The sequence below is a fragment of the Archaeoglobus neptunius genome, from assembly GCF_016757965.1.
Lineage (GTDB): Archaea > Halobacteriota > Archaeoglobi > Archaeoglobales > Archaeoglobaceae > Archaeoglobus > Archaeoglobus neptunius.
The window spans coordinates 1-107528 of record NZ_JAEKIW010000007.1 but is presented as its reverse complement, the minus strand read 5'-3'; the positions used below and the strand labels follow the sequence as shown (position 1 = coordinate 107528).

Here is a 107528-nt window from a genome sequence, read left to right as displayed (position 1 = left end):
CTTTGACAGACTTTATCTACTCGCTGTCAGGCTTGTTAACAGAGGGATGAAGAAAATTGCCGTCAGTGACTGGGACGAGCTTCGATTCCTGCTCGGTTCGAGAATTATCGCCAAATTTTACGAGGAGATTGCAGACATACTTTTCATACTTTCCAGATACATCTGGAGCTATGAGAGAGAGTTCAGAGTGGAAATTCATGATTTTATGATTAAACTTGAGATGGCATTTGAAAAGAGCTTCGATTCCTTCATAAGCTCGGATATGGGTACAATAGAAGAATACATATCCACCGTAGAGGGACTTTCCAGAATCGTTCAGGACTCCATAAACGCAAACCCACGGGGAACTATTGTAAAGGAGTTACTTCTCCAGATTTGCAGGATGCTTGAATCAATAGGTGAAATTTCCTTCAACAAGTGTGTGAGAGAAATGCTCAGGCAGTAGCAGGGAACAATTATATATCATCGCTGCAAATAAAAAATATGAAGGTAGCTGTTATAGGTGGAGGAAATCTTGGAACTGCAATAACCATGAATGCTGCCAGAAAAGCAGAGGTGATTGTTGTAAAAAGACGGAAAGAGCTTTTCGATGTGGTGGACAATGTGGAGGTTGTTTCTAGCATTGAGGAGGCCAGTTCTGCAGACGTTTTCATAATCACCCTCAAACCCGATGTTTTCAGGGCGAATATCGGCAAAATCTCCGAAGTTGCTGATGAAAAACCAGTGATCAGTTTCGCTGCCGGAGTCAAGCTTGGTGAGATGAGAAGCATAGAATCCCCTCATCGTGCCATGACAAATCTGGCGATTGAGAAAAAAGGTCTCGTTGCCTGTTATCCCCCACAGACCCGGAGACATCTGGGATTTCTGGATGCCGAGTTCATACCGTGCAGCTCTGAAAAGGAACTTGAGGCGATGACATCTTTTCTCGGAAGCTCGCCAGCCATAATCTCGAAACTCGTCCACGCATTTATAGTAGCAGCTCTTAAAGAAGGTATAAGTTATGAGAATGCTCTGAAAACTGGGATCCATGTTTTTGGGGCCACAGCATATCTCTACAATAAATACGGTCTTGAGAGTTTGATCCAAAAAATTGCAACTCCGGGGGGAACTACTGCTGAGGGGCTGACAAAAATCCCTCTGGCCGAAAGGGCGTTTATGGATGCACTCATTTCAGCATCAAAAAGGGCAGAAGAGCTATAAAATCATGCTCAGGAATTTTTTCGTTCTCTCATGCTCCGGGTTCGAGAATATTTTTTCTGGCTTTCCCTCCTCCACAATAACACCTTCGTCCATAAAAATAACTCTGTCTCCGACCTCTCTGGCGAACCCCATTTCATGTGTGACCACGATCATCGTCATACCATCCCTTGCCAGACCTTTCATGACGTCGAGAACCTCTTTGACAAGTTCCGGATCAAGTGCAGAGGTAACCTCATCAAACAGCATAACCTCCGGATTCATTGCCAGTGCCCTTGCAATCGCAACCCTCTGCTGCTGTCCTCCGCTGAGCTGAGCAGGATAATAATCGGCCTGATCGCCCAATCCCACCTTCTCAAGCAACCTCATTGCCAGCTCCTCAGCCTCCTTCTTGTCCATCTTCTTTATCCTGATGGGGGCGAGAGTTATGTTCTGCAGAGCCGTGAGGTGAGGAAAAAGATTGAACTGCTGGAAAACAATTCCGATTCTCTGCCTGATTCTGTTTATATCTACCTTGCTGTCAGTTATCTCAACCCCATCAAGTATTATCTTTCCTGATGTTGGCTCCTCAAGCCTGTTTATGCATCTCAGCAATGTGGACTTTCCACTCCCTGAAGGACCGATGATGACCACAACCTCTCCCTTTTCAACATCCAGGTTTATACCTTTGAGCACGTGCAGATTTCCGAACCGTTTGTGGAGATCTTTGATTTCAAGCAGTGCCATCGGTAGAAATTTCATTGACGGTTTATAAAGACTTTTGTTTTTGAAAATCCGATTGTGTTAGTAAGCATACAAATTTGCTTTTAAATCAGACCGGGGATAAGTAGTAAATTTAAAAAAGGGGATTGTAACAATCATACCTGTAATTCAGGTGATAGCGTGAGAGTGCAGCATGATATTGTAATCATCGGTGCTGGTATAGCGGGGATGAGGGCTGCCATAGCCGCAGCGGAGAAAAGCGACAGACTGTCCATCGCAATAATTGCAAAAACGTACCCGATAAGATGCCACAGTGTATGTGCCGAAGGTGGTACAGCAGCGGTGTTGAGAGAGGGAGATAGTTTCGATCTCCACGCCTGGGATACGGTTAAGGGAAGCGATTTCCTCGCAGACCAGGATGCTGTGGAGTTCTTTGTCCGGGAGTGTCCGAAGGAAATCATAAGACTGGACAACTGGGGATGCCCGTGGAGCAGAAATGATGACGGAACGATAGCTCAGAGGCCCTTCGGTGGTCACAGCTTCAACAGAGCAACTTACGCCAAGGACAGGACGGGATTCCATGAAGTTCACACTCTTTACGAAAGGATGCTCATGTACGACAGCGTTGTGATCTATCCTGAATATTTCGTAACAAATCTGGTTATCGAGGACGGTTCGGTTCAGGGTGTGTCTGCTATTGAGCTCAAAACAGGCAATATGACGTTTTTCGAGGCAAAGGCCGTGATCTTCACGACGGGTGGAGCAGGGAGGCTGTACGGCTTTACCACATACAGCCACCAGGTCACGGGCGATGGTCTGGCAATAGCATACCGGAATGGCATTCCACTGAAGGACATGGAGTTCTTCCAGTTCCATCCAACCGGGCTCATACCATCCGGTATTCTGATGACGGAGGGGTGCAGGGGTGAGGGCGGATACCTGCTGAACAAGAACGGCGAGAGATTCATGAAAAAGTATGCTCCCGAAAAGATGGAGATCGCCCCAAGAGATGTCGTTTCGAGAGCGATGTGGACTGAGATCATCGAGGGCAGAGGTCTGGAGGGAGAGTATGGACCTTACATTGCACTGGACCTGAGACATCTCGGCGAGGAAAAAATTGAGGAGAGACTACCGCTCATCAGAGATGCAGCAATAAAGTTCGCCGGAGTTGACCCGGTTGAGGAGCCCATACCCGTTAAACCAGTCGCTCACTACACAATGGGTGGAATACACACAAATGTAAAATGTGAAACGGCAGTGAAGGGATTCTTTGCTGCCGGAGAGTGTGCATGCGTCAGCATTCACGGAGCTAACAGGCTCGGGTCAAACTCGACGGCCGAGTGCCTGGTATTTGGAAAGGTTGCCGGAGAGATGGCTGCTGAGTATGCCCTGAAAGCAAAACAGGGGAAAATCTCCAGAGAGTTCATGAACAAGGAGGAGAGCAGAATCTATGACGAACTTCTTGGAAAAAGCGGGGATGAGAGTCCCTACGAGATAAAGAGGGAGCTGAACAGCACGATGGATAAAAACATGTGGATATTCAGGGAGGAGAAGGGACTGAAGGAGGCTGTTAAAAAGATTGAGGAGCTGAAGGAACGCTATAAGAATATAGAAATCAACGACAGGACTAGAGGCTTCAACACGGATCTGATGATGGCTATAGAAATAGGGTACATGCTCGACCTGGCAGAAGTTGTGGCCATCGGCGCTCTGAAAAGGCAGGAAAGCAGAGGGGCGCACTACAGACTAGATTACCCAAAGAGGGATGATGAGAACTGGCTGAAGCATACCCTGGCCTACTACACACCTGAGGGACCCAAGTTTGACTACATTCCAGTTATGATAACCAAATGGGAGCCGGTGGAGAGGAAGTACTGAGGTGGTTGTGTGGCCGAGTTTAGGGTTAGGAGGTTTGATGGTAAAAAATCCTACTGGCAGACGTTTAATGTACCGGCAAAGAAGGGGATGACAGTGCTGGAAGGGCTCTACTACATCAAGGAAAATCTTGACTCCTCGCTAGCTTTCAGAGCGTCATGCAGAATGGGTATTTGCGGTAGCTGTGCAATGAGAATAAACGGCAAACCAAGACTGGCATGTGAAACTCAGATCCTGTTTCTGGGTGACAGAATTACTGTCGAACCTCTGGATAACTTCACGGTAATAAAGGATCTGGTGACTGATTTTGAAGGATTCTTTGCGAAGCACAAGGCGATAAAGCCATATCTTATCAGGGAAGATGTGAAATACGATGAGCCGAGAGAGCTTCTGCAAACACCAAAAGAACTGAATGAATATTACATATTTACACTCTGCATAAAATGTGGAGCCTGCTATTCTGTCTGCCCTGCTGCAGCCACTCTCGACGGATATCTGGGACCCGCAGCCATGACCGCTGCCTATCGATTCTGCGCTGACAGCAGAGATAAAGGAAAGAAAGAACGATACGAGATTGTTAGTAGCTCTAATGGTGTTTGGAGGTGTCATCTGGCAATGGAGTGCAGTGAGGTCTGTCCGAAAAATGTTGAGCCTGCTAAGGCCGTGCAGTTGCTGAGGAGGAGAACAGCATTCAGCATACTGAAAAGCCTACTGGGGTGGTAGTATGGGTGTTACAGACTGGTTCAGATTTGGGGACAGGAGCATTTTTAGCTGGGCCTTCACCTTCCAGCGTTTGACCGGAATAGTCCTGCTCGTATATCTCCTGCTGCACCTGACCTATCTGACGTCTCTGCTGGACAAAACCGGAGCGACCTATCAGAGCATGGTTGCTCTTACGGTATCAAAACAGTTCCTGATTTTCGATATACTGCTGGTTCTCTGCGGTGTGTTTCACGGAATAAACGGATTCAGAGTAATTCTGCATGAATTCGGAATCGCATATGAGTACCGGAAGGCATTGCTTGTGATCTCAGCAATCCTTGTTATCGTTGTCTGGCTTTATGCAAGCTACATTATGTACTCTCTTGAGGGTGGTTAATATGGAATCGGCGAAGAGTGTTATGGAGCCTGTAGCCTGGATTCTGCAGATGCTAACTGGTCTGATAATGGTCGTGCTGGTCACCGTGCACTTTTACGTTACCCACATGATCTCACACGACGCCCTGGAGTACTCCGCCGTTGTTGAAAGAGTCAGCTCTCCGGTCTTCCAGGGAATGTACGCTCTGCTTTTGCTGGTGGTATCATTTCACGCCTTCAACGGCCTGAGGGCGATAGTTCTCGATACCAACGCTGGAATGAGGAGCAGAGGAACTATAAACGTACTTACAACTCTGATGTTTCTCGTCGCATTCTTCTACGGCCTGTATCTGCTGATATCCATCTAATTTTTTATAACTACGGAGCAAAATCCAAATCAACCGGGAGCTGCCAGAAAAGAATATGCTGGTGCCATGGAAACGTGTTGCTTCATGGCACTGCAATGCATGCGGAGTATGCTGCAGAGTTTACAAACCGAAGCTGACTCTATATGAGTACCTGAAGCTCAGAACCACGGGTTTTGTCGAAGAAAAGGCGGGAAAGTTCTATCTCAAAAAGGTAGGTGGAAGGTGCCCTTTTCAGAGAGGAAATCTGTGTTCATTGCAGCAAACCATAAAACCACTGAGCTGTAAGCTCTTTCCGTTCGTCATTTTAAAGAAGGGAAGTGATGACGCCCTGTTTGAGTTCGAAGACAGAGAGTACTTTGTCTATGCCGATCCGTTCTGTCCCAACCTCAGAATAAAAAGAGACTGTACACCATCAGTGTACAGTGCAGTCAAAGAAGCCATAATGCTCTTCGAAGGTAGAGGAGAATTCAAACTGCTCACCTCAAATCAACCCAAGGAACTCCAGAGCCTCAACAACACCTTCTCCATCGTTCGAGGGCGTAACAAGATCTGCAACCTCTCTTAACCTCTCATCCGCATTTGCAACAGCAATGCCGAATCCAGCAACCTCGAACATTTCCATATCATTTTCGGAGTCTCCTATAACAGCAAAGCTTTCCGGCTCAATCCCCAGCCTTTCAGCCACATAAACCAGTGCCTTGCCCTTGCTGACCTCAGAGTCCGTGATGTGATATGCAAATCCTGAATCGATGAGCTTTACGCCCATTCCTCCGATCATCTTCCTTGCCTCATCGATGTCAAAGGTTCTTCTAAGACAGATCTCCGATTTTCTGTACTCAAAATCGAGCAGCTCGATCTCATAGTGCCTTTCAAGAATCTCAAGGGCTCTTATGCATTTTTCCTTACTGCCCAGAATTATATCATTCCCATCATACTCAAATCTGACGACACCACCGTTCTCGCAGATTACGATGTCAGAAACGCCAATCAGCTTCGCTGCAGCCCTTGCAAAGCAGGAGATGTTTCCCGTCGCAAGAATCACCGGTATTCTCACCCTTCTTAACGCTTCCACCGCCTTGCAGTTCAATGCCCTTTTTCTGTCTGTAAGGGTTCCATCAATGTCCACCGCGAGTGCATGCGGCCTGAACATGTCTACAGTTAGCCAAGTGCTTAAAAACAGTTTTCCAAAATTTAAATAACAGACAGTCCGGGGGAAAAGACAATGGCTCTGAGAATTGCCGTGGTTGACAGAGATCGCTGCCAGCCGAAGAAATGCGGTCATGAGTGTGTGAAGTACTGCCCGAGAGTGAGGACAGGTGACGAGACTGTAAAGATAGAAGAAAAAGCCGTGATTTCCGAGAACCTCTGCGTGGGCTGCGGAATCTGTGTCAAAAAATGCCCGATGAACGCAATATGGATAGTTGGCCTGCCCAAGGATCTGGAAGGAAAAGAAGTGCACAGATACGGTAAAAACGGATTTGTGCTTTACAATCTCCCAGTGCCCAGAAAGGGTTATGTTGTTGGAATTCTGGGGCCAAATGGTACAGGAAAGACCACCACTGTGAAAATTCTCTCCGGACAGCTAAAACCCAACCTCGGCAAGGAGGATGTGAGCTGGGATGAAATTTTCGAGAGGTTCGCAGGGACGGAGCTTCTTGACTACATGAAAGGAATAAAGGACAAACAGATCCGAGTCAGCCAGAAACCCCAGTACATTGAAGTTATCCCAAAGGTCTACAGCGGAAAAGCCCGGGATCTGCTTGAAAGGGTTGATGAAAGGGGCATACTGGAAGAGATGATCGAGAAGCTGGGTCTGAGTGAGGCCGTAAAGAGAGATGTTAAAGATCTCAGTGGAGGAGAGCTGCAAAGACTCGCAATCGCTGCGTGTATTTTGAGGGACGCAGACTTTTACTTCTTTGATGAGGTGACATCATACCTGGATATATACCAGAGAATAGCGGTGGCGAATGTGATCAGAGAGCTTTCTAAGGAGAAAACCGTGATGATTGTGGAGCACGATCTTGCCATCCTTGACATGCTCGCAGACTTCGTTCACATAACATACGGAACCCCAGGAGTTTTTGGAGTCGTTACCAGTGCGAAGGGGGCAAGGGTGGGAATAAACCAGTATCTCAGAGGATATCTGGCGGAAGAGAACATAAGAATAAGAGATAAGCCGATAGAATTCGATGCCTTCCAGCCGAGAGAGGGAATGGGAGAGGAAATACTTGTTGAGTATCCGGCGTTCAGCAAAAGCTACAATGGCTTTAGGCTTGACGTGGAGAGTGGGGAAATCTATGCCGGAGAAGTTCTCGGAGTTGTTGGACCAAACGCAACAGGAAAATCCACCTTTGTCAAGGTACTGGCCGGTGTTATTGAGGACGATGAGAAGAAGGTCAGTCTTGATGTGAAGGTGAGCTACAAACCACAGTACGTGAAGGCGGATGTTGACATGCAGGTGGGAATGTTTCTGAGAAGGATCAACCCCATGGTAGACAGCTCTTACTACAAAACAGAGTTCATAAAGCCACTTATGCTCGAGAATCTGCTGGACAGGTATCTCGACGACCTGAGCGGGGGAGAGCTGCAGAGGGTTGCGATTGTGGCGTGTCTGCTGAGGGAGGCAGATCTGTATCTGCTCGACGAACCCTCGGCCCACCTCGATGTGGAGCAGAGGACTGAAGCTGCGAGAGTCATAAGAAGGTTCGCCCTGAACACGGGCAGAAGTGTTCTTGTTGTTGACCATGATATCTATCTCATCGACATGGTGAGCGACAGGCTGCTTGTCTTTGAGGGAGAGGCAGGGAGGCACGGTATAGCGAAAAAGCCGAGGAATATGAGGGAAGGAATGAACCTTTTCCTATCCAGACTGGGGATAACATTCAGAAGGGACGAGGAAACAAAGAGACCGAGAGTGAACAAGCCAGAGTCAAGGCTGGACAGGGAGCAGAAAGCTGCCGGGGAGTATTACTACTACTTTGCGTAACTACCTCCACCCAAGAGCTTCAGAATCCTGTCGGCAAGCCGTTAGGTGTGATGTGTTCCACCCTCAACTTCAACCACGAAAAATCCTTTTTACGAGAGCGTAGAAGTCTTAAAATGAGGTCTTTTGGGGCCACTTCACCTTAACTATCCTGGTACTGCTCCTCAACCCAACACTTTGCTCGGAATTCGCTCGTTACTCCGGACGTAGCTCCAGTTTGGGGAAACGTTACTCAGACGAGCTGAACCTGGGCAGAAATAGAGAGATCTGTGAAAGTCGTCAAATATGAGTGCTGCTACATCAAATTCGGTCTTTGTAAAGTTACAATGTGATCAGCCCGAGCTTATACATATCGTTGCTCGTCAAAACCCTCTCACCGCTTTTTTCGAGAACCTCAACCGTCTTCATCGTATCCTCGATCTGCTCCAGCATGCTCTCTCGCTCATCAGGCAACTTTCCATGAACACCGTAGAAAATTGCTCCGCTCCTCGTGAAAAGGTAGTTTGAAACATGATCGCATGTGAAGAAAGTTTCAACCTTTATTCTTTCAATCAGCGTTCTGAGTTCTTCAAGCTGTCCCATCGCATCGAGCAGTGTTATTTCCCTTCCGATCATATTCTCAATCGGTGTACCCTCTATAACCGTGAGGTTGCGAACCCTGACAAACGTTGGTTTTGCCCGGTTTATTACCTCTGCCGTGTTTATTGCGTGCTTCCTACTTCTTTCCCTCCCACCCAGACCCGTCATGATGTAATATGTGACTTCGAAGTACTTAGTTGCCTTTTTACCCGCCTCAATGGCATCTTCTGGTTCGATCCCTTTACTCACAAGCTTGAGAACTTCTCTGTCACCGCTCTCAAGCCCCATGTGCAATCTCGTCAATCCTGCATCCTTCAAAGCCCTCAGTCTCTCCTCCGGCATTTTTGATATCGTTTTTATCCTGGCGTAGGCCGTGATTCTATCTATCTCGGGCCTTTTCTTCTTCAGATACTCCACGATCTCAACTATGTCAGGATGTATAAGTGGATTGGAGTCACCGAGAAAAGCCGTTCTCGAATGCGGAAAGTAGTTGGATATCCGATCTATATCCCTCAAAACGTCCTCCTTCCTTCTCAGCTCGAACCTCAACCCCTTGTACATCGCACAGAATGCACATCGATTCCAGTTACATCCCCTGACAACTCTGATCAGATAGCTCCCAGCCTCGCTCGGTGGGCGGAAGGGTGGAAAATCGTACATGCTATCTCCTCACGCTGAACCTCTTGAACTTCAGCATCGCCAGTCCCTGCAGCCAGAACTCTGCCTCCTCTCTTATCTCATCACTCAACCTTACAAAATCTCTTCCAGCAGAGCCCTGGTAAACATCATTAAGGTAGAAGTCTATCCTGTTCCTTCCTATAACGATCTTAATGGGATCATCGTAAAGAACGATCTCATTTTCGTAACACTCTGCCCTTTCTGAAAGCAGCTTTTTCAGATGATCAAACGATTTCAGTATCGCCTCCACATAATCCTGCATGTTTAGAACATCAGATGAAAACTTTAAAAATTTGGTGCCAATTTCCTTCATGGATGTAGCCGTTGCAGGCGTTGGCATTGCAGGAGCTTTTGCACTGAGAAGACTTAAAAAGTCCCTGAATGTGGTGGGAATAGATAAAAGGAAAAAACTGGGCTATCCCGTTGAATGTGGGGAAATCATACCCACAAAAAAGGAAATGAAGATCCTGCTTCCGGATCTTGATGATTACTCTCTTTTCGATTTGCCCAGACATTACGAGAGCAACAGAACGAAAGAGGTGCATTTCATCCTTCCGAACGGAAAAACGTTCGAAATAGACTTTGAGTTCCATGTTGTAAACAGAGACGAGATGATTCGTAGTATTGCGGAAAGTTCAGGACATGAGCTCATGCTCGAAACGAGAGTTGAGGGGCTGAAAGATGGAAAACTGATCACAAGCAGGGGAGAAATTGATGCAAAGGTTATTGTGGCATCCGACGGCCCAAACTCCAAAATGGCCCGATCTCTGAACCTGCCGAAACATGAGTTCTCACCTGCAAAGCAGTACGTTATGGACGGAATCGAGTGTGATGATGACGTCGTTTACATGTACATCGGAAGAAAGATCTCCCCGGGAGCGTACGGATGGATAATTCCCAAGGGAAACGGGATCGGAAATGTGGGAATCGGCTTCAGACCGGAATATGCAGATAAGGGCGATACGATTGTGAGGGCCCTCGACAGATTTGTCAGGGAGTATCCATACTCATCCCAATTTCTCAAAAAAGCTAAGGTGATAAGCAGCATTGGAGCAGTTGTACCGGTAGACCTGCCATATGAAACAGCCGTTTACAGTAACATCCTTTTCGCCGGGGATTCTGCCAGCATGATCATCAGTCACGTTGGTGGAGGAATCCCCACATCCATGGTTGCCGGGGATGCTGCTGCGAAGGTGATAAACGATTACTTTGATGGCGGCATCGACCTCAGAGAATACGACAAACTGTGGAAAAAGTACCTCTATGGACCGCTGGTTAACGCGTATCATCTGAAACGGATGTGGGACAGATTTTCGGATGACGATGACAGGATGAGCAAAATCCTGAGCCTGGCAAGCAATTCAGATATGGGAAAAATACTTAGGTGCAGAATACCCTGGAAGATCAAAGCATTATCAGTCTTCCTGCCGATTGTTGAGCGAATTCTCTGAGATGACTCCGACGTTGGTCTCATTCATCAACTGCGGGTTTAATCCAGCAATTTGCATTATTGCTGTAAATTTTCCGCTTTCATTACAGTACCCGTAATCCCACCAAGTCTGGTAATTTTTGCTTAAGATTTTTGTGGCCGCAGAAGTGGACAAGATGGGGTTGATGCTAAGCTCGCATGTCTATACTCATAAAGATGATACCTGAACGACATTTTGCAGCTCCTGAACGGCTTGGTGGCTTAGCTCTACCAGAAGACGTCGAGTAAACACCAAAGCTGACGATAAGAGACGCTGAAGGTGTAAAGGAATTCAGTGGGGTATCATCACCATTCTTCGGAGAACAGCGCAGGGACAATACAAAGGCCAAGAATACGAGTTCAGAGCTGGCAACATCGTGGCGGGGGATAAACCGATCGAGATTTACGTGAATGAAGTAAAAGTGGCTGAGATCGTCATGATCGGACCGATACCAGATGGTCAAAATTTGCTGCAAACGGGAAACAGAAAGGGAATGTGCAGCAGTGATGTGGGGAAAATCGTGAAATCTGATTTAAATTAAAACATGATCCGTATTATGAAACATGAAGATAATAAAGTTCAGGGTGATGGACGAGGACGGAATGTTTGTCGTTCAATGTCCAGCCTTACCGGGATGCATTTCGCAGGGAAGAACAAAAGAGGAGGCATTGGGAAACTATCTTGAAAGCCTGAGCATGGCGAAACCAGTTCCTGAAATTGAGGAGTGGAAGTAATTGCCCAGGCAGAGAGCTTCTTGGAAAAATCGGTTATGAAGACGGTCACTATTGACGTGAGGCAAAAAAGTCCAAACCCTTTTATTCAACAATCGTAAAAAATCATTATGAAAGTGGCAATCGCACAGATTGAACCCGAGTTCATGGACAAAGAGGGTTGTGTGAACAGAGCTGCAAGAGCTGTTGAAAAGGCCGGAAAAAATGGAGCAAAGCTAATTGTTTTCCCAGAAACTTTCATTCCCGGCTACCCGTACTGGAGAGGGATAACAGGGCAGAGATGGGCTGACTACATGGTCGAATATCAGAAAAACTCTGTGAAGCTGCCGGAGGACATCGAGCCCGTAATAGAGGCTGCAAAAAGTTACGGTGTGAACGTAATTCTGGGAGTGAGTGAGCTTGACAAAAAAACTGGAAGCCTCTCTCTTTACAACACGATAGCTTTTGTTTCCTCTGATGGTCTGTATTTGGGAAAGCACAGAAAGCTGATGCCAACTCATGGCGAAAGGACGATATGGGGTCTGGGAGATGGGCGTGATATCGAAGTTTACCTTTCCGGTGGATTTGCGGTGAGTGGTCTGATCTGCTATGAGAACCACATGACACCTTTCAAGTCTCTGCTGGCCCTGAAAGGCGAGGAGATTCACGCTGCTCTGTGGCCGGGATACTGGGTGGCAGAGAAAACCACCGCCGTTAAAAGAAGGTTTGACCCATCCAAGGACACAATAAACCTCTGTGACGTGGACTGTGCTGTGAGGGAGTATGCTTTTGAAACACAAACCTTTGTCCTTAGCGCCAACATGTTCATCCCTTCCGATGTGCTGCCTGAAGGGGCCTTCGACATAGCCGCAGGTGGAAGTTCTGTCGTTAACCCATCATCACTTTACTTGGTTGAACCCGTCTTCGACAGGGAGAAGATAATCTTTGCCGAACTGGACATGGAAGAGCGGATGGTCACAAAAGCTTACTTTGATTGTATAGGACATTACAGCAGATGGGACGTTGTTGAAATTAAATATAAAGAAGAGCTGCAAGATGAAGTTATGCATTCCCTGGAGAAAAGACTGAAAGATGTGGAGCTGAGACTTGATAAGCTGGTTGAGAAGCTGAGCAAGATGGAATCAAAAATCGCAAATGACATAAACAGTCACAAATAACCTTCAGTGTTATGGGAGCTACGATAATTGTTGGTGGATTCTGGGGAGATGAAGGGAAGGGAAAGATCGTGGCGCATGTTGCGTACAGCGACAGACCCACAATCATAGCAAGAGGGGGAGTCGGACCGAATGCTGGCCATACGGTGGAGATCGATGGCCAGAAGTTCGGAGTCAGGATGATTCCCTCTGGTTTTGTTTACAGGGACGCCAGGCTTTTTATCGGTGCCGGAGTTCTTGTTAATCCTGAAGTCTTTCTCAAGGAGGTTGAGCTGCTGAACGTTGCGGACAGAGCAAGGGTCGATTACAGATGTGCGATAATAGAACCCAAGCACATCGAGGCAGACAGGGGAAGTGAACATCTGAGCAAAAAAATCGGGACCACCGGAACGGGCTGCGGACCTGCAAATGTGGACAGGGTGAGCAGGGTGGCAAAACAGGCCAAGGATATTCCAGAACTCAGGGACTACCTCGTCGACGTTCCACTTGAAGTAAATCAGGCGCTGGATAACGGAGAATTCGTTCTTATAGAGGGCAGTCAGGGTTTTGGTCTGAGCTTGTATTACGGCACCTATCCATTCGTGACCTCAAAAGATACAAGTGCCTCAGCCATGGCCTCGGATGTGGGCGTTGGGCCAACGAGAATCGACGACGTGATTGTTGTCTTCAAGTGCTTTCCCACCAGGGTTGGAGCAGGTCCATTTCCAACAGAGATGCCGCAGGAGGAGGCTGAAAAGCTTGGAATTGTCGAGTACGGAACTGTGACTGGTAGAAGAAGGAGAATAGGTTACTGGGACGGAGAATTCGCACGCTATTCCGCTATGGTGAACGGGGCAACGCAGATTGCACTCACCGGCATAGACAAGCTGGATAAAGACTGCTATGGTGTTACCGAATGGGAGAAACTCACGCCGAAGGCAAAGCAGTTTGTAGAGAAGGTTGAGGATGACGTGAAGGTTCCGGTGACACTGATCTCCACCGGTCCCGAAACGAAACAGATTATAGACCTGAGAAAGGAAAAACTGTAATTATTTCTTCATTTTTGCGATTTCCTCCTCCCTGAGAGCTCTTCTGAGCACTTTTCCAACAAGTGATTTTGGCAGTTCACCTCTGAACTCGTAAATTCTCGGAACCTTGTAGGCTGCAAGCCTTTCCCTGCAAAACCTGTCCAGATCTTTTTCGGTAACCTTTCCGCGGTATTCCGGCTTGAGAACTACGAACGCCTTTACCGTCTCCCCTCTGTAGGGGTCAGGAACGCCAACAACTGCGGCCTCGGCAACTGCAGGATGTTCGAATAAGACTTCCTCAACCTCTCTTGGGTATATGTTGTATCCTCCTGCCACGATCATGTCCTTCTTTCTGTCAACGATGTAGAAGTAGCCGTCCTCATCCATCTTCGCCATATCCCCGGTGAGAAGCCATCCATTTATGAGGGTTTTTTCCGTCTCCTCTTCCATTTTCCAGTAACCCTTCATAACCTGAGGTCCGTAAATGGCAAGTTCTCCCTCTTCTCCAGGAGGAAGAATACACCCTTCCTCATCGACGATGACGGCGTATGTATCCGGATACGGCACTCCAATGCTTCCGGCCTTGTTCATCCCGTAAAGCGGGTTGCAGTGGGTAACTGGAGAGGCTTCGCTCAATCCGTATCCCTCAACAAGCTTCCCACCTGTAACCTCCTCCCACCTTTTCTTAACTTCAACCGGCAGAGGGGCTGCACCGCTCACACAGACCCTCAAACTCGTTAAGTTGTACTTGCTGAGATTTGGATGATTCAGCATAGCTATGAACATGGTGGGAACTCCAGTAAAGGTCGTCACCCTGTACTTCTGTACAGCCTTCATTATCGCCTCAACATCTCTCGGATCGGGAACAGGTATTATCTTCATTCTGAGAATTGTAGAGGAATTGAGCATCGTCATCCCGTAAACATGAAAGACAGGAAGACAGCCAACAGCGACATCATCAGGCGTACACTTCGGGTCCCACTCGGCGGCCTGATGGGCATTGACGACGAGATTGTAGTGGGTGAGCATAACGCCCTTGGGAAAGCCGGTGGTTCCACCTGTATACTGGAGCATGGCCACATCCTTCCTGGGATTGATCTCAACTCTCCTGTCAGTCCTTTCATATCGCATGACATCGCTCCAGAACAGAACCTCCCTTCTCCTGTCTATTTCAACCTTCCCCACCACCTTTTTCTTCATAAATGCCCTGAACAGCACACTCGTCAGAAGCCCCAGAAAATCCTCTATCCTGCAGATTACAACCTTCTCGAGAAGTCCATCCTCAATTAACGGCCTTACTCTCGGATACATGCTCTCAAAACAGAACATTTTATTAGCTTCACTGTTCCTGACGATGAATCTCAGCTCTCTTTCGGTGTAGATTGGATTGCACTGAACGACTATCCCCCCAACCTTGTAAATCCCGTGGACGATTATCGCATAGTGCGGCGTGTTGGGAAGAGCAACTACTATTCTCTCCCCCTTCTCAACACCGATGTCAAATAAGAAGCTTGCAACTTTATCTGATGCGTCTTTGACCTGCCTGTAAGTCCACCTCGTACCGAAAAACTCAAAGCAAACTTTGTTTGGATCGGTGGCGGCAGCTTTATCGAGCAGCCGGTAAGCTGGAATTTCAGGATATTCAATGCTATCTCTCACACCTTCGTCGTAAAATTTTGTCCATATTCTGTTAATTTTCTGCGGATCCAGTTCACGAATATTCTCCCCCTCAACATCCAGAATCCCGTGTTTTTCACTCATGATAGAACGTGAACAATAATTTTTATAAACTTTTCTCCATTTACGAAATAAACTGGAAAAATTTTTCAAACTGAAAAACTATTATGAAAAAATAGACTAAAATTCAAACCTTGGCCTTCTTGGTTTTCAGCTTCTTCAACCTGATGATGTTCTCTCTATCCATTTCTTCGAGTTTGAATGCGATGAACTTCGCAAGATCTTCCATTGTGGGGATTACCCTGTATTCAAGAGCATTGACTCTCCTCTTCGTCCTTTCAATTTCCTCGATAAGCTTTCTCAGTGTAGTCTCTATTTCTGCAACTTCCAGAACGGAATCAACAAGCTCCTCGTAAGCTTCAACAGCCTCGTCAACTCTCGTTGATGTGCTGAGTATGCCGTATCCTCTTTCCGTCGGCTTCTTTTTCACGGGTTCACGCTTGATAACCGGAACCACAACACCCATTATGTTCTTCCTTTTCATGCTGAACTCTGGCTGAATCTGGCAGCACGACAGGGCTATTGAGCGGACAGCCACAATACCATCAACAGCTATTGCCAGTGTGAGTTTATGCTGCGCCTTTTCATACTTTTCAATCATTCCACTTATTACACTCTTGGCCTCTTCAAGAAGCTGCCTGAATTCCATGATCAGACCATCTCTCTTCATCTTCAGCAAAGCATGACCGCGTGTAGCCATTTTTATTCTTCTTCTGAGCTTGATGAGTTCCATTCGAGTCGGCTGAACCTCTGCCATTCTCTGTCACCTCTTAAAAATAATTTAAGAGGCTTCCGCCTCTCCTTCGGACTTCTCTGCGCCTTTCTTGTATTTCGGATGGTACTTCTCGATGAACTTTCTCTCGACCTTGGTAAGCTCTCTTTCGGGAAGCATTGAAAGCAGCTCCCAGCCAAGATCGAGAGTCTGCTCTATATCCCTGTCCTCATATCTGCCCTGCTGGACAAACCTTCTCTCGAATTCATCGGCAAATGCGAGGAACTTTCTATCCCTCTCTGACAGTGCCTCCTCACCGACGATCGCAACAAGACCTCTGAGATCAACACCTTCTGCATACGCTGCATACATCTGGTCGTTCCACTGTGGATGGTCGTCTCTCGTGAAGCCCTCACCGATACCTTCTTTCATCAGCCTGCTGAGAGATGGAAGGACGTTGATTGGCGGGTAAATACCCTTAGCATGCAGCTCTCTGCTGAGAACTATCTGGCCCTCGGTGATATAGCCAGTCAGATCGGGAATCGGATGGGTGATATCATCTCCCGGCATCGTCAGGATGGGCATCTGGGTAATTGTTCCCTTCCTCCCTCTGATTCTCCCTGCCCTCTCGTAGATTGTTGCCAAGTCGGTATACATGTAACCCGGATAACCTCTTCTTCCCGGAACCTCTTCTCTTGCTGCAGAGATCTCTCTCAAAGCCTCACAGTAGTTGGTCATGTCTGTCAGTATAACCAGAATGTGCAGGTCATACTCGTAAGCCAGAAATTCTGCTGCTGTGAGCGCCATTCTGGGTGTTAGAATTCTCTCGATGGCCGGATCGTTTGCGAGGTTCAGGAAAACCACGGCCCTCTCCAGTGCTCCGGTTCTCTCAAACTCCTTCATGAACTGATAGGCCTCTTCGTAGGTAATACCCATGGCTGCGAATATAACGGCAAACTCCTCACCCTCTCCCCTGACCTTTGCCTGTCTGGCGATCTGCAGGGCGATATCGTTGTGGGGCAAACCTGAACCACTGAAAATTGGCAATTTCTGGCCTCTGACAAGTGTGTTCATCCCGTCAATTGCAGAGATACCCGTCTGGATGAACTCTCTCGGATACTGCCTGGCATACGGATTGATGGCAGCACCAACAATTGGTCTTCTCTCCTCCGGGACAATTTTCGGCCCGCCATCAATAGGTTCACCCGAACCGCTCAGGATTCTTCCGAGCATGTCCTGTGCGCAGTTAAGCTTAACAATATCTCCGGTGAACCTGACGGTGCTGGATACATCAACACCTCTCGTCCCCTCGAAAACCTGCACAACCACAATATCCTTTGAGGTGTCGAGGACCTGACCTCTCCTCGTTGATCCATCGGGAAGTGTAATTGTGACGAGCTCTCCATAAGCCACGGGCTCGGTCTTCTCAACAAAAACAAGAGGACCTGCAACCTGAGTTATGGTTTTATACTCCTTCATTCCCATCACTCTCCCAACAGGTTCTTCCTAATCTTCTCAAGCGCAGCCTCCATTGCACTCTTGTAGTCCTCCTCGAACTTTGCCCTTGCAAACTCCTCAAGACCCTCCACGCCTGTAATTTCGTCAATGGTCTTTCCAGCCTCAAGCGCCTTGAAGAACCAGTCGTTTATCTGCTTTATCGCTTTGAGCATATCGAACTGTTTCTGCACGCTGCAGTAGGTATCAACCGGGTGATACGCATACTGTACAAGGTAAACCTCTCTGATTATCCTCGCAACTTCAAGCAGGACTCTCTGCGATTCGGGCAAAGCATCGCTTCCGACGAGCTGCACGATCTCCTGCAGGTTGGCCTCTTCCTGCAGAACCTCCATCGCCCATCTTCTCAGCTCATTCCACCCTTCGTTGACATTCTCTGCGAACCAGTCCTTCAGAGTGTCTACATAGAGGCTGTAGCTCTGCAGCCAGTTAATAGCCGGGAAGTGTCTTCTCGCTGCAAGCTTGGCATCAAGAGCCCAGAACACCTTGACAATTCTAAGGGTGTTCTGTGTCACGGGCTCACTGAAATCTCCACCGGGAGGCGAAACCGCTCCAACAACCGTAACACTTCCAACGTTTCCTGCAAGAGTCTTAACTCTGCCAGCTCTCTCGTAGAATTCGGCAAGTCTTGATGCCAGATAAGCAGGATAGCCCTCTTCACCGGGCATTTCCTCAAGTCTTCCGGATATTTCTCTCATTGCCTCTGCCCATCTGCTGGTTGAGTCTGCCTGAATCGCCACGTCGTAGCCCATGTCTCTGAAGTATTCGGCAATCGTAATGCCGGTGTAAACCGATGCCTCTCTGGCTGCAACGGGCATGTTTGATGTGTTCGCAACAAGAACCGTCCTTTCCATCAACGGCTTGCCCGTTCTCGGATCCTCGAGCTCTGGGAACTCCTCAAGAACTTCAGTCATCTCATTGCCCCTCTCACCACATCCAATGTAGACCACAATCTGAGCATCACTCCACTTTGCAAGCTGGTGCTGCGTTACAGTCTTCCCGCTTCCGAATGGCCCCGGGATAGCTGCTGTTCCACCCTTAGCTACCGGGAAGAAGGTGTCAAGAATTCTCTGTCCGGTTATGAGCGGTATAACGGGCGGTAATTTCTCAACATACGGTCTTGGAACTCTTACCGGCCATTTGTGATATAGCTTGAGTTCTGTCCCATCATCAAGGACGACAATCGTATCCTCCACAGTAAAGCTTCCCTCGTAAACCTCTGTTACGGTTCCACCCTTAATGTTCGGTGGTGCGAGAATCTTCTGCTCAACAACATCGGTTTCCTGAACTGTACCAATGATCTCCCCCGGAGATATCTTGTCACCCTTCTTTATCAGTGGCCTGAACTCCCACTTTGCCTTTCTGTCAAGTCCCGGAGCTTCTATACCCCTGCCGATAAAGTCTCCACTGACCTCCTTCAAGACGGGCAGCGGTCTCTGAACTCCATCATAGATGTTTCTGATCAGTCCCGGACCAAGCTCAACGCTGAGTGGCATTCCGGTGTTCTCTACCTTGTCCCCCGGTCTGATACCCGAAGTATCCTCGTAAACCTGAATGAGTGTCTTGTTACCCACTAAACCTACAACCTCTCCCATCAGCCCCTCTTCACCAACCTTGCAGAGATCATACATTCTCGCTTTAAGCCCTTCTGCAACTACAAGGGGGCCAGAAACTCTGTAAATTTCTCCAACTAATCCAGATTCTTTCACTTCCATAGGTCAACACCTATCGCCTTTCTTATTTTCTCCTTAATCTCCTCCACACCTCCTGTTCCGCCCACCGAGACGAAGGTGGGCTCGACAGTTTCGTCAATCACCCTCCTCAAAACGGGGGGAAGTCTTCGGAGATACTCCTGCCTAATAATAACAACACCAATATCATCTCTTTTTAAAACATCATCAACAGCTTTAGCAATTTCCTCGTCAGTGGTAACTTCGTAAGTGTCGGAAATTCCTGCCAGCATGAATCCAAGTGTAAAATCCGGATCCCCTATCACCGCCAGCCTCTTCATAACATCACCATCTGCCTCTCTATCTCCTCATTCGGCAATCCGTACCACTTGCCCCATCCCAGTATTCTGAGGTTGTCCACTTCAACCTTTTTGAGTACTATGTACTGCAGGACAGGCAGGACGCTGAGAGGATAGTTGTTCGCTCTCTTGGCGATGGTTCTTATCCACACCTTATCGAATTCTATCTCCGCCGTAGCTATTTCCTTGCCCTCAATTTGAACGTCTTCCCAGAACCAGTATCCCTCAAGAGCTTTGATGAGTTCATCGAGCGGCATGGTCACTATCTTTCTTATTTCATCCTCGGATAGCTCATAACCTCCGGGAATTATGCAGCTCATGATCTCATCCGCCGTGGAATCCTCGGCCTTCAGTCTGAGGATCGTCTTGATATTTCGTATGTCTATTTCCATCTTCACGAAATCCAGGAAGAGTTTCATTGCAAAATCCGATGGTTGTAGCTTGAGCAGCTCTCTGTAGTATATCTTGTAAAGCTCATCTTCAACCTTGCTCATATCTTCACTGCCTATTTTCGAGAGAGCTTCATAGTACGGAGTTCCTTCAAAGGCTTTTACTATTTCCTCAACATCCTTGACAACCAGTGTTTTCCAGAAGTCAACATCCCTCTCACCAGCAGGAACGAGAATGTCCTCGACCACATCGGGCTGAACGTTAGCCATTTTTCCTCTGATGATGTTTATCAAATTCCAGACATCCCATTTTTTCAGGTAATTCATGATCAGGAACTTGGATGCTCCGAAAGATACCTCAATAAGTTTTCTGTATGTTCTTGCAAGATTCGCAAACAGTGCGTAATCGAGCAGTCTTGGACCTGAAAACTTGTAACCAAGCTCATCCACTTCCTTCTTGTACTCTGTTTCACCAACATACCTGATAATCTCTTCAAATTCCATGTTCAGAAGTTTTCTGAAGTCTTCTGCCTTCAGCAGCCTGCTTTTCATCACTTTCGTTCTCGCAACAATGTAAGCCCAGGCAGCCCTATTGCCCCTGTATATCATTGCCTATCACCTCTCAGTTACTTGAACAGTAATTTTGAAACTTCACTCATTTTCTGCTCGTAGATCTGGCTTACAAGTTCATCGAAGGTCATGTTTATCCTAACATCACCGGTGGCGTCCTCCAGCACTATGCCTCCAATGCACTCGATGTTCCCACCATATTTGACATCGAGCTTCATATCCTTTATGAGTTCCTTAACGATTTCTTCATCCTCCTTTCTCGAATACACCACCATCCCGGCGGACGCATTCTTTTCGAGAAGTGTCTTCAGCAGTTTTTTCCTTGTATCAACATCCATATCTCTGATTTTCTGTCTGAGAAGGTTGAATACATCCTCAAGAATTTCCTTCTGAACGTTAAGCAATTCTCTCTTCATCTCCAGTTTGACGCTGGAAATTTCCTGCTTTCTTAAAGCTTCAGCCTCCTTTTCTGCTTCTTCTCTTGCCTTCTTCAGAATTTCTTCGGCCTCGGCTTTTGCCCGGGCCAGTATTTTCTCCACCTCTTTCTCCGCCTCCTCCCTGATCTTCCTGACCTCCTCTTCACCCTTCTGCTGGATTTCCTGCAATACTCTATCCAGTGGCATTTGCTTCACCTATTCAGAACGCGAACATCAGTATGAACGCAATGACCAGTCCGAAGATGACTATGGTCTCAGGTATAACTGTAAACAGAATACCGAGACCAAAGAAGCCTCTGTCTTCCGCTGTAGCTCCTACGGCAGCTGCACCTATACCGCTTTCACCAAGTCCTGCACCTATACCGGCAAGTCCAACTGCCAGTCCAGCTCCAACTGCAATCAAACCCTTAGCCAGTGCATCTTCCACCATTCATTCTCACCTCCAGGGAAAAAGTTGCCCAAATTTCAGCCCTCCCATTAATATTAAAATGAGGATGGTTACTCCGAGAACCATCCTCGCCGTAGAGACCAGCCAGTAATATTTCACGAACCTCTCTACGTTTTTCTCCGTCAGCACTTTCCTTTCCAGGAATCTCCTAACCAGCTCTTCGCCCGGCATGCCTTCAGAACGCGAACATCAGTATGAACGCAATGACCAGTCCGAAGATGACTATGGTCTCAGGTATAACTGTAAACAGAATACCGAGACCAAAGAAGCCTCTGTCTTCCGCTGTAGCTCCTACGGCAGCTGCACCTATACCGCTTTCACCAAGTCCTGCACCTATACCGGCAAGTCCAACTGCCAGTCCAGCTCCAACTGCAATCAAACCCTTAGCCAGTGCATCTTCCACCATTCATTCTCACCTCCCATTACACCTACTCCTCAATAAACCTCTTAATCCTACCAAAAGGCTCATAGAGCCTGCCTCCACCTTCAAAGAACTTCGTGAAGAACTCTACGTAGTGCAAACGTAATGACTGTAAGCCTGGATCGAGAATGCCGAGTACCAGGTTGCCAATGTGTCCCACCACGAGAATCAACACCCCCACTACCGGTATACTGATACCCGCAGGATCGATCAGCTTCATTCCTATGAAGTTGATGACGAACGCTATGTACACTGAAGACAGTCCAATAGCCAGAAGTCTGGCATAGCTCATTATCTGCCCGAACCACGTAAGCAGCTCAACTGCAAGAATGACGCCCATTGCACCCATCTTTGGCACTTCACCCATGACGAAAAGGACGAACCAGATGACCAGCAGCGGCAGTGATGCCACATAGAACATGTTCACTCCGGACTGCCATCCCTCCATAAGTCCCGGAAGTGGCAGCGGTGGAACGTCACCGGGGTTTGGTCCAAGCCCAAGCTGGTAGAAAACGCCAACATTGTAGGAAAAGCCGAAGATTATCATCGCCAAACCCAGAACGCCGATAATCCATGATAGCTTTTCGAGAATTGCCTCTTTTAACCCGTGCTCAACATAAACGTTGTAGAATCCGAGAGCGAATCCAAAGAGGATCTTGGCGATACCCAGAACGATCGTGGCAAACAGCAGAACCTTAACCCCCATCTCCTCAACCCTGTCGAATATCGGATGGCCCCCGTGGAACCCGTAGAAATGCTCAAGCTGCAACCCGATGAAGTGGATCTGGTAAGGTTCGTACTCTCCTGGGACTATGAAAGGACCGAAACACTCGCCGTAAATTATTCCGAAGATTATTGACATCACACCAGCGTAGACACCGATGTTGAGCATCCTCTGCCATCCTTCTGTCCTGAAAACCCTTTTGAGATAGAGAGAAATGGCCGTGACAAGAAGTCCATAGCCTATATCACCGAGCATCATACCGAAGAATATCGGGAAGAAGATTGCTATGAAAACGGTAGGATCGATTTCCTTGTACTTGGGTATTCCAAACGTGGTGGTCAGCAATTCGAAGTTTCTCACTCCGACAGGATTGCTGAGTTTCGTTGGTGGCTCTCCTTCCTCATCAAGAACCTCAACCGCCACCCCATTTGAATCCATTTTTGCCTTGAACTCGTTCAGGGCCTTTGCGGGTACGTATCCAACAAGAACGAATGAGTATTTTGAAACCAGAGTTCTCAACGGCAGTTCGTACTTGTCCATCTCTGAAGTCAGGAACTCCTCAATAGCAAGCAGGGTTTCTGCCTCTTTCACCTTGATTTCCTCTATCTCCTTCTCTATCTGCTCTTTCCTCGCCTTCAGGGACTCTATCTCCTGCTCGATCTCCGAGATCCTTGCATCAAAATCGTCCACATCGGGGACTGGTAGTTCTCTGAATCCCGACTCCTGCAGAACTCTCAGAAACTCATCACCATACTCTGCTTTAACAAAAACCGCTACGACGAGTTCCTTTTCATACTCCGCAGTGAAGATTTCGAAGTCACTGGTAATCTCGGACAGTTTGCTTGCTGGATTCTCCTTAACGAACCCAACAAACGTTCTGAGTGTTTTGTAGCCCTTTAACAGCTTTGCAGGGATTCCAAGCTGCTTCAAAGGCTCGATATGACTGAGCTGCTCGTCAAGCACTGCGACTTTCTCATCGACACTTCTGAGGTATTCAAGTTTCTCTCCAATAAGCTTCTGGTACTCGTCAAGTTTATCCTTCAACTGCGCTTCGATTTCCGATGCTCTGTATTTCCTCTTCGGGATGATCTTTGATGGATCCAGCTTCAGATGGGAGATGAAGCTCCTCATTTGAACAAGAGCTCTTGAAACAGCAGAAGCATTTTCAAACGGCTCACCGATTCTAAAGTATTCCGATTCTTCAGGTTCTTCGATGTGTATCAGATTGAGCCTGTGGAGAAGGTCTGCAGTCTCCCCCAGCTTCTCCCTGGGGCCCACTACAGAAACCCTAACCATCTTTTCCGGCTTAAGCATGTTCCACCATCCCTACAAATTCACTATAGAGAAACTCCACAGCCTTCATAACGTTGTCTTTTCCTTTTCTGGCGAACTCTTCGATCTCCTTGGATTCCCTTTTCCTGATTTCCTCTTTTTCTGATTCTATTTGCCTTTTTGCAGAATTGATGATTTCTTCTTTAATCTTCGCAGCCTCAGACTCGGCACTTTCGATTATCTCCCTCGCCTTCATCTTTGCCTCGAGAATTTTGTTTTTCTTTTCCTCCTCTGCAGCCCTGATGCTTTCTTCAACTTTAATCTCTGTTTGCTTAATCTTTTCAAGAATTTCTGTCTTATCCATGGTAACCACCTTGATTAAACTCTTCACTTTAAAGACAATCGAAAGCCTAACCAAACCGTATTTAAGTTTTGTTATTTTTACACAGGCTGAATTTGTAATTAAAAACGAATATTAATTATTTCACAGCCCAAGCAACCGAAAATGGAATATAATGGTCGGGATAAAAACCAACATGAAGGTTCTTGTTGTTGATGCTGGCGGCAGAGGTAACGCAATTGCTCACGCTTTTTCAAAAAGTGATAGAGTAAAAGAAATTTATGTTGCGCCCGGCAACGGGGGTAGCGAATTTTTCGAAAAGTGCAGGTTGGCCGAGTTTAACGGAGCTAAAATTCCATCCATTAGAGCAGTGGATACTATTGTAAAGTTCGCTAAAATGATGGACATTGATCTCGCCTACATCGGGCCTGAGGAGCCTCTGAGCCTGGGAATAGTTGACAGGCTCGAAGAGGAGGGAATTCCCGCAATAGGACCTAAAAAGGAAGCTACGATTCTTGAATCGAGCAAATGCTGGGCTAAGGATTTCCTGAGAAAAATCGGAGTTCCAATACCAAGATACGCCAACTTTGACGATCCGGAGGAAGCGAAAGAGTACATAAAAGAAAACTTTCAGGATGGTATTGTAGTAAAGGCCGATGGACTGGCAGCCGGTAAAGGTGTTTACGTCTGTGAATCCGTTGATGAAGCGTTCAGAGCTGTTGACGAGATAATGGTTCAGAAAAAGTTCGGTGATGCGGGAAACAGAGTGGTGGTTGAGGAAAGATTGAAGGGTATTGAAGTCGCCTTTACAGCCCTGAGTGATGGAAAAACTGTCAAGCCGTTCGGACATGCCAAGGATTACAAACGTGCGTTTGATAAAGACGATCTGGAAGGGCTGAGAGATTTCTACATAGGACTGACAAGGAAGTTCTACACAAAGGCACAGATAGAGCAGCTTTTCAGAGAGGGCAAGCTCATAAATCCAAATACCGGTGGAATGGGTGCGGTAAGCCCACACCCCGATGTGGGTCCGGAGATTGAGAAAAAAATACTTGACATGGTAGCTGAGCCGATTGTCAGGAAGTTCAGGGAACTTGAGGGAATCGAATTCAAGGGGGTTCTCTATCCGGTCATCATGCTCGTGGAAGAAGGCGGAGAACTGGTCCCAAAAGTGCTTGAAATAAACGTGAGAGACTGCGATCCCGGAACTGAGGCCAAAATGCCGAGACTCGAAAGCGACATCGCAGAAATTTCAATGGCAATAATAGAAGGTGAGCTCGAAAATACGGACATCAAATTCAGCAGTGATTATTGCGTTGCGGTTTGTGCAGTAAGCGGTGCTTTGAAGGGTAGAGAGGGATTGAAGCCTGGCTATCCTGCGGATCACTACACGAGTCAGCCAATAAGCGGCATTGAGGTAGCCATGAAGGAAGCCACGATCTATGCAAATGGAATAGCGAAAAACGATGGCGGATACGTTACCACAGGAGGAAGAGTTCTCACCGTGGTTGGCAAAGGGGAAAGCATCGAGACAGCAAGGGGAAGGGCTTACTCCGCCCTCAGCAGGATCAGCTTTCCGGGCATGAGATACCGGAAAACGATCGGTCTGGATGTCGAGGAGTGATCAAACGACACGCTGGATGTCTTCCAGTGACCCAAGATATACAACCTCATCCTCAACGGCGTAAACCTCAATTTTCCCTGCTTTATTCAGCACTGGAGATAGAAACGTGTTCTGTAAAACGTCACTTCCACCCATAAGCGGAGAAAAGGCCGGCAAAACTATATTTAAATCGTCGACAACCAGGTAGCAGGGGTAAGAATACACCCCTCCCCTCACCCTGACCTTTATCGCTGGATGTTCATGCCCCATTATAATCCTATCAAACTCCACATCCCTGTGCCCGTGCACTACATAATAGTCCCCAATTCTGACGTACTCTTTCAGCTCTATTCCATATTCTGCGAGGATTGCAGCAAGATAGTTGTCGTGATTTCCCCTCACCACCTCCAGTTCAACATCAACCGACTCTACAAACTCCCTTACGTCCTCCCATTCGTATGGAAGATTTCTGCTGAATTCGTGCTTTAAATCACCAGCCACGACTATTCTGTCTACCCCGTACCTGTCCACAATATTCCTGACATTCGCAATAATCTCTCTGACCTGCATTCTGGGAATCGCCACGCCCTTCTCCTGCATTACATTTTCAAATCCGAGGTGCAGATCAGCTATAACCGCAGCATTATCCAGAATCACCGCCTTTTCTGGTGTGAGGATGACACGGTGGAGTGCAACACTACCCATTACAATTTTTTGAAACGCAAAAGTTTAAAATCTATTTGAACACGTAAGTCAACACTTTGCAGTGAGGAATAGGGATGACCCATCTGCTGATAAGCGGACCACCAGGGACTGGAAAGTGCAAGTTGCTTGAAGAAGTTTCTTCAGATTTCGAACAGGTAGTATGGGTCACAACCCTCTCAAGTGCAGAATTCGTGAGGAAAAAGCTTGGCAGGGATGATGTCTGGATTATCGACACCTTCACATGGGGAAAAAAAAGGGGCAGCTCCGAGAGGGACGTGGTTGTTTTCAATCCTCTCAACCTGAATGAGGTGAGTCTTGCAATCAACAGAGTGCTGGATACGGTCGGAGAGGGGTACGTGCTGATTATGAATTCCATTTCGGGTCTTCTTATATATCACAGCTATCAGAGGCTTTTGCAGCTTCTGAGGGCAACTCTTGTTAGGGTTGAAGCGGACAAATCGCACAGCATGTTTTCCCTGGTAAAACATGCCCATGAGAAAAGTGTTGAGGTGTCCATATCCATGTTCTTCCCGAACATCATTGAAACCCATGAGGACACAATTCGGGTGATAAAGTCCAGCATCCCACTCGAGAAGAACGAATTTGAAAAGGGGCTGGCAAAAGATATTATTAAAAGTATGTTAATTGAAAGTTTATGAGCGACGTGTTTTACGTAAATCCCAGAGCAGAAGTTTCCGACCCTAGCAAATGGTACCAGCCTGAGCTGAGTCTTATTAGAAAACTTGAGAGGTTGATTGACGAAAGTGGAATTCTCGACATCATCTCGAAGGGGGATATCGTTGCCGTAAAAACACACTTCGGGGACAGGGGAACCACAAGAACTCTGAGAAGCGTTTTTGTAAGGACGGTGGTGAACAAGGTTAGAGAGGCCGGTGGAAGACCGTTTGTTACAGAAACCACAGGTCTGGGACTGACCAGATTGAGGAGTACCGCATACGGCAGACTGACAGTTGCAGAGGAAAATGGATACACCCAGCAGACCCTGAATGCTCCGATTATAATAGCGGACGGTCTTCTCGGCTTCGACTTTGTTGAGGTGCCAGTAAAGGGCAGACATCTCAGCAGCGTTAAGGTGGCGAAAGGTATTGCGGAGTGTGATGCCGTAATCTGCTGCACACACTTCAAACTGCACATGCAGGCAGGAGTGGGTGGAAGCTTGAAAAACGTCGGGGTCGGATGTGTTGCCAAGCCTTCAAAATTTGATATACATCTCTCCAGATACCCAGAAATTGATCGGGAAAAGTGCACAGAATGTGACAGGTGTGTAACAATTTGCCCATCAAACGCAATTGAAAACTACAGGGTGATAACAGAGAAATGTGTCAAGTGCCTCGGGTGTTCGGAAGTTTGCAAGGATGGGGCTGTAAAAACTTCCTGGGTTTTCGGCAGGGAGGTTTCGGAAAGAGTCGTGGAGTGTGCCAGAGGCGTGCTGGATGTTAACGATAACTTCGCATATCTCAACTTCCTTGTGGATGTTACTCCCCACTGTGACTGTCACCCATACAGTGACATCCCGCTTGTTCCGGACCTCGGAATATTGGCCTCCAGAGACATTCTCTCAATTGACAAGGCAAGTATTGACATGTATCTTGCAGCACAGATTTGCGGTGATGCTTTAATAAAGGACGGGCGGTTCTGGGAATGGACTGACATTGAGGCCATGCTCAATTATGCCGCAGAGCTTGAACTGGGTAGTCTGGATTACGAGATAAAGGACGTAAGCTAATCCATAACCTCGATAACATCCAGTTTTTCCACTTTTCCCTTTACACCCAGAATCGACGACAGACTAGGCTCCGTCCTCCCATCATCCCCACTCACAAGTTCCTTGATGTACAGACCCGCTTCTGCCTCGATTTCCACGACTGCAATTTTTCCCGAATGAAAGAGCAGTTCGGTTTCAAACACTCGCCTGATTCTCAGCCTGTCTGCCCTTCTGTGCAGAACTCTTTTTGGCGTTCTCTGCCTTATTTCTCCTCTGAGCTGTTCAAGAGCCTTTAAAAGCTCCTTCCTCTCAACCTCTGTCTCAAAGATAATCTTGGCCCTGTACCTTTTTCTGTGCCTCTCCATTTTAACTTCCCTTACCCTCGCTGAGTCAGCATATTCCAGATCAAAAACCCTGACCTTCCCACCTGCATAGGTGTTTATAACCCTCTCCAGTTCATCAAGAGGAACATATCTTCTTTTTGGGCCCAGAATTTCCAGCACGAATGGTCTGCCGCTTCCGAGCATTCTGGCGTCAACATCTTCCCTCCCCGCACCATGCAGCTTTGCATCCATCGCCAGGAACATTCCAACAGCCGGTACTGATATCAGCTCCTCAACTGACGTACCGTACTTTCTTCCGGTGAAGTTGCATTTCTCGCAGCCTTTCCCTCTGCAGTAGCCACAGACCCATCTTGTCTGGGAAATGTTCCTCACCCTTTTAATGTATCTTCCGTAGATGTAAACCGGTCTTACCTCTATTTCAAAATCAAAGGTTTCGAGGTCAAAGATCACGGTCACATCTGGATTCACCGACCTTATTTTTCCTGTTTTTGAAGATATGGCCCTGGAAAGCTCTGCATTGAATTTTCCCTTGATATCGTAATCAATTCCCTTTAAAGACAGGAGTTCCTGCAGGGCCCTTAAACTTCCCCACACTCTGCTACCAGTGTTGAAGGTTTCAAACTCGTACTCTGAAAGCCTCGATGATATCATGCTGGCAAACTCCTCCACTCTGCTGAAGGCATTGCAGCAGGCCTCACATTCGCCCTCAGCCAGTTCACCCTTTCCAATCAGAGAGAGGCACTGTTTGCAAACTCGCACAGATTAGGTGGAGAAAATGAATTTAAAATAGCTGCGCAATTCAGGGACATGAAAGAGGTTATCCTGAAACTTTACGATCTCGCAAATATCAAGGACTGGAAACCGTGGGAGCTTCAGACTGAGCTGAAAAAAATCTACGAGGACACAATAGCTGTCGGGGATGATCTGTCGTTCACAGTTAAGCTGAAAAAAGACTTGAAGCCGGTTGGGCTGGAAGATTTTGGAGGGAAAAAGTGCAAAATGCACCCGTTCAGAACTGCCTGGAGATTTGACAGCGGATTCATAGCTTTTGAGGGAAAGTTTTTAAGAATAAGTAGGAAAATAGATAAAAATCTTCTCTCAGATATTCTGGAACTTATCCTGCCTGAGGACTGAGGATGCTCTGAAGTTTCTTCTGGGTTTCGGCAAAGCGTTCCCTTAATTTCTCCTCCTGCCTTTGAAGGGTCTTTATCCGTATTTCGTAGGTCTCCTTTTTCTCCGTCAGCTCCTTTATCACATCATCCTTCTTCTCCTTCACCAGCACATTGCCCACTGCCTTGTAAACCGGGGAGTCATCTTCAACCTTCTGCAGCTCCTCAAGCGCCTGCTCAGTATCCCTGAGCATTGCCTCTACCTGTGCCCTCTGTGTGATTACTGCCTGAAGCTGCTGCTGAAGCTGCTGAAGCTGGGCCACCAGGTTCTGAACCTGCGGGGGAAGCTCACTCATTTCTCAACACCTCGTTTACCTCAACACCCATTTTGATTAACCTCAACCACGAATTTATCGCTGCTCTCAAATCCGAAACATCATCAGCTTCGATCTCTAATACCAGCCTCTCGCCGGATTGATAAAGCTTTGCCCTGCTAATCGAACTTTTAATTTCCGGTTCTATGCAGATACCCAGATCAACGTCAATACCATCAAATGTTATCTCAGCTCTCGCCATCCAATCTGAAAGCAACCGGGAGTTTAATAAATGTTGTACTCAATCCCAGAACCTCCTCGTTCTCACGTAGTTTCTCTCCGCCTCGATAAGAGCCTTGAAGAAATCATCTTCGGAAAGGTAATACCTCGAGAGCAACCGAGAGGCAGTTTCAGCCCCTATTCCATAGGTAGAAAGGGCATAAACCGCCCTCTTTCCATATCCCATGACCAGATTTGCCAGTTTGAAAAGCTCTTCCTTTTTGAAGTCACCAACATCCCTCCTTGAATTGAAAACGGCTATCATTCTTGATCCGCATCTTATGCATGTAAACTTACTGAAGTTCTCGACCTTTTCCGAGTAACTCGCCTTGCAGTTCAGGCAGTATACCTTGCATACCTCATTTTCAAGCCTCCTTCTGAAGGCCCTGAGTATCGCCTCGGGAGATCTGACCGAGAGTATGTCCAGATTTTTCCCCCTTGAAACCATGCTTATCGGGCTCATCTCTTCATAAGTTGATATCTCAATCCTTCCATCCCCAATACCTCTGAAAATCTCTCTTGACCTCTCGATATCCATCTTCTCAACAAAAATTTCTCTCAACGCTTCCCTGTAAACTGGAGTGTCTTTTAACTTAACCACCAGGCTCCTGAGATTGATTCTGCTTAGTTCATCCCCTCTATCTATCAGTCCAAACTTTCTGGCAGCGTTCACAACCTTCCACTGCATGAGCTTTGTGTCAAAAACTGAGCGCTCTGCCAGAAACTCGACGCTTTCTGGCTCGATAGATCTCAAAAGGTCTGAAACGTCTTCAGGTCTCGCGGGAGATAGTTTTATCCTGTATGGATCTATCTCAACCGCAACATTGCCTCCTCTTCTGGCTGTGAGGAGGAGGGCCAGTATTTTTCCAACTGTCTCGTTCACCTTGTGTCCGAAACATGCGTTGACCACCACAATTCCACCTGATCCGTCCACCACAATACGGCTGTCATCTGGAATCAGAAACCCACCTTCGATCTGTTTTGCAAGCACTTCAACAACGGCTTCGGCCCCTTCCTTGCCAACGTACTCTTTTAGAGTCTCAATTGCAGCTTTCTCACCCCTGGATCTCACAATACCGCCAATCCACTTCCTGATTTTTCCAACATCCTGAGCCACCTCAAAGGGTACAGGGATTTCCTCTCCAGCCCAGGAAGGTATCTCACCCTCAACCGAGACGGGCTCGACTTTAACAACATCATCAACACTCAGAACCCTCCACAGCTCGCCTTTCATTGCGAATATCTCACCGCTGAAGGTGGAGAGAAAGCTTTCATCTAGAGACCCTATTGTCCTCCCACTTGTGATGTCAACAACCCTGTATCTCCTCTCATCAGGAATCATGGATATGTTGTCGTAAAAATATCTCCTTGTATTTCTTCTGGCCCCAATTTCGCCCTCATCATAGAAGATCTTTCCAATATCTCTCAGATATTCACAGACAAGCTCGAATTCCTCAAAACTAAGAGTTCTGTAAGGATGTGCTCTTCTCACAATCCTGTAGGCATCTTTCGCTGCAATCCTGCCATACTCTAAAGCCATGGCACATATCTGATTTGCGAGAACGTCAAGACTTCCGAAGTGAATATCCGCATCCTCAAGCAGTCCCTCCTCCGCCCTTCTCACGATGGCCATCGATTCCAGAATATCATCGAAACTGCTTGCAACAATGTAACCGCGGGATGATCTTCCAAGACCGTGTCCGCTTCTCCCGACTCTCTGCACCAATCTCACAGCCTGTCTCGGACTGCCATATTGAACCACAACTTCCACATGGCCGATATCTATCCCCAGCTCCATCGAAGATGTGCAGATGAGAGCTTCGAGCTCACCGCTTGCAAATTTCTCCTCTGCCTCAACCCTGGCCTCCCTCGAAAGGCTGCCATGGTGCACTTCACATTTCAAAAGCCTCTTGAGCTTCACACCCAGTGCCTCTGCCGTCTGACGTGTGTTTACAAAAATTAGGGCAGGCCCATATTTTTTAACAACATCGGCAATGAATCTCAATTCTCCTCCTATATCCCCATCAACACCAAGCTCCCTTCCCGTCCTGTCATCAGGCCTGGGCTTTACAACCCTCACATCATACTCCTTCTCCACTTTCCATTCCACGATTTCAGCATCTGTCCCGACAAACCCGGAAACAACCTCAGGTCTGCTGACAGTAGCCGACAGACCAATAGTCTGAAATCTGGACAGCTCCCTGAGCCTTTCAATGGCAATGCTTAACTGCACACCTCTCTCGCTGTCAATCAGTTCATGGATTTCATCAATTATTACAAACTTCACATTTTTCAGGGCTTTCCTCAGCCTTTTTCCGAGGAAAAGGATCTGAAAGGTCTCAGGAGTGGTAATCAGCAGATGGGGCGGGTTTTTCGACTGTCTTAATCTTTCCGAGTCTGGGGTGTCTCCATGCCTGACATCCACGCTAATTCCGACAATCTCTGAAATCTTTCTGATTCTTCTCAGCATGTCCCTGTTCAGAGCTCTCAGAGGTGTGATGTACAGGGCCAGTATTCCCTCTTCATAACCAGTTTCGAGAATCCTGTTAAGAACGGGAATGAGTGCCGCTTCAGTTTTTCCACTCCCGGTGGGTGCGATTATCAGCACGTCCTTCCCGGAGGATATCTTCCTGAATGCCTCTAGCTGAAGATCTGTAAGTTCTTCTATCCCAACAGACCTGACGGCCTCCCTGAGTTTCCTGTTCAGCATCGCAGAAAATAAATGCCTCCCAGGAGAATTAAACCTTACGATAAAGATTTTTATTTGGATGCCGCACGCATGGTATGGTATCAATAGTCGTTCTCGAAACGTGCACGGGGTGTGGAAGATGTGCTGAAGTCTGCCCCTTCAATGTTTACGAAATTGCTGAAGATTACGCCCATGCACTAAGGGCCGAGGACTGCATAGAGTGTTGCGCATGCGTTGACGCCTGTCCGGAAGATGCCATCTTGCTCCGCTCGTGTTTATGATCTATATCCCAAACATGCCAATTACCTTTCATCCATCACCACAATAGGTTTTAATAGTTTTAATGCCTAAGTTATATCATGAAAGAGGTAAAGTTAAAGCTTGATGGGGAGGTCACCCTAGACAAGGCCGAAAAGTATGCAAGAAAAATCGCAGAAAAGTACGGAGAAAATATTCTTCTTTCTCTCTGCAACTTGAAAACAGGCTACAGATCGCCAGAGGTGTACTGCTGCGGAGAGAAGCCCTGGGAAGTTTATGCACGCAGCAGGGGTGCGAACCTGAAGGTCGTGATAAACGAGTTTGAATTCTTTTTCAATGTTGAAAATTTCGAAAATCGAGCGTAAAGTTAATTAAAAAATTTGTCTGACTGCCGCTACGGGTGCAGGAGGTGTTGATTTTGTCCGAGAGAGAAAGAGATACTGAACAGCATCAGAGGCTTTTTAAAGCCTCAACCAATCCCCTAAGAAAGAAGATGGCTGAAGGGATCGGAAGCGGAGGTATAACTGCAGAACAGCTTCGAAAGAAGCTTGACGATGATGTCTCAGACTTTGAGTTTAAATTCAACCTGGAGTATCTTATTGCTGAAGGTTTTGTTGTTGAGAAGGACGGGAAGCTGTATCTAACCGAGGATGGGGTCGATCTTGCCTACAGCGGGTGAGATTCTGGTAATAGGCCGAGTGGGATCCGGAAAGTGACGTCCCTCCCGGAACAAGGGAGGGCCTGCCGGATGGCTGGGTCGAGCTTTCAAAGACCAGTTCGGGAAGATAGAAGAGTGATTTATTCGAGGTAGTATTTTGCATGTCTGTCCGGAACTGAGGCTGCTGGATCCCTATCCCTGCTGAGGTAAAGCCCGCAGTAGCATCTGCCATATTCTCTGACATCATCGTCAGCGTAAACACAGGGGCAGATTATCATCCTGTCAATTTCTTTTTTACCTGTTACAAGCCTGCAGGGACAGATGGCCATCCCATATCTTTTTCTGTTTTCAATCAGACCTCTAGCAAAGTCCGCAACAAGCTCCCTGTCCGGGTTTACTCGCCATCCCTTTTTTTCAGCAACTCTCTCAAAAATTCTCAAATAGTCCTCAACGTCCAAGAGATCACCCTTCTATCAGCTCTTTAAGCTTCTCTTCATTGTATCCGAGAACGTGCTTCTCCCCTTTTACCACCACTGGTACGGAATAACTGCCTGAGATTCTATGTACCTCTTCAATTACCTTCTTCCTCTCCTCACCCTCCAGCTTATCGAGCCAGATGACTTCAAAATCAACTCCAGACCTCTTCAGAAACTCGAGAGTTCTTTTACAGTGAGGACACGTTGTCAGACCGTACATGAGAATTTCGGCCATAAGAGTACTTCAATGCCAAATATTTAAATTTTCCATTCCAAACTTGTTACCGTGGTAATGGGCTTGGAAAGATATGAGGCAATAAACAGAGGAGAGGCCGTGGCTAAATTCCAGATAGCAAAGAGAATAGAAGCCGAATGGGCTGAAAATCTCGAAGATATGCTGCAGATTCATAAAAAACTGAAGCAGGAGTTTAAAAAACTTCTGGATTCGGACGTCTCAATCCTGAATGAAGATCCTCCCGGGTACTCTTTCCTCCACCTGAAAAAAGATATACTGTACAGAATGCTTGAAGAATGCAATTTCTGCGAGAGAAGATGCGGTATCAACAGGTTTGAAAAAAAAGGTTTCTGCAAATGCGGAGTAACCAGCTACTACAGCAGCGAATTTCTGCATGTAGGCGAGGAACCGGAACTCATCCCATCCCACACCATCTTTTTCAACCGATGCACGTTTGCCTGTGTGTTTTGCCAGAATTACGACATAGTGTATGATGACGACTACATAGTCTATCCGAGGGAACTGGCATTAGCTATTGATGTTCGCTACAAACACGGTAGCAGAAACGTAAATTTTGTAGGTGGGAACCCCGACCAGCACGCCCATACCATAGCAGAAATTCTCCTGCATGTTAGCTCAAACATTCCAGTAGTCTGGAATTCAAACATGTATCACAGCACAGAGCTTGCAGAAATAATCGAGGACTTCGTTGACGTGTGGCTGGGAGATTTCAAGTACGGTAACAGCAGATGCGCCTTGAAATACTCAAGAGTTTCCAGATACTGGGAGATCGTTACAAGGAATTTCCTGAGAGCTAGGGAGAATGGGGAGCTGCTCATAAGACACCTCGTTATGCCCAGTCACATTGAGTGCTGCACTGAACCGATCGTGAGCTGGGTTGCAGAAAATCTGGGACAGCATACCAGATTCAACCTGATGTTTCAGTACTATCCGACTTTTAAAGCGTGGGATTATCCTGAGATTGCCAGAAGGCTGAGCGCTGAGGAAATGGAAAAAGCCAGCAGAATTGCCGAAAATCGTCTCAAAAATCTGGTATGATGAGAGAACTAATTGATCTGCTCGATAAGATTGAAAGGCGGTCAATGCAGAAGGTTCTGAAAAAGGAGATATTTAAAGCAGAGGTCCTTGCGAGAATGGGAGAGGTTGCAGTAATTCTATCTTCCGGATATATAAAACCCGGAAGTGCCGTTGCTGAGGTTGGAGAGGATATCACGCCATTTGGATTCGTTGTCGATGCCAGAAGGTATGGCAGAAAGTACTTACTTGCCGTGAAAGAGTTTGAGGAATTCGAAGGAGAGAGCATTGCAGAGGCTGAGAATGTGCTGAGCATAATGCTCAGAAAAGAGGCTGCTGAGAATGCTGAAGAAATTCTTAACTTCAAATACTGGAAGGGAACATTTAAAGACGTTGATGCTCCGGACTGGTTAGATAGGTGGCAGAAAGAGTGTTTTATGGCAACCTGTTCACTCGATGATGGTGAGATTCTGCTTGTTATCGGTCCTCCGGGTAGTGGAAAGACAACGTTCATAGCGGAGGCAGCAAAAAAGCTTTCAGAAGAAGAAAGAGTATGGGTAACATCCAACACAAACATTGCCGTTGATAATGTTCTCGAAAAGCTAGACAGAGCCATAAGGATCGGTCATCCATCCAAGATTACAGAGGGAGTGAAGAGGCACAGCATCGAGTACTCACTGCTATCAAGAATAAGGTTTTCAGACTACCGGGAGTATGCAGCGAAAGTAGCAGAGGCATACAGAGAGATCTCCAGAATTCAAAACGATGTCCTGAAAAAAGGAAAAATCGTTGTGGGTTCAACAATTCTCAAGGGAATTATGAGTGCGGTGAAGAACTATGACTACGATACCGTTATAATTGACGAGGCGAGCAATACATGCATCTCAACCGCACTTCTTGCACTGGAAAGAGCCGAAAAAGTAGTGGTTGTGGGCGACCCCTACCAGCTCCCTCCTGTCTACGAAATAGGAGGTTACAGAGCAGCGAAGTTCAGCGCCTATACATACCTGAAGGGAATTTACAGCAGGACTCTGTGGCTGAGAAAACACTACAGGTGCAACGCTAAGATTGCCGGATTTGCTGCAAGGTATGTTTACGGATTTCTGGAGATCGATGACAGATGCAGGGAGATAGAGATAAAGGAATGCAGAACGACCATACCAGAGATAGGAGACCCAAAGAGGCCCGTGATATTCGCCGACTGCAACGGCACGGAAAAAAGAATGGGTAAGTCAAAAATAAACGAAAGCGAGGCTGAATACGTCTGCATGATCTGTGAAGAGCTTGCTGAATGCGTTGGAGAGGACAATATAGGCGTTATCTCGCCATACGTTAAGCAAGTTGAACTGATAAAAAACCTGATGAACGAATTCGGGCTTGATATTGAGGTGAGCACCGTTCACAGCTACCAGGGCAGGGAGAAGGACGTGGTGATCTACTCCATCACCTCAACCAAAAACCCGTATTTCGCCTCGGAGAAGAGAATGTTTAACGTCGCATTAACGAGGGCAAGAAAGAAGTTTATAGCTGTTGGAAGCTCGAAAGCTCTTGCAGGAAAAAATTTTCTCCTATCCAGGTTTTTAAGTTACGCAAAAAAAGAGGGTGGATACGTTAGCTTGGATGAGATCGGTTGAGGTTCAGTCAGCCGGAGCTTCCTTCCCAACTTTCTCACAGATTTAACCAATTATATCATTAAAAAAGACATAAACATCCGGATTAATCCGAAAAATTTAAACCTATATGATAACGACAGCTTAGTGAGGTGACCATTTATGGAAGCGCAGCTTACAAGAAAAATCAGAGTAATAGTTGCTAAACCCGGTCTTGATGGCCATGACAGGGGGGCAAAGGTTGTCGCCAGAGCCCTGAGAGATGCAGGATTTGAGGTAATTTATACGGGTATCAGGAGGACGCCGGAAGAGATTGCTGAGACGGTCCTGCAGGAGGATGCCGATGTGCTGGGCCTCAGCATTCTGAGCGGTGCCCACCTCGAGCTGACACCCATGGTCATGGAGGAACTGAGAAAGAGGGGTCTTGAGCCAAACAGAGACGTTATTGTCATCTTGGGGGGGATCGTCCCGGAAGAGGACGTGGAAAAGCTGCATGAAATTGGGGTTGCGAAGGTTTTTGGCCCCGGAACACCTCTTGAAGAAATTATTGAGTTTATTGAGAGGGAAGTGCCAAAACTTAAGAGGTGATACGCTTGATAAGGAAAATAGATCATATTGGGATAGCTGTTAGAAGTCTGGACGATGCCGCAAAAACATACGAATCGCTCGGGTTCAGGGTTGAGGAAACGGAGGAGGTTGCCGAACAAAAAGTCAGGGTCGCAATGCTTCCTGTCGGAGAAAGCAGGATTGAGCTTCTTGAGGCCACATCTGAGGACAGTGCAATAGCAAAATTCATCTCAAGCAGAGGAGAGGGGATACACCACATTGCCGTAAATGTCGAGAACATAGAGGAGGCACTGAAAAAGGCCAGGGATGCGGGACTTAAGCTTATTGATGAGAAGCCCAGAATCGGAGCTGGCGGGAAGAGGGTGGCTTTTATCCACCCGAAAAGCACTCATGGTGTTTTGCTTGAGTTCGTAGAGGGATGAAGATGAGAAAGGATCTCATTGAGGAGGTCTACCGCAGGAAGGAAAAGATCAGACAGATGGGCGGAAAGGAAAGAATAAAGAGGCAGCACGAGCAGGGAAAGCTGACAGCGAGAGAAAGGATTGAGCTGCTGCTCGATCCTGGAAGCTTTGTTGAGGTAAATCCCTTCGTCGAAAAAAGAAACACAGATTTTGGTCTGGATAAAATGGATCTCCCCGCTGATGGTGTCGTCACGGGTTACGGTACGGTGGACGGAAGGCCTGTTGCTGTATTCGCCCAGGACTTTACGGTAATGGGTGGCAGCCTGGGAGAGATGCACGGCTTCAAAATAGCCTACATCCTCGATTTTGCAATGAAAATGGGAATACCTGTTGTAGGCCTTAATGACAGTGGAGGGGCAAGAATTCAGGAAGGTGTGGACGCTCTGAAAGGTTACGGGGACATCTTCTATCGAAACACCCTTGCAAGTGGTGTTATCCCTCAGATAAGTGTGATAATGGGTCCATGCGCCGGAGGAGCTGTTTACAGTCCAGCAATCGGCGATTTCATTGTGATGACAAAAAATCCAAACTGCTACATGTTCATAACCGGGCCGCAGGTCATAAAGACCGTCACGGGAGAGGATGTTTCGGCCTTCGATCTGGGAGGATGGCAGGCCCATGCGATGAAGAGCGGAAACTGCCATCTTGTGGCTGAAGATGACAGGGATGCGATGACTCTTGTGAGGAAACTGCTGAGCTACCTGCCCCTGAACAACATGGAGGATCCACCTGTCGTTAAAACGGGAGACGACCCGGCAAGACCAACCCCAGAAATTTACGAGATCATTCCCGATGACCCTCAGAAACCATACGACGTAAGAGATGTGATCAGGGCTGTTGTTGATAACGGCGAGTTTCTGGAGATTCATCCCTACTTCGCCCCCAACGCCACGGTTGGATTCGCCAGGATCGACGGAAAGTCCGTTGGAATCGTTGCGAACAATCCAAGACATTATGCAGGGTGTCTTGATGTTGACAGCAGTGACAAAATCGCAAGATTCGTGAGATTCTGCGATGCGTTTAACATACCGATACTCACATTCGTAGACGTTCCCGGCTATCTGCCCGGAGTACAGCAGGAATACGGGGGAATAATAAGGCATGGTGCCAAAGTCCTCTTCGCCTACAGTGAGGCGACGGTTCCGCTTGTAACGATCATTCTGAGAAAGGCGTATGGCGGTGCATATCTGGCGATGGGGAGCAAACACCTCGGTGCTGATGTCGTGTATGCCTATCCAAGTGCCGAAATAGCCGTTATGGGCCCTGAAGGTGCAGCAGAAATTGTTTTCAGAAAGGAGATAAAGGCATCTGAGGATCCAAAGGCAACGAGAGATGAGAAGGTTAAGGAATACAGGGAGAAGTTCGCAAATCCCTACCGTGCGGCGGCGAGAGGATACATCGACGATGTCATTGACCCGAAGTACACCAGAGCAAAGGTGATATCAGCTCTGAGAATTCTGGAAAGCAAGCGGGAGAAGCTTCCACCCAAGAAGCACGGAAATGTTCCACTGTGAGGTGATAAAATGACCCCTGAAGAGTTTCTGGCTGCTGTAGCAGCAATTAACCGCTACATGCGCGAGGTGGAGAGACCGGTGGAGATAAAAGACTATCCCAGAAACTGGAAAATTTCAGCGAGGTTGAGATGATGAAGTATGAGGTTAGGGTTCAGGGGAAAAAATACGAAGTCGAGGTTGAGGAAATCTCGCCATCTGTATTTGAAGTTACGGTAAATGGAAAGAAAGCTGTAATAGAAGTTGAAAAAAAGGTTGAACTTGCGGAGTTCAGGAAAGCAGAGGTGGAGAAGCCAAAGGTCGAGGAGAGAAGGGTTGAGAGGCCCAAAGTGGAAGGAAAGGCAATTACTGCCCCGATGGCCGGGGTGGTTACAAAGATACTGAAAAAGGTCGGTGAAAAGGTAAAGGCCGGCGAGACTGTTCTGATAATAGAGGCCATGAAAATGGAGAACCCCATCAACTCTCCCGAAGATGGAGAAATTGCCGAAGTTGTTGTTAAGGAGGGTGACAAGGTTGGAAGTGGAGACGTCCTAGTTTATCTGAAGTAGGTGAGAATATGAAAAAGAAGGAGTGGGAGGAGAAGTATGTAAAACCTCTCCTTGAAAAATCTCCCGAAAGGAGAAGGGAGTTTAAGACCTCTTCGGGTTTTACTGTTGATAGAGTCTACACGCCTGAGGATGTGGAGATGGATTACGACACAAAGCTGAGCTTTCCTGGGGTCTATCCGTTTACAAGGGGAGTTTATCCGACAATGTACAGGGGAAGACTCTGGACAATGAGGCAGTATGCAGGATTTGGAACTGCAGAGGAGACGAACCGTAGATACCACTACCTGCTGAGTCAGGGTCAGACCGGTCTGAGCGTTGCCTTTGACCTTCCCACCCAGATTGGATACGATTCCGACCACCCAATGGCACTTGGGGAGGTTGGAAAGGTCGGAGTTGCTATTGACACACTTCAGGATATGGAAATTCTGTTCAACGGTATCCCCCTCGGCAAGGTGTCAACGTCAATGACGATCAACTCAACATGCGCTCAGATTCTGAGCATGTATGTTGCGGTAGCTGAGCAGCAGGGTGTCGAAAGGTCAGGTCTGAGGGGGACGGTGCAGAACGACATGCTGAAGGAGTACATTGCGAGGGGTACGTACATCTTTCCGCCCGAACCTTCTCTCAGGCTTGCAACGGACATAATCATGTTCTGTGCCAAGGAGATGCCGAAGTGGAACTCAATAAGCATCTCAGGATATCACATGGAAGAAGCTGGAGCCACACCTGTGCAGGAGGTTGCCTTTACCCTGGCAGATGGTATAACCTATGTTGAAAAGGTCATTGACAGGGGAATGGATGTTGACAGCTTTGCTCCCCGCCTGAGCTTTTTCTTTGCAGCAGGAAATAATTTCCTCGAGGAGATAGCAAAGTTCAGAGCGGCAAGAAGGCTCTGGGCAAGGATAATGAAGGAAAGATTTAATGCAAAGAATCCAAGGTCCATGATGCTGAGATTCCACGTACAGACTGCAGGATGCACCCTGACGGCCCAGCAGCCTGAGAACAACATCGTAAGGGTTGCTCTGCAGGCTCTGGCAGCGGTGCTCGGAGGGTGTCAGTCACTGCACACTAATAGCTTTGATGAAGCCCTCTGTCTGCCGACAGAGAAGGCGGTTAGAATCGCCCTCAGAACACAGCAGATTATTGCTGAGGAAAGTGGAGTGGCTGATGTCGCCGATCCGCTCGGTGGAAGTTACTACATTGAGTGGCTGACAGACAGGATAGAGGAGGAGGCGATGAGATACATAGAGAAGATTGACGAGATGGGCGGAATGATCAAGGCCATAGAGAGCGGATACGTGCAGAGAGAAATTCAAAAATCTGCTTATGAAAAGCAGAGGGCCATTGACAGCGGAGAGCTTACGGTAGTTGGTGTGAACAAATACCAGATTGAAGAGGAGATCCAGATTGATCTGCTGAGAGTTGACAGGAGCATGGTCGAAAAACAGATAAAAAGGCTGCAGGACTTCAGGAAGAACCGGGATGCACGGAAGGTGGAAGAAGCTCTGGACAGGCTCAGAAAGGCTGCTGAAAATGAGGGCGAAAACCTGATGCCATATGTGCTCGAAGCCGTAAAGGCTAGGGCAACACTGGGAGAGATGACAGATGCCCTGAGAGATGTATTTGGAGAGTTCAGAGCTCCAGAAATATTCTAAATTTTTTACATGTATGGCAGATTCAGTTGCTCTTCTGCAATACTCCCAAATACCGGTAACTTGAATATCTCTCCTCTGCTTGCCTTAACAATGCAAACTGCCCACAGTATCACGCTTATTCCCAGCAAAATTCTCGCAATGATAACTCCCCCGGGAAAAACGGGAAGGATTATCTGAAGTGCTGCAACAGTGGAAAAAGTGAGCAAAGACTGAACAGCATGAAATCTTACAAAAGGGCTCCTGTCAAAAAGCAGAAAGAGGGCTCCTGTAACGAATCCGAGGATGTAGCACATCGCTCCCCTTATGTTCTCGCTGAAGATCTCCATAGTGTAACTTTAGCATTTGTGGTTATTAAGACTTCCCGAGCTGTCTGCCCACAATCTCATCGAGTATTCTGAGGAACTCCATCTCCATGCCTTCAGGGATCGTTGCCCCGGCAGCCACGCTGTGACCTCCTCCAACCCCACCTACAGCCTCGGCTGCCTTTTTCAGAGCCTTTGCAAGATGGACTCCTCTCTCAACAAGCAGATGGGTTGCCCTTGCCGAAACCTTAACACCCCTGTCACTCTCGGCAAACGCTATGATGGGTTTCTGTCTGTTTCCCTTGTGGTGGCACATGCCCGCCACAATCCCCACAATCGTATCGGGAATGTTGCTGCCGGCATGGAAATACTGAATGTGTTTCAGCTCCTCAATACCATTCTCGTTCACAAATTTTATTCCATTGGAAAGATTTCTCCTGTGATTCTGGAGCAGAGTTCGTGCTCTTTTATACGCCTCTTCGTCCCCGAGACAAACTCCGAGTCCGATCTCTGCCTCACCGTATCTAGCAGTTGCGTTCAGTAGAGTGGAGAACTCCATTGCATCCCTTTTCTCGGTTCCCTCCTCCTCATGCAGAAGGATGTAACTCTCACCCACAATTCTCAGGATGCTGGTATACGGGATCCTGCAATCCATCGCTATCCCGATTATGGCAGAGACAACCCTCCTCTTTTCCTCAATGGTTAAATCGATCCACCTCAGCCACGGATCGATTTTAAGTTCCGATAGCAGATCAAGAACACCCCTTTCGTTCCCTGTTATGCCCGGCAGAAAAGGGTCGGAGTTGTACTCAAGCATTTTGGCCACCGGCCTCGTCTGCTTGCCAAAAAATCTGAGATCTTTTCTCACATCGAGATATCCGAGCTTCAACCCTTCCTCGATTATTGTTCGATTCAGTCCCTGCAACCTTCCCCACTTCGAATCCTGCAGATCTCCAACGGCTCCAACAATTGCAAGCGGTACAAGATCGGAATTTCCGTTGGCGAAATCGAAAAGGGTGCCTTTTCTTGTCATGTATTTAGCAACGAGGAAAGTCGTCGTAGCTCCACTGAGTTCAAAGGTGCCGTCATAGCCAAATTCATGCGGATTGAGCTGCATCGGATGAGTCGCCTGTGGAACGTGGTGGTCGGTTATGGCAAACTCAAGCTCATCAAACATCTCAATCTGACCACTTCCAATATCTGTGAACCATACAAAGACGTTTTCATCCTTTATCTTCTCAATTTCATCCTCATCGAGCTGTTTTACGAACTTCATTCGGTTCTCAATTCCAAACCTTTCGAGAGCAATGTGTGCTATACTCCCGGATGTGATACCATCAGCATCGATATGGGTAACGATCAGGATCTCTTCCTGAGAAGCAATTGCGGATGCAATTGTTGATGCTTTTTTCAGCAATTCCTTCACGTTAAAACTTTTCAGAGAAAAGAACTTAAACTTTTTCGGTTTATTTCCTTTGTGCGAAGTGCATTCGTATTCCTTGAGACATCTCTGGAACTTGTCCCGCCGGAAATAGCCTGTCATCCATCTGTTGCATTCGATGCAAGAAGGAGGGGTAAAAATCCCGATAGTATTATTCTGGACGACTCAAAGCACCATTCGGCTATGAAAAAGCTTCCATTTAGGGAAAAAAGGGGCAGACCGGACATCATTCATCAATGCCTCCTTCTCCTGCTCGATTCGCCGGTGAGTAAAGACCTTGAAATCTACGTCCATACCCTGAGCGGACACATAATAAAAGTTAATCCGAAAACACGGCTACCAAGAAACTACAATCGATTTGTCGGGCTGATGGAGGATCTGTTTAGAAAAAGAAGAATCGTAGCAGGTAACGAAATTCTGCTCGAGATCGTTGATCAAACTCTTTCCGATATACTGGCCCACAGGAACGTAATTCTGATGAGCGAGAAAGGCAGAAGAGAAAATATCGGCAAATACCTGAAGGGTGATTTTGCGGTATGCATAGGTGCATTCCCACACGGAGATTTCTTTCCGGAGACCAGAAAAATGCTCAAAAATGCAAATATCGTAAGTCTCGGTGAGAAAGGCTACACAAGTCTTTACGTCACAGCCAGGGTGGTGTGCGAGTATGAAAGAGTTCGAGCTGTTGAAAATCGTTGAGAGATTTTTTGGTGGAGAGGATGTTGTCGTTCCCGCCGGTAAACATGATGCAGCGTACATTGAAATTGGAAACAGTCTAATTGTTCTTACCTGTGACACGGTGAATGAAAGGAGCGATTTTCCACCCTTCATGGAGCCTGAGGAAATGGGATGGATGGCGATTGCTGTCACCCTCTCCGACATTGCTGCATGTGGAGCAAAACCGCTGTATTTCCTGAGCTCCATATCGCTGAAATCTCCCGAACTTTTTGAGGCCATACTTAAGGGGATAAAGAGTGTGGCGGAAAAGTACGGAGTGAGGGTTGTTGGTGGAGACATAGACTTTTCGGAAATAACAACCATTGCAGGTTTTGCGATTGGAGAGGCTGAGAGGATCATTACACGAAAAGGGGCTGAACCCGGCGATAATGTTTACGTCACCGATCTGCCCGGCAAAGCTCAGGTGTGCCTTGAGCTGCTCGAAAAAGGTGCGAGGAGAGAAGACCTCCCGTATGCAGAGAAATTGTACACTCCAGAACCAAGAATTGCGGAGGGAATTAGAATCGCAAAGTACGCCGGAGCCCTGACAGACGTGAGCGACAGTCTCGCAATCTCCCTCCACCAGATTGCCGAAAGCAGTGGTGTTAGAATAATTCTGGACAGTATCGATATTTCCCATTTAGAGCTTGCGCAAGACCCACTGGAAACTTTTCTCTATGGAGGTGGAGACTTCGAGCTGCTCTACACGGCCAAGGAGAGTAAAGATGGGATAAGAATAGGGCGAGTGGAGGAGGGATCAGGTGTTTTTGCTGAACTTGAGGGAGAGACTGTGAGAGTTGAGTTTAGGGGTTACTCTCATTTTTAATATTTTTTCTGTTTTATCATCGAAAAATTTTTAAATTAAAGATAATTAAGGTGTCCATGCGTGCGGTGTTACTGATGGTTGGCCTGTTGCTGATCGTGGCCCCGGCAGAAGCACTGATTCCATCAGAGTGGACTGGGGATGGAAACAATCTGGATCTAAGCGTTCTGCAGCCGGGAGATATAATTCTCTGCAGAGGATGTGCCGGATGGCTGGAGGATACCTTTGGCGACATAATAGGCCACTGGCACCATGCGGCGATGTACATAGGAAACGGTCAGATGGTTGAAGCCTGGAAAGATGGTGTGAGGGTTGTATCGGTGGACATGGTCAGAAATGCAGATGAAGTTGCAGTTTACAGGGTAAAAACCAGCAGTGGAGTTAAGTCCAGTGCGATAAGCTGGGCCCTGACCAAGGTGGGTTATCCATACGACTACAAATGGCTAACATACATCGGTGGTAAGGAAGTTTACGGGAGCAGTTACTACTGCAGCGAGTTAATTTGGGCAGCCTATCTGGCAAATGGCGGTCCCGATATCGACCAGAATCCGGGATGGAGCTGGAGATACGGCTACAATGTGGCTCCACAGGAGCTGGCCGATGACGGAGACACATATCTGGTGGCGTGGGCGAGCTGATTTTTAAAATATCTTTTAAATTTCATTTTTTCGCAGGATGCATTTTCGATTTCAGGTTATACGTGTCGATGTCCATTTTAAAAAATCTCAGCCTCCTCGTAAACCACAATTCCGTTATCGGTTATCATGTAGGGCTTCGGCTTTCTCGAATGCCTAACCCTCCTCATTTTCACAACCTCAATACCGAGGGTTGGCTCATCAAGCTCGCTTTTTCTCACCACCTTCAGGGAGATTAAACCATCACAGACATACTCCAGAATCCCATACTTGGACGTGGTCGGCTGGTATTTGTCTGCCTCGCTCGTCAGGATTGCAGTAATTCCCGCCTCCTTCAGAATCTTTCTGAATGCCGCAAGCATCCGATATCTGCCGGCATCATCAAAAAGCGTTTCAAGAACACTTATTGAATCCATCAGCACCCTCTTTACACCCATGTTCTTTATAATTTCCGGAATGTCGCTCTCGATTTTCTCAAAACTCCTTTTCATCTCAATTGCCTCAAGCCTTATTATCTGCAGCAGATCTCCAAAGTTTTCCAAGTTCATGCCCACGCTCCTGGCATTCTCAATAATACTCTGTTCATCCTCGTCAAAACTTATGATCAGACAGTTTTCACCATTTTTTAAACCCTCATAAATAAAATGCAGTCCGAGTATAGTTTTACCCGTACCGTAACTCCCCACCACTGCCACAACATGTCCTTCCGGAATGCCCCCTCCGAGCATGGCATCAAGCCCCTCGATTCCCGTTTTAAGCATACCACCACCTCTACAGTACCCTCATGACCTTCGAAATCGTAAAGCCAAGCGCAGGGTCTATCCGCACATTGTACTTCGAAATCCTCTCCTTTTCAAGCTTTGGCAGAACTCCGATAAACTTTCTGAAGTACATCCACCTTGCCATCGACTCCTTCTGCACCTCCCACTCAAAAATGATGACTCCATCAGCCTGATCGAGAAGTTCTTCCTCTTCACCTCTGTCAAAGATGTTTGACGTGAGCAGCGTCATAAGCAGCACGTTCTTTCTCACGCACAGCACATGCAGACCTTTGAGAACGTTAACCAGATTTTCCCACCCGAGCTTCGATTTGGCAATTCTTGCAAGATCCGTGAGGGAATCAAGGAAAACGATGCTCTCCTCTTCAATGGCATCAAAAAACTCTACAAGCTTGTTGAAGATATTTTTCTCACCTTTCAGGAATTCGATGCCCGGCTTTCTGTCCGAAACCCATTTCAGCGGGACAAGTGTATCCATGAAGTAGTAATCAGCAAAGCTGACGATTTCGAAGTCAATTTCAACCTCTCTTTCTGGAAATATCAGTTTTATATCTCTTTCCACGATGTCCTGCGGCCTGGCTATCGCAAGATACCACGTTCTGAATTTTTTCGCATTGTTCAGTATGGACGTGATGCCAAACTCTTTGCCTCCCGACCCCGAGGACTCGCAAAGAACAACAATACCCGGTTCAATGCCCTCAATCTGCTTGTCAAGAAATTCTATGCCAGTCGGAAACTTCATCAATCCACCTCTATAACCTCATCACACATCAGAGAAATCTGGGAGTAGTAGCTCTCATCCATTTCCTTCTCCAGTGTAAAAATCGTTCCCACAAACCCCCTCAGGCGCATCTTGCCGGTAAGATGCCTGAGAAATTTGATCAGTGTTTCGAAGGACTTGTAGAGAGAGATCGTTGAAAGAGAATCAAGGTATATGAACCTGTTTTCAGCAGTTACGAGATCCATAGCTCTTTCAATCGTAATCTGAAGCTGCACCGGATCGGGAGAGGTAAGGTAGAAACATCGGTTCTCGTCAACAACCTCGCCACCGAGCTGGAGGGTGATGCAGTCGATGAAGTAGAGTTTTGAGAGATCAACTCCCTCCTTTGCCAGCATTTTTTTGAGGCTGAAGTACGGCCGGTTAAGGGTGACGAAAATCCCCTCAGCGATACCGGTGAAATGCTTTACGATCTCAAGACATACCTTGACGTACTTTTTAGAGTCCACCTTAACCAGGACTATCTCTGCGCCGTTGTCAATGGCCTCCTGAATTAACTCAATCGCATTTGAACTCGTACTCATATTCCCTTCTTACCAGAAAACCATCTTTGATCTCAATCCCGTTTTCAGTTATGTCGTAGGGAATCCACTCCAGCGGTATTTTACTTCCGTATTTTTTGAGAATCCTCAACGCTCTGGTGTATCCCTCTGAAACCCTGAGAAGGTCGAGGAAGATAACGGACTCGGTTATGTTTTTAGTGTCGCTCCATTCGCCCTTCATCGGAGCTTCCTCAACCCAGAGCGATGTTATTCCGTACTCGTATGATAGATCGGCCATGTACGTTATGGCTCTTCTGTAGAGGACCGGATCGGCGAGTGTTTTCTCGAGATCCGTGCATGAATCAAATACGACCCTGTCGATGTCCTCTCCATCCATCCCAAACGTAAACTTGAGACCCTCTACTATTTTCTCCCTGGTGAGGGGTAGCAGAAACTTGGGGTCAACCCTGATAAACCTCCAGTGGATCTTTTCATAAACATCCTCCATGAACGGAAACCGTTTCAGATAATTTTTTGCGACATTCTTGTTCATGGTTGTGGAGAGGTAAACAACCGTTTCCCCATTTCTCGCCCCCTCTGCTGCCCAGTGAGCTGCCAGTATTGTTTTTCCGATGCCGCTTCTTCCAATGATCAGGTTTTCGGAGTGTCTATTCAGCCCCCCACCGAGATAATCGTCGAGTTTCTGAATCCCAAATTTCGCATGATTCTCAACCATGATTGTAATGAGATATTTTACTACTTAAATTTAACTTACAATCTCGAAACATAAAAATAAAAATTTGAGGTTTCCCGGCTTTCCCAGTGGTCAAAAAACAGAGGTGCTACTCATAAACCTTCTCCCACTCTTTGTACCAGTCCATCGCATCCTTCTCGACGTCTCTGTCCTTTGATGGCAATCCCATAAGCTTGTAAGTTTCATGCTGGATGAGCATCTTCATTATCTCATTGCTGCCTGTCCATATCGGAGAGAGGCGCATATCCCTGAGCATCCTTTCAACCGGATAAACCTGAGTATAGCCTATGCCCCCCATGATCTGCATCGCCTTGTTCACGACATCCCAGCCAACGTCTGTGGCAAAGTACTTCGCCTCACTCACAAGTCTCCTTGGATCTGGACCATTACCGGCATCGTACAGGTCAACAGCCCTTGCCGCATTATACGTCAGAGCCCTTGCAGCATCAAGCTTTGTTATGGCCTCAGCGACCATAAAGTTTACACCCTGAAACTCCCGTATCTTCCTGCCAAAAGCCTTTCTTTTGTTTGAATACTTCACAGCAACCTCTAAAGCAGCTCTGGCTGCTCCCAAAGCTCCTGCTGCAGAAGTCAACCTTTCAGGGATCATCATTCTGTTGAAAATCATCCTTGCCCCGTTTACCTCCCCCACTCTGTACTCATCCGGCACCTCAACGTCCTTGAAAACTATCCTGGCCGTCCCCATCCCTCTGAAACCGAGAAGGTTGTAAAGTTCCTCCACTTCAACACCCATATCTCTCTCAACCAGAAAGGCTGTCAGGGCCTTGTGTCCCGGAGCACTGGGGTCTGTTCTGGCATAAATGAGGTAGAAATCCGCAACCTTGCCGCCTGCGATAAACCTCTTCGCCCCATTCAGAACCCAGACATTCCCTTTCTTCTCTGCCCTCGTGGTCGTTCCGAAGAAGTCGCTCCCCCCTCTTGGCTCGGTTAAGCCTTCTGCAGAAACTTTTTTGCCCTTAATTATCGGCTTCAGAAACTCTTCTTTCTGCCATTCCTGCCCGAATCTGTAGATTGCCTCTCCAACAATGCTCACCATCGCATAGCTGCAGCCAATTCCATTGCCAAGCACGCCCACTTCCTCAACAGCAACACTTTCCGCTGCCCAGGTAAGTCCTCTCCCACCGTATTCCTCAGGAAATCTGAGGCCCAGCATTTTCCTTTTTGCAGCTTCCTCAAGGAACTCGAATGGATAGTCCACCTCATCTCTATCCATCTTTCTCAAAAGTTCAGGATCGATGGCACTGGCAAGCTCCTTGGCTTCCTCTCTAATTTTTATTTCCTCTTCCGTTAAAAGGGCATTGTTTTCCAGCATCATATCACCTTCCTACTTCAGCAGCATATTTCTTAACGAAAGTTTGTTAATTTTTCCAGTGCTGGTAAGGGGCATCTCGTCGACCACCACAATCTCCTCAGGAATCCACCACTTTGCGATCCTGCCTTCCTCAACAGCCCTCAACAAATGCTCTCTTATCTCGTCAATATTTGCTGCACCCTTCTCAAGGGGCTTTACAACAGCGTAAGGTCTCTCGCCCCACTTCTCATCAGGCTTACCCAACACCGCAACGTATTCCACCCACTCCACCTCAGAGATCACCGATTCCAGAATGCTGCTGGGTATCCACTCACCACCAGATTTGATGGCATCTTTCACCCTGTCAAGAACCATAATGCCTCCATCCGGCATTTCCACACCAAGATCTCCGGTTTTAAACCATCCATCCTCAGTGTATGCCTCTCTCGTTTTCTCCTCGTCCTTGTAATACTCCATCGGCAGCCATGGCGCTCTAAAGTATATCTCACCTGAATCTCCACCCATTCCCTCCTGCTGAACAATTTTGAACTCTGCAAACGGAACGGGATGTGTTACGCGCCTGATATAATCAATTCCCTTCCTTTTTGCCTCTTCCGTCATAATGGCTATTGATGCGGCGAGCATGTCAGTACCACCGTAAATCGTCGTAAACTTCATACCCGCTTCGTTCATCCTCTTCGCTAAATCGCTCGTTATCGTGCTCCCTCCGATCAGCACCTTAAGACCATTCAGGTCTTCTTTCGTCTCTAACAGCATGTTCACCATTGTTGGAACTGCGTTTATCCACGTTACACCTTCTTTCTTAATAATTCTGACAGTTTCGGCCGGATCGAATCTACCGCCCATTATGAGCTTTAAACCCATATATGGAGCGATGAACACCGTCCCCCAGGCAAGAATGTGGTAAATGGGTATCTGCGGAAATATGACATCAGCACTCGTGAGTCTGGCAGGGGTTTCGTGATGGGCCAACTGATGTGCTATGCTCAAAGCCCCGTGAATCATCCTCTCGTGCGTGTACCTCACGGCTTTGGGCAAACCTGTTGTTCCGCTTGTAAACAGCATCACAGCCATATCCTCCTGCCTTACATTTACTTCAACCTCAGCCTTCATCTCTGCCTTTTCAAATACCTCCTTCACATGCATTTTCTCGCCATCGTGGACTTTTGCAAGCGCTGAAAAATCATCAGAATAGATCAGAAGCTGAGATTCCGACTTTTTCAGAGTGTAGGCAATCTGATCCGGGGGCAGGCGAATGTTTACAGGATACAGAACGCCGCCGGCAGCGGTTATTGCGTAAATCAGCTCGAAGAACTCGGGTGTGTTCCAGTCTGCAACAGCCACCACCTCATTTTTGACTCCAATCTTATCAAAGTAGGCTGCCAGGCCTGAAACCCTTTTTCTTGTCTCCGCATAGCCTTTTCTCACATCCGTACCAACAACCTCAACGCTTGGAAACAGCCTAGCTGCCCGTTCCAGAATGTACGGTATCGTAAACACAGGACATCACCTCTAAAGAATGGACATAAATAATATTTAAACTTAACGTTTACGTTAACTGTTATCCTTTTCGATCTCCTTTAAACGGTTGATGAGAATCTCCCTGAGATTCAAAATGTCTTCCTTAAGCAATTCAAGTTCTCTTATCTTTTCCTCAATTTCTCTGAGCTTTTTTTCACCGTATTTCAGAGTCAGACGGATTTGCTCTGGTTCCCCTGCAACATCATACATCTCTATCATTTCCCTTATCTCATCAAGGCTGAATCCGAGTCTCTTTCCCCTTAAAATAAGTTTCAACTTTGCTCTGTCTTTCTTCGTGAAAATCCTCTGGTTTCCGGCAGTTCTGTCTGGAGACAGCAATCCTATCTCTTCATAATACCTTATAGTTCTCGTGCTTATCTCAAATTCCTTTGCCAGTTCCGATATCGTGTACCTATCCTTCTTCTTCATCTCGGAGAACTTTAACCTCTGTAACTTTAAAATATTTTGGCACTAATGATTTATCAGATAAAATAGCGGATAGATATTAGATAAATAGCTAAATGCAAAAAAATTTATATAGTTCTTAGTATAAGTAACACATGTTGCACGTAACGGTAATAGGAGGTGACCTGATTATGGTTGAAGAGCTCTCAGAAAAAGAGGAAAGGGTCGTCACGTTGCTCTCAGAGACAGGACTAAACAGAAACATCGCAAAAGTAGTTGTTTTCCTGTCCAAAGCTGGCGAAGCAGTCTCAAGAGATATAGAAAGAGCCGCTAATCTGAGACAGCCAGAAGTCAGCCTTGCAATGAAAGACCTCAAAGACTGGGGATGGGTGAAGGAAAGGGAGCTAAAGAAAAAGGGCAAGGGTAGACCCTTGAAATGCTACAAACTGACCCGTGATTTGAAGGAAATCGTAGCAGAACTCGTTCAGAATAAAAGAGAGGAAATCAAAAAGATTGAAAGGGACCTCGAGGAGCTTGAAAAACTTGTTGGTCTTAAATAATGTATCTGGATAAAAAAATTGGCAGGAACTATACAAGAATTGCAATTGAGCACGTCCTTATAATCTGTCATGGACTGCCATACGAACCCGGGTCTGTGATCGAGAAAGGATATTCCGATCTTGCCCAATTTTTTGCTTTAAGAGGTATTCCGTCATTGGTCTTCGACTTTTCCGGAACTGGTCTGAGTGATGGAACCTTCAGTCTGAAACTATGGGTTGAGGATCTGATAAATATCTCACATGAATTCGAAAAAGTATCGGTTCTCGGTTACAGCATGGGAGGGGCTGTCGCCGTAAGAGCCGCTGTTGAAATGGAAAATCTGGAAAAACTCGTCATCGCTGCATCCCCCTGCTGTACGGAATTGTTCGACGAAAAAGTGCTGAGGATGATTTACGAAAATGCAAGAATGAAAAATTTACTGAGAGGTGCTGGAAGTTACGAGAACTTTAAAAATCTGTTCCTGAGGGAATTCACAGAGATCGAACCCAAAAACTGGATAGGAGAGGTCGGAGAGGAAAAGCTGATAGTCCACGGAAGAAGAGACGATATCGTTCCATTTGAGAACGGTCTGAAACTCTACGATGCTGCGAAAGAGCCGAAAGCCTTTTTTGAAATTGAAGAAGGGGATCACTTCCTCAGACAGAATGCTGAGGTGAGCGGGGTTATTGCCGACTGGCTTTTAGGAAAAATAAAAGATAAAAGGATTATCCTTTGATTTTTTCCAGAACAGACTCAATCTCCTGCCAGACTCCATCTATGTCCTTTGTCCCATCTATATCATACAGGACGCCCTTTTTCCTGTAATACTCAACCAGAGGCTCTGTGTTTTCCCTGTAAACTCTGTACCTCTCTCTGACTGTCTCCTCTTTATCGTCATCCCTCTGATAGAGCTCTCCTCCACATTTGTCGCACTTGTTGTCCTCTTTTGGGGGAGCATAGATGAGGTGGTAAACTGCCCCGCACTTTCTGCAGGTTCTGCGGTACACTATTCTCCTGACAACTTCCTCCTCAGGAACTGCTATGTTTATCACAGCATCTATTTTTTTGTTCAGTTCCTTCAGCATCTCATCAAGCGCCTCAGCCTGAGCCAGAGTTCTGGGGAACCCGTCCAAGATGAACCCCTTATTGCAATCCGGCTGCTGAAGCCTTTCCTTTACAATCCCTATAACAACTTCGTCAGGAACGAGTTCTCCTTTATCCATATACTCTTTAGCCTTCATTCCAAGTTCTGTACCATTAGCTACTGCCTCTCTGAGCATATCTCCAGTAGAAATCTGCGGAATTCCATATTTTTCAGACACTCTCTTTGCCTGCGTTCCCTTACCCGCACCGGGAGCACCCAGAAAAATCAGATTCATGTGCCTGGTTTGTAATGCCAGCTTTAAATTTTTCGAAATTATGTGAGGTGAACTTTTTCCAATCACCGGGCAGCATTGAGGCTCCGGAAAAAAATCGATATTTTATTGTTTTTAAAAAATAAATCTAAAAGATTACCGGGCGGTCAAACCTATCCAACGTTACGCTGACAGATGCGTGATGAAGCCAAAGCGCCCTAAAACTGACTGCCGTGGACTGCAGCCCCCAACGGGGATATATCTGGATGCGCGGGCCGGGATTTGAACCCGGGCTAACGCCTCGGAAGGGCGTTGTCCTACCACTAGACTACCCGCGCTCTGCTCATCATAAATGAATGGATTAAAAACATTTTCTAATCCAAACCATCGGGTCATCGATATTTTTAAATAGCTGCTCCCTTAACTCCTGTAAAGATATTCTGGAGGGGAAAAACATGCCACCAAGACCACTGGATGTCCTTAACAAATCCCTGAAATCGCCTGTGATTGTAAGATTGAAGGGGGGCAGGGAGTTTAGAGGTACGCTTGATGGATACGATATACACATGAACCTCGTACTGCTCGATGCCGAGGAGATACAGAACGGAGAGGTGTCAAAGAAGGTCGGAAGCGTTGTGATTAGAGGAGATACCGTAGTTTTTGTATCGCCTGCTCCGGGTGGTGACTGATGTCTGATGGGACAGCGGCGATGGGTAAAAAGGGTAGAAAACGAGTCCATATAAGGTGTAGGCGTTGTGGAAGGCATTCTTTCCATAGAAGGAAGGGTTACTGCGCAGCATGTGGCTTCGGCAGGAGCAAAAGACTCAGGAGCTACAGCTGGATAAAGAAAAAGAAGAATAAAACTTGAATGTGCGGAATTGTTGGAGTGTATTATCCAGATGCGGAACTCGCTCCCAGGCTGGCATATTACGCCTTGTTCTCCCTGCAGCACAGAGGGCAGGAATCTGCTGGTTTAGCATCTTACGACAACCTCATAAGGTACAAAAAGGGAATGGGGCTCGTAACGGAGGTATTCAGTGATGAGGACTTCGACCTGCTCGCAGGCAGATCCGTAATCGGCCATGTGAGATACTCCACAACAGGACTGTCAAGAATTGAAAACGCACAACCATTTGTTGTAAAGTCAAAAGCAGGATTTATCGCTGTTGCCCACAACGGGAATCTGGTCAACTACACTCTGCTAAGAAATCAGCTCGAAAACGAGGGGAGGGTGTTTACGACCAACTCAGATACAGAGATCATTACCCAACTGCTATCGAAGTTCCTGCTGGGCAATGGAGATGTCATAAATGCGCTGGAAAACCTCAACAGTGTGCTTATTGGAAGCTATACAATGACGATGCTTGTTGATGACACGCTGATAGGCTACAGAGACCCTGTTGGATTCAAACCGCTCTGTGTGGGTGAACTCGATGATGGATACATAATCTGCAGCGAAAGCTGCGCAATTGACGCTCTGGGTGGAAAGTTTGTTAGAGACGTTGAACCGGGAGAAGCCGTGATAGTCAGAGACGGAGAGATTGAATTTCAGCGTATTGCGGAATCAAAGAGAAGGGCTACCTGCATTTTTGAGTATATTTACTTTGCAAGACCTGACTCGATTATAGACGGTATAAGTGTCTACGAAGCAAGAACTCAAATGGGAAAGATTCTGGCCAGAGAGTCACCAGTAGATGCAGATTACGTCTCCGCCGTTCCCGACAGCGGTATAACTGCAGCCATCGGCTACGCAGAGGAGTCGGGCCTGCCGTATATGGAAAGCCTGATTAAAAACAGATATGTGGGAAGGACATTCATCATGCCAGCACAGACGCTTAGAGAGCTTTCCGTGAGGCTTAAAGTGAATGTTGTGAGGGGAAATGTGGAAGGAAAGAAAATAGTGCTCGTTGATGACAGCATTGTAAGGGGAACAACATCAAAGAGAATTATCGAGATGATAAAGAACTCGGGTGCAAAAGAAGTTCACGTCAGAATCGGCAGCCCACCCATCGTTGCACCATGCTACTTTGGAATCGACATGAAGACGAGAGAGGAACTGATTGCCGCCAACCACACGGTTGAAGAGATTGGGAAAATCATGGGTGCAGACAGTCTAGCCTATCTCAGCCTCAGCGGATTGCTGGAGGCAATAAAAAAGGCAGGTGGTCGGAAAGATTACTGCCTGGCCTGCCTGACGGAGAGATACCCCGTTCCTGTTCCGGGAGAGATCTACGATTCACCCTCTTAAATATGGCATCCACATGAATACCAGCAGAAGTATCAGTATCAGAAACATGAGAATCATGAAGTTTCTCTGCCTCTTCCTCTCCTTGCTCAAAACTTCCTCGCATTCCTCACTGCAAACCTGCTGGTCAGGCTCTATCGCCTTTCCACAAACAACACAGTGTCTGTGTGGAACTATTCCCGGCATGACCCTCCCTCGCTAAAGGATTATAAAAAGGTTCGTAAATCAAAAGACTTTTCAATTTTTACGAAACAGTTATCACATGATTGTTTCAATACTTGGTGCAGGAGCAATGGGTTCCGCTCTCTCGGTTCCCCTTACCGATAACAGGAATGAGGTGAGAATCTGGGGGACAGAATACGATGTTGAGATACTTGATCTCATGCGGAAGGGGATGGAACATCCGAGACTTGGTGTTAAACTGAACAATGTCAGTCTATTCTATTCAGACCAGCTCCATGAAGCTCTTGAAGGATCGGATGTTATTGTTCTTGGTGTCAGTACAGATGGTGTGTTGCCTGTATTCGAACGAATCTCGGAGTTTATTGAAGACCAGTACCTTGTACTGATCTCTAAGGGGCTTCTGGAGATTGATGGAGAAATAATGACGGTACCTGAGGCGATATGGAGAATGAAGAAGAGCCTGAGAGACAAAACGGTTGCTATCACAGGTCCGGCTATAGCGAGAGAAGTTGCAAAGAGAATGCCGACAAGAGTTGTTTTCAGCAGCACAAACATAGAGTCCGCAATTGAGATGAAGAGAGTTTTTGAAACCCACCATTTCGGAGTGGAGGTAACGGACGATATCGAGGGGACGGAGGTTACATCAGCTCTGAAAAACGTATATTCAATTGCAATAGCCTGGGTAAGGGGTTACGAGAGCACAATGAACGTTGAAATGAGCAATGCTAAGGGTGTTATCGCAACAAAGGCCATTAATGAAATTGCAGAGTTTATCGAATTGCTGGGCGGTAACAGAATGACCGCTTTTGGTCTTTCGGGTTTTGGTGATCTCATAGCAACCTTCAGAGGTGGGAGGAACGGAATGCTCGGTGAACTGCTTGGGAAAGGATATACAATACAGCAAGCGCTTGATGAGTTGAGCAGAAAGGGAGTTGGAGTTGTTGAGGGATACAAAACGGCCAAAAAAGCCTACAAGCTTCTGAAAAGACTAGAAGAGGATGGAAAGGCAGAAGAGGGGAGGTTCAGATTGCTTGAAAACATATACCAGGTTCTCTATGAGGGTAAAAAAGTCGCAAGTGTTTTCGAGGAGCTGATCGTGGAGAAGTGAAAGGATGGAAAGCCATGTAAAGTGGGGCATAGGCTTTATCGTTATCGGAGTGATTATGGAGGTTACGCTGCCCTTCATCCTTCTTATTGACACGCTGCTAATAGCTGCTGGCATACTCCTGCTCATTTTTGGAGGGGGAGAAAGATAGAGGAGGTGAAAAAGTGATTGCAACCACCACAGACTCTATCCCCGGATTTAAGGTGTGTGAAGTTCCCGGTATTGTTTTTGGAAACACGACAAAACACACAGGCAAAGATATTCCTGCAGGTTTGAAGAACATCGTTGGGAGAGAGATTGAGGAGTGCATGGAAATGCTCAGTGATGCAGGAATCGAGGCTGCTGAATTTCTGGCATATGGAACAGCAGTCAAGCTGAAAAGGGTGGATGAATGATAGGGGCGGCACTGGATGAGCTGAGGGCTGCAGGGATTGAGGTTTCCACGGCGATGGAGGATAAAATAGCTTACTGCAAGGACTACAATCCCCTCCACCTCTACAAACTGTTGAAACGCCAGACTCCAGCAATGCCTGATGCGATTGCATTTCCCAAAACAACTGAGGAAGTTTCAACAATTCTGAAAGTTGCAAACGTCCACGGCATTCCTGTCTACATCTTTGGTGGGGCAAGCGGAGTTATCGATGCCGCAACGCCGTACGAGGGAGGAATCGCGCTCTCCACCCTCGCCCTCGACAGGATTGAGATTGATGCGGAGAACATGCTCGTTAGAGCCGGAGCAGGTGTTGTCGGAGGAAGGCTGGAGAAAATTCTCAACCACCATGGCCTTACACTACGCCACTCTCCACAAAGCCTCTTCTGCTCCACGGTTGGTGGATGGGTTGCCACTGCTGCCAGTGGTCAGTTTTCGACGGGCTACGGCAACATAGAGAACCTGATCGTTTCCCTTACTGCAGTCCTGCCTGACGGCGAAATAGTTACCGAGAGAGCTGCGCCAAGAAGAGCTGGTCCAGACCTCAAAAAGCTGTTTGTAGGCAGTGAAGGGTTGCTTGGTGTGGTCACAGAGGTTCTTCTGAAGGTATTTGAAATTCCAGATGAGACACACTATCTGTCAATCGAATATGATTCGATGGGGGAGGCTGTGAGAGGTGCGAAGAAGCTGATGGCATTAAAACCAGAGCTAATGAGAATTTTCGATGACGAAGAGAGCTTGAGGTATTTCGATTCGGAAAAATTCTGTTTAATATCCGTTTTTGAAGGTAGAGGTTCGGAATCCCGGTTTAATCTGGCAAGGAAGGAAACATCAGGAAAGGTTGTGGAGGGATACGCTGAGAAATGGCTGGAGAAGAGGTTCAATGTTTCAGACATCTCAAAAATTGTCCCACTTGGTTTTGTATTCGACACAATAGAGGTCTCATGTTTCTGGAGTGATGCTGAGAGAATTTACAGTTCTGTTATCGATGAAATCAGGAACGTTTCGGGAACTGTGACCGCTTCAGCTCACGCTTCACATTTCTACGAAAGTGGATTGTGTTTCTACTTTACGTTCGCCGGGCTTCCGGAAAATATAGAGGAGTACTACAGGGAGGTGTGGAGTAGAGCAATTCATGCATCGCTGAAGAACGGCGGAAACCTCACCCACCATCACGGAATTGGCAGGTTGAGAAAGAGGTGGCTCAGGGAAGAGATAGGAGAATATGCCTCTATTCTGGGAGATCTGAAGAGCATGCTTGACAGGAGAAACATACTCAACAGGGGGGTGATGCTGGATTGATAAATCCCAGAGTCATTCAGAGGATAATTGCAAATACGGACATGAGGACCAAGCTCAGGCTGGCCAGGGTAATACCAAAGTTCGGCAGGGTTGACGAACTTACAAAATGCATGATGTGTCCGAACATGTGTCTCCACGTCTGTCCCGTGTTCGATGCTGAGAGGAGGCTGACCGTCTCACCATCCGTAAAATCCAGGCTCGGTTACTTCTCAGAAGACGTTATCTATGACGCAGTGTACCACTGCCTGCCTTGCGATGCCTGCAAGAACGCCTGTCCAATGGAAATTAGCGTAAATGATGCTTTAAGAGACGTGAGGGGCAGATTCGTATCAGAGACTGCCAAAAAGGCTGTCAGGAAATTCGAGGATGAAGTCATGAAACACTCAAAAATGGCAGAAAAAGAAAGAAGGGACGGTAAAGTCCTTTACTTCCCCGGATGCAGGACCTTTGAGGCAAGACTCTTCAGCAAGACAGTTGAAGTTCTGGAGAAGCTCAATGTCGACTTTGCAGTGGATGAAGTAGTTTGCTGCGGAATGCCGTACCACGAACTGGGGATGATGAAGGAATTCAGAGATGCTGTTGAGAGGCTTAAAGGTGTGGCCTCAAAGTATGAGGGCGTGATCAGCAACTGTCCCCACTGCGTGTCCATTCTCAGAGAGAGCGGGATCAAAGCAGTCCACTTAATAAGCGTCCTGAAACCCGTAAAGGTTGGTGGCGAGTTTTCCTTCCATGATCCATGCTTAATGGCGAGAAAACTTGGCATCATAGAGGAGCCCAGAAAGCTGCTTGAGGAAATGGGATGCAGCGTTAAAGAGACGGCTTTCAGCGGAAAAGATACTCACTGCTGCGGTTATGGCGGAGTGTACAGGATCCTGTATCCCGAACTGGCAGAAAAAGTGGCCAAAAAAAGAAAAGGTCATTTTGAATGCCAGATCGTCACCGCCTGTCCCGCCTGCAGGATTGCTTTAGATGCTGTCGATATCCTGGAGCTGATAGGGGAAGGACTATGATCGGTGTGATCGATGCAGGTACAACCACAGTGAAGCTCGTTGTCTACGACGAGGACAGACTTGTTGACATCGTGAAGGAACCGGTGGTTAAAAACAACCCCCAGCCCGGATGGGTCGAAATCGATGCTGAGGACATGGCGAAAAAGTGCAAAAGGCTTGCAGACTATGCCATAGACAAATACTCCATTGAGGCCCTTGCAATCACTAACCAGCGGACCACAGCCGTTCTATGGGATGCCAAAACCGGTAAAACTGTTTTTCCCGCTATGGGCTGGCAGGATATGAGGGCCAATGAGCTCGCTGAAAGACTCAACAGAAATTCGACGTTGAGGATCGCAAGAACCATTGGAAAAATGGTGGCAGGACTGTCAGAGGTGATTCCGGCAATCAAAAACAGGAGGAGGGCCAAATGGTTTGTAACACTCTCAAGACTCTCGCTGAGGCCGAATCACACAAGCGTAAAACTGTGCTGGATGCTTAACGAGCTTGGTGATAGAGCCAATAACTACGACCTCAGAGTGGGGACCATAGATAGCTGGCTGGTTTACAGTCTAACAGGTGAGCACTCTACGGACTACTCCAACGCCGCTGCAACTGGACTTTACGACTCCTTCTATCTCAGATGGAGCAAGCCGATTCTTGAAATCATCGGGGCAGACACCTGCATGCTCCCTGTTCCAAAGCACAGTGACGAGATTTTCGGAGAATACAGAAACGTTCCCGTTACCGGTGTCATAGCCGATCAATCCGCCTCACTCTATGCCTTGGGTTGCTGGAAAAGGGGCGATGTAAAGATAACAAACGGAACAGGCACCTTTGTGGATCTGAATGTAGGGGAGGAGCCGTGTGCATCTTCCAGAGGACTTCTACCCTTGATTGCATGGAAACTGAAAGGAGACCTGAAGTACATGCTTGAGGGTATGCTATTCTACAGCGGTTCGGCTGTTGAACTGCTCAGAGATATCGGCATATATAGCGATGTCAGGGAGACTTCGGAACTGGCATTCAGATCGAAAGATGAGGATATGCTGCTGATTCCAGCCTTTACCGGACTGGCCACACCACACTATGTCACAATTCCCGGCCTGCTGTACGGGATTTCAAATGCAATGCGAAGGGAAGATATCGTAAAGGCTCTGCTCGAAGGACTTGCCTTTAGAATTGCGGAGATCATGGACATAATGAAGAGGGAGTTCCCGTTGAATGAGCAAATAAGATGCGACGGTGAGATGTCATCCAACGACTTTTTCCTTCAGAGAATTGCCGATGTAACCGGTATTCCTGTTGTGAGGGGAGCGATACTCTCAGGTACATCTTTCGGAGCCAACCTGATTGCCGGAAGAGCGCTGGGGAAGTGGGGCAGAGATTTTTGCATGCCGTTCTCCGATACCTTTGAAAGGAGAGTGGATCTGAGGGGAAAGTACAAAAGGTGGCAAAACCTGCTGAAGGTGGCGAAAAATCTGAAAGTCTAACAGTATGTATCGCTCCATACAGGTTCGGCGTTAAATTTTTAAATGGATAAATCATTAACTTGATATGCCATATGCAGCAAACGGGAACATCCGGATATACTACGAAATTGAGGAGGGTGACTGGCCTCCACTGGTCTTCATCCACGGATGGACCGCAAACATGAACTTCTGGAGAGAGCAGAGGAGACACTTTTCCAACAGAATGCTCTTCATCGACAGCAGGGGGCATGGCAGGTCAGACAAACCGGCTGACAAAAAATATTACGAATTTGAAAACTTCGTTTCTGATGTTGAATGTGTTATTGAAGACGCTGGGCTTGAGAGGTTCGTACTCATCGGACATTCCTTCGGAACAATGATTTCCATGAAGTACTGCGTCGAATATCCAGAAAAAGTTCTGGCACTGATACTGATCGGTGGAGGTGCAAGAATCAGAACATTTCATAAATACGGCTACCCCCTGGCAAAAATCATCGCCAGAATTGCCTACATCCCGTCTTCTAGGATCGTTGCGAACATGTCATTTGGCAAAAATGCAGGAGATCTGAAAGAATGGGGATGGATGGAGGCAATGAAGCACACACCACAGCACTCTGCCTTGAACGTCTACAGAACTCTCACAAAAATCGATCTCAGAAAAGATGCATCGAGGATAGACAAACCCACACTGCTGATCGTGGGGGAGAGTGACGCTATGCTACCTGTGAGTAAATCTGCAGAGCTCAACAGAATCATAAGGGATTCTAAGCTGGTTGTGATTCCGGATGCGGGACACTGTGTCATGCTTGAGAGGCCCGATGATGTTAATGAAGCAATTGACAGCTTCCTTTCCACAGTAAAATTTAAATTTAGTTTTTGATAAAACATTGCATGGACAGGCCACTTGGTGTGACACTACTGGCCCTGCTGAACTTTATCAGTGGAATCTTCTGCTTCATAGGTGCTGTAACCCTGGTCTGGTTGTCAGCCGTGATCCCACCAAGCGCATTTGAGGAGTTTGGCCCACTGGCATCACTCATATTCTCCGTGGGCGGATTAATCTTTGTAGTTCTCGGAGCTGTAGCCATAATCGTGGGTTACGGTCTTTGGATTGGGGCAAGCTGGGCGTGGTGGATTTCCGTGATACTGACTGCCCTCAACGTACTCCAGTCACTGCTAACTCTACCAGCAGGCGTGGTCGGGATTGTGATAGGTGCAGTGATACTCTACTACCTCACACGCCCCCATGTGAAGGAGTACTTCGGAGTATGATCTGGGAGATCGTCAGAAAGGGCTGGTACACGTGGAAAGAGCATAAAATTACGTGTATCCCATTTTTTTCTTATGGTGTGATAAGCTCGGCAATTTTTCTGCTGCTAACGGCTTTTATCGTATACAAGATTTCTCCCGAGCTTCCGGAATTAATTTTTACAGGCAAGATAGCTGGTATAAGTGAAAAATACGTTGGAAACCTATTCACAGAGTACATGGAGAACCTTGATCTGATATTTTCTGCAATAATGGTTGGAATACTGGTTTACACGATAACAGAAACTTTTTTCAAAGCCTGGTGGATAAAAGTCTGCAGTGATGCGTTGAAGTGCAACGTTCGGCTTGGTGACGGACTGAAACATGCAAAATCACGCTATTTTCCGTTTCTTCGGTTTAATCTCCTGATCCAGTCCGCAATTTTTGCCGGTGCAGTACCGCTTTACCATATTTTGAAGGGAGTTAATCCGAACAATGTACACAGCCTTGTTTACTCAGCCCTTGCCTTCTTTCTGTGGATGCTGCTGCTTTTAGGACTCACCAGCCTAATCCAGTTTCTCTTCACTTTTGTCCCGTATGCAATCGTCATTGATGGAGAAGGGACACTTAGTGGGATAAGGAGAGGATACAGGGTTTTGCGAGCTTCTGTTTCCGAAACTGTCATTTTCTGGCTTTTTGTTGTCTTTACAGCAACGCTTGTAGGGCTGCCTTTTTATCCTCTCCGGTTTTTTGGGTTGAAAGGCGTGCTTATCAGCTATGCCCTGTCGGCCGTTTCCGGCTGGCTTATTGTGGGCCCCATCACAACATTGTGGTGGATCGAGCTTTATAAAAGGAAAAGTAAAATGCTTTAAATCGTCTGACTGACTTAAGGACATGGAGAATGTTTTGAAAAAGGTTACGGATTACAAATGGGAATTGCCCGAAGGTTATAAGCGGGGAATGAGAGTTCCTGCTTACTTCTACATAAACAGGAAGCTGATGCAGATACTTGAGAGGGATGCTGTGGAGCAGGCTGCAAATGTGGCGACGATGCCCGGGATTCAGATGGCCTCTCTCGTTATGCCCGACGTGCATGTGGGCTACGGCTTCCCCATAGGCGGGGTTGCGGGCTTTGATGTCGATAGTGGAGTCGTGTCCCCTGGAGGGGTCGGATTCGATATAAACTGCGGTGTCAGATTGCTGAGGAGCAATTTGAAAGTGGATGATGTAAAGGGTAAGATAAGGAAGCTCATCGATGAACTGTTCGTGGCGGTGCCCTCGGGAGTTGGCAGCGAGGGGAGGTTGAGGGTCAGCGATAGGGAGCTGGACGAGATTTTTGTAACCGGAGCCAAATGGGCTGTTGAGAATGGATACGGCTGGGAGGAGGATCTGAAGCACTGCGAGGAGAATGGAGCATTGGATGGTGCAAAGCCTGAGGTCGTGAGCAGGAAGGCGAGGGATCGCGGCAGACCTCAGCTCGGAACTCTGGGGAGCGGAAACCACTTCCTTGAGGTGCAGTATGTGGATAAGATTTTCGACGAGAAGGTTGCAAAGGTTTTCGGGCTGGAAGAGGGGATGGTGACGGTGATGATCCACTGCGGGAGCAGAGGACTGGGGCATCAGGTCTGCACGGATTTTCTGGAGGTGCTGGACAGGGCTGTGAGGAAGTACGGCATAAAGCTGCCCGACAGACAGTTAGCCTGCGCTCCGATAAACAGCAGGGAGGGGCAGGACTACTTTGCCGGGATGGCTGCATCAGCAAACTACGCATGGTGCAACAGGCAGATCATAGCCCACTGGACGAGAGAGACTTTCCAGAAGGTCTTCGGAATGGGTGAAGATGAACTGGGAATGGATCTGATATACGATGTTGCGCACAACATTGCGAAGTTTGAGGAGCATCGGGTTGATGGGAAGAAGGTGAAGGTCTGCGTGCACAGAAAGGGAGCTACGAGGGCCTTCGGTCCGGGAAGCGATGAGATACCTGCAGACTACCGCGATGTCGGGCAGCCCGTGCTGATTCCAGGCAGCATGGGAACGCCGAGCTATGTTCTTGTAGGCACGGCCAAGGCGATGGAGGAAACTTTTGGCAGCACGTGTCATGGTAGTGGGAGAGTTATGAGCAGGGCTGCTGCGAAGAGGAAATTGAGGGGCAATGTTGTGAAGCAGAATCTGGAGAGGAAAGGAATTTATGTCAGGGCAACTCACGGGGCTTTGCTGGCTGAAGAGGCTCCAGAAGCCTACAAGCTGAGCGATGATGTTGTTGATGTCGTACACAGGGCGGGGATTTCGAGGCTTGTGGCGAGGTTAAAGCCTTTGGGTGTGGCTAAGGGTTAAATATTTTTTGCGATTTTTTAAGGTAGTATCTAAATAATTTAGCTCCCCATTCCGAAGCACTTTTACTTCTACAAATTAAGAAGCTTGAACTATCATATATGCCATCGTTTGTGTATAGACCCATGATTAAACCACTCTCACTTACAATGAAGTTTAAATTAGCTCCTTCGCAAATATACATTTCGCCCCTCCTCAGATAATCTACTAGCTCATCATAATTCCGTTTTCTGACTTTCTCGTAGATATCTTTTTGAAGTATCAAACAAACATTTGCTTTAGTGGATAGCTTGCAAAAAATTGATGGGTACTCTGGATGATATACTGTTGATAAACCGAGAACCCACTTTGAATCGGATATTATACTCAAAAAACGCTCATCAATTTCATATGGTTTTCTGACGGCAACTTTAGCGTTTTGTAAATCTCCAATCTTGAGGAGCATTTCGTGGGGGATAGGTGTTAAGTCATGAGTATTCAGGAATTCACCTAAATTTGTAAGTACACTCGTCAGCTCGGTTACTTCTCGGACCTTATCTAAGAAAATTTTTCCTGTTTTTGTTATGAAGAACATATTTCCGGACTTTTTAACAAATCCAATCCGAATAAGCTCTTGTAGATGAGCATGTACTGCCTGCTTACTGATTTTCAATTGTCTTGATAATTCTGCAAGTCTTTTTGGGGTTTGCAACTCTCGAATTAGTCTGTATTTCGCTGGAGTGAACAATTTTCTGTAGTTAACATCGTGTGACATTGATGTAATGTCAATCTAAGTTTAAAAAGATATTTGCTGTTACATCGCAAAAAAATTGTTTGATTGGTAAAATTTAGATTTTTAAATTCGCAACGCCTGCTGCCCTGAGATACAGAGCATATGCGAGATTCGCAGCTTCTCCACTCCTTCCAGTTTCAATAATCCTTTTGACCAGCTTATCTCCAGCTTTGATGTCCTCTTCAGCAACCATCGCTGCGATTTTACTGGATGCTCTGTTTACTGAGCTGACAGCGGAGAGCTTTGCCCCGTAAATGGACTTACTGTCTACAGCACTTGAATTCCACGGATCGGGGATTTTCAGCATGTCATCCACACAGCCTAACAACGCCTTGGCAGCAATAACATCGACGATGGATGAAGCCTTTAATCCCAATTTAAACTTCTCAACTCCACGTTCGTAGTATCCAACCGCTTCTTTACAGGTTTGTTCGGCAAAAGTTCCATTAATATCACTGCATTTCTGAATTTCCAATTCCACATTCTTTGACAGCTTTCTGTACACCGAATCGATGTATCTTGAACCATCAAGACGCTTTTCAGTTCTGGAAATTTGCTTCAAAAGATATTCGGCGTCATCCAAGTTTCCCTCAGCAGCCTCGATACTCCCGGCAGCATAAATTAGAGCCCTTTCCTTTGAAGTTTTGAAGATCGGCTCAAGTTGATCGATTTGGTCAAGCCACTTTATTGCTGAGTAAATGCTCTCCTCAACTTCTGAATAAGGTATGCAGCCGGAAAGATCGGAGCAGTGGTATGAAGTGCTGGACTCGATTTCTTTCAATTTTTTATCTAAAATTGCTCTTTCCTTAAGTATTCTGTCTTTTGTCAGCTCTCCTCTCTTCACCTCGCCATACGCCAGAATCATACGAGCATCAACAGCAGATTTGCGAGCGTTAATCAGGCTGTCCCACGATGTTCCTGTTTTTGCCTTGCTGAGAAGTTCTGTGGATTCCAAGTAGGTACCCCTCATTTCTTCTGGAATTGCTGATTTATTGATGGAAGAAATCAACTCCTCTGCTATCGCTATCGCCCTCCCTATCAGGATTCTGTCCGGTTCGATTAAATTTATACGCTTGTACTCTAATTTAAGTGTCTCTCTGAGTTCGTGGATTTTGGTGTCAAACATAACTGCGTTGATCGTGGCAGCGCTGATAAATGCAGAGACAATTACAATCACCAAATATGCCCTTCTCATTTAATCACCCCCTATATACTTTAAAATTCGGCCACATGAGCAGACTGACATCCTCGACTTTAACAAATCCCTGTCCATGCAGCGATGAAATAAACAAACCAGCTTCTGCTTGGACATAGACACTGATGAAATACCACCCAGCGTTTACCGGTTTGTCGATGTACCACAACCAATCAGCACCTTGTAAATTCGGTTCTGCTTTAAATCGAAACGTACATTCCTTTAAGTCGCTACTTCTAGATATGTCCAGTCTATTTCCCTCCTCCTGCAGCATGAGTCCCCATGGAGAAGGTAATGGCAATTTAATATACGACACTGCGAAATTCCACAGTGCATCGAGTGCAAATCGAACGATTTCTGGAATGCTTTGCCGCTCCTCATTGTCGTATCCAAATGGATCGGTGATTCTAACGTTGGATGGTGTGTTTTCCGCCTTAACGACGATTTTGTGTTCTCGTGAGTCAGGTAAATAACAAATTCCGAAGTAGCATTTGCCCTCGCCATAACCAAAACCAAATGTGCATGACTGATGCGTGAGTACAGTTGAATACTGACTTGGAGTGTAGATCCATCGTTCTCCTGCAGTATCAGAATAGGCCTGAACAATAAGCCAGTTCTCTCCATCCCAGTCTTTGTATACACTTTTTATCACCGGACCATCAAGCAGCTCCCAGCCGGTCGCAGGTGTTACAGTTATTAAAAACAACAGGATGGCAATTTGCATCTTCATGTTACTTCGTGTCGATAGTTAGCATATAAATTTTTTTAAGAAGTATATTTAATTCTCAAAAATTCTGTTGACTGTCAACTTATAGCCTGACTTTTAGTGAATTTAGCTTTACACGAGATCTGCATAAAGCTCTCAAAAAGTTTTAGAAACGTTACCAATCCACTAAGCGAAGAAAAGGGTTTCGCTATCGGTTGGATGTGGAGGTGCTGCAAGTTGTGCAGACCTTCCAGCCAGACCAGAAGCTCGATCAGCACGGTAGGCGGAAGTGGGGGTAGGAGTGGGTAACCATGTCGGAGATTAAACTGCTCCTAAATTTCAACCACTTCAAGAAAATCAACCCGCTTAAAATCTTCATCGAATGTAGCTATCTTTCTGATGCCGTAGTGTTTACATGTTGCTGCGATTAAGGCGTCGTTTGGCAAGAGACGGTATTTCTCCATAATTCTGCAAACTGCGTTCACATCTTGATAATCACTGAGCAGAGTTATTCTAAGGTCATCAACAAACTCTTTCACACTTTTGATTTCTTGAAGGCAGAAGTTATATCCATTCTCAGCGACCAGAGACCTGAATTCGTGATAAGTTCGAATTCCATACTTTCTCTCAGCCAACTTTCTGGACACCACATATACAAGTTCGTTAAGCACAGTAAACGTTGTACAGTACTCCTCATACATTTCGAGTATTTTTGTAGCCCTTGTCGGTTAACTCGGTTTCAAAAAGAAAGTTGTAAAACACGTTTGTGTCAACAAATATCACATAATTACCTCCCATTCAATATTCTGGAGTTCTTTCATGCTCGATTTTCCAAATATACCCCTGTACTTCTCTAGATCCGTTTTTATGTTTTTTCTACTTTTATCTTCACTCTCTCCCCTTCCTTCAGATCCACTTTCTGGAGGGGTTTGAACACCCCGTTCTCGTAGATGGCTTCTATTATTTTGGGCATGGTGTTATTTGGCTTGAGAAGAAGAAAAGGGTTTCGTTTCCGAGAAATGCCGAAGATAACTTTTTTATTTTCTCAATTCAAACCAAGTATATGAATGAAGCAATTGAACTTCTTCGAGAGATCAAGTTAAAGCTTCAGGAGATCGACATGAGGCTAAGAAAAATCGAAGAAGAGCTTTTTGACGAGTTGAGCGAGGAGGAATTGAAAGAGATCGAGGAGATAACACGGGCTTGTGAGAGCGGAGAGATGAGAGTTTACACGATCGAAGAAGCGAAGAAGGAGCTCGGACTCGAATGAAATTCGAAGTCAGACTCTCTGACAGAGCAATAAAAGATCTCAAGCAGTTCGGAAAAAAGGATCTCGAAAGGATTTTCAGGACGATCGAACGCCTCGAAAATCCCTTCTCTCTCGACATAAAGAAAATAAAAGGGGAGTACTATCGCATCCCGGTTGGAAAAATTCGGATCATCGTTAAAATCAATTTTGAAAAGAGTATCGTTCTCGTTGTGAGGGTTGATTGGAGGAAAAGAATTTACGATCGTCTGTGATTGTCCGAGGTTTGAACACCCCGTTCTCGTACACAGCCTCTATGATTTTGGGCATAGATGTAGTTGTTCGGGAATCTAAAAATAGGTTTCGTCTGAGTATGAGGTGAGAAGGCTGAGAATTCGATGAGAATGCGGGAGTGAGGATTATTCAAACTCAAAAGGACTTAAGCCAGATCAGGAACTCTATAAATCTGTCGAGCAACGGCAGGCAGAAGTGGATGTCGTAGGGGGAGAAGTAGCCGAGGGTTCTGTCGGAGATCAGGAGGATGATCGGTAGGTCTGCTTTCGTTTGCTCGTTTAATCTATCAAAAACATGAGAGGAACCAATATGACTACAGAGAGGAATAGATAACACATATATCAATAAAGTTACTGTCGTTAGAGAGTAGAGGTGGAGTAAGAACAATGTTCCTGCCAGAACAATTGTACCGGTAATTTTTCGGATAAGGGAACTTTTTATTCTAAAAGCTTCTTCATCAAATCGCTAAATTCTTCTATAAGATAATAAGCTTTAATTCCAGCCTTTTTCGCATTCTCAGCCATAATTTTGTCATTGGTTATGAGAATCGAGTTTGTCAGCTTTGCCGTTGCGATGAAATACGAATCAATTGCTCTGCATCCGGTTTCAAAACATATTGAAAATGCTATTTCGTTTAGAACTTTAAATTCGATGAAGTTCACTTTATCCACGAGCTTTTCGTAAAGTACGATTGCTTCTCGTTTTGGAATCCTCCTGACAAGCTGTCCAATTAGCTCCATTTTGAAGATTTCTGGCTCTAAAATCGTAATTCTATGCACCTGTAAAACTTCAAACACCTTTCCCGCTAATTTTGACCTCTCTTCATTGAACCTGAATAGAGCATCAATGAACACAGAAGTATCAACAACAGTCATCTTCTCTCCTTAAGAAACTCTTCTAAGGCATCTTGTTTTACCTTTATGCTGTACTTTCTGATAATGTCGGCTATCCCCTCCTCTTCTAATCTTAGTTTAATTTTCTCCCCCTCCCTAAGATCAACCTTTTGGAGGGGTTTGAACACCCCGTTCTCGTACACCGCCTCTATGATTTTGGGCATAATGTTAGTTGTGTTGGGGAATTAAAAATAGGTTTCGTCTGAGTATGAGGTGAGGGAGGCTAAGGATTCAACAGACAGTCGGAGGTGGGAACATCAGTGATCGAAAACTAAATATTTGAAATAACAGAATATAAAAATAAAAATTTAAATTCAATTTTTTTTACTAAAACAGTTATACAGTTGTATCTAATACAACCTGTGTTTTTCCGTCAACATCGCACGTCATTACAAGATGCGTACCAGTATTAACATTTGCAGTCTTTGTGTCCCCAACACTTGGATCCCAAGCTGTAGTCCATTTTGCAGAAGATGGCTCTGCTATATTACAATTCTCAACAGTTGTGGCACCACCCTTGCTTGTAAACGTAATTTGTATATACGAGTTATTTACTCGCGTAACGGTAAACCCAGGTGTCTTTACAGGCTCCAACCTTGATCCCATCCCAAACACAAAGCTCGCAATTACTGCCGCCAGTATGACGGTTATTGCCACCATCAGTATAACGCCGATCACTGGCGACACACCCTTCTCATCCAACCTTCTCATCCAACCACCTCCCTGTCAGTGGCATAGGCCACCATTAACATTATTATAATAACAATATCGCCTATATAAAGTTTTCGTTCTGTTCGGTTAAAAGGTGGAAATTTTTCACCGGAAAAATAAATTAACAGCTGCTACCACAAATCAGCATTGAAGCTGTCCAGAATAAAAAGAAGGTATGCAAGGAGAATACCCGTAAGCAGAGTAGTCGAACAGTTCTGGTGCGAAAAGAAGCTTGAAATCAAGCTAGTATATGGAATCAGAGAAAAAACCAAGAGCATGTCTGTTGGAGAGAGAGTGCACAGAAAACTTGCCATGAGAGATGCCTTCCCAGAACCGGAGAACTTCCTGGACTGGCTGGGACTTCAGATCTACCTTTCCAGCCTCTCCACATCACAGTTTCTGAGTTCGGGCATAGCAAGAGAGATTTTTCTCGTTGCTGACGTTGGATATGAAAGAGAATGGTACTTAACCGGATCCATTGACGAGATCAGACTTACGAATGGCGAAACAAGAATTCTTGAAAGAAAGACAAGAGAAAGTAGAAAAATACCCGAAAGCACACCACACAAACTTCAGGCAATGCTTTACAACAGAATGCTGAATCTTCTTTCAGAGCAGGATTTCTCAAAAAACCTGAAAGCTGCATATCTTATTGGTGAGAGGGCAATGATAAGCAGGGATTTTGCTGAACGGGCCGGAATAGGCGAAAGGAGAATTTGTGAACTTGCCTTGAAGATGACACGCCTCTTTAAGATGCTGCCACCTGTTTCGAATGAGATAGATATTGTCTATGAGCACCGCAAATCTGGTGAGGTCTTTGGTGTTGTGAATTGCAGAATGGACGATGTATGGGTGAGCAAAGCCCTGAAGTTTGCAAGGATGTTCTGGACTGGCGAGAGAGAAGCGGTGAAAACAAAGCAGGAATGGAAGTGCAGATCGTGCGCTGTCAGAGGTTTATGCACCGACTGAGCGAAAAGTTTATTTGATTCGATGTCAAATGAACTTTATGATGTCCGGAATCTGGATCAGCAGCATTGAAGTGCTCAGAAGGTTGCATCCCGAAGAGGTGGAAGAGTACGGAGGGGAAGAATGACCGACTTGCTCGATGAAATTCTGGCAAACTACAATCCGGAACGCCTCGATCCGGAGACGTCTGAGTTGCTGGAAAGTTTCCTTGCAAAAGCCGTTCTGAAGCATGTGTTTCTGCAGGAGAAGATGGATGACGAAACGCAGGCAGCTCTCGAACTTGTTAAGAGGGTTATGAAGTAAATTTTTTACACTTGATACCAACTAACAACATGAATGGCAAGTTGGTAGTGGTAGCAATAGGAATAATCATCGCAATCTCCGCTATTGTGGTTGCCATCAACATGACGGAGAGCTACGGAAGGTTTGGAGAGATCGACATGAGACTGGAGAGTGTAAACGGGAGTCACGCAGTGATAACTCTGCTTATTGACATAGATAAGACTCCCAGCTTCAATCGTTTTGAGATCGGGGCAAAGATATACGACGTGCGAACAAACCTGCTGGTAGGAGAATACAGCAAGAGCTTCACAGGGTATGGAAAATACTACAGGGCTGAATTCACGATTCCCTTTGAGAAAACTCGCGATTATCAGCTCAAGCTTATACTGAAGAAGGGAGAAAGAATCTACGATACAACGCATGTAAACGTGAGGAACCTGAGATATCTTGTACCGGAGGATATGACGCTCAAAGCATCAATGGCCGGTGCAGATTTTCTCCTAACAGGAAGTGACAACGAAACTGTTAGCTTTAAATCAAGATTTTACATCGAGAGCTTGTCTGACTATGACGTTGTAGCCAGAACGAAGGTCGTTCAGTCCGAATCCAACGTTCTTGTGGGGGATGAATGGAGAAACATCACCCTTGAAGGCGGAAAGACCAACATCGTTGAGGCAGATTTCACAGTGCCAAAGAAATACAACTACGTGGTCAAACTTGAAATCTGGAGAAACGGAAAGCTCGTGAAAACCTGGAAGGATTATCTGAATCTCGCTCCAAAAAAGATCATCCCTGAAGGTGTTAAGGAGGAGAATATGGAGTTCGAGGTAGACAGGTTCGTCAAGAATGAAGAGGATTACGCTCGCCGTTCAGGGGCTATCCCGGGTTTTGAAGTTGCTGTCGGTCTCGCTGCCATTGGAGGCGCCCTGGCGTTGAGGAGGCAAAAAGGCAAGGTTTGAGATGCTTGCGAGAAAATTGATCGCCATGACAAAATTCTCATTTTTTTGACTGTATTTCAACGAGTTTGCCCCGAACATATGGATGTCTGCCCATTTTCCGGTTCCTATAAACACCGCAGTACAGAGTCCAAAAGTTAATAATCCAGTCAGAGGTCTGTAAACTGATGAGACTGTTTGTTGCAGTAGACCTGGACGATGATGTAAGAAGAAATGTGACTCCAGTGATTGAGGAGTTCTCACGGCTAAACGGGATAAAAGCTGTTGAACCGGAAAATCTTCACATTACCCTCCTATTCCTGGGAGAAGTTGGTGAAAGCAAGGTTCCCGCAATTGAAGACTCGCTATCAAAAATTAGTTTTGAACCGTTCAGAATCTCCTTTGAAGGCATGGGGGCGTTTCCCAGTGTTAGAGCTCCGAGGGTAATCTGGATTGGAGTTAGAGACGATGGAAAACTGAGAGAGCTAGCTGATTCCGTGCATGGGAATCTAAAAAAGCTCGGATTCAGGAGAGACAAAGAGTTCTCAGCCCACCTTACCGTTGCGAGAGTGAAAAGAAAAAATCCGGGTGTGAGTGAAATTATCGAAAAATGGGCAAAGGATCGTTTTGGAGAGATGGAAGTGAGAGATTTCAAGCTGAAACAGAGTATTTTGAAACCTCAGGGTCCAGTATACAAAGATTTGAGGGTTTTCGGCCATGAAGGTTGATGAAATTATCGAGCAGGCGTTAAAGCTCGTTGTCCCCGATCAGGAGGAGATCAGGAGGGCAAAGGAGGCTGAGAGGGAACTTAGAAAGAGGCTTGACGGTATCGGTGTGGAGTACATGTTTGTCGGCAGCTATGCCAGAAATACATGGCTCAAAGGAAATCTGGAGATAGACGTTTTCCTTCTCTTTCCTGAGGGGATGTCAAAGGACGAACTCAGAGAGAACGGGCTGGAAATCGGTAAATCTGTTCTGGATGATTACGAAATAAGATATGCGGAGCATCCATACGTACACGGCACCCTGAATGGCGTCGATGTTGATGTCGTTCCCTGCTACAAGCTGAAAGACGCAAGAAGAATAAAATCTGCTGTTGACAGAACGCCCTTTCACCATAGATGGCTGAAGGACAGGGTGAAGGGGAAGGAGAATGATATAAGACTGCTGAAAGGCTTTCTGAAGGCACACAACATCTACGGAGCAGAGTACAAGGTCAGGGGGTTCTCGGGCTACCTTTGCGAACTTCTGGTTGTATTCTACGGATCCTTTGTTGAAGTTCTTAAAAATGCGAGACACTGGACGAGAAGGACAGTCATTGATATCGCAAATAGGGTGGTAAGAAAGGGAGAGGGGTTTTTTGTCGTGGATCCTGTGGACGAGAAGAGGAATGTTGCTGCCAACTTAAGTCTCGACAACCTTGCAAAATTCGTCCACATCTCCAGACGGTTTCTCGAGAATCCGGACATCGGATTCTTCCTACCACCCCAAAAGCCCCAGATAAATCCCGGACTTGTTAAAGACGTGCTGGAAACCAGGGGTACCGCCCTCTTCGCCGTGAAGTTCACCAGGCCTGACATCGTTGATGACAATCTGTATCCGCAGCTTGAGAGGGCTGCAAGAAAAATTTTTGAGTTTCTCGAGAGAGAGAACTTCATGCCGCTTCGCTACACTTACAAAGCAGCGGAAAGCTGCTATCTGATCTTCGAATGCCAGGTAAGAGAGCTATCAAAGGTTTTCAAACGTCTCGGTCCGCAATTTGAGGATGAAAAGAACGTGAGAAAGTTTTTGTCCAGAAACAGACCATTTAAACCATTCATCGAAAACGGCAGATGGTGGGCATTTGAGTACCGCAGATACACAACTCCCGGGGAGGCGGTAAGCAACTACGTCTCGAAAAACTGGCATACACTTGGAAAAAATGTTGGTGAATCGATCTCGAAGCACTTTGAAATTTTGAGTGGAGATGAACTTCTTTCTGAGCCTGTACTGCACGAAGTTTGCGAGCTGATGGGGGTAAAGGTATGAGGCTGACGTTTTTGGGCACAGGCGTGGCAGTTCCGTTTGAAAACAGAGCGCAGAGCTCGGTGCTACTTGAATTTGACGACAAAAAGGTGCTGATCGACTGCGGGATAGGGTGCTACCACAGGCTGGAGCAGCTCGGAGTGGGACTGGACGAGATCGATGCCGTGTGCATCACCCATCATCACCTCGACCACAACGGAGACCTGCTTAACATTCTGAAGGCAAGATGGTTGCTGGACTGCAGTACCCTGAAAATATTCGGTCCACCCGGCACCAGATACTTCATCGAATCCCTCCTGGAAGCCTATCCGTATCTAAGAAATAAACTGAGCTTTGACGTCGAAGAGGGTAGCAAATTTGCAATAGGGGATGTCAGGTTTAAGGCTATTCCAACAATCCACTCGATTGAGAGTCAGGGATACGTTATTGAAGATGCGATTGCCATCAGCGGAGACACAAGGGCTTTTGAGGAGTTTATATCCGCTGAATGCGCAATAATGATCCACGAACTCTCCCTGCCCTTTAATTACATTGCTGACACCCATACAACCCCTGAAAATCTGAAAAGCTGCCTGAAAAGCTGCAAAGCTGAAAGAATTTATCTCACCCATCTCTACCCAATGACACACAGGGTGAGAGACGAAATTCTGGAGTACCTCGACTGCGATGCTGTTATTGCAGAGGATATGATGAGATTGAGCAAAATTTAAAATAGTGCCGGACAAAGAAGCTAAGGTGATGCTCATGGATGAAGAGGTTAACAAGATTATCACTTTATGCGGTAAAGACTGGGCAAAAATAGGTACCGAGTTTATTTTCCTCGGCGGAAAGGCTGAATGCGAGAACTGCAAGATAAAAAAGGCCTGTCTCAGGCTCAGAGAAGGGGCAAAGTACAAGATTGTTGGTCTGAGAGATGGCACAATTCACGAATGCCCGCTGCATGATGAGGGTGTTGTGGCTGTTGAGGTTGTCGAGCTACCGATCATTGCCATAATTGACTCAAAAATAGCGGTGGAGGGGGCCAAATTCCACTACGAGGAGCGAAAGTGCGATGTACTCAACTGCAGCATGTACTCGCTCTGCCACCCTGTGGAATTGAACAGTGGAGAATCTGTTGTGGTCGAGAGAATTATAGGGGATGCACCCGAGCAATGCCAGAAAGGGCACAGCGTTGTTGTGGCGGAAATCCGAAGGCTTGAAGGGGAATAAAAATTAAAATAGCGGTTTGAGAACCACTGCTCCCTTAACTCTTTTTCTGAATTCCTCCGGGTCAGCCTCGGTCTGCGGTATAGCGCCGTAGTGCATCGGGATGTAGTGTTTTGCTCCGATGTCTCTGGTTGCCTCAATTGCCTCTTCAAGATTCATTGTGTACGTTCCGCCAACGGGTAGAAGGGCGATATCAACCTCAATCTCCTTCATCTCCGGAATCCTGTCCGTGTCTCCGGCGTGGTAAATACTCACCCCGTCAATGTTGATGATGTAGCCAACGCTGTTTCCCTTGTGGAAGGGTTTGTCTATGTTGTAGGCCGGGACAGCCCTGATCTTAACTCCCTTCACCTCCGTGGTTTCCTGCATATTGACCCCGCAACTCCTGAAACCCTCGATTATACACCCCGCCGGGTGAACAACAACGGTGTCGTCCTTCGAGATTCTTCTGATGCTCCTGATGTCCAGGTGGTCAAAGTGGTCATGTGTTACCAGAATTACATCCGCCTTTTCAAGCCCCTCCGGGATTTCGTAAGGATCTATGTACACAACAACCGACCCTTTAATCTTGAAACCCGCATGCTTCAGCCACGTTACCTCCACACCACTGAATACAAAACTGCTCTCCGCCATAGCAGTAGTACATTTAATTGTTATAAATCTTACCGCTGCTAAACTTTTTAAGGCGGAAGGGTTTTATTCTGTATCAGGAGTGGATGTCTTATGATCTGGCAGGGAAGAAGCAGAAGAAAACCAACTGGAGGGTTCTACAAAAGGGCGAGAAAAAAGAGAAAGTATGAACTGGGAAGAGAGCAGGTTGAAACGCTTGTGGGCGAGAGGAAGATAAAAAAGGTCAGGGTTAGAGGGGGCAACTACAAGATTAAGCTGTTCGCTGAAAGTTACGCTAACGTTTACGATCCAAAACAAAAGAAGGTTGTGAGAGTGAAGATAAAAAGTGTTGTTGAAAATCCCGCCCACGTCCATTATGCGAGAAGAAACGTTGTCACCAAGGGAGCAGTAATAGCCACTGAAATCGGCAAAGCGAGGGTTACGAACCGCCCGAGTCAGGAAGGAGTTATAAACGCCGTACTAATTGAGTAGAGGGGTGCCGACTAAAAACAAAACACAGCGGTGACGGCGGGATAGCTGGTACCGATGCACCGGCACCCCATAGAATATGGATGACCAGAGTTAATAAACCTTTCGCAAGAAATAGTGCTTTATATAAATTTTAATTTTAAAAAATTTCAGAACTGATAATTTCAGCTTTAAAGATGCTTTCCATGTGCCTGATGCCGTACTCGTATTCGTAGTCGCTCAATGCCTTGGTGCAGTCTTTTATGACTGCCACTTTATAGCCCCTCAATGCCGCATCGCCTGCGGTGTGAAGGACACATATGTTCGTTGCAACCCCGCAGATGTACAGTTTTTCCACCCCGAGTTCTCTGAGCAACAGATCAAGATCGGTACCGAAAAAGGCAGAATATCTCCTTTTTCTGATAAAGTAGTCTTTTTCCTGAGGTTCAAGCTCATCTATTACCTCCGCCCCCTCAGTGTTCATAACACAGTGTTTCGGCCAGATTTTGAACTCAACATCATCCTCTCTGTGCCAGTCCTGAGTGAAAATTACAGGCATTTTCCTTCTGGCTTTATTCACAATCCTAGCAGTTGGCTCGAAGATATCCTCCGCATTCGGGATATAGAGTGCTCCGTTTTTATAGCAGAAATCCTTCTGCATGTCAACAACAATTAGAGCCTCCATATTTACTGGTAGAAGTGGGGAAGATATATTTTTACCTGTGAAAACATTGATTATGGCCTTCACGCACATCGAGGATGGAAAGGTTAGAATGGTTGATGTATCGGAGAAAGAGGATGTTGATCGTATCGCTGTTGCTGAGGGCTACATCAGACTCAGGAGTTCCACCATAGAGGCAATTTTAAAGAAAGATGTTGCAAAGGGCAACGTCATCGCAGCAGCCAATATTGCCGGCGTTCTGGCCGTCAAAAAAACACCCGAGCTTATCCCGATGTGCCACCCGATACCGATCACATCCGTAAAGTTTGACTTCGATATAGAGAGCGTCGGGATAAAGGTCAGATGCACGGTCAGATCAAGGGGAAAAACAGGTGTGGAGATGGAGGCGCTTACAGGAGTTAGCGTTGCCCTGCTCACAATATGGGATATGGTGAAAAGTTTGGAGAAGGACGAGCACGGAAACTATCCCAGAACTCTAATCGAGGTTGTGAGGGTTGTCGAGAAGGTTAAAGGGTGTAGGAAATGATTGACAGAATAAGAAAGTTTGTTTTCGGAGGAGAGAGGGAGAGGGAAGTTTTGAATTTAATAGCCGAGCAGATTGGCATTATAATAGATACCTGCGAGCTTATGAAAATGATTATTGAGCGGAACGACGAAGCTGTTGTTGGTGACGTGTGCGAGGCAGAGAAAATGGGTGATGCGATAAGAAGGGACATCATGATTAAAATTCACTCCGGTGCGTTCATTCCTGCAATCAGATCGGATTTCTGCAATCTTGCCGAGGAACTGGACGAAATTCTGGACGAACTTGAAGATATCGCAGTACTGTTTCTTCTTGTAAAAACGATACCGGACGAGATAAGGGGAGACTTCACCAGAGTCGCTGAAATTAACTCAAGGATGGCCTACCAGCTTTCTGATGCATTTAAAGCCCTCCAGGATGGCAACCTGAGTGAGATTCTGCTGAAAATAAAAATATCTGAGGAGGAAGTGGACAGCATCAAGAGCAGAATTTATCAGAAACTGAAAGGTATCAATTTTGGAAATTACGCTGAATGGTACTTCTTCATAAAGTTTGTTGAAAAGCTCATCAACGTCAGCGACCTTATGGAAGATGCTGCCGACACCATTCAGGTATTAAGCGTCAGCATACGGTGAATTTGATGACTCCATCTTCAATCCTCCTTTTGATTTTACCCTGTCTTTCGAGATAGGTCAAAAAAGCAAGAGTTTCATTCAACGCCATGAATTTATTGAGGTCGTCAAAATCCCGGTAACATCCAATGCTCCAGTTAACCCTCGAAGCGATTTCCTCCAGTGTGGCCGTATTTTCTACCGCAAGGTAAATTTCCTCAGCTCTTTTTTTGCAGTGCTCCATAAGCTGATAGACCCTCTTTTCCGGGTTTTTTATAATCCTCTCATGAGCGGGATATACCACGTCAATCTCCATTTCCAAAATCTTTTTCAGAGAAGCCAAATAGTCATCCACACCACTCGTGTAGCCGGGATAAAAGCTTATGTTCGGGGTCGTATCGCTGAGCACGAGATCTCCGGAAAAAAGGCACTTGTCCACAAGAAATGCTGTATGACCCGGGCTGTGGCCGGGAGTTTCAACAACTCTGACATCTTTCAAACCGCTAAAGTTACAAATTTTTGCTTTTGGCTTTAGATTGAGAGACACCAGCACTTCAAGAGTTTTTTCATACCTTCCACCAACACCGTAGGACGCAAAAAGCTTTGAAAAGGCCATTATGAACTTTTCAGGGTTGGAGTAAATTTCAATATAACCGATTTCCCTTGGATGAATCATTACTCTATAATCCGAGAAAAACACCAGTCCGACGTGGTCAATATGGTGGTGGGTGATCACGCAGTTTTCAACTCCGTATTCATGAAGCTCTAGAGAATGGGTGGGGCTGCAAAAACCACCATCTATTATCAATTTCCGATCAATAACATAGACGTAAATCTGCTCGGGATTGCCCAGAGGCGATTTAAACTTCACCACCTCAATTTCCACCTCTCGCCACTGCCTACGCTGTTTAAAAAAGTAATTACAGTTTTGAACTTGCTCTATAGAAATTTTATTTTCATGGGAAAATCTTATTTTTACTCTTCAAAGACTTGTGCTATGGATGTAATCGCAAACATCTTTAACAAGGCCGATGACGGTGACAGGATAATGATCTCTTTTCCAGACGTGCTCAGCTTCTACACCGTGGGCAAATGGCTCTACGAGCAGTTTGGAGAGCCTTTCTGGGTACTCTGGACCGACGCAGCAGTTGAGAGAATCAACTATCTCGGCAGAAAGTTCGATTTTCCGGTGTACGGTGACGCTGTGGCTATAGGGGCTAGAAAGGAGTGTTCACTTCTGAATATGGTGGGAAAATTCGAGATATTCGAGGATCTCGGCCAGATTATGAGAATGATGTCCTTTGACAATCGAATTATCATTTCATTCGGTGTGAACTTTCTCGAACTTTTCGGATATGACATTTCAAAAGCGGTTGAGATGATCATCGAGCACGAGAGCGGAATACTATGCACATGCACCATTGGAGAGCTGTCTGAAAAACTGTTGCCGTTCCATGATACCGTGATAGAAATAAAGAAGGGCGAAGAGTCCTATCTGTCCTACCACTCGTATGTGGCCAGACTGAAATTTGCAGTTGATGGTGGTGTTGCGGAGGTGAGCGATGTATTTTTTCTGAAAGAATAAGGATTTTATTCAGGTAATAGTCTCTGATTTTAGATGGGCATAGAGCAGCAAATCAGAGAGCTTGAGGAGGAAATAAAGAGGACCCCCTACAACAAAGCAACAGAGCATCACATAGGCAGACTTAAAGCCAAGCTTGCAAGACTGAGAGAGGAAGCTGAGAAGCAGAGAGCAAAAACCGGAAGACAGGCAGCATTTTCCCTGAAAAAGGAAGGAGACGCCACTGCCGTCCTTATCGGCTATCCATCGGTTGGAAAATCCACAATCCTTAACAGGCTTACGGGAGCAAAGAGTGAGGTCGCTGACTACGATTTTACCACCCTCAAACCAGTCCCGGGAATACTGAACTACAAAGGGGCAGCCATACAGATTATAGACGTTCCCGGCATAGTCGAAGGTGCTTCAAAGGGGAGAGGGAGGGGAAAAGAAGTTATCTCTGCAGTCAGGGTTGCAGATCTGATCATAATTGTGGCAGATGTCTTCAACCTCCACACCATAGACGTGGTCAAAAAGGAGCTTTACGAGGGTGGAATCAGGCTCGATCAGAGTCCTCCAGACATTGTGATAAGAAAAAAGGAGAGAGGTGGTGTCAGAATAAGCTCAACTGTAAAACAGAGTATTGACGAAAGTACCATTATGGAGATCCTCAGAGAGTACAGGATTCACAGCGCAGATGTCGTCATCAGAGAGGAAATTACCATTGAAAGGCTGATAGACGCACTTGCTGGAAACAGAGTTTACATACCGTCAATTACAGTGGTTAACAAAATAGACCTGATGGATGTTGATGTCGATAACGCAATAAAAATCTCTGCCGAAAAGGGGATCAATCTCGACCTGCTTAAAGAGGAAATTTACAGAAAACTCGATTTTATAAGGATCTTCCTCAAACCGCCCGGTGGAAAGGCAGACATGGAAAATCCGATGATTTTAAGGAGAGGGGCAACCGTCGAAGACATTTGCAGAAAGCTACACAGGGACTTTATTGAGAATTTCAGATATGCAAAGGTATGGGGCAAATCCGTGAAGTTTCACGGCCAGAGGGTGGGACTCGATCACGTCGTTATGGATGGAGATACTGTAACTATTTATGCTTAGTTTTTACCGATTTTGTCAAAACCAGTAAAACCATTTATATACGCTGAACAATGTAGTAGTGAGGTGAGGAAAATGGTCATGATGAAGCTGTTCACGTCTCCAACCTGTCCGTACTGTCCAAAGGCGGAAAAGGTTGTGAGCAAGGTAGCGAAGGAGGAAGGAGTGCTGGCAATAGAGCTTCCCGTCAATACTGACGAGGGTATGAAGGAGGCTCTCAAATATGGTATTCGAGGGGTTCCCGCCCTGGTTATAAACGATATGTATCTGATAGTCGGTGTGCCTGATGAAGGTGAGCTGAGAAGTTTGATAAGAAAACTGAAAGGAGGTGATTTGAATGAGGCATCTTAGTGGTGAGGAGTTCAGAAAGGCAATAGAAGGTGACAAGCTGGTGGTGGTTGACTTCTATGCGGACTGGTGCATGCCCTGCAGGTACATCTCTCCCATCCTGGAAAAACTTGAGAAAGAGTATGACGGGCAGGCAGAGTTCTACAAGCTGGATGTGGACGAGAACCAGGACATCGCATTTGAATATGGCATTGCAAGCATTCCGACAGTTCTGTTCTTCAAGAACGGAAAAGTTGTCGGCGGGTTCATAGGAGCAATGCCCGAGAATGCGGTGAAGGCTGAGATCAACAAGGCCCTTCAATCATGAAGTCCATAAAGGAAATGATTTCCACCCTCAATTGCGGAAATCTGCTTGAATGCATTTTTGGCCTTACCGCCGTGGACATGATGGTTTACGAGGCGTTGCTGCACGGTAGAGAGAGGGTAGAGGATATCAGCAGAGAGGTTGGAAGGGGCGAGAGTGCCGTCTACAAGTCCCTGCAGAGATTGCTCATTGCAGGGATGGCCTACCGTATAAAAATGCCGCTTAACGGCGGCGGTTACTACTTTATTTACAAACCTGCCCCTAAGGAGAAAATTGCCGAGGAAGTGGAGAGAGTGGTTGAAGAACTGTGTATGAAAATTAGAAAAACGCTGGAGGAGTTTATTAATGATCGCAGTACTGGGATGTCAGGGTTGTGGAACCTGCAGTAGGGTCTGCCCCACTGATGCGATAATCAGAGAGGGGGGAAAGGTTGTCAGAATCGACGCCAGCAAATGCAAGGAATGTTATGACTGCGTGAAAGCATGCCCGTACGGGGCTCTTATAGTCATGGACTGAAGGAAATTCTGGATATTCTGGGTAGAGACCCCTACACAGAAAGAGCACTGAAGCTCGTTTTAGAGTACTCCGGAGAGGGGACTATCCCGGCAGATAAGCTTGATGAAGAGGTTGCACTTACCCTTGACTACTACAGGCTTGCAGTCCCAGTAAACTCTGTCTATGGCTCTCTCTCATGGAAAATGCGATTGTTTTCGGTATCCAGCATGGAGATACCCTACATAATCAGGTATTTTTTCGAAGATCTGCAGAATGGAAAGGCGGAGTGGAGAAGTGCGGTGGTCAGATACTTTAAGGATATCGGAGAGACGGAGCCCGAGGAGTTTGCGGAAATTTTTGAGGAGATTGTCAAAAAGGGCAGAAACCTGATTATTTGCGGAGAAGATATCGTGGACATTTCGATGAGATTCGGCAGAGATGGCGGTGTTGTCATAGCAGAGTTAAAGGGAGCGGGCTTGATAAGTCCGAGTGTCGGATGTGGTGGGTTTGGTAGGTTCAGAGCACCGCTCTACGAGATTAACAGGTTTTTCGCACTGCTCGTGGAGAACCATTTCAAAACTTTAAGCAATTAAAAAAAGTGTTTTAAATTCGATAAGATACACTTTCATTGTGAAGCTAATTGCAGTCTCTGTGTACGGCGAGGACAGACCGGGAATCGTGCATAACATCGCCAGAGCGCTGGCAGAGTGCGGTGCAAACATTGTGGATATCGAACAGACGGTTTTGCAGGGCATGTTTGTGATGTTCATTGTTGCGGAGGTTGAGAATGAGGAGTGCATGAAAAGAGAGGTTCAGAAGGCTGCAGAGAGAACCAACGTTCACGTCAGCCTTACGCCTTTCAAAAGGAAGGAAAAACCAAGGAAAAACCTGTACGTGGTTACAGTCCTTGGAAAGGACAGGATTGGAATAGTCAGGGATGTTACGGGTATATTTCTCGAGTTTGGCGTGAATATCGAAAAAACCAGCCTCACAGCAAGGGAAGAACTTATCTCAATTGAGTTTCTTGTGGATCTGGGTGAAAGAGATTCCTTTGAAATCAGAAGAAGGCTTAGGGAGGCGGCGGAGAGACTTGGCCTCGACATAGTAATGCAGCCCTATTCAACTTTCAGAAGGGAGAAGAGACTGATAGTATTCGACATGGATTCGACTCTGGTTGACGCAGAGATAATCGACGAGCTTGCCAAGGAGGCAGGAGTGGACAGAGAAGTTTCGGAGCTGACCGAAAAGGCGATGCGAGGTGAAATCAGCTTCAAGGAGGCACTCGAGGAGAGAGTTAAGCTGCTTCAGGGTCTGCCCGTTGAAGTTCTGGAGAAGATCTATTCGAGAATAAGGCTGACCGAGGGAGCAAAGGAACTGGTAAGGAGTCTGAAGGAAGCAGGGTACAAGGTGGCCGTTGTCAGCGGTGGATTCAGCTATTTCACAGACAGACTGAAGGAGGAGCTTGGCCTGGACTATGCCTTCGGAAATGAGCTCGAGGTAAAAGATGGAAAGCTCACCGGAAGGATAAAAGGCAGAATAATTGACGCAAAGGAGAAGGCGAGAATAGTGGAAGAGATAGCAAAAAAGGAAGGGATCAGTCCCGAAAACGTGGTGGCGGTTGGTGATGGTGCCAACGACAGGCTAATGATAGAGAGAGCAGGTCTGGGCATAGCATTCAATGCCAAGGAGGCACTCAAAGATATCGCCGATGGAAGCATCTCAAAGGAGAACTTCGTCGGTCTGGCAAGCGTTCTTAAGCTCCCTGCAGAATTTGTCAAGAGAATATGATGGATATCCTGCTGATATATCTGGTGACCATGGGAATAAAGGCCGGTGCCTACTATCTATCCGGATACTCAGCGATACTGGCCGACACCCTACATTCGGTTGTGGATATATCCATGATTTTAATCCTGATCACATCAGAAAGACTGGCTCGTAAAGCTCCAGACCCAACCCACCCCCTCGGACATGAGATGGTCAAGAACGTTGCCTCGCTGATAGTGGGTGTTGGTTTTGTAACCTTCCTGTCCTTCGAACTGATCAAGGTGGGAATGACAAAGGTGCTGAATCCTCCATCATCATTCAAAAACACGGAGATTGCCATTTACGCTGAACTTCTGGTTCTCCTACTGCTGATTCTTGCTGCTCTAATCTCGGCAAGGAGGAGCGGGATACTCAACAGAACCCTTCTGGTTGAGAGTATGAACGACTCTCTCTCAACTCTCGCCGCTGTAGTGGGTGTAGGACTTGTCCGGGCAGGATATCCGATTTTTGACGGTGTGGCGACTCTCGTCATAGCCCTGATCATTCTCTACAACTCCATAAAAATCGTAAGAGAAAATGCGAGGGTTCTGCTTGGAATGTCTCCATCTGACGGATTTTACGAGAGTGTGGAGAAAATCTGCTCCGGTATTAAAGGTATCAGGGGGGTTCATGATATGGTTGGGATTTATGCAGGAGAGAACTCGATACACCTCGACCTTCACGTGACGGTGGATGGTGAGATGACCGTTGCCAATGCAGACAGGCTGTCTGAAGAAATTGCAGATGCGATAAGGCAACAGCACCCCGAGGTAAAGCACATTTCCGTCCACTTCTGTCCCCACGAGGGTGAGAGGAGAAAGGTGTACGAGTCTTTCGGATGAACTTTAAAAATAAATCTTATTTCAAGAACCTCTCGAGCCTCTTCAGGAACTCTGCTATTCTCTCCCTCGATGTTGCGTAGCTAAGCCTGACCCAGCTCCTGTAGGCCACACCAAATGCAGCACCGGGCGTTAGTGCCACATATTCCTTCTTCAGAAATTCCTCGCAGAACTCCATGCTGTCTCTGGCAACATCCATGAAGATATAGAAGGCTCCTTTCGGCGGTGCATACTTTATACCGAGCTCATCCAGTTTCTCCATTATCATATCCCTTCTTGCTTTGAACTCCCTGACCACATCTTCAATAAAGTCTTGGCTACCTTTAAGGGCCGCCACACCTGCATACTGTACAAACGAGGTTGGATGACTGACAGAATGGCTCTGCATGCGGTTCATCAGCTTTACAATCCACTCAGGAGCAGCGGCATAGCCGAGCCTCCAGCCGGTCATTGAGTATGTCTTCGAAAAGCCGTTTACTGTAATCGTCCTTTCCAGCATCCCGTCCATTGCAGCGAGACTGTGGTGGCTGCCCTCAAAAATTATCTTCTCATAGATTTCATCGGACATTACCAGAAGGTCATTGTCAACGGCAACATCCCTTACCTTCTTCAAAAACTCTCTTGGATAAACAACGCCAAGCGGGTTGCTTGGTGTGTTTACGACTATCAGTTTTGTGTTCCCGGTAACGTAGTCCTCTATAGGTGCATCCTCGAAACCCTCCTCGTGGGGAACCCAGATCGGCCTTGCTCCTGCCATCAAAATGCATGCCTCATAGCTAACCCATGAGGGGTCGAGAAGCAATACCTCGTCACCTTCCTGCAGTAAACACATCATTGCCTCAAAGATGGCGTACTTCGCACCCGGCGTGACAATGATGTTATCTGGCGTCACATCGATACCATTCTCTTTTCTCAGCTTTTCAGCTATGGCTTCGGTCAGTTCCGGAACTCCCCTTGTCGGAGTGTAAAATACCTTGCCCTCCTTCATTGCCCTGTAAGCAGCTTCAATGATAAAATCCGGTGTTGGAAAGTCGGGCTCACCCACACTCATGTCCACTACATCCCTGCCCTCCCTTGCAAGCTCCTTTGCCATTGTTGAAACTCTTAGAGTTGCAGATGGCTGAACAACCTCAATCCTGTTAGCTCCCCTCTGAATCATACTCCTTCAACCTCTTGACAAGCTTGACCGCAGCCTCAACTGCCCTCTTTGCGTAATCCACTCTCTCCGTAGCTGCAATCCTGCCCATACCGGGTCCGCTTATGCCCAGCGTAACCGGCTTGCCGTATTCCAGACTGAGATCCATTATTTTCCTTGCTGCATGCTGGGCAACTATCTCGTCATGTTCCGTCTCCCCCTCTATGACGCAGCCAATCGCAACAACGGCATCAACTCTACCCCTTTCCAGCATCTTTTTTACAGCCAGAGGAATGTCAAAAGTCCCGGGAACTCTGAGAACTTCCGAAACTTCAGCTCCCAAAAACTCCGCATGTTCCTTTCCGAGAATTTCCATCATGTAGGTTATATCCCTGTTGAACTCTGCAACCACCATGCCGAGCTTAACCTTGTCCATCATTACCACCAGCTTAGATTCGGTGAGTAGTATTTAATATTTTACACTCAGAAAAGATTGCCTGAAAAAGTCACAGAAAATAAAATTTAAAAAAATTTAAAAACCCCTACAAAAAATTTCGAACTATGGTGCGGGTCGACTTCATGAAAACCTTCATAGAAGTCGTTCAGTCTGGAAGCCTTAAAAAGGCCGCAAAAAGTCTCGGAATGTCCGTAAGCTCCGTAAGCTTTCAAATTAACTCTGTTGAGTCATTTTACGGAGCAAAACTTCTTGAGAGAAGGACGGACGGAGTAAGGCTTACGGATGAGGGTAACATTGCATTCAAGAACATGAAAAACGTTCTGAGCAGTATTGAAGAGACAAAAAAGCTTATATCCAACCTTAGAGGGGACAAAATAACCATCGCTTCTGGAATGGTCGGAATCAATGTCGTGCACGCAATTCAAACTCTGCTGAAGGCAAGCTACCCCCAGCTCGAAGTGAACGTAGCGTTGAGGGGGGCACATGAGTGTGTCAAAGGAATTTTAAACGGAAAATTTGATTTCGCAATAGCTGGCGATCTCCTGGACGAGCATCTGGAGATAGAGAGACTCGGATACGAGGTTCTGGGCATTGATCATCTTGTTTTGATAGTTCCTCCCAACCACGACCTTGTTTCCAAAAGCGTTGTGACTCTGGAAGATATTACAAAATATCCGATAGTGATGCTCACCGACGATTACGGGATCACCACAAGTACAAAAAAAGCATTGATGGATAGCGGATTGAAGTTTGACCGGCTGAATATTGCCTACACCGTTGGAGACTTTTATTCCAAGATAAACGCTGTCAGTGGCGGAATGGGAATAGCCATTACGTCCTACATAGCTGCATGTCGTGCCTGTGAGGTCGGTCTGATCAAAATGAGAAAAATACAGGGCTTCAAGTCAGAAAGAAAGATATTCCTGGTGTATTCCAAACTTTCCACCGAAAGCAAGAAAATGAAAGAGTATCTGGATTTTATTCTCGAAAAAGGCAGGCAGCTTTTCCAGGATTTTGCAAGACAGTGCTCGTGTTTCGATTAATTTTAATTTTTCGAGCACATCGAAATGGTATTTTTATCAATTTTACTTTTAATTTAAAAATTAAATTGTAATACTGACAATAATATATAAGATAAAATTTGCACTCTAAAAACTAATGTTAGGGGAGCAAAAAACCAGATTTTCAAATTTTTTCGAAACCTATTTAGAAAATTTCGAAAAATTTAAGTATATCCCACCCGAGCGGGAGACATGCAGCAAGCGAATTTGGCAATAGATAGTGAAACGCTGCTTGACGACAGGAAATTTGCAGAAACAATGCTGTTAAAAAGAGACAAAACAGGTCTGAGCAGAGCTGACATGGTTTTTACACTGAGAAATCTGCTAAAACTGAAATACTACCCTGTGGCTGTGAAATTCTTTTTCAGCGAGGAGGAGCTGGATAAGTTTAAGGCAGAACATGAGTACCTCGTGGCGTGCAATCCATTCACATTCTGCCATTTTTCGGCTGAGTCAAGGCAGAAGGGCGATGTACTTCTCGGAGACAGAAGAATGCTTGGCTGCAGCAATGCGCGATTTCTTTTCGGATGGAAGGATCTGGATGAGCAGGAAATTAAGAGCCACCTGAAATACGTACGGGACAGGGAGCAGGCTGAAAAGTTCGTGAAGACGAAGCCGAGATTGCCTGAAGGATTGATTGCATTTGCCACAGCTCCGCTGCACAAGGCAAAATTTGAGCCCGATGTAATCCACATTATATGCGATGTCCTGCAGAGCTACCACATCTACAATGACTACTCATCAGCCCTGGACATCCACCCGATTCAGCCGAATCTCATGATGAACTCGGCTGTGTGCGGTGGAGTTGTGTGGACGTACAACAACAAGAGAATCAACGTGGTTCCGATGTGCAGCAGCAGCTATACTTCAGGAAAAACCGAGCAGGGAGAAATCAACGTCTACATACCGTGGGAACATTTCGAGGCATTGATTGTCAGACTGCTGGAAAGAACCGCAAAGTACGGAGGGGCCAGTTATCCAAGGACGGGCGAAACATATCCGGGATTCAATGTGTGCAAGCTCTGTAACTTCCTGCTGTTCAGAAAGCCCAAGGACGATGAGTAAGGGGGTGAAAACTTGTTCGACGTAACATGGATGGTGATACACGGTGAAGAGATCAAAATAAACGCCATTGTTTATTTACTGTGGTGTGTCTGGGTAGGCTGGATTTTCTCAACCGTTGGAGCTTTCGGAGGAATTATGGCCGGTGTTGGCCACATTTCAATACTCGGCATAGGAAACTGGGCAAGCAAGCTTAAAGGAAAATCCGTAAGCATTGGAATGTACAACGATGCTGGAAAATACCTGACAGACCACATCAGATTCTCAAACACCGCAATTACCTGGCTAAACTCCCTTTCAAGCACGATAAACTGGTACACCCAGAAAAGGCTTGTCTGGCCTGCTGCAATTGCGATGGGTCTTGGAATGGTTATAGGAGCGCAGGTTGCCGTCTGGGGTACGGGAGGCAAGCTTGGAGTTGCGCTATACAAGGGTCTTTTCGGTATCTGCACCTGGGCAGTGTCCTTCTACATGTTCTATCAGATAACTCCGAGGGCAAAGGCTTCAAAATCCAAGGGAAGAGAAGCCGCCAAAAGATTCCAGCAGAGAGTTGAGGAGCTTAGAAAGAGTGGGAGACTGGACGAGCTTGAAGGAATAACGAATGTTAAGTACTCTCTCTCGCAGGTTGAATTTGACTTCTTCGGAGAACATTTCGTCGCCAAGAACTATCTGCCGTTCTTCTACGGATTGCTGATTGGATTTATCGCAGCCCTCATCGGTGTTGGCGGTGGATTCATGATCGTTCCGTTCTTCACAGCCATTGGATGGCCCATGTACATAACTCCCGCAGTTTCGGCACTAACGGTATTCCTGAACCAGTGTTCAGCCCTGGCAGGATGGTTCGCCAGAGGTGTGCAGTTCGTATGGCCAATAACGATCGGATGGGTCGGTATCCTCATAGGCAGCTATATTGGACCGAGAACACAGAAATACCTCCCGATGGATGCGCTGTTTGCAATGTTCGGCGGTCTGGCGTTCTACGTAGGAACAAGGTACATTGCCGCAGGATTCTTCGGAATTCATCTCCCACCATGAACGGCCCGTTTCTTTACCTTTTTATTTCCGTAACTTTTGTGGTCATCCTTCTGGCCGAGCGGCTGGAATCGCTGGTTCTCAGAAAGTTTTTCAGAGGATTTCTGGAAGATGTAGAAAGACTTGAGGCTGAACTCAACGAATACCACGCTCTTTCGATTCTCGCAATTGCAATGAATGACAGAGAAGCTTACGAGGGACTTCAGAGAATGGCAAATGAAAAATACTGGCCTCTGTTTTTCAGAAAAATGATGTTCACCACATCTCTGTTCTTTTTGCTTTTGAGCCCATACATGCTTCTCACAACCTTTTTCATAGACTCCGAGGCTTTCTCATACACGATGTTCCTGGCAATAGGCTACTTCACCGTAAGGCTTGGACTGAGTTTTATTATAGACAGCTTCAACGCCTGGAGAAACATGAAAGAAGCGCGAAAGAATTTTGAGTAACTTTCAGGTTGTTGATGCTCATCATCACCTTAATTTCAAACAATACGAAAAATTTATTATTCAGTAATGAATTATCAATATTGAATGGCCAGCGCTGCGGATTTCGCTGACGTCTTCTACAGGCTCATTCTGGCAGGTCTCGAGCTGATGTCCAGCACGCTCACCCTGATGCTGAAGGTAGACACCGCTGACATATGGAACGTATCCCTCCACGCAGCAGGGTTAGGATACTGGCTTGCAAAACCTTTTTTAGGTAATGGAGGGGCTCTGGATGTTGCGGGCCAGAACGCTTCCGCCCTGAAGAATTTCAGCAACATGGTGAACTACCTCGGAAGAAATCCCGAGACCATCTTTGGCAATGAGATGGGGCGTAATGGCCTTTCTGCTGTTATGAGCAATTTGACCGGACATATCGATGAGAATTTCGCTATGAAGTTCTGGAAAACGGCGAAATTAGGAGTAAAGGTTGCCATAAAGATGCTCGAAAAAGTGAATGAGGTGATCGGGTGATAGCGAATGCAACTGATTTCGCTCTGAACGGAGTTCTAACTCCGATTTCAGATTTCTTTGCTTTAATTTACGGCATGCTTGAACTGGTTACAAAGCATATAACGCCGGAGCACACAGACTTCGTTTACGCCCAGATCTCCGCTATTTTATGGGTTGTAAAGTTTTTTGGAGCCATTGCAGACCTCACAGCCTCGAACTCCACCCTTCTATTCGCATTCGCCGACACCCTCCACTCCCTCTCGACAAACTCCAGAGGTCTGTTCGGAGATATTGACGGTTTGAGCGGCATAAGCTACATCGCCAGGCACACATACATTGAACTCACTCAAAACAAGCAGATTTCAGAGGAAATTGCTGTAAGATTCGTGAGGGCAATGAACAGTACTGTGATATACTTCATGAAGGTTTTTGAATTCCTGTGAGGTGGACAATGCCGACGGTAGCGGAACTCGGCAATGTGATACTTCAGGCGCTTGCCGCTGTGCTCAGATCGCTTGGAAAATTCTTTATCTACCTGAAGTACACGGGAAACAACGAGACGGTCGTGAATTCATCAAGAGGGGCTTACCAGAGCTTCTGGGAAATATGGTACCACGCAGACGTTTCTGTCACATGGTTTCGAAAGCTTCTTTTCGACAAATACGGGTTTGTATGGCAGATCAACCACAACTCCACCCTTGAAAACAAATTTTCGGAAGTGGTAGCTCTGGCTGCAAAAAACGCCACGTTGATAATTGGCGAGGCATCCGGAACGAACGGAACATCCTTCCTGCTGAGGGTGATGACAGAGAGGGTGTCAAACAATCCAGAATTTGTGGCAAATCTGTACTATGCAGCCAAACATCTGGTGATACTGGTTTCCGACGCCCTCAGGGTATTTCCAACTTACTTTCCGGGGTGAAAAAGTTGCCTGTCGATGTCTGGATGGCGGCATCCTACCTCCTACAGTTCATTCAGAAAATGTTCATGCTGAATGGAGAGATAGCGAAAATCATCGCCGAGAACAGCACCCTCGTAACAAGGGCAACCGAGGACATCTACTACCTTTTCGGCTTTTTGAAGTATTTTTCAGATTGCATCAGAGATGCAACGGATGTGGTCATGAACAACACCACCATGATCAAGTACAGCGTGGGAATGTGGCAGAAGGTTGCTGGCAATATCACATACATCGCAGGAGATGAGAATGCCAGCAGAGGTTTGGCCTACATCCTCAGAAAAGAGTACGAGTGCATCCAGCCGGGCGGTTACTGCGAATCCTACGGCTCGAGCATCACTTACTGGGGGCTTGAGTCCCTCAAGTGGGTAATAATTTTACTGTCAAAGATTGGTGCGAAGCTCTCTGCAGTATATCGCTGAACAAAAAAATCAGGCAATGGCGGAAATCAGAGCGTCCACAAGTGGCCTGAGGACTGCACTCACCACTGGTTGCAGCCAGGATGGCAGCAGGCTGTAGATGCAGTTAATCACGTTTAACAGCGTTATAAACGTCTCATAGCTAACCCTCACACCCAGGGCCTGCAGCAGGTTTGCCACCACATCTACAAGGGTGTTCATAATACATGCTGACAAGAGGAATATATAAACTTTTCTGAAAAATTTATTTTATAACCTTTATTACCATAATCATTAACAATAACAATACGAAAATTTTAATAATTTATTTGTTTTATCCTGATTTCGTGAAAGCTGTCAGAATTATCATGTTAACAACCATTATCTGCTTTGCTTTCAACGCTGCAGAGGCTAAAACGTATTTAGAAAACTTCAACAAAATCGGTGGGGTCATAGAGGTCTCACCGTCATCACCCTTCCCCAGAGGATGGAAGAACAGCGGAAATTTGTGGGCCAATGATGACAGTGCGTGGGAAAGTCCGTGGAGTGACTACAGCGCCGGAATTGGGCAGCAATTTAGTCAGTCTGACATAGATGCAGTCAAAGCACTGGACGGTGTTTATTCCAGAAGTTCCACAACCGCATCAGATACATTACTCGGAGATGATGCCGAGTACGCTGTTATGGAATTCATGTTCAGCGTTGCCACATCATCCACACATCTGGAAATCAACGCATACCTGAGAGATGAGGATGATGGAATTCAGGCGTACATCTGGAACTTTGAGACCTGTTCCTGGGAAATGTATGCCAACTACTCAGATGTCAATCTCGGATGGACGTGGATAAACTTCACAACCGATTCTCCGTCCAGTTACATCTCCAGCTCCGGAAAAGTATACGTCCTGTTCCAAAGTCAGGCATACGCTCGTCTCTGGGGTTCGGATACCGCAAACATCGACGTAGACTACATAGAGGCCAGAGCCACAGTTCCCGATGCGAGCGTACAGACAGCCTGTGTTAGCGTTATTCCAGGCTCTGTCACCGGAATATCCAGGGACTGGGATGGCATATTTGACGACGACACGATCGGTGTCAGGATTCAAGTAACATCCGGTGGCAATCCCGTCGGGAACTACCCGGCCTACATCAGGGGAGAGTGGGATAACGGATACGGTGCATTTGGTATAGCATTAACCAACAGTAGTGGCTACGCCACGCTCAGTGGAGAGCCAATTAGCGGGGGGGTGAGTGACAAATGGCGTGTGACTTTCAAAGCGGCCATATCTGATGTTATGGTGAACGGAAAGGCCTACGAGGTCGGTGCCGGGTGTGGTGAGGAAACATTTGCCAGAGATGTTGCGGTAACACCCGGAAGCTACAATATCACACTCATTGGCAGATACTGGGACGTTGGAGGGGGAGACTGGGTCAAAGTGAGGTGGATAGCCGAGCCGGAGGATGTTGATCCTGTAAATGTAAACGGTTACAGCATACCGGCAGCCCAGCATTTTCACCACTGGGATTTACTCATCTGGAAGATGGGCATTGTTGACCCGAACAATGATGATAACTCCCAGACCGAAGGGATAAACGGAAACACAAATGACGTGGATGCCGAAACTCAGCCAGCCTGCATAGGCCCTGATGAAGGTGCTTACTGCGGGAAATACATCTGTCAGGCCGATGGTGAATGCTGCTATTTAGACAACGAGGGGGCACATAATTGCGGAGAACATCTGAGCGGCTACCGTTTCGGCCCCTTTATTCAGTTCAACGCTCCAGACCACGTTCTTGGAGTGGTAATCAGCAGAACCATCGAGATGTGCACACAGTACAGCACGATCCCCGACATAATGAGGCAGCCCTACAGCAGGATCGAGGGGCCTGATGCGCTCCCCTGCACGGTTCATATAATATCTCTGGACTACACAATCAATACCGTCAGCTCTGAGGAGGCTTTTCGAAATGGTTACAGAATTATCGGAATTGTAAACATATTTGATCCCGACCCCCACAGCGGTCTCGGGTTGCCGGGATTCATAGGTCTTGCCGCTGATAACGAACATGTAGTCGGTATTTTGCTCGGACACAGATACGGCATCCACCCATTTGTAGCTCTCGTGACGAGCATGCCTGCCGGCAGTTATCCCGGCGATCACGACATCCCGGCATGGCAGAACTTCTACCCAACATGGATCTACTACCTTCTGAGAAATCTCGCCTACAACATTAAGGTTATGGCAGAGGAGCTTCTGAACTGGGATAAAAGATATCCCGAGCCCGATCATCTTCCCAATCCGACCAATGAAGACAACATAGTTTTTGCCAATATTGCACTCAACAGATTCATTATCGACTTTCTCCCCTACCTGAAACAGACTCTGTGGGTTATGGAGGTCAGCGGAAACAACACGATCAACACCTTCATAATCGCAACTTACACACAGTTCTACGACAGCGCCAGAATTATAAAACAAATTGTAATGAACAGCACGCTTAGATCGGAGCTTGAAAATGTAACCGGTATCCTGGTGACGAATATGGCAAGCATCACCGGTCCACCCGATGGAAGAACCGGTTTGAACTATCTGCTGAAATTCAGAGTTCTGATGCCGTATTCGGAAAAGGAAAGGGCTGACTTCGAGGTGATGAAGCTACTCGATCAGATGCTTTCAGTGATTATCAAGTTGCTAAAGAATCTGCCGGGTATGGAGCATCCACAGGATTATCCGTGGTGGGGTTACGGGAACTTCATATCCAATTCCTAAATTTTTCTCAAAACCGCCACAAGGATTGCTGCAAGAGCTATTGCCGCTCCGGCCTGAAAAAGGTAGCTGTGTGCGGATGGTTTACCAAAATGCTCCTCTTCCAGTTTATGCCTGAATGTCTTTTCCCACATGAGATCGAGATTGCTGTTGAACTTTCCCAGCCAGACAGAGTTGTTTTCACTGGCCAGTACAACAAAACCATCCTCCGCCTTCTCCACTCTGACCGGCCCGAAGATGAGGGGCAGAAATGTGAAATTGCCTTCAATATTTTTGCAGTCTGTACGGTTGCATATCCAGAGTAGCTCGCTGGAATTTTTCACAGCCACACCCGCCACAACATCATCAACTGTTCCCCATCCCGCACATATACCGCCGCACTCAATTTTCTTCTCCCCAACAGGATGTCCGTCTTTATCCAGCTTCAGCAATATGGGATAAACGAGGGGATAAACGCATTTTGCTGATGTGCTGGTAGATCCTGTCAAAGCACATGTCCACACCTCCCCTACGATTACGAACCCGTCATCCTGTTCGACAACATCCCATGCTACGTCAAGAAGACCGTAGTCGAAAACGTCACTCCACTCTACGCTTCCATTTTCATCCAGCTTCAAAACCCAGAGGTCGAGATTGGTGTAGCTCCCATTTTCATAGTCACCAGTAGCGCCCACCCCGATGTACCCGCCATCGGTGGTTCTGATTATCCTTTTTATGCTGTCGTACTTCCTGTTGTCGATTTCCTTTCTCCATATTTCAGTCCCATTCGCCCCAAACTTCACTATCCAGACATCCTCATTCGTGCATCCATTCCTGCAGGGAGCTATAGTTACAGCAGCGAGCATACCTTTTCCCGACCTTGCAACCGCTGTCGCACTGTCCCCTCCACCACCGTAGCCAAAAACCCTGCTCCAGACCATATTTCCATTCTCGTCTACCTTTACAATCCATGCGTCGTCATCACGACAGCCTGTAATTCCCCCAAATACATATCCACCCTCAACTCTTGCCACACTCCAGGCTTGTGACCTGCAATTTCCCCCGTAGGTTTTATCCCATACCTCGTTTCCATTCCGATCAACCTTTATTAGCCACGCATGGCTGTATCCGTAATTCAATCCAGTAGCCCCGGCAATCAGATACCCACCTTCAGGCGTGCCCGTTATGTCAAATCCCATGCTCCACGCCCGTGTTAGAGGGATACCTGCAAGAATCAGCAGAATTATAACCATGTGTGACAGCTTCACAAAAATGTCACAGCGGTTGGCGCTTAAAATTTTTCGATCAATCCCTGGTAACGGTTTTCATCACGTCCTGCTTCGTCACTATACCAACGATCTCCTCCCCCTGTACAACCAGAACTGCAGGATATTCCATCAGAAGTTTAGAAACAACGCTCACACTCTCATCAGGGTCTATGGTGGGAAAAGGCTCACCCATAACCTCGCCAACCCTGATATTTTCCGCCTGAGACCCTTTCTCAATCACAGCCCTCACAATATCAGTCTCCGTTATGCTGCCCACAACCCTTCCCCTCTCGATGACGGGAAGCTGAGAAATCTCCTTTCTGGTCATCAGCTCAGCCACCCTCTTCAAGCTGTCTGACGGGGACACATAAATCACGGGTGAGTTCATTACAACTCTCGCCTCAACTCTACCACCCTCTATCTCCTCAAGTACTCTGTGAATCTTTTTCACAAGGGAAAGTTTTGGATCAAAATTTCCGGATTCTATCCTGGCTATCAGAGGCTGACTCACTCCTACGAGCTCTGCAAGTTTTTTCTGGCTTACCCCAAGCTTTTTCCTTTTTCTCCTGAGTTCCTCTATTTCGGGAAACATTCTTATAAAAGTTCAGCATCCTCCTAAAAAACTTTAGCTTCTATCATAGAGGAAAAGATAGAAGAGGACATCTCTTGCATAATTTCCAAACTTCTCTTTAGCCAGTTTTCTTACTTCCTCAATGCTCTTCAGCTCTCCATCAAAATAAAGGTTTGAAACTGCTCTTCTCACCCCCAGATCGTCTGCTGGAAAAACATTCATTCCGATTGCCATTGACATCACGAGTTCAGCCGTCCACCTTCCGATTCCTCTGAATGACGTCAGAAACTCATAAACCTCCTCCTCCCTGGCTTTTCTTAGCATTTCAAAATCAAAGCTGGTAGCCGTCTCAGAGATGTCAATTATGACCTCCGCTTTCCTTCTGCTCAAACCACAATCCCTTAAATCCTCAACTCCTGCAGATCCAAGCGACTCGGGGTCCGGAAATTCGTAAGCCACAAATCCTCGATGCTCACTACGCTCTCCAAACCTCTCCACGATTCTGGCCGTTATTTTCTCAGCCACCCTGAATGAGATCTGCTGCTGAATTACAGCCTTTATCACTCCCTCGTAGACGCTCATGGACATCAATCCCGCTCTACCGAACCCATAAAACCTCTCCTTCAGAAACTTCAGTTTTTCATCCCCATCCATGAAACTGTAAAGTCCAGAAGGGTCATGAAGGCCGAAATAGTCCACAATCTTCCTCTCAACCACCTTCTTTTCCCCCTCCGAAACCTCGCTGGTATCCACAACCAGAACGTTACTGCTTTCAGGATAAATTACCAGCGGAACGATCTCATCCTTCACTCTAAGCGCTCTCACCCATTTTCCATCAAAAACCATGTCCGGAGTCGGACTATCCGGTAAAACGAAGAATTTCAGCTTCAGCTTCCAGTTTACGGGGTGATCAAGCCGTATTTTCCACATGATTTCACAACCTTTTTAATACGTCCACGTTTTCACAGTTTATGGACGATGTGGTCATAGGACTTGAAGTTCACGTTCAGCTTAACAAACTCAGAACTAAACTTTTCTGCTCATGCCCGCTGGACTACCACCACAGTCCGCCGAACACACACGTCTGTCCTGTGTGCCTTGGCATGCCGGGAGCCATGCCCGTAATCAACAAAGAAGCCGTAAAGGCAGCTATAAAAGTTGCGCTTGCCCTTAATTCCGAAGTTCAGCATTTTACTGTTTTTGACAGGAAAAATTACTTTTATCCCGATCTCCCCAGAGGATTCCAGATAAGTCAGTACGATCGTCCACTTGCTCTTGGGGGTTATGTTAGTATCGAAATTGATGGACAGGAAAAGAAGATACAGCTCAAGAGAGTCCACATGGAGGAAGATCCCGGAAAACTCAGCTACAAGGGTTCCATAACCACCGCCAAGTACTCTATGATAGACTACAACAGAAGTGGGGCCCCTCTGTTGGAGATCGTGACCGAGCCCGTGATGAATTCCCCCAAAGAGGCCAGACTATTCCTTAACAAGCTCAGGATGATTCTGGAGTATCTGGACGTTTTTGATGGCGATCTCGAGGGTTCCATGAGGGTGGATGCAAACATATCGATCCGGGGAGGGGGGAGGGTTGAGATAAAGAACATATCCTCATTCAAAGGTGTCGAAAGGGCCCTTTCCTACGAGGTTATGAGGCAAAAGAATCTCATGCAGAGGGGAAGGGCAGTTGCCAGGGAAACAAGACACTTTGATGAAGCCAGAAACATAACAGTGACGCTCAGGAGCAAAGAGGAGGAGCAGGACTATCGCTACTTTCCCGAACCGGACCTCGTCCCCATATACACAGAGGAGATTCTGAAGGAGGTTGAGGGAACCCTCCCAGAAATGCCAGAGGAGAAAAGGGAGAGATTGAAGGCTGAATACGGCATCGGGGATAACTACGCAAGGGTCCTTATTCTCGATGTCAGGATGGCAGACTATTTCGAGAATGTGGCGAAGCATGTAAATCCGAAACTCGCTGCGAGCTGGATAGTCGATGTGTTGAGGGGAGAGTTGAACTACAGAGGATGGAGCTTCGTGAAATGCATGGAGATTTTTCCTCCTTCTGAGTTTGCCAAGCTGATAGAATATTTTGACAAAGACAGAATTACAGAAAAAGGCGTTGTGGAGGTTATCAGAACCAAACTTGACAGTGGTGGCGAGGTTGACGAAATAATTGCAAAGAAGGGTTTGTTTGCCATACCAAAGGAGGAAATTATTCGTTTTTGCAAGGAAGCGATAGAGGAAAATCCCAAAGCTGTTCAGGATTATCTGAACGGCAAAAAACAGGCATTAAACTTTCTGGTCGGTCAGGTAATGAAGAAGACGCGTGGAAGGGCCGATCCCGGAGAGACGGCAAAAATGCTCGAAGAAATGCTTGCATGAGGGTTGCAGTAGTGGTACCAGTATCGCCCTTTGAGAGCGAAGAAATTTTGGTGAGAAGTGCGGAGCATTTAAAATCTCTTGAATATGACAATTTTGAGGTAAAAATCCTCTATGTCATAGACAGGGCCGGAAAGAACGATAGAAGAAAGGAGACAGTTGAAAAACTTGGAATTGAGGTGCTTCTGAGGGATGGTCGGAGAGGCAAGAGGGCAGGAGCGATAAATGATGCCCTAAACTACCTGGAAAAATTCAAACCGGATTATATCGCCATATTTGACGTCGATTCAAGACCTGAGAGAAATTTTATTACTGAATGTGTCAGGGCGCTGGAGGGTTGTGAAGACTGCTACATCGCATCCTCGAAAAGATACATCAACAACGGAATTAACCTTGTTTCGGAGACTGTGGAGGCAGAATACTATCTTCTGAATTTTCTTCTGGAGAAAAGCTCTTTCAAGCAGTTCAACGGGATGATCGGCGTTTTGAGAGCTGAGTGGCTCATGAAGGAAAGACTTCATGAGTGGGCAACGGCTGAGGATGCTGACTATGCCACTAGAATGCATGCAAAAGGGTGCAAGGCGGCTCTTGTGAAAACCACAAGAATTTACGAGCAGGCTCCCCTCACATGGACCGACCTGTACAACCAGAGAAAAAGATGGTACCACGGAGGCCTTCAGCTCTGGAGATACAGGAAGATTATGAGGAATGCACACTGGAAAGTCCGGGTTTCGTGGTATATGGCGCTAACTCTAACCTTCGTACCGGTACTTTACATCCCGCTTCTCATTCTCGCTCCGATTTTTTTGCTGTACCACTACAGAAAAATTTCTAAGATCAGGGTCACCATTGGATTGATGGCACACGCCGTACTCCTGCAGATCGCATCAATAAGCGCATTAATTTCGTTCATCAGAGGAAGGGATGTTGAGTGGGGTGCAATGGAGAGGGTGGTAGATTGAGGCCAGCACTTCTTCTCATCGCATTGATCTTGCTCTCCACTGCAAGCGCTGCGGAATACTCTGTAAGGGTTGTGCTGATCGGCTACAATGGAGAGTGTCTTTTAAATGTCACAGGTCAGAATTTCAGCACGAATTTTAACGTCACGAACGGCAGCGTGATATCACTGCCCGAAGGCAGGTACGAGCTCAAACTATTTGCGATGAACAAGACGTTTGTTAACGAGCTGAACGTTACCGACAACACATCCGTGACCTTCAACCTCCTTTTCACCAGCAGCACTGAGAATATTTCGTTGATGAGGCATATCATCATTCAGCCCACTCTGGAAGTTTTCGAAATAATTCTGATAACCAATTCGGGTAGGAGAAATTTTGAAGGAGATCTGGCCGTTACCTTACCCACACACAGAAACCTGAGAATTGACGAATCCACCCTCAGTTTTATAAACTACAAAGTAAAAGGCGATGAATTAGAGTTCCAGGACATCATTATCCCCGCCAACTCGACCGGAAGAATCGGCCTGTCTTACAAGCTGGTATCCAACGTATTCGAATTGAGAAATCAGAAAAATCAGAGTCTCCTCATACTATCAGCATTGCCGGTGGAAAAGTACGAAAATGTGGTTTACAAAGGTGTTAAAAACTTCGAAAGCTCAAAGTACGAGGTATTTGAGAGCTCCGGTAGCCCCTACCTTGTTTTCAAAAGAGGCGAGTTTAAAACAGATCCGATTGCTGCTGCTGTTGTCATCATACTCTCAGTGGCGGTTTTTCTGTACTTCAGAAGCAGGAGTGGCGGATGGAAATGAGGAAGGAAATTTTAATCGTTCTGCTTATTGCCCTGATAACCAGATTTCTCTGGCTTGATGCAAGGATAGTTGACTTTGATGAAAGTATCCACGGCTGGATAGCCTTAAAATCAGTAATCGAAAATCAAAACTATGTATACGACCCTGCATACCACGGTCCCTTCCAGTACTTCATCCTCTCAGTTATATTCCGGATTCTGGGAGATAACAACTTCTCTCTCAGGCTTCCCGCAGCAGCATTCAGTGTTATGGGGGTGGTTGCCGGATTCATGCTTAAAAGATGGATTGGCAATTCCGCATACATCTTCACATTCTTTCTTCTCTTCTCACCCTCAATCCTGTACTACTCCAGATATGCGAGAAACGACATAATCGTTCTTTCGTCCTTTCTGGTTGCTCTGTTTTTTTACCTCAGATACAGGGAGAGTAAGAGGATTGCTGACGCATGCATTTCAGCTCTGTTTCTGGCAGTTATATTCACATCGAAGGAAAACTGGATTCAGTACCTCAGCTTTCTGGTCCTCATCCCAGTTTACGGGATCTACTCAGAAGGCCGGGACTACTTCAGAAACATCAATCTTCCCGCCCTGGCAGCATCTGCAACCGTATTCGCACTCTTCTCTGCTTTCATGTACTCATCGGCTTTTGTTGACAATAACGCCATGGAAGCTTTGCTGAATGCTCAATGGATTGAAAACTATCTCAGCTCCTCGATATCCTACTGGCTGAAAAATGCCATTGGGGGAAGCGTGCATTACCATCCCGTATGGTACTATGCACTGATCCTGCTTAGATACGATTTTCTCGCTTTGGGCATCGCCATTTTGGGTGCCTTTTATGTCAAGCGAGAGCTCAATTTCGTGGAGGCTCTGGCAGTTTTCTGGACCGCTGTATCGGTAATTTTTTACCATGCAATGTCTTACAAGACCCCGTGGCTTGTTGTTCATATTGTCGCCCCTCTGGCCTTTTTCGGGTCGGTTTTTGCCGGCAAGGAAATTTTCGATGAGGACAAGGAAGCTCTCAGGTTTGCTTTCTGCATACTCGGATTGTTTACACTAATTTTTGCAGTCCACATTACTTACGTGAACTATCAGGACACAAGAGAACCACTTATCTACATTCAGACGCAACCCGGTGCAGTTGAGATTGCAAAAAGAATAGAGAGCCTTGCTGAGAGTGGGAACAGGGTTCTCGTCTACGTGCCTGGACATTACTACTGGCCGCTTCCCTGGATGCTGCGGCACGTGACTGTTGCATATTCTGGAGACAGGTGTACTGAAGGTTTTGATTACGTGTTCACCTCTGAGAGGGGAGAGTGCATAAAAGCGGGCTACAAACCAGTCAGAGAGTATGAGATGCGGGCGGGAGTTTACATCTGGGAGATGTCGAGATAAACTTTTTTAAGAAGATAATTTATCTTTGATATGGTTTCCATAAAAGACCATCTCGTTGAACTTCTCGAATCTTTCGATTACAGCGGGGATGTTGAAGAGAGAATAAGGCTTTTGAGAGCAGCCATAGGAAGGGTGGGGAATATCTTTTACGGCACCGAATCAGAAGAGGTCTACGCAGATCAGGTCAGGAGAATAAAACTGAGGCTGCGCGAACTCAGAGACAAACTGGTGAACTGCGGCGACGACAGAGGATGCTGGAGAGAGATCATGGATAACCTGGAGGAACTAAGGGATCAGATAGAGAGGCTCGCATTAAGAGGGGAGATACTGGAGAAGTAGCATGAAGGTGGATGATATTGGCAGCTTTCCGCTGCCAGAGGGTATCGGCAGGGACTGGATTAACGGCAACATCAACACCAGGGAATACGAGGAGATGGTTCAGCGAGCCTTTCTGATGAAGGCAAAGGTCCTTGACCTTCCGACCTATCCGCAGTTCAGAGATATGATAGAAATGTTTCTCGATCCTATCAAAAAGTTTCAGGAAGAACCATACTTAATTGACAGAAAAAAGGCCCTGATTCCGGAGCTTGAGTACGTGGAGAAAATGAGGGTTGAAAGAGTCAGGGTTTGCATAACCGGACCCTTTGAGCTATACTACAAAGAGTTTGGAGGGGTGATCTACGAGGACGTGCTTTTGAACATCGCAGAATCGATCCGAAGATTTGTAGAGAATGCAACCAGATATGAAAACGTGAAGTGCATAAGCATAGACGAGCCGAGCCTCGGGATAGCTCCAGACCTGCAGCCCGATATCGATCTACTAAACAAAGCTCTGGATTACAGCGTCAGGGCGGATGTTCAGATTCACCTGCACGATCCCCTCTACTACGACAGACTGCTTGAAACAGGTATAGATGTCATTGGCATTGAATGCGGAAAGAAGATGGAAAACATGGATTTCATAGATGCCGAAATCGTTGAGGCGGCTGACAAAAAACTCAGAATTGGTGTTGCTAGGAGCGATATCGATGGTATAATTGCAGAGTTCAATTCACTCCACAACGTGAACGCATGGGGAAACGAGGAGTTGATCTCACTCGCCATCGATGAGATTGAACCAGTTGAGAGAATAGAGGGCAGAATAAGGGCTGCTCTTGAAAAATTTGGTGATCTTGTAGAGTACGTTGGCCCGGATTGTGGTCTGTTCTCCTTCCCCTCCCAAAAGCTTGCGTTGCAGCTTCTCGAAAATCTCAGAAAAGCCGTTGACTCCGTAGAGGGTTAGCATGGATCTGAGCCCGTATCTAAGTTACTTTTTTACATGCTTTACAACGCTCTTCGTAATAATAGACCCACCCGGGAATCTTCCGATTTTTATTGCCCTGACCGAAAAGTTCAGCGATGAGATGAGGGAAAGGATCTCAAAGCGAGCAACAATAATAGCTCTATCAATCCTCATTCTCACGATGGTAACTGGGGGGAAAATTCTTGACTACTTTGGCGTGTCGATTAACAGTCTGAGAATAGCAGGCGGGATACTGCTTTTCATTGCATCCGTGGATATACTACTCGGTGGAACGAGAAAGGAAGCTTACAAAAGAAGGGCTGAGGAAAGCATAGATGTAGATTCTATCGCCGTATTTCCCCTCGCTCTTCCTCTTTACTCCGGTCCTGGAGCAATTACTGCAGGTATCGTCATATACTCGCAGGCCAGTGACATCTTTATGAGGGCAATTGCTGTGCTCAGCGCATTCCTCGTTTACGGAATTGTGAGGCTGAGCCACATTTACAGTTCCCCGATAATCAGACTGCTCGGCAGGAGCGGTGCGGATATTATTGCAAGGATATTCGCAATATTTCTGGCTGCAATAGCCATTGAATTCGTCTTTGATGGTCTTTACGGAGAGCTTTTGGAAATGGGCATTATTGGATGATTTCATTTTTTTCCACTGCACCCTTGATGCTCCTTGCCAGATAGACAAATGGTGTGTCAAATACTGCCACTATGAACTTCATTATATACGAGGTGATGAATATCTGGGCAATGAGGTCCCACGGAAAAACCTGCTCCCAGAAGATGCCGAAGCCCACAAATGCTATCCACGTGAAAATTACGTTGTCTATCAACTGAGACACCATAGTCGAGGCGTTGTTTCTGAGCCACAGATGCCTTCCCTCGGTTTTCCTCTTCCAGAAATCAAATGCCCACACGTCATGCATCTGCGAAACAATATACGCTGTAAGGCTTGCAATCGTTATTCTTGGCATTATTCCGAATATCTGCTCCAGTGCAGGACTCAGCGTGTCGCTTTCATGAGGTACAAAAGCCAGACAGATTTGCATCAGGAAGGTGAATGCCACAAGAACGAAAAATCCGATTTCTACCGCCTTTCTCGCTTCTCTCCTGCCGTAGTTCTCACACAGGATATCTGTAACAAGGAATGTTGTCCCGTAAACGATGTTGCCCATTGCTGTAACAAGTCCGAAAAACTGGATGGTCTTCATAACCTGAATGTTCGCCAGAATTATTGCCATAGCTGTCCAGGCGTACAGCCCCATTCTGCCAAATATTCTGTAAGCCATGATTATTCCGAGAAAGTTCGCCAGTAGCAGTACAAACCACAGTATCTCATTCTGGAAGGGGAGCATGGTTTGATTATGTCTGCAGGTTATATTATTTTCTGACTTATAATGTTTTGACTAGCTGTAGGCTACCTCTGAAATCTTTCCTCATTCCTTGCCATTTTCTTCTTAAATGCCTCTACGGGATCGATGTCCGCAATATCACAGAAGAACAGCAGATATATCAGGATGTCCGCAACCTCGTCCTCCACTTCCTCATATCTTTCTCTCAGAACCCGCTGCTCCTCATCGAAACTTCTCGTCCACTGGAAAAGCTCCAGCAGCTCAGAAGCCTCGATGACTATCGAGGAAGCAAGGTTCTTAGGCGTGTGGTACTTTTTCCACCCTCTCTCATCTCTGAACTTCCTCAATATGTTGAAGAGTTCTTCGAGACTCATAGAATATTTTGAAAGTACATCTTAAAGAGTGTTTTTTAATTTGCGAGAACACAACTACTTGGAATAAGATGCATAACAACAATAAGCCATCAGCACCAGCAACATCAAACCATACAAACAACCGTTGGAAGAAGCAAAACACATATTGGGATAGAACGCCAAAAAGGCCAAGAATATTGTTCGTAGCACCAAGAAACACAAAGAGAAACCCCTAGGAACGGATTCTTTATATGGAGAGCATGAGTGCTCCCGGAACTAATCTGACTTGAGAGTACACAACCATTTTAGATTTGTTCAACCAACTTCGGCAAGTCTTTTTATTGCTGTATCAAACTCATTGATGATGTAATAGCTCTCCACCCTCGCTTTTCTTGCATTCCCAGCCATGATCCGGTCGTTTGTCACCAAGACTGAGTTCGTCAGTTTTGCAGTAGCAATGAAGTATGCGTCTATCGCTCTGCAACCTGTATTTAGAGCTATCTTAAAGGCAAGTCCATCTGGATTTTCGATGATTTCAACTTTGGTCAGTATTTCGTCTAAAAACTCAGAAATATCTTCTTTTTTGAATCTCCTGGCAAGTGTTCCAGCGATTTCCACCTTAAATACCTTAAATAAATGCTTTTAACATGTTCAAGTATGGTTTCTGCTCTTTTTGCTCGTTGTTCGTTTTCAAGGAACAAATCCAACCAAACCGATCCCTTTTTGTCATCTTCTATTCGCCAAAAACACCTCAATATCTTCTTCATTCAGTTTGAACTTTTTCCTATACTTTTTTATGATGTCGGATATGCTTTCATCAATCCTCAATTTGATTTTTTCTCCTTCCTTAAGTTCAACCTTCTCCAAAGGCTTGAACACTCCATCCTCATAAATTGCCTCAATAATCTTTGGCATGCAGATTATTATCACAACAATATATATGCTCTTTGTCATAACCTTCGGCCCTGAGGGATCTGAAAGTTTTTCAATCTAGCACTATTCTAACCACCAACTCCTCACCATCAACAATTCTTCTGCCAAAATCGGTAAGTGAAAAATACGTCCACCTTCCTCTTTTTTCAATTGTGATCAGCTCTGCTTCCAGCAGCTTTTCCAAATGTTCACTAACAGTTGATTTCGACATGCCCATCTCCTTTGAGATCTCGCTCAGGGTCATTCTTCTTTTTTCAAGAATCTTTAGAATTCTCAACCTTGTAGCTGAAGATAAGGCGATGAAGCTTTTATGTGTTAATCGTATTGGACTCATGCTTGTAGTATCCCAAAATTATTTCACAACCCAACATCCAACTCTTGTGAGAAAGCTAACGAACAAGAAGATCAGATGGATAATCAGACAACTCGACAAGGGGACTCCAGTAAAGGAAATAGCCGCTGT

Annotated in this window: 138 protein-coding genes, 1 tRNA gene and 2 pseudogenes (1 of these 141 running past the window's edge); 83 read left to right on the top strand and 58 right to left on the bottom strand. The window is 46.4% G+C overall.

Going from position 1 to position 107528, the window contains the following annotated elements; all coding sequences use genetic code 11:
• Both JFQ59_RS06815 and JFQ59_RS06810 read left to right on the top strand, forming a co-directional pair.
• Positions 1 to 445: the end of a phosphate signaling complex PhoU family protein gene (locus JFQ59_RS06815; RefSeq protein ID WP_202319664.1), read on the top strand. The gene continues 515 nt to the left of window position 1, outside the view; the window shows 445 of its 960 coding nt (coding positions 516-960); its start codon lies beyond the left edge, outside the window; it ends in the stop codon at positions 443 to 445.
• Between the two features lie 38 nt (positions 446 to 483).
• A complete protein-coding gene (locus JFQ59_RS06810; RefSeq protein ID WP_202319663.1) occupies positions 484 to 1200 on the top strand; it encodes a pyrroline-5-carboxylate reductase family protein in 717 nt (238 codons plus the stop codon).
• On the opposite strand, the gene JFQ59_RS06805 is transcribed toward JFQ59_RS06810, so the two are convergent.
• Entirely contained in the window at positions 1195 to 1923 is a 729-nt protein-coding gene (locus tag JFQ59_RS06805) for an amino acid ABC transporter ATP-binding protein (RefSeq protein ID WP_330999856.1), read from the bottom strand. The genes JFQ59_RS06810 and JFQ59_RS06805 overlap by 6 nt on opposite strands.
• A 156-nt stretch (positions 1924 to 2079) precedes the next feature.
• Here JFQ59_RS06805 and JFQ59_RS06800 point away from each other — a divergent pair, with 156 nt between their 5' ends.
• From JFQ59_RS06800 to JFQ59_RS06780, 5 genes are read left to right on the top strand one after another with little or no spacing between them, the layout of a single operon-like run.
• Entirely contained in the window at positions 2080 to 3777 is a 1698-nt protein-coding gene (locus tag JFQ59_RS06800; RefSeq protein WP_202319662.1) for a succinate dehydrogenase/fumarate reductase flavoprotein subunit, read from the top strand.
• A 9-nt stretch (positions 3778 to 3786) separates the two neighbouring features.
• Positions 3787 to 4497 (top strand): succinate dehydrogenase iron-sulfur subunit, encoded by a 711-nt coding sequence (locus JFQ59_RS06795; protein WP_202319661.1) that lies wholly within the window; start codon positions 3787 to 3789, stop codon positions 4495 to 4497.
• Between the two features lies 1 nt (position 4498).
• Positions 4499 to 4873, top strand: coding sequence for a succinate dehydrogenase (locus tag JFQ59_RS06790; protein WP_202319660.1), 375 nt, complete (start codon positions 4499 to 4501; stop codon positions 4871 to 4873).
• A 1-nt stretch (position 4874) separates the two neighbouring features.
• Entirely contained in the window at positions 4875 to 5219 is a 345-nt protein-coding gene (locus JFQ59_RS06785) for a succinate dehydrogenase (RefSeq protein WP_230972346.1), read from the top strand.
• Positions 5220 to 5274: 55 nt separating this feature from the next.
• A complete protein-coding gene (locus JFQ59_RS06780) occupies positions 5275 to 5784 on the top strand; it encodes a YkgJ family cysteine cluster protein (RefSeq protein WP_202319659.1) in 510 nt (169 codons plus the stop codon).
• Here the strand turns inward: JFQ59_RS06780 and JFQ59_RS06775 are convergent.
• Positions 5701 to 6369, bottom strand: coding sequence for a phosphoglycolate phosphatase (locus tag JFQ59_RS06775; RefSeq protein WP_202319658.1), 669 nt, complete (start codon positions 6367 to 6369; stop codon positions 5701 to 5703). The two genes, JFQ59_RS06780 and JFQ59_RS06775, sit on opposite strands and share 84 nt — an antisense overlap.
• A gap of 72 nt (positions 6370 to 6441) precedes the next feature.
• Here JFQ59_RS06775 and JFQ59_RS06770 point away from each other — a divergent pair, with 72 nt between their 5' ends.
• Complete coding sequence (locus JFQ59_RS06770; protein ID WP_202319657.1) at positions 6442 to 8205, top strand: ribosome biogenesis/translation initiation ATPase RLI; 1764 nt, start codon at positions 6442 to 6444, stop codon at positions 8203 to 8205.
• Positions 8206 to 8523: 318 nt separating this feature from the next.
• Here JFQ59_RS06770 and JFQ59_RS06765 read toward each other — a convergent pair whose 3' ends face one another.
• Together JFQ59_RS06765 and JFQ59_RS06760 are read right to left on the bottom strand one after the other, a co-directional pair.
• Positions 8524 to 9441 carry a radical SAM protein gene (locus JFQ59_RS06765; protein ID WP_202319656.1) on the bottom strand — a complete coding sequence of 306 codons (918 nt, stop codon included), beginning with the start codon at positions 9439 to 9441 and terminating at the stop codon, positions 8524 to 8526.
• Between the two features lies 1 nt (position 9442).
• A complete protein-coding gene (locus JFQ59_RS06760) occupies positions 9443 to 9721 on the bottom strand; it encodes a hypothetical protein (protein WP_202319655.1) in 279 nt (92 codons plus the stop codon).
• Positions 9722 to 9770: 49 nt separating this feature from the next.
• Between JFQ59_RS06760 and JFQ59_RS06755 the strand changes: the two genes are divergently transcribed.
• The 5 genes from JFQ59_RS06755 to JFQ59_RS06735 all read left to right on the top strand — a co-directional run bounded on the left by JFQ59_RS06755 (position 9771) and on the right by JFQ59_RS06735 (position 13841).
• Entirely contained in the window at positions 9771 to 10910 is a 1140-nt protein-coding gene (locus JFQ59_RS06755) for a geranylgeranyl reductase family protein (RefSeq protein ID WP_202319654.1), read from the top strand.
• Between the two features lie 394 nt (positions 10911 to 11304).
• A complete protein-coding gene (locus tag JFQ59_RS06750) occupies positions 11305 to 11469 on the top strand; it encodes a hypothetical protein (protein WP_202319653.1) in 165 nt (54 codons plus the stop codon).
• Positions 11470 to 11491: 22 nt separating this feature from the next.
• Positions 11492 to 11662 (top strand): type II toxin-antitoxin system HicB family antitoxin, encoded by a 171-nt coding sequence (locus tag JFQ59_RS06745; RefSeq protein WP_202319652.1) that lies wholly within the window; start codon positions 11492 to 11494, stop codon positions 11660 to 11662.
• 107 nt (positions 11663 to 11769) lie between these two features.
• The gene (locus JFQ59_RS06740; protein ID WP_202319651.1) at positions 11770 to 12816 is read left to right on the top strand and encodes a carbon-nitrogen hydrolase family protein; all 1047 of its coding nucleotides are present in this window, start codon (positions 11770 to 11772) and stop codon (positions 12814 to 12816) included.
• A gap of 11 nt (positions 12817 to 12827) precedes the next feature.
• Entirely contained in the window at positions 12828 to 13841 is a 1014-nt protein-coding gene (locus tag JFQ59_RS06735; RefSeq protein ID WP_202319650.1) for an adenylosuccinate synthetase, read from the top strand.
• On the opposite strand, the gene JFQ59_RS06730 is transcribed toward JFQ59_RS06735, so the two are convergent.
• The 12 genes from JFQ59_RS06730 to ahaH all read right to left on the bottom strand — a co-directional run bounded on the left by JFQ59_RS06730 (position 13842) and on the right by ahaH (position 24438).
• Entirely contained in the window at positions 13842 to 15581 is a 1740-nt protein-coding gene (locus JFQ59_RS06730; RefSeq protein ID WP_202319649.1) for a long-chain-fatty-acid--CoA ligase, read from the bottom strand.
• Between the two features lie 103 nt (positions 15582 to 15684).
• The gene (locus tag JFQ59_RS06725; RefSeq protein ID WP_202319648.1) at positions 15685 to 16314 is read right to left on the bottom strand and encodes a V-type ATP synthase subunit D; all 630 of its coding nucleotides are present in this window, start codon (positions 16312 to 16314) and stop codon (positions 15685 to 15687) included.
• Between the two features lie 24 nt (positions 16315 to 16338).
• Positions 16339 to 17748: an ATP synthase subunit B gene (locus JFQ59_RS06720; protein WP_202319647.1), complete on the bottom strand. Its 1410-nt coding sequence runs from the start codon at positions 17746 to 17748 to the stop codon at positions 16339 to 16341.
• Positions 17749 to 17753: 5 nt separating this feature from the next.
• The gene (locus JFQ59_RS06715; RefSeq protein ID WP_202319646.1) at positions 17754 to 19499 is read right to left on the bottom strand and encodes an ATP synthase subunit A; all 1746 of its coding nucleotides are present in this window, start codon (positions 19497 to 19499) and stop codon (positions 17754 to 17756) included.
• Positions 19490 to 19795, bottom strand: a complete 306-nt coding sequence (locus tag JFQ59_RS06710) for a V-type ATP synthase subunit F (RefSeq protein ID WP_202319645.1) — start codon at positions 19793 to 19795, stop codon at positions 19490 to 19492. The genes JFQ59_RS06715 and JFQ59_RS06710 overlap by 10 nt, the downstream gene beginning before the upstream one ends.
• Positions 19792 to 20811 carry a V-type ATP synthase subunit C gene (locus JFQ59_RS06705; RefSeq protein WP_202319644.1) on the bottom strand — a complete coding sequence of 340 codons (1020 nt, stop codon included), beginning with the start codon at positions 20809 to 20811 and terminating at the stop codon, positions 19792 to 19794. The genes JFQ59_RS06710 and JFQ59_RS06705 overlap by 4 nt, the downstream gene beginning before the upstream one ends.
• A 17-nt stretch (positions 20812 to 20828) precedes the next feature.
• Positions 20829 to 21395, bottom strand: coding sequence for a V-type ATP synthase subunit E (locus JFQ59_RS06700; protein WP_202319643.1), 567 nt, complete (start codon positions 21393 to 21395; stop codon positions 20829 to 20831).
• A gap of 13 nt (positions 21396 to 21408) precedes the next feature.
• The gene (locus JFQ59_RS06695; RefSeq protein WP_048064341.1) at positions 21409 to 21639 is read right to left on the bottom strand and encodes an ATPase; all 231 of its coding nucleotides are present in this window, start codon (positions 21637 to 21639) and stop codon (positions 21409 to 21411) included.
• Positions 21640 to 21645: 6 nt separating this feature from the next.
• Entirely contained in the window at positions 21646 to 21828 is a 183-nt protein-coding gene (locus tag JFQ59_RS06690) for a hypothetical protein (RefSeq protein WP_202319642.1), read from the bottom strand.
• Positions 21829 to 21832: 4 nt separating this feature from the next.
• Positions 21833 to 22063: an ATPase gene (locus JFQ59_RS06685; protein ID WP_048064341.1), complete on the bottom strand. Its 231-nt coding sequence runs from the start codon at positions 22061 to 22063 to the stop codon at positions 21833 to 21835.
• 22 nt (positions 22064 to 22085) lie between these two features.
• On the bottom strand, positions 22086 to 24116 hold the full coding sequence (locus JFQ59_RS06680; protein ID WP_202319641.1) for a V-type ATP synthase subunit I: 2031 nt from the start codon (positions 24114 to 24116) through the stop codon (positions 22086 to 22088).
• Positions 24109 to 24438, bottom strand: a complete 330-nt coding sequence (gene ahaH / locus JFQ59_RS06675; RefSeq protein ID WP_230972345.1) for an ATP synthase archaeal subunit H — start codon at positions 24436 to 24438, stop codon at positions 24109 to 24111. The genes JFQ59_RS06680 and ahaH overlap by 8 nt, the downstream gene beginning before the upstream one ends.
• Positions 24439 to 24610: 172 nt before the next feature.
• Between ahaH and purD the strand changes: the two genes are divergently transcribed.
• Positions 24611 to 26038 carry a phosphoribosylamine--glycine ligase gene (gene purD / locus JFQ59_RS06670; RefSeq protein ID WP_202319640.1) on the top strand — a complete coding sequence of 476 codons (1428 nt, stop codon included), beginning with the start codon at positions 24611 to 24613 and terminating at the stop codon, positions 26036 to 26038.
• Here the strand turns inward: purD and JFQ59_RS06665 are convergent, their stop codons facing one another.
• A complete protein-coding gene (locus JFQ59_RS06665) occupies positions 26039 to 26722 on the bottom strand; it encodes a metallophosphoesterase (RefSeq protein ID WP_202319639.1) in 684 nt (227 codons plus the stop codon).
• Between the two features lie 74 nt (positions 26723 to 26796).
• Between JFQ59_RS06665 and JFQ59_RS06660 the strand changes: the two genes are divergently transcribed.
• Positions 26797 to 27381, top strand: coding sequence for a hypothetical protein (locus JFQ59_RS06660; RefSeq protein WP_202319638.1), 585 nt, complete (start codon positions 26797 to 26799; stop codon positions 27379 to 27381).
• A complete protein-coding gene (locus JFQ59_RS06655; RefSeq protein ID WP_202319637.1) occupies positions 27378 to 28469 on the top strand; it encodes a DUF362 domain-containing protein in 1092 nt (363 codons plus the stop codon). Before JFQ59_RS06660 ends, JFQ59_RS06655 begins: the two co-directional genes overlap by 4 nt.
• Here JFQ59_RS06655 and JFQ59_RS06650 read toward each other — a convergent pair.
• The gene (locus JFQ59_RS06650) at positions 28466 to 29551 is read right to left on the bottom strand and encodes a tRNA pseudouridine(54/55) synthase Pus10 (protein ID WP_202319636.1); all 1086 of its coding nucleotides are present in this window, start codon (positions 29549 to 29551) and stop codon (positions 28466 to 28468) included. The two genes, JFQ59_RS06655 and JFQ59_RS06650, sit on opposite strands and share 4 nt — an antisense overlap.
• Before the next feature lie 48 nt (positions 29552 to 29599).
• Between JFQ59_RS06650 and JFQ59_RS06645 the strand changes: the two genes are divergently transcribed.
• Entirely contained in the window at positions 29600 to 29926 is a 327-nt protein-coding gene (locus JFQ59_RS06645; protein WP_202319635.1) for a hypothetical protein, read from the top strand.
• On the opposite strand, the gene JFQ59_RS06640 is transcribed toward JFQ59_RS06645, so the two are convergent.
• From JFQ59_RS06640 to JFQ59_RS06630, 3 genes are read right to left on the bottom strand one after another with little or no spacing between them, the layout of a single operon-like run.
• Positions 29907 to 30257 (bottom strand): prefoldin subunit beta, encoded by a 351-nt coding sequence (locus tag JFQ59_RS06640; RefSeq protein ID WP_202319634.1) that lies wholly within the window; start codon positions 30255 to 30257, stop codon positions 29907 to 29909. The two genes, JFQ59_RS06645 and JFQ59_RS06640, sit on opposite strands and share 20 nt — an antisense overlap.
• Positions 30250 to 30477, bottom strand: a complete 228-nt coding sequence (locus JFQ59_RS06635; protein WP_202319633.1) for a KEOPS complex subunit Pcc1 — start codon at positions 30475 to 30477, stop codon at positions 30250 to 30252. The genes JFQ59_RS06640 and JFQ59_RS06635 overlap by 8 nt, the downstream gene beginning before the upstream one ends.
• Positions 30478 to 30516: 39 nt before the next feature.
• Complete coding sequence (locus JFQ59_RS06630) at positions 30517 to 33204, bottom strand: DEAD/DEAH box helicase (RefSeq protein ID WP_202319632.1); 2688 nt, start codon at positions 33202 to 33204, stop codon at positions 30517 to 30519.
• 74 nt (positions 33205 to 33278) lie between these two features.
• Between JFQ59_RS06630 and JFQ59_RS06625 the strand changes: the two genes are divergently transcribed.
• The 3 genes from JFQ59_RS06625 (at position 33279) to JFQ59_RS06615 (ending at position 34120) form a co-directional block, all read left to right on the top strand.
• On the top strand, positions 33279 to 33464 hold the full coding sequence (locus tag JFQ59_RS06625) for a 4Fe-4S binding protein (protein WP_202319631.1): 186 nt from the start codon (positions 33279 to 33281) through the stop codon (positions 33462 to 33464).
• Positions 33465 to 33542: 78 nt separating this feature from the next.
• Complete coding sequence (locus tag JFQ59_RS06620) at positions 33543 to 33806, top strand: AF1514 family protein (RefSeq protein ID WP_230972344.1); 264 nt, start codon at positions 33543 to 33545, stop codon at positions 33804 to 33806.
• Between the two features lie 44 nt (positions 33807 to 33850).
• Positions 33851 to 34120 carry a hypothetical protein gene (locus tag JFQ59_RS06615; protein WP_330999859.1) on the top strand — a complete coding sequence of 90 codons (270 nt, stop codon included), beginning with the start codon at positions 33851 to 33853 and terminating at the stop codon, positions 34118 to 34120.
• Positions 34121 to 34239: 119 nt separating this feature from the next.
• On the opposite strand, the gene JFQ59_RS06610 is transcribed toward JFQ59_RS06615, so the two are convergent.
• Both JFQ59_RS06610 and JFQ59_RS06605 read right to left on the bottom strand, forming a co-directional pair.
• A complete protein-coding gene (locus JFQ59_RS06610; RefSeq protein WP_202319629.1) occupies positions 34240 to 34557 on the bottom strand; it encodes a ferredoxin-thioredoxin reductase catalytic domain-containing protein in 318 nt (105 codons plus the stop codon).
• Between the two features lie 4 nt (positions 34558 to 34561).
• Positions 34562 to 34810: a glutaredoxin family protein gene (locus JFQ59_RS06605; RefSeq protein WP_202319628.1), complete on the bottom strand. Its 249-nt coding sequence runs from the start codon at positions 34808 to 34810 to the stop codon at positions 34562 to 34564.
• Between the two features lie 57 nt (positions 34811 to 34867).
• Here JFQ59_RS06605 and JFQ59_RS06600 point away from each other — a divergent pair, with 57 nt between their 5' ends.
• From JFQ59_RS06600 to JFQ59_RS06570, 8 genes are all read left to right on the top strand, one after another.
• The gene (locus tag JFQ59_RS06600; RefSeq protein ID WP_202319707.1) at positions 34868 to 35869 is read left to right on the top strand and encodes a radical SAM protein; all 1002 of its coding nucleotides are present in this window, start codon (positions 34868 to 34870) and stop codon (positions 35867 to 35869) included.
• Positions 35866 to 37479, top strand: coding sequence for a DEAD/DEAH box helicase (locus tag JFQ59_RS06595; RefSeq protein WP_202319627.1), 1614 nt, complete (start codon positions 35866 to 35868; stop codon positions 37477 to 37479). The genes JFQ59_RS06600 and JFQ59_RS06595 overlap by 4 nt, the downstream gene beginning before the upstream one ends.
• A gap of 138 nt (positions 37480 to 37617) precedes the next feature.
• Positions 37618 to 38043 (top strand): cobalamin B12-binding domain-containing protein, encoded by a 426-nt coding sequence (locus JFQ59_RS06590; RefSeq protein WP_202319626.1) that lies wholly within the window; start codon positions 37618 to 37620, stop codon positions 38041 to 38043.
• A 5-nt stretch (positions 38044 to 38048) separates the two neighbouring features.
• On the top strand, positions 38049 to 38444 hold the full coding sequence (gene mce, locus JFQ59_RS06585; RefSeq protein WP_202319625.1) for a methylmalonyl-CoA epimerase: 396 nt from the start codon (positions 38049 to 38051) through the stop codon (positions 38442 to 38444).
• 2 nt (positions 38445 to 38446) lie between these two features.
• Positions 38447 to 39997, top strand: a complete 1551-nt coding sequence (gene mmdA / locus JFQ59_RS06580; RefSeq protein ID WP_202319624.1) for a methylmalonyl-CoA decarboxylase subunit alpha — start codon at positions 38447 to 38449, stop codon at positions 39995 to 39997.
• 9 nt (positions 39998 to 40006) lie between these two features.
• Positions 40007 to 40129, top strand: coding sequence for a hypothetical protein (locus JFQ59_RS12570; protein WP_269140566.1), 123 nt, complete (start codon positions 40007 to 40009; stop codon positions 40127 to 40129).
• The gene (locus JFQ59_RS06575; RefSeq protein WP_202319623.1) at positions 40129 to 40542 is read left to right on the top strand and encodes a biotin/lipoyl-containing protein; all 414 of its coding nucleotides are present in this window, start codon (positions 40129 to 40131) and stop codon (positions 40540 to 40542) included. The genes JFQ59_RS12570 and JFQ59_RS06575 overlap by 1 nt, the downstream gene beginning before the upstream one ends.
• Positions 40543 to 40550: 8 nt before the next feature.
• A complete protein-coding gene (locus tag JFQ59_RS06570; protein ID WP_202319622.1) occupies positions 40551 to 42197 on the top strand; it encodes an acyl-CoA mutase large subunit family protein in 1647 nt (548 codons plus the stop codon).
• A gap of 5 nt (positions 42198 to 42202) precedes the next feature.
• On the opposite strand, the gene JFQ59_RS06565 is transcribed toward JFQ59_RS06570, so the two are convergent.
• Positions 42203 to 42523, bottom strand: a complete 321-nt coding sequence (locus JFQ59_RS06565) for a DUF4870 domain-containing protein (protein ID WP_202319621.1) — start codon at positions 42521 to 42523, stop codon at positions 42203 to 42205.
• Between the two features lie 25 nt (positions 42524 to 42548).
• Entirely contained in the window at positions 42549 to 43925 is a 1377-nt protein-coding gene (locus JFQ59_RS06560) for a DHH family phosphoesterase (protein ID WP_330999855.1), read from the bottom strand.
• A 51-nt stretch (positions 43926 to 43976) separates the two neighbouring features.
• On the opposite strand from JFQ59_RS06560, the gene JFQ59_RS06555 reads away from it, so the two are divergent.
• Genes JFQ59_RS06555 through JFQ59_RS06545 form a run of 3 tightly spaced genes read left to right on the top strand, consistent with a single transcriptional unit; the run spans position 43977 to position 46118 of the window.
• A complete protein-coding gene (locus JFQ59_RS06555) occupies positions 43977 to 44639 on the top strand; it encodes a 16S rRNA methyltransferase (RefSeq protein ID WP_202319619.1) in 663 nt (220 codons plus the stop codon).
• On the top strand, positions 44608 to 45483 hold the full coding sequence (gene thiL, locus JFQ59_RS06550) for a thiamine-phosphate kinase (protein WP_202319618.1): 876 nt from the start codon (positions 44608 to 44610) through the stop codon (positions 45481 to 45483). Before JFQ59_RS06555 ends, thiL begins: the two co-directional genes overlap by 32 nt.
• A 56-nt stretch (positions 45484 to 45539) precedes the next feature.
• Positions 45540 to 46118: a YiiX/YebB-like N1pC/P60 family cysteine hydrolase gene (locus JFQ59_RS06545; RefSeq protein WP_202319617.1), complete on the top strand. Its 579-nt coding sequence runs from the start codon at positions 45540 to 45542 to the stop codon at positions 46116 to 46118.
• 77 nt (positions 46119 to 46195) lie between these two features.
• On the opposite strand, the gene JFQ59_RS06540 is transcribed toward JFQ59_RS06545, so the two are convergent.
• The 7 genes from JFQ59_RS06540 to JFQ59_RS06510 form a co-directional block, all read right to left on the bottom strand.
• Positions 46196 to 46876, bottom strand: coding sequence for a KaiC domain-containing protein (locus JFQ59_RS06540; protein WP_202319616.1), 681 nt, complete (start codon positions 46874 to 46876; stop codon positions 46196 to 46198).
• Between the two features lie 10 nt (positions 46877 to 46886).
• Positions 46887 to 47636 carry a hypothetical protein gene (locus JFQ59_RS06535; protein WP_202319615.1) on the bottom strand — a complete coding sequence of 250 codons (750 nt, stop codon included), beginning with the start codon at positions 47634 to 47636 and terminating at the stop codon, positions 46887 to 46889.
• Positions 47636 to 48196, bottom strand: coding sequence for a DUF7504 family protein (locus JFQ59_RS06530; RefSeq protein ID WP_202319614.1), 561 nt, complete (start codon positions 48194 to 48196; stop codon positions 47636 to 47638). Before JFQ59_RS06530 ends, JFQ59_RS06535 begins: the two co-directional genes overlap by 1 nt.
• Positions 48171 to 48890 carry an RAD55 family ATPase gene (locus JFQ59_RS06525; RefSeq protein WP_202319613.1) on the bottom strand — a complete coding sequence of 240 codons (720 nt, stop codon included), beginning with the start codon at positions 48888 to 48890 and terminating at the stop codon, positions 48171 to 48173. The genes JFQ59_RS06530 and JFQ59_RS06525 overlap by 26 nt, the downstream gene beginning before the upstream one ends.
• A 106-nt stretch (positions 48891 to 48996) precedes the next feature.
• Positions 48997 to 50241 carry an acyl-CoA dehydrogenase family protein gene (locus JFQ59_RS06520; protein ID WP_202319706.1) on the bottom strand — a complete coding sequence of 415 codons (1245 nt, stop codon included), beginning with the start codon at positions 50239 to 50241 and terminating at the stop codon, positions 48997 to 48999.
• Positions 50242 to 50253: 12 nt separating this feature from the next.
• A complete protein-coding gene (locus JFQ59_RS06515; RefSeq protein WP_202319612.1) occupies positions 50254 to 51741 on the bottom strand; it encodes an AMP-binding protein in 1488 nt (495 codons plus the stop codon).
• 54 nt (positions 51742 to 51795) lie between these two features.
• Complete coding sequence (locus JFQ59_RS06510) at positions 51796 to 52191, bottom strand: MerR family transcriptional regulator (RefSeq protein WP_202319611.1); 396 nt, start codon at positions 52189 to 52191, stop codon at positions 51796 to 51798.
• A gap of 131 nt (positions 52192 to 52322) precedes the next feature.
• Between JFQ59_RS06510 and JFQ59_RS06505 the strand changes: the two genes are divergently transcribed.
• Complete coding sequence (locus JFQ59_RS06505; protein WP_230972342.1) at positions 52323 to 52727, top strand: ArsR family transcriptional regulator; 405 nt, start codon at positions 52323 to 52325, stop codon at positions 52725 to 52727.
• Positions 52727 to 53443: an alpha/beta hydrolase gene (locus tag JFQ59_RS06500; protein ID WP_202319610.1), complete on the top strand. Its 717-nt coding sequence runs from the start codon at positions 52727 to 52729 to the stop codon at positions 53441 to 53443. The genes JFQ59_RS06505 and JFQ59_RS06500 overlap by 1 nt, the downstream gene beginning before the upstream one ends.
• Here JFQ59_RS06500 and JFQ59_RS06495 read toward each other — a convergent pair.
• Complete coding sequence (locus JFQ59_RS06495) at positions 53433 to 54086, bottom strand: adenylate kinase (protein ID WP_202319609.1); 654 nt, start codon at positions 54084 to 54086, stop codon at positions 53433 to 53435. The genes JFQ59_RS06500 and JFQ59_RS06495 overlap by 11 nt on opposite strands.
• A gap of 243 nt (positions 54087 to 54329) precedes the next feature.
• Positions 54330 to 54400, bottom strand: a tRNA-Gly gene (locus JFQ59_RS06490).
• A gap of 117 nt (positions 54401 to 54517) precedes the next feature.
• Here JFQ59_RS06490 and JFQ59_RS06485 point away from each other — a divergent pair.
• Genes JFQ59_RS06485 through purF form a run of 3 tightly spaced genes read left to right on the top strand, consistent with a single transcriptional unit; the run spans position 54518 to position 56310 of the window.
• Positions 54518 to 54751 carry an LSm family protein gene (locus JFQ59_RS06485; protein ID WP_202319608.1) on the top strand — a complete coding sequence of 78 codons (234 nt, stop codon included), beginning with the start codon at positions 54518 to 54520 and terminating at the stop codon, positions 54749 to 54751.
• Positions 54751 to 54930, top strand: a complete 180-nt coding sequence (locus tag JFQ59_RS06480) for a 50S ribosomal protein L37e (RefSeq protein ID WP_202319607.1) — start codon at positions 54751 to 54753, stop codon at positions 54928 to 54930. The genes JFQ59_RS06485 and JFQ59_RS06480 overlap by 1 nt, the downstream gene beginning before the upstream one ends.
• Positions 54931 to 56310 (top strand): amidophosphoribosyltransferase, encoded by a 1380-nt coding sequence (gene purF / locus JFQ59_RS06475; RefSeq protein ID WP_202319606.1) that lies wholly within the window; start codon positions 54931 to 54933, stop codon positions 56308 to 56310.
• On the opposite strand, the gene JFQ59_RS06470 is transcribed toward purF, so the two are convergent.
• The gene (locus tag JFQ59_RS06470) at positions 56299 to 56493 is read right to left on the bottom strand and encodes a DUF2116 family Zn-ribbon domain-containing protein (protein ID WP_202319605.1); all 195 of its coding nucleotides are present in this window, start codon (positions 56491 to 56493) and stop codon (positions 56299 to 56301) included. The two genes, purF and JFQ59_RS06470, sit on opposite strands and share 12 nt — an antisense overlap.
• A 76-nt stretch (positions 56494 to 56569) precedes the next feature.
• Here JFQ59_RS06470 and JFQ59_RS06465 point away from each other — a divergent pair, with 76 nt between their 5' ends.
• The 10 genes from JFQ59_RS06465 to JFQ59_RS06420 all read left to right on the top strand — a co-directional run bounded on the left by JFQ59_RS06465 (position 56570) and on the right by JFQ59_RS06420 (position 65373).
• Positions 56570 to 57598: an NAD(P)H-dependent glycerol-3-phosphate dehydrogenase gene (locus tag JFQ59_RS06465; protein WP_202319604.1), complete on the top strand. Its 1029-nt coding sequence runs from the start codon at positions 56570 to 56572 to the stop codon at positions 57596 to 57598.
• A gap of 4 nt (positions 57599 to 57602) precedes the next feature.
• A complete protein-coding gene (locus tag JFQ59_RS06460) occupies positions 57603 to 57746 on the top strand; it encodes a hypothetical protein (RefSeq protein WP_202319603.1) in 144 nt (47 codons plus the stop codon).
• A gap of 13 nt (positions 57747 to 57759) precedes the next feature.
• Positions 57760 to 57990, top strand: a complete 231-nt coding sequence (locus JFQ59_RS06455) for a heavy metal-binding domain-containing protein (RefSeq protein ID WP_202319602.1) — start codon at positions 57760 to 57762, stop codon at positions 57988 to 57990.
• A complete protein-coding gene (locus JFQ59_RS06450; RefSeq protein WP_202319601.1) occupies positions 57987 to 59327 on the top strand; it encodes an FAD-binding oxidoreductase in 1341 nt (446 codons plus the stop codon). The genes JFQ59_RS06455 and JFQ59_RS06450 overlap by 4 nt, the downstream gene beginning before the upstream one ends.
• Positions 59324 to 60337, top strand: coding sequence for a (Fe-S)-binding protein (locus JFQ59_RS06445; RefSeq protein ID WP_202319600.1), 1014 nt, complete (start codon positions 59324 to 59326; stop codon positions 60335 to 60337). Before JFQ59_RS06450 ends, JFQ59_RS06445 begins: the two co-directional genes overlap by 4 nt.
• On the top strand, positions 60334 to 61809 hold the full coding sequence (locus JFQ59_RS06440) for an FGGY family carbohydrate kinase (RefSeq protein WP_202319599.1): 1476 nt from the start codon (positions 60334 to 60336) through the stop codon (positions 61807 to 61809). The genes JFQ59_RS06445 and JFQ59_RS06440 overlap by 4 nt, the downstream gene beginning before the upstream one ends.
• 64 nt (positions 61810 to 61873) lie before the next feature.
• Positions 61874 to 62668: an alpha/beta fold hydrolase gene (locus JFQ59_RS06435; protein WP_202319598.1), complete on the top strand. Its 795-nt coding sequence runs from the start codon at positions 61874 to 61876 to the stop codon at positions 62666 to 62668.
• Between the two features lie 11 nt (positions 62669 to 62679).
• Positions 62680 to 63060, top strand: coding sequence for a hypothetical protein (locus tag JFQ59_RS06430; RefSeq protein WP_202319597.1), 381 nt, complete (start codon positions 62680 to 62682; stop codon positions 63058 to 63060).
• Positions 63057 to 63908: a DUF7847 domain-containing protein gene (locus JFQ59_RS06425; RefSeq protein ID WP_202319596.1), complete on the top strand. Its 852-nt coding sequence runs from the start codon at positions 63057 to 63059 to the stop codon at positions 63906 to 63908. Before JFQ59_RS06430 ends, JFQ59_RS06425 begins: the two co-directional genes overlap by 4 nt.
• A gap of 22 nt (positions 63909 to 63930) precedes the next feature.
• Positions 63931 to 65373, top strand: a complete 1443-nt coding sequence (locus tag JFQ59_RS06420; RefSeq protein WP_330999854.1) for an RtcB family protein — start codon at positions 63931 to 63933, stop codon at positions 65371 to 65373.
• Here JFQ59_RS06420 and JFQ59_RS06415 read toward each other — a convergent pair.
• From JFQ59_RS06415 to JFQ59_RS12800, 5 genes and pseudogenes are all read right to left on the bottom strand, one after another.
• Positions 65363 to 66124 carry a helix-turn-helix transcriptional regulator gene (locus JFQ59_RS06415; protein ID WP_202319595.1) on the bottom strand — a complete coding sequence of 254 codons (762 nt, stop codon included), beginning with the start codon at positions 66122 to 66124 and terminating at the stop codon, positions 65363 to 65365. The two genes, JFQ59_RS06420 and JFQ59_RS06415, sit on opposite strands and share 11 nt — an antisense overlap.
• Before the next feature lie 73 nt (positions 66125 to 66197).
• Positions 66198 to 67337, bottom strand: a complete 1140-nt coding sequence (locus tag JFQ59_RS06410) for a hypothetical protein (protein ID WP_202319594.1) — start codon at positions 67335 to 67337, stop codon at positions 66198 to 66200.
• Positions 67338 to 67341: 4 nt separating this feature from the next.
• A complete protein-coding gene (locus JFQ59_RS06405) occupies positions 67342 to 68067 on the bottom strand; it encodes a hypothetical protein (protein WP_202319593.1) in 726 nt (241 codons plus the stop codon).
• A 308-nt stretch (positions 68068 to 68375) separates the two neighbouring features.
• Complete coding sequence (locus tag JFQ59_RS06400) at positions 68376 to 68753, bottom strand: PIN domain-containing protein (RefSeq protein WP_330999858.1); 378 nt, start codon at positions 68751 to 68753, stop codon at positions 68376 to 68378.
• A 161-nt stretch (positions 68754 to 68914) separates the two neighbouring features.
• A pseudogene (locus JFQ59_RS12800) lies at positions 68915 to 69016 on the bottom strand (antitoxin family protein); the annotation flags it as partial.
• Positions 69017 to 69106: 90 nt separating this feature from the next.
• Here JFQ59_RS12800 and JFQ59_RS06390 point away from each other — a divergent pair.
• Both JFQ59_RS06390 and JFQ59_RS06385 read left to right on the top strand, forming a co-directional pair.
• Entirely contained in the window at positions 69107 to 69313 is a 207-nt protein-coding gene (locus JFQ59_RS06390) for a hypothetical protein (protein WP_202319591.1), read from the top strand.
• A complete protein-coding gene (locus tag JFQ59_RS06385) occupies positions 69310 to 69564 on the top strand; it encodes a type II toxin-antitoxin system RelE family toxin (protein ID WP_202319590.1) in 255 nt (84 codons plus the stop codon). The genes JFQ59_RS06390 and JFQ59_RS06385 overlap by 4 nt, the downstream gene beginning before the upstream one ends.
• Positions 69565 to 69571: 7 nt before the next feature.
• On the opposite strand, the pseudogene JFQ59_RS12795 reads toward JFQ59_RS06385, so the two are convergent.
• The 4 genes and pseudogenes from JFQ59_RS12795 to JFQ59_RS06370 all read right to left on the bottom strand — a co-directional run.
• Positions 69572 to 69619, bottom strand: a pseudogene (locus JFQ59_RS12795) (antitoxin AF2212-like protein); the annotation flags it as partial.
• Positions 69620 to 70020: 401 nt separating this feature from the next.
• Positions 70021 to 70458, bottom strand: a complete 438-nt coding sequence (locus JFQ59_RS06380) for a type II toxin-antitoxin system VapC family toxin (protein WP_202319589.1) — start codon at positions 70456 to 70458, stop codon at positions 70021 to 70023.
• Entirely contained in the window at positions 70455 to 70640 is a 186-nt protein-coding gene (locus JFQ59_RS06375) for an antitoxin family protein (RefSeq protein ID WP_202319588.1), read from the bottom strand. Before JFQ59_RS06375 ends, JFQ59_RS06380 begins: the two co-directional genes overlap by 4 nt.
• A gap of 172 nt (positions 70641 to 70812) precedes the next feature.
• Positions 70813 to 71187: a type IV pilin gene (locus JFQ59_RS06370; RefSeq protein WP_202319587.1), complete on the bottom strand. Its 375-nt coding sequence runs from the start codon at positions 71185 to 71187 to the stop codon at positions 70813 to 70815.
• A 147-nt stretch (positions 71188 to 71334) separates the two neighbouring features.
• On the opposite strand from JFQ59_RS06370, the gene JFQ59_RS06365 reads away from it, so the two are divergent.
• From JFQ59_RS06365 to JFQ59_RS06335, 7 genes are all read left to right on the top strand, one after another.
• Positions 71335 to 72156 (top strand): PD-(D/E)XK nuclease family protein, encoded by an 822-nt coding sequence (locus JFQ59_RS06365; protein ID WP_202319586.1) that lies wholly within the window; start codon positions 71335 to 71337, stop codon positions 72154 to 72156.
• Between the two features lie 120 nt (positions 72157 to 72276).
• Positions 72277 to 72456: a hypothetical protein gene (locus tag JFQ59_RS06360; protein WP_202319585.1), complete on the top strand. Its 180-nt coding sequence runs from the start codon at positions 72277 to 72279 to the stop codon at positions 72454 to 72456.
• 29 nt (positions 72457 to 72485) lie between these two features.
• Positions 72486 to 73394 carry a DUF7490 domain-containing protein gene (locus JFQ59_RS06355; RefSeq protein WP_202319584.1) on the top strand — a complete coding sequence of 303 codons (909 nt, stop codon included), beginning with the start codon at positions 72486 to 72488 and terminating at the stop codon, positions 73392 to 73394.
• Positions 73395 to 73558: 164 nt separating this feature from the next.
• A complete protein-coding gene (gene thpR / locus JFQ59_RS06350; RefSeq protein ID WP_202319583.1) occupies positions 73559 to 74098 on the top strand; it encodes an RNA 2',3'-cyclic phosphodiesterase in 540 nt (179 codons plus the stop codon).
• On the top strand, positions 74088 to 75398 hold the full coding sequence (gene cca, locus JFQ59_RS06345; RefSeq protein ID WP_202319582.1) for a CCA tRNA nucleotidyltransferase: 1311 nt from the start codon (positions 74088 to 74090) through the stop codon (positions 75396 to 75398). The genes thpR and cca overlap by 11 nt, the downstream gene beginning before the upstream one ends.
• Positions 75395 to 76105: an MBL fold metallo-hydrolase gene (locus JFQ59_RS06340; protein WP_202319581.1), complete on the top strand. Its 711-nt coding sequence runs from the start codon at positions 75395 to 75397 to the stop codon at positions 76103 to 76105. The genes cca and JFQ59_RS06340 overlap by 4 nt, the downstream gene beginning before the upstream one ends.
• Before the next feature lie 34 nt (positions 76106 to 76139).
• Positions 76140 to 76604 (top strand): UPF0179 family protein, encoded by a 465-nt coding sequence (locus tag JFQ59_RS06335; RefSeq protein ID WP_202319580.1) that lies wholly within the window; start codon positions 76140 to 76142, stop codon positions 76602 to 76604.
• A 3-nt stretch (positions 76605 to 76607) separates the two neighbouring features.
• Here the strand turns inward: JFQ59_RS06335 and JFQ59_RS06330 are convergent, their stop codons facing one another.
• Entirely contained in the window at positions 76608 to 77234 is a 627-nt protein-coding gene (locus JFQ59_RS06330) for an MBL fold metallo-hydrolase (RefSeq protein ID WP_202319579.1), read from the bottom strand.
• Between the two features lie 90 nt (positions 77235 to 77324).
• Here JFQ59_RS06330 and JFQ59_RS06325 point away from each other — a divergent pair, with 90 nt between their 5' ends.
• Positions 77325 to 77702, top strand: coding sequence for a 30S ribosomal protein S8e (locus tag JFQ59_RS06325; protein WP_202319578.1), 378 nt, complete (start codon positions 77325 to 77327; stop codon positions 77700 to 77702).
• A 136-nt stretch (positions 77703 to 77838) separates the two neighbouring features.
• On the opposite strand, the gene JFQ59_RS06320 is transcribed toward JFQ59_RS06325, so the two are convergent.
• Entirely contained in the window at positions 77839 to 78363 is a 525-nt protein-coding gene (locus tag JFQ59_RS06320) for a cysteine hydrolase family protein (protein WP_202319577.1), read from the bottom strand.
• Between the two features lie 52 nt (positions 78364 to 78415).
• On the opposite strand from JFQ59_RS06320, the gene moaC reads away from it, so the two are divergent.
• Entirely contained in the window at positions 78416 to 78886 is a 471-nt protein-coding gene (moaC, locus tag JFQ59_RS06315; RefSeq protein WP_202319576.1) for a cyclic pyranopterin monophosphate synthase MoaC, read from the top strand.
• The gene (locus JFQ59_RS06310) at positions 78883 to 79518 is read left to right on the top strand and encodes a TIGR00153 family protein (protein ID WP_202319575.1); all 636 of its coding nucleotides are present in this window, start codon (positions 78883 to 78885) and stop codon (positions 79516 to 79518) included. Before moaC ends, JFQ59_RS06310 begins: the two co-directional genes overlap by 4 nt.
• Here the strand turns inward: JFQ59_RS06310 and JFQ59_RS06305 are convergent.
• Positions 79505 to 80380, bottom strand: coding sequence for an MBL fold metallo-hydrolase (locus JFQ59_RS06305; protein ID WP_202319574.1), 876 nt, complete (start codon positions 80378 to 80380; stop codon positions 79505 to 79507). The genes JFQ59_RS06310 and JFQ59_RS06305 overlap by 14 nt on opposite strands.
• Positions 80381 to 80491: 111 nt before the next feature.
• Here JFQ59_RS06305 and JFQ59_RS06300 point away from each other — a divergent pair, with 111 nt between their 5' ends.
• The 9 genes from JFQ59_RS06300 to JFQ59_RS06260 all read left to right on the top strand — a co-directional run bounded on the left by JFQ59_RS06300 (position 80492) and on the right by JFQ59_RS06260 (position 85966).
• Positions 80492 to 81079: a hypothetical protein gene (locus tag JFQ59_RS06300; protein ID WP_202319573.1), complete on the top strand. Its 588-nt coding sequence runs from the start codon at positions 80492 to 80494 to the stop codon at positions 81077 to 81079.
• A gap of 33 nt (positions 81080 to 81112) precedes the next feature.
• Positions 81113 to 82174 carry an OBG GTPase family GTP-binding protein gene (locus JFQ59_RS06295; protein ID WP_202319572.1) on the top strand — a complete coding sequence of 354 codons (1062 nt, stop codon included), beginning with the start codon at positions 81113 to 81115 and terminating at the stop codon, positions 82172 to 82174.
• A 72-nt stretch (positions 82175 to 82246) separates the two neighbouring features.
• Positions 82247 to 82522, top strand: a complete 276-nt coding sequence (locus tag JFQ59_RS06290) for an MJ0307 family thioredoxin (protein ID WP_202319571.1) — start codon at positions 82247 to 82249, stop codon at positions 82520 to 82522.
• Positions 82509 to 82826: a thioredoxin gene (gene trxA, locus JFQ59_RS06285; protein ID WP_202319570.1), complete on the top strand. Its 318-nt coding sequence runs from the start codon at positions 82509 to 82511 to the stop codon at positions 82824 to 82826. Before JFQ59_RS06290 ends, trxA begins: the two co-directional genes overlap by 14 nt.
• Positions 82823 to 83212, top strand: a complete 390-nt coding sequence (locus tag JFQ59_RS06280) for a helix-turn-helix domain-containing protein (RefSeq protein ID WP_202319569.1) — start codon at positions 82823 to 82825, stop codon at positions 83210 to 83212. Before trxA ends, JFQ59_RS06280 begins: the two co-directional genes overlap by 4 nt.
• Positions 83169 to 83339, top strand: coding sequence for a 4Fe-4S binding protein (locus tag JFQ59_RS12670; protein ID WP_202319568.1), 171 nt, complete (start codon positions 83169 to 83171; stop codon positions 83337 to 83339). The genes JFQ59_RS06280 and JFQ59_RS12670 overlap by 44 nt, the downstream gene beginning before the upstream one ends.
• Positions 83306 to 83911 carry a hypothetical protein gene (locus JFQ59_RS06270; protein ID WP_202319567.1) on the top strand — a complete coding sequence of 202 codons (606 nt, stop codon included), beginning with the start codon at positions 83306 to 83308 and terminating at the stop codon, positions 83909 to 83911. The genes JFQ59_RS12670 and JFQ59_RS06270 overlap by 34 nt, the downstream gene beginning before the upstream one ends.
• Before the next feature lie 37 nt (positions 83912 to 83948).
• Entirely contained in the window at positions 83949 to 85106 is a 1158-nt protein-coding gene (gene serB / locus JFQ59_RS06265) for a phosphoserine phosphatase SerB (protein ID WP_202319566.1), read from the top strand.
• A complete protein-coding gene (locus tag JFQ59_RS06260; RefSeq protein ID WP_202319565.1) occupies positions 85103 to 85966 on the top strand; it encodes a cation diffusion facilitator family transporter in 864 nt (287 codons plus the stop codon). The genes serB and JFQ59_RS06260 overlap by 4 nt, the downstream gene beginning before the upstream one ends.
• Before the next feature lie 16 nt (positions 85967 to 85982).
• Here the strand turns inward: JFQ59_RS06260 and JFQ59_RS06255 are convergent, their stop codons facing one another.
• Together JFQ59_RS06255 and ribH are read right to left on the bottom strand one after the other, a co-directional pair.
• Entirely contained in the window at positions 85983 to 87122 is a 1140-nt protein-coding gene (locus JFQ59_RS06255) for a pyridoxal phosphate-dependent aminotransferase (protein WP_202319564.1), read from the bottom strand.
• Positions 87103 to 87534: a 6,7-dimethyl-8-ribityllumazine synthase gene (gene ribH, locus JFQ59_RS06250; RefSeq protein WP_202319703.1), complete on the bottom strand. Its 432-nt coding sequence runs from the start codon at positions 87532 to 87534 to the stop codon at positions 87103 to 87105. Before ribH ends, JFQ59_RS06255 begins: the two co-directional genes overlap by 20 nt.
• Before the next feature lie 125 nt (positions 87535 to 87659).
• On the opposite strand from ribH, the gene JFQ59_RS06245 reads away from it, so the two are divergent.
• The 8 genes from JFQ59_RS06245 (at position 87660) to JFQ59_RS06210 (ending at position 93028) form a co-directional block, all read left to right on the top strand.
• The gene (locus JFQ59_RS06245) at positions 87660 to 88598 is read left to right on the top strand and encodes a LysR family transcriptional regulator (RefSeq protein ID WP_202319563.1); all 939 of its coding nucleotides are present in this window, start codon (positions 87660 to 87662) and stop codon (positions 88596 to 88598) included.
• A 210-nt stretch (positions 88599 to 88808) separates the two neighbouring features.
• A complete protein-coding gene (locus JFQ59_RS06240) occupies positions 88809 to 89681 on the top strand; it encodes a DUF169 domain-containing protein (protein WP_202319562.1) in 873 nt (290 codons plus the stop codon).
• A gap of 12 nt (positions 89682 to 89693) precedes the next feature.
• Positions 89694 to 90713: a sulfite exporter TauE/SafE family protein gene (locus JFQ59_RS06235; RefSeq protein ID WP_230972340.1), complete on the top strand. Its 1020-nt coding sequence runs from the start codon at positions 89694 to 89696 to the stop codon at positions 90711 to 90713.
• 38 nt (positions 90714 to 90751) lie between these two features.
• Complete coding sequence (locus JFQ59_RS06230) at positions 90752 to 91159, top strand: hypothetical protein (protein WP_202319561.1); 408 nt, start codon at positions 90752 to 90754, stop codon at positions 91157 to 91159.
• A gap of 84 nt (positions 91160 to 91243) precedes the next feature.
• Positions 91244 to 91669, top strand: a complete 426-nt coding sequence (locus tag JFQ59_RS06225; RefSeq protein ID WP_202319560.1) for a hypothetical protein — start codon at positions 91244 to 91246, stop codon at positions 91667 to 91669.
• Positions 91666 to 92091 (top strand): hypothetical protein, encoded by a 426-nt coding sequence (locus JFQ59_RS06220; RefSeq protein WP_202319559.1) that lies wholly within the window; start codon positions 91666 to 91668, stop codon positions 92089 to 92091. The genes JFQ59_RS06225 and JFQ59_RS06220 overlap by 4 nt, the downstream gene beginning before the upstream one ends.
• Positions 92092 to 92099: 8 nt before the next feature.
• Positions 92100 to 92570, top strand: a complete 471-nt coding sequence (locus JFQ59_RS06215) for a hypothetical protein (protein ID WP_202319558.1) — start codon at positions 92100 to 92102, stop codon at positions 92568 to 92570.
• A 5-nt stretch (positions 92571 to 92575) separates the two neighbouring features.
• Positions 92576 to 93028: a hypothetical protein gene (locus JFQ59_RS06210; RefSeq protein ID WP_202319557.1), complete on the top strand. Its 453-nt coding sequence runs from the start codon at positions 92576 to 92578 to the stop codon at positions 93026 to 93028.
• A gap of 9 nt (positions 93029 to 93037) precedes the next feature.
• Here the strand turns inward: JFQ59_RS06210 and JFQ59_RS06205 are convergent, their stop codons facing one another.
• Positions 93038 to 93226 carry a hypothetical protein gene (locus JFQ59_RS06205; RefSeq protein WP_202319556.1) on the bottom strand — a complete coding sequence of 63 codons (189 nt, stop codon included), beginning with the start codon at positions 93224 to 93226 and terminating at the stop codon, positions 93038 to 93040.
• Between the two features lie 125 nt (positions 93227 to 93351).
• Between JFQ59_RS06205 and JFQ59_RS06200 the strand changes: the two genes are divergently transcribed.
• A complete protein-coding gene (locus tag JFQ59_RS06200; protein ID WP_202319555.1) occupies positions 93352 to 95775 on the top strand; it encodes a hypothetical protein in 2424 nt (807 codons plus the stop codon).
• Here the strand turns inward: JFQ59_RS06200 and JFQ59_RS06195 are convergent.
• From JFQ59_RS06195 to JFQ59_RS06185, 3 genes are read right to left on the bottom strand one after another with little or no spacing between them, the layout of a single operon-like run.
• Positions 95772 to 97019 (bottom strand): hypothetical protein, encoded by a 1248-nt coding sequence (locus tag JFQ59_RS06195; protein ID WP_202319554.1) that lies wholly within the window; start codon positions 97017 to 97019, stop codon positions 95772 to 95774. The two genes, JFQ59_RS06200 and JFQ59_RS06195, sit on opposite strands and share 4 nt — an antisense overlap.
• Positions 97020 to 97056: 37 nt before the next feature.
• Positions 97057 to 97611 (bottom strand): CBS domain-containing protein, encoded by a 555-nt coding sequence (locus tag JFQ59_RS06190; RefSeq protein ID WP_202319553.1) that lies wholly within the window; start codon positions 97609 to 97611, stop codon positions 97057 to 97059.
• Positions 97612 to 97644: 33 nt separating this feature from the next.
• Positions 97645 to 98520 (bottom strand): DNA-3-methyladenine glycosylase family protein, encoded by an 876-nt coding sequence (locus tag JFQ59_RS06185; RefSeq protein WP_202319552.1) that lies wholly within the window; start codon positions 98518 to 98520, stop codon positions 97645 to 97647.
• A gap of 41 nt (positions 98521 to 98561) precedes the next feature.
• On the opposite strand from JFQ59_RS06185, the gene gatB reads away from it, so the two are divergent.
• From gatB to JFQ59_RS06150, 7 genes are read left to right on the top strand one after another with little or no spacing between them, the layout of a single operon-like run.
• Positions 98562 to 99977 carry an Asp-tRNA(Asn)/Glu-tRNA(Gln) amidotransferase subunit GatB gene (gatB, locus tag JFQ59_RS06180; RefSeq protein WP_202319551.1) on the top strand — a complete coding sequence of 472 codons (1416 nt, stop codon included), beginning with the start codon at positions 98562 to 98564 and terminating at the stop codon, positions 99975 to 99977.
• Positions 99974 to 100936: a glycosyltransferase gene (locus JFQ59_RS06175; protein WP_202319550.1), complete on the top strand. Its 963-nt coding sequence runs from the start codon at positions 99974 to 99976 to the stop codon at positions 100934 to 100936. The genes gatB and JFQ59_RS06175 overlap by 4 nt, the downstream gene beginning before the upstream one ends.
• Complete coding sequence (locus JFQ59_RS06170; RefSeq protein WP_202319549.1) at positions 100933 to 101742, top strand: hypothetical protein; 810 nt, start codon at positions 100933 to 100935, stop codon at positions 101740 to 101742. Before JFQ59_RS06175 ends, JFQ59_RS06170 begins: the two co-directional genes overlap by 4 nt.
• Positions 101733 to 103136, top strand: a complete 1404-nt coding sequence (locus JFQ59_RS06165) for a flippase activity-associated protein Agl23 (RefSeq protein ID WP_202319548.1) — start codon at positions 101733 to 101735, stop codon at positions 103134 to 103136. Before JFQ59_RS06170 ends, JFQ59_RS06165 begins: the two co-directional genes overlap by 10 nt.
• Before the next feature lie 30 nt (positions 103137 to 103166).
• Positions 103167 to 103475, top strand: a complete 309-nt coding sequence (locus JFQ59_RS06160; RefSeq protein ID WP_202319547.1) for a hypothetical protein — start codon at positions 103167 to 103169, stop codon at positions 103473 to 103475.
• A gap of 1 nt (position 103476) precedes the next feature.
• On the top strand, positions 103477 to 104418 hold the full coding sequence (locus JFQ59_RS06155; protein ID WP_202319546.1) for a methionine synthase: 942 nt from the start codon (positions 103477 to 103479) through the stop codon (positions 104416 to 104418).
• A gap of 1 nt (position 104419) precedes the next feature.
• A complete protein-coding gene (locus tag JFQ59_RS06150) occupies positions 104420 to 105067 on the top strand; it encodes an NAAT family transporter (RefSeq protein ID WP_202319545.1) in 648 nt (215 codons plus the stop codon).
• Here JFQ59_RS06150 and JFQ59_RS06145 read toward each other — a convergent pair.
• From JFQ59_RS06145 to JFQ59_RS06125, 5 genes are all read right to left on the bottom strand, one after another.
• Complete coding sequence (locus JFQ59_RS06145) at positions 105057 to 105782, bottom strand: queuosine precursor transporter (protein WP_202319544.1); 726 nt, start codon at positions 105780 to 105782, stop codon at positions 105057 to 105059. The two genes, JFQ59_RS06150 and JFQ59_RS06145, sit on opposite strands and share 11 nt — an antisense overlap.
• 62 nt (positions 105783 to 105844) lie before the next feature.
• On the bottom strand, positions 105845 to 106153 hold the full coding sequence (locus tag JFQ59_RS06140) for a nucleotide pyrophosphohydrolase (protein WP_202319543.1): 309 nt from the start codon (positions 106151 to 106153) through the stop codon (positions 105845 to 105847).
• Between the two features lie 294 nt (positions 106154 to 106447).
• Positions 106448 to 106750: a PIN domain-containing protein gene (locus JFQ59_RS06135; protein ID WP_202319542.1), complete on the bottom strand. Its 303-nt coding sequence runs from the start codon at positions 106748 to 106750 to the stop codon at positions 106448 to 106450.
• Positions 106751 to 106858: 108 nt separating this feature from the next.
• Positions 106859 to 107047 (bottom strand): antitoxin family protein, encoded by a 189-nt coding sequence (locus JFQ59_RS06130; RefSeq protein WP_202319701.1) that lies wholly within the window; start codon positions 107045 to 107047, stop codon positions 106859 to 106861.
• 70 nt (positions 107048 to 107117) lie between these two features.
• The gene (locus JFQ59_RS06125; RefSeq protein WP_202319541.1) at positions 107118 to 107399 is read right to left on the bottom strand and encodes a winged helix-turn-helix domain-containing protein; all 282 of its coding nucleotides are present in this window, start codon (positions 107397 to 107399) and stop codon (positions 107118 to 107120) included.
• Positions 107400 to 107528 lie beyond the last annotated feature (129 nt).

What these genes read in the sequence shown, in the direction of transcription:
- JFQ59_RS06320 (WP_202319577.1), bottom strand. Translation starts at nt 78,363, where the DNA reads ATGGAGGCTCTAATTGTTGTTGACATGCAGAAGGATTTCTGCTATAAA.
- JFQ59_RS06270 (WP_202319567.1), top strand. Translation starts at nt 83,306, where the DNA reads ATGCCCGTACGGGGCTCTTATAGTCATGGACTGAAGGAAATTCTGGAT.
- JFQ59_RS06370 (WP_202319587.1), bottom strand. Translation starts at nt 71,187, where the DNA reads ATGAGAAGGTTGGATGAGAAGGGTGTGTCGCCAGTGATCGGCGTTATA.
- JFQ59_RS06160 (WP_202319547.1), top strand. Translation starts at nt 103,167, where the DNA reads ATGGTTTCCATAAAAGACCATCTCGTTGAACTTCTCGAATCTTTCGAT.
- JFQ59_RS06410 (WP_202319594.1), bottom strand. Translation starts at nt 67,337, where the DNA reads ATGAGAAGGGCATATTTGGTGATTGTAATTGTCTCTGCATTTATCAGC.
- JFQ59_RS06640 (WP_202319634.1), bottom strand. Translation starts at nt 30,257, where the DNA reads ATGAGTGAGCTTCCCCCGCAGGTTCAGAACCTGGTGGCCCAGCTTCAG.
- JFQ59_RS06760 (WP_202319655.1), bottom strand. Translation starts at nt 9,721, where the DNA reads ATGCAGGATTATGTGGAGGCGATACTGAAATCGTTTGATCATCTGAAA.
- JFQ59_RS06625 (WP_202319631.1), top strand. Translation starts at nt 33,279, where the DNA reads ATGGTATCAATAGTCGTTCTCGAAACGTGCACGGGGTGTGGAAGATGT.
- JFQ59_RS06205 (WP_202319556.1), bottom strand. Translation starts at nt 93,226, where the DNA reads ATGAACACCCTTGTAGATGTGGTGGCAAACCTGCTGCAGGCCCTGGGT.
- JFQ59_RS06535 (WP_202319615.1), bottom strand. Translation starts at nt 47,636, where the DNA reads ATGAAGTTTCCGACTGGCATAGAATTTCTTGACAAGCAGATTGAGGGC.
- JFQ59_RS06155 (WP_202319546.1), top strand. Translation starts at nt 103,477, where the DNA reads ATGAAGGTGGATGATATTGGCAGCTTTCCGCTGCCAGAGGGTATCGGC.
- JFQ59_RS06245 (WP_202319563.1), top strand. Translation starts at nt 87,660, where the DNA reads ATGGTGCGGGTCGACTTCATGAAAACCTTCATAGAAGTCGTTCAGTCT.
- JFQ59_RS06185 (WP_202319552.1), bottom strand. Translation starts at nt 98,520, where the DNA reads ATGTGGAAAATACGGCTTGATCACCCCGTAAACTGGAAGCTGAAGCTG.
- purF (WP_202319606.1), top strand. Translation starts at nt 54,931, where the DNA reads ATGTGCGGAATTGTTGGAGTGTATTATCCAGATGCGGAACTCGCTCCC.
- JFQ59_RS06740 (WP_202319651.1), top strand. Translation starts at nt 11,770, where the DNA reads ATGAAAGTGGCAATCGCACAGATTGAACCCGAGTTCATGGACAAAGAG.
- JFQ59_RS06430 (WP_202319597.1), top strand. Translation starts at nt 62,680, where the DNA reads ATGGACAGGCCACTTGGTGTGACACTACTGGCCCTGCTGAACTTTATC.
- JFQ59_RS06755 (WP_202319654.1), top strand. Translation starts at nt 9,771, where the DNA reads ATGGATGTAGCCGTTGCAGGCGTTGGCATTGCAGGAGCTTTTGCACTG.
- JFQ59_RS06520 (WP_202319706.1), bottom strand. Translation starts at nt 50,241, where the DNA reads ATGCTGGAAAACAATGCCCTTTTAACGGAAGAGGAAATAAAAATTAGA.
- JFQ59_RS06780 (WP_202319659.1), top strand. Translation starts at nt 5,275, where the DNA reads ATGCTGGTGCCATGGAAACGTGTTGCTTCATGGCACTGCAATGCATGC.
- JFQ59_RS06295 (WP_202319572.1), top strand. Translation starts at nt 81,113, where the DNA reads ATGGGCATAGAGCAGCAAATCAGAGAGCTTGAGGAGGAAATAAAGAGG.
- JFQ59_RS06805 (WP_330999856.1), bottom strand. Translation starts at nt 1,923, where the DNA reads ATGGCACTGCTTGAAATCAAAGATCTCCACAAACGGTTCGGAAATCTG.
- gatB (WP_202319551.1), top strand. Translation starts at nt 98,562, where the DNA reads ATGGACGATGTGGTCATAGGACTTGAAGTTCACGTTCAGCTTAACAAA.
- JFQ59_RS06405 (WP_202319593.1), bottom strand. Translation starts at nt 68,067, where the DNA reads ATGAAGATGCAAATTGCCATCCTGTTGTTTTTAATAACTGTAACACCT.
- ribH (WP_202319703.1), bottom strand. Translation starts at nt 87,534, where the DNA reads ATGGACAAGGTTAAGCTCGGCATGGTGGTTGCAGAGTTCAACAGGGAT.
- JFQ59_RS06600 (WP_202319707.1), top strand. Translation starts at nt 34,868, where the DNA reads ATGGGCTTGGAAAGATATGAGGCAATAAACAGAGGAGAGGCCGTGGCT.
- JFQ59_RS06775 (WP_202319658.1), bottom strand. Translation starts at nt 6,369, where the DNA reads ATGTTCAGGCCGCATGCACTCGCGGTGGACATTGATGGAACCCTTACA.
- JFQ59_RS06390 (WP_202319591.1), top strand. Translation starts at nt 69,107, where the DNA reads ATGAATGAAGCAATTGAACTTCTTCGAGAGATCAAGTTAAAGCTTCAG.
- ahaH (WP_230972345.1), bottom strand. Translation starts at nt 24,438, where the DNA reads ATGGATAAGACAGAAATTCTTGAAAAGATTAAGCAAACAGAGATTAAA.
- JFQ59_RS06715 (WP_202319646.1), bottom strand. Translation starts at nt 19,499, where the DNA reads ATGGAAGTGAAAGAATCTGGATTAGTTGGAGAAATTTACAGAGTTTCT.
- JFQ59_RS06440 (WP_202319599.1), top strand. Translation starts at nt 60,334, where the DNA reads ATGATCGGTGTGATCGATGCAGGTACAACCACAGTGAAGCTCGTTGTC.
- JFQ59_RS06665 (WP_202319639.1), bottom strand. Translation starts at nt 26,722, where the DNA reads ATGGGTAGTGTTGCACTCCACCGTGTCATCCTCACACCAGAAAAGGCG.
- JFQ59_RS06375 (WP_202319588.1), bottom strand. Translation starts at nt 70,640, where the DNA reads ATGCCCAAAATCATAGAGGCGGTGTACGAGAACGGGGTGTTCAAACCC.
- JFQ59_RS06415 (WP_202319595.1), bottom strand. Translation starts at nt 66,124, where the DNA reads ATGTCACACGATGTTAACTACAGAAAATTGTTCACTCCAGCGAAATAC.
- JFQ59_RS06540 (WP_202319616.1), bottom strand. Translation starts at nt 46,876, where the DNA reads ATGCTTAAAACGGGAATCGAGGGGCTTGATGCCATGCTCGGAGGGGGC.
- trxA (WP_202319570.1), top strand. Translation starts at nt 82,509, where the DNA reads ATGAGGCATCTTAGTGGTGAGGAGTTCAGAAAGGCAATAGAAGGTGAC.
- JFQ59_RS06655 (WP_202319637.1), top strand. Translation starts at nt 27,378, where the DNA reads ATGAGCGACGTGTTTTACGTAAATCCCAGAGCAGAAGTTTCCGACCCT.
- JFQ59_RS06435 (WP_202319598.1), top strand. Translation starts at nt 61,874, where the DNA reads ATGCCATATGCAGCAAACGGGAACATCCGGATATACTACGAAATTGAG.
- JFQ59_RS06720 (WP_202319647.1), bottom strand. Translation starts at nt 17,748, where the DNA reads ATGAAGGAGTATAAAACCATAACTCAGGTTGCAGGTCCTCTTGTTTTT.
- JFQ59_RS06530 (WP_202319614.1), bottom strand. Translation starts at nt 48,196, where the DNA reads ATGAGTACGAGTTCAAATGCGATTGAGTTAATTCAGGAGGCCATTGAC.
- JFQ59_RS06505 (WP_230972342.1), top strand. Translation starts at nt 52,323, where the DNA reads ATGTTGCACGTAACGGTAATAGGAGGTGACCTGATTATGGTTGAAGAG.
- JFQ59_RS06590 (WP_202319626.1), top strand. Translation starts at nt 37,618, where the DNA reads ATGGAAGCGCAGCTTACAAGAAAAATCAGAGTAATAGTTGCTAAACCC.
- JFQ59_RS06735 (WP_202319650.1), top strand. Translation starts at nt 12,828, where the DNA reads ATGGGAGCTACGATAATTGTTGGTGGATTCTGGGGAGATGAAGGGAAG.
- JFQ59_RS06700 (WP_202319643.1), bottom strand. Translation starts at nt 21,395, where the DNA reads ATGCCACTGGATAGAGTATTGCAGGAAATCCAGCAGAAGGGTGAAGAG.
- JFQ59_RS06325 (WP_202319578.1), top strand. Translation starts at nt 77,325, where the DNA reads ATGATCTGGCAGGGAAGAAGCAGAAGAAAACCAACTGGAGGGTTCTAC.
- JFQ59_RS06705 (WP_202319644.1), bottom strand. Translation starts at nt 20,811, where the DNA reads ATGATATACAGGGGCAATAGGGCTGCCTGGGCTTACATTGTTGCGAGA.
- JFQ59_RS06680 (WP_202319641.1), bottom strand. Translation starts at nt 24,116, where the DNA reads ATGCTTAAGCCGGAAAAGATGGTTAGGGTTTCTGTAGTGGGCCCCAGG.
- JFQ59_RS06765 (WP_202319656.1), bottom strand. Translation starts at nt 9,441, where the DNA reads ATGTACGATTTTCCACCCTTCCGCCCACCGAGCGAGGCTGGGAGCTAT.
- JFQ59_RS12570 (WP_269140566.1), top strand. Translation starts at nt 40,007, where the DNA reads ATGACCCCTGAAGAGTTTCTGGCTGCTGTAGCAGCAATTAACCGCTAC.
- JFQ59_RS06290 (WP_202319571.1), top strand. Translation starts at nt 82,247, where the DNA reads ATGGTCATGATGAAGCTGTTCACGTCTCCAACCTGTCCGTACTGTCCA.
- JFQ59_RS06450 (WP_202319601.1), top strand. Translation starts at nt 57,987, where the DNA reads ATGATAGGGGCGGCACTGGATGAGCTGAGGGCTGCAGGGATTGAGGTT.
- JFQ59_RS06710 (WP_202319645.1), bottom strand. Translation starts at nt 19,795, where the DNA reads ATGAAGAGGCTGGCGGTGATAGGGGATCCGGATTTTACACTTGGATTC.
- JFQ59_RS06685 (WP_048064341.1), bottom strand. Translation starts at nt 22,063, where the DNA reads ATGGTGGAAGATGCACTGGCTAAGGGTTTGATTGCAGTTGGAGCTGGA.
- cca (WP_202319582.1), top strand. Translation starts at nt 74,088, where the DNA reads ATGAAGGTTGATGAAATTATCGAGCAGGCGTTAAAGCTCGTTGTCCCC.
- JFQ59_RS06190 (WP_202319553.1), bottom strand. Translation starts at nt 97,611, where the DNA reads ATGTTTCCCGAAATAGAGGAACTCAGGAGAAAAAGGAAAAAGCTTGGG.
- JFQ59_RS06355 (WP_202319584.1), top strand. Translation starts at nt 72,486, where the DNA reads ATGAATGGCAAGTTGGTAGTGGTAGCAATAGGAATAATCATCGCAATC.
- JFQ59_RS06575 (WP_202319623.1), top strand. Translation starts at nt 40,129, where the DNA reads ATGAAGTATGAGGTTAGGGTTCAGGGGAAAAAATACGAAGTCGAGGTT.
- JFQ59_RS06695 (WP_048064341.1), bottom strand. Translation starts at nt 21,639, where the DNA reads ATGGTGGAAGATGCACTGGCTAAGGGTTTGATTGCAGTTGGAGCTGGA.
- JFQ59_RS06330 (WP_202319579.1), bottom strand. Translation starts at nt 77,234, where the DNA reads ATGGCGGAGAGCAGTTTTGTATTCAGTGGTGTGGAGGTAACGTGGCTG.
- JFQ59_RS06595 (WP_202319627.1), top strand. Translation starts at nt 35,866, where the DNA reads ATGATGAGAGAACTAATTGATCTGCTCGATAAGATTGAAAGGCGGTCA.
- JFQ59_RS06360 (WP_202319585.1), top strand. Translation starts at nt 72,277, where the DNA reads ATGACCGACTTGCTCGATGAAATTCTGGCAAACTACAATCCGGAACGC.
- JFQ59_RS06545 (WP_202319617.1), top strand. Translation starts at nt 45,540, where the DNA reads ATGCGTGCGGTGTTACTGATGGTTGGCCTGTTGCTGATCGTGGCCCCG.
- JFQ59_RS06335 (WP_202319580.1), top strand. Translation starts at nt 76,140, where the DNA reads ATGGATGAAGAGGTTAACAAGATTATCACTTTATGCGGTAAAGACTGG.
- JFQ59_RS06785 (WP_230972346.1), top strand. Translation starts at nt 4,875, where the DNA reads ATGGAATCGGCGAAGAGTGTTATGGAGCCTGTAGCCTGGATTCTGCAG.
- JFQ59_RS06130 (WP_202319701.1), bottom strand. Translation starts at nt 107,047, where the DNA reads ATGCCAAAGATTATTGAGGCAATTTATGAGGATGGAGTGTTCAAGCCT.
- JFQ59_RS06770 (WP_202319657.1), top strand. Translation starts at nt 6,442, where the DNA reads ATGGCTCTGAGAATTGCCGTGGTTGACAGAGATCGCTGCCAGCCGAAG.
- JFQ59_RS06240 (WP_202319562.1), top strand. Translation starts at nt 88,809, where the DNA reads ATGCAGCAAGCGAATTTGGCAATAGATAGTGAAACGCTGCTTGACGAC.
- JFQ59_RS06660 (WP_202319638.1), top strand. Translation starts at nt 26,797, where the DNA reads ATGACCCATCTGCTGATAAGCGGACCACCAGGGACTGGAAAGTGCAAG.
- JFQ59_RS06725 (WP_202319648.1), bottom strand. Translation starts at nt 16,314, where the DNA reads ATGGCAGAGGTTCAGCCGACTCGAATGGAACTCATCAAGCTCAGAAGA.
- JFQ59_RS06495 (WP_202319609.1), bottom strand. Translation starts at nt 54,086, where the DNA reads ATGAATCTGATTTTTCTGGGTGCTCCCGGTGCGGGTAAGGGAACGCAG.
- JFQ59_RS06730 (WP_202319649.1), bottom strand. Translation starts at nt 15,581, where the DNA reads ATGAGTGAAAAACACGGGATTCTGGATGTTGAGGGGGAGAATATTCGT.
- JFQ59_RS06500 (WP_202319610.1), top strand. Translation starts at nt 52,727, where the DNA reads ATGTATCTGGATAAAAAAATTGGCAGGAACTATACAAGAATTGCAATT.
- JFQ59_RS06145 (WP_202319544.1), bottom strand. Translation starts at nt 105,782, where the DNA reads ATGCTCCCCTTCCAGAATGAGATACTGTGGTTTGTACTGCTACTGGCG.
- JFQ59_RS06510 (WP_202319611.1), bottom strand. Translation starts at nt 52,191, where the DNA reads ATGAAGAAGAAGGATAGGTACACGATATCGGAACTGGCAAAGGAATTT.
- JFQ59_RS06570 (WP_202319622.1), top strand. Translation starts at nt 40,551, where the DNA reads ATGAAAAAGAAGGAGTGGGAGGAGAAGTATGTAAAACCTCTCCTTGAA.
- JFQ59_RS06150 (WP_202319545.1), top strand. Translation starts at nt 104,420, where the DNA reads ATGGATCTGAGCCCGTATCTAAGTTACTTTTTTACATGCTTTACAACG.
- JFQ59_RS06470 (WP_202319605.1), bottom strand. Translation starts at nt 56,493, where the DNA reads ATGCCGGGAATAGTTCCACACAGACACTGTGTTGTTTGTGGAAAGGCG.
- JFQ59_RS06810 (WP_202319663.1), top strand. Translation starts at nt 484, where the DNA reads ATGAAGGTAGCTGTTATAGGTGGAGGAAATCTTGGAACTGCAATAACC.
- JFQ59_RS06790 (WP_202319660.1), top strand. Translation starts at nt 4,499, where the DNA reads ATGGGTGTTACAGACTGGTTCAGATTTGGGGACAGGAGCATTTTTAGC.
- JFQ59_RS06165 (WP_202319548.1), top strand. Translation starts at nt 101,733, where the DNA reads ATGGAAATGAGGAAGGAAATTTTAATCGTTCTGCTTATTGCCCTGATA.
- JFQ59_RS06460 (WP_202319603.1), top strand. Translation starts at nt 57,603, where the DNA reads ATGGAAAGCCATGTAAAGTGGGGCATAGGCTTTATCGTTATCGGAGTG.
- JFQ59_RS06620 (WP_230972344.1), top strand. Translation starts at nt 33,543, where the DNA reads ATGAAAGAGGTAAAGTTAAAGCTTGATGGGGAGGTCACCCTAGACAAG.
- JFQ59_RS06645 (WP_202319635.1), top strand. Translation starts at nt 29,600, where the DNA reads ATGAAAGAGGTTATCCTGAAACTTTACGATCTCGCAAATATCAAGGAC.
- JFQ59_RS06565 (WP_202319621.1), bottom strand. Translation starts at nt 42,523, where the DNA reads ATGGAGATCTTCAGCGAGAACATAAGGGGAGCGATGTGCTACATCCTC.
- JFQ59_RS06635 (WP_202319633.1), bottom strand. Translation starts at nt 30,477, where the DNA reads ATGGCGAGAGCTGAGATAACATTTGATGGTATTGACGTTGATCTGGGT.
- thpR (WP_202319583.1), top strand. Translation starts at nt 73,559, where the DNA reads ATGAGACTGTTTGTTGCAGTAGACCTGGACGATGATGTAAGAAGAAAT.
- JFQ59_RS06175 (WP_202319550.1), top strand. Translation starts at nt 99,974, where the DNA reads ATGAGGGTTGCAGTAGTGGTACCAGTATCGCCCTTTGAGAGCGAAGAA.
- JFQ59_RS06300 (WP_202319573.1), top strand. Translation starts at nt 80,492, where the DNA reads ATGGATGTAATCGCAAACATCTTTAACAAGGCCGATGACGGTGACAGG.
- JFQ59_RS06140 (WP_202319543.1), bottom strand. Translation starts at nt 106,153, where the DNA reads ATGAGTCTCGAAGAACTCTTCAACATATTGAGGAAGTTCAGAGATGAG.
- JFQ59_RS06745 (WP_202319652.1), top strand. Translation starts at nt 11,492, where the DNA reads ATGAAGATAATAAAGTTCAGGGTGATGGACGAGGACGGAATGTTTGTC.
- JFQ59_RS06255 (WP_202319564.1), bottom strand. Translation starts at nt 87,122, where the DNA reads ATGATTCAGAGGGGAGCTAACAGGATTGAGGTTGTTCAGCCATCTGCA.
- JFQ59_RS06280 (WP_202319569.1), top strand. Translation starts at nt 82,823, where the DNA reads ATGAAGTCCATAAAGGAAATGATTTCCACCCTCAATTGCGGAAATCTG.
- JFQ59_RS06125 (WP_202319541.1), bottom strand. Translation starts at nt 107,399, where the DNA reads ATGAGTCCAATACGATTAACACATAAAAGCTTCATCGCCTTATCTTCA.
- JFQ59_RS06525 (WP_202319613.1), bottom strand. Translation starts at nt 48,890, where the DNA reads ATGGTTGAGAATCATGCGAAATTTGGGATTCAGAAACTCGACGATTAT.
- moaC (WP_202319576.1), top strand. Translation starts at nt 78,416, where the DNA reads ATGGCCTTCACGCACATCGAGGATGGAAAGGTTAGAATGGTTGATGTA.
- JFQ59_RS06260 (WP_202319565.1), top strand. Translation starts at nt 85,103, where the DNA reads ATGATGGATATCCTGCTGATATATCTGGTGACCATGGGAATAAAGGCC.
- JFQ59_RS12670 (WP_202319568.1), top strand. Translation starts at nt 83,169, where the DNA reads ATGATCGCAGTACTGGGATGTCAGGGTTGTGGAACCTGCAGTAGGGTC.
- mmdA (WP_202319624.1), top strand. Translation starts at nt 38,447, where the DNA reads ATGAGAAAGGATCTCATTGAGGAGGTCTACCGCAGGAAGGAAAAGATC.
- JFQ59_RS06480 (WP_202319607.1), top strand. Translation starts at nt 54,751, where the DNA reads ATGTCTGATGGGACAGCGGCGATGGGTAAAAAGGGTAGAAAACGAGTC.
- JFQ59_RS06215 (WP_202319558.1), top strand. Translation starts at nt 92,100, where the DNA reads ATGCCGACGGTAGCGGAACTCGGCAATGTGATACTTCAGGCGCTTGCC.
- JFQ59_RS06605 (WP_202319628.1), bottom strand. Translation starts at nt 34,810, where the DNA reads ATGGCCGAAATTCTCATGTACGGTCTGACAACGTGTCCTCACTGTAAA.
- JFQ59_RS06425 (WP_202319596.1), top strand. Translation starts at nt 63,057, where the DNA reads ATGATCTGGGAGATCGTCAGAAAGGGCTGGTACACGTGGAAAGAGCAT.
- JFQ59_RS06225 (WP_202319560.1), top strand. Translation starts at nt 91,244, where the DNA reads ATGGCCAGCGCTGCGGATTTCGCTGACGTCTTCTACAGGCTCATTCTG.
- purD (WP_202319640.1), top strand. Translation starts at nt 24,611, where the DNA reads ATGAAGGTTCTTGTTGTTGATGCTGGCGGCAGAGGTAACGCAATTGCT.
- JFQ59_RS06465 (WP_202319604.1), top strand. Translation starts at nt 56,570, where the DNA reads ATGATTGTTTCAATACTTGGTGCAGGAGCAATGGGTTCCGCTCTCTCG.
- JFQ59_RS06380 (WP_202319589.1), bottom strand. Translation starts at nt 70,458, where the DNA reads ATGACTGTTGTTGATACTTCTGTGTTCATTGATGCTCTATTCAGGTTC.
- JFQ59_RS06340 (WP_202319581.1), top strand. Translation starts at nt 75,395, where the DNA reads ATGAGGCTGACGTTTTTGGGCACAGGCGTGGCAGTTCCGTTTGAAAAC.
- JFQ59_RS06420 (WP_330999854.1), top strand. Translation starts at nt 63,931, where the DNA reads ATGGAGAATGTTTTGAAAAAGGTTACGGATTACAAATGGGAATTGCCC.
- JFQ59_RS06485 (WP_202319608.1), top strand. Translation starts at nt 54,518, where the DNA reads ATGCCACCAAGACCACTGGATGTCCTTAACAAATCCCTGAAATCGCCT.
- JFQ59_RS06310 (WP_202319575.1), top strand. Translation starts at nt 78,883, where the DNA reads ATGATTGACAGAATAAGAAAGTTTGTTTTCGGAGGAGAGAGGGAGAGG.
- JFQ59_RS06630 (WP_202319632.1), bottom strand. Translation starts at nt 33,204, where the DNA reads ATGCTGAACAGGAAACTCAGGGAGGCCGTCAGGTCTGTTGGGATAGAA.
- JFQ59_RS06690 (WP_202319642.1), bottom strand. Translation starts at nt 21,828, where the DNA reads ATGCCGGGCGAAGAGCTGGTTAGGAGATTCCTGGAAAGGAAAGTGCTG.
- JFQ59_RS06385 (WP_202319590.1), top strand. Translation starts at nt 69,310, where the DNA reads ATGAAATTCGAAGTCAGACTCTCTGACAGAGCAATAAAAGATCTCAAG.
- thiL (WP_202319618.1), top strand. Translation starts at nt 44,608, where the DNA reads ATGAAAGAGTTCGAGCTGTTGAAAATCGTTGAGAGATTTTTTGGTGGA.